The sequence below is a fragment of the Actinomycetes bacterium genome (assembly GCA_036000965.1).
GTDB lineage: Bacteria > Actinomycetota > CALGFH01 > CALGFH01 > CALGFH01 > DASYUT01.
In genome coordinates, this window is record DASYUT010000180.1 from 1 (window position 1) to 82,374 (window position 82,374).

The 82,374-nt window shown below is 72.6% G+C and carries 66 protein-coding genes and 6 pseudogenes; 38 read left to right on the top strand and 34 right to left on the bottom strand.

Annotated elements, in window-relative coordinates; genetic code table 11:
- The 4 genes from VG276_16360 to VG276_16375 form a co-directional block, all read left to right on the top strand.
- A partial coding sequence (locus tag VG276_16360) for a hypothetical protein (protein HEV8650919.1) occupies positions 1-417 on the top strand: 417 nt, incomplete at its 5' end.
- Positions 418-521: 104 nt separating this feature from the next.
- Positions 522-1,223, top strand: coding sequence for a hypothetical protein (locus VG276_16365; protein ID HEV8650920.1), 702 nt, complete (start codon positions 522-524; stop codon positions 1,221-1,223).
- A 103-nt stretch (positions 1,224-1,326) separates the two neighbouring features.
- Positions 1,327-2,979, top strand: coding sequence for a DHA2 family efflux MFS transporter permease subunit (locus tag VG276_16370; GenBank protein ID HEV8650921.1), 1,653 nt, complete (start codon positions 1,327-1,329; stop codon positions 2,977-2,979).
- Entirely contained in the window at positions 2,976-3,131 is a 156-nt protein-coding gene (locus VG276_16375; GenBank protein ID HEV8650922.1) for a hypothetical protein, read from the top strand. Before VG276_16370 ends, VG276_16375 begins: the two co-directional genes overlap by 4 nt.
- 73 nt (positions 3,132-3,204) lie before the next feature.
- Here VG276_16375 and VG276_16380 read toward each other — a convergent pair whose 3' ends face one another.
- From VG276_16380 to VG276_16390, 3 genes are all read right to left on the bottom strand, one after another.
- Positions 3,205-3,930 (bottom strand): site-2 protease family protein, encoded by a 726-nt coding sequence (locus VG276_16380; protein ID HEV8650923.1) that lies wholly within the window; start codon positions 3,928-3,930, stop codon positions 3,205-3,207.
- A gap of 184 nt (positions 3,931-4,114) precedes the next feature.
- A complete protein-coding gene (locus tag VG276_16385; protein HEV8650924.1) occupies positions 4,115-5,227 on the bottom strand; it encodes a homogentisate 1,2-dioxygenase in 1,113 nt (370 codons plus the stop codon).
- A gap of 71 nt (positions 5,228-5,298) precedes the next feature.
- Positions 5,299-6,576, bottom strand: a complete 1,278-nt coding sequence (locus VG276_16390; GenBank protein HEV8650925.1) for a crosslink repair DNA glycosylase YcaQ family protein — start codon at positions 6,574-6,576, stop codon at positions 5,299-5,301.
- A 242-nt stretch (positions 6,577-6,818) separates the two neighbouring features.
- On the opposite strand from VG276_16390, the gene VG276_16395 reads away from it, so the two are divergent.
- On the top strand, positions 6,819-7,853 hold the full coding sequence (locus VG276_16395; GenBank protein ID HEV8650926.1) for a histone deacetylase family protein: 1,035 nt from the start codon (positions 6,819-6,821) through the stop codon (positions 7,851-7,853).
- Between the two features lie 64 nt (positions 7,854-7,917).
- Here the strand turns inward: VG276_16395 and VG276_16400 are convergent, their stop codons facing one another.
- The 10 genes and pseudogenes from VG276_16400 to VG276_16445 form a co-directional block, all read right to left on the bottom strand.
- Positions 7,918-8,937, bottom strand: coding sequence for a YihY/virulence factor BrkB family protein (locus VG276_16400; protein HEV8650927.1), 1,020 nt, complete (start codon positions 8,935-8,937; stop codon positions 7,918-7,920).
- Between the two features lie 14 nt (positions 8,938-8,951).
- Positions 8,952-10,256 (bottom strand): citrate synthase, encoded by a 1,305-nt coding sequence (locus VG276_16405; GenBank protein ID HEV8650928.1) that lies wholly within the window; start codon positions 10,254-10,256, stop codon positions 8,952-8,954.
- Positions 10,257-10,428: 172 nt separating this feature from the next.
- Entirely contained in the window at positions 10,429-11,214 is a 786-nt protein-coding gene (gene pgl / locus VG276_16410; GenBank protein ID HEV8650929.1) for a 6-phosphogluconolactonase, read from the bottom strand.
- 48 nt (positions 11,215-11,262) lie between these two features.
- Positions 11,263-12,354: a glucose-6-phosphate dehydrogenase assembly protein OpcA gene (locus VG276_16415; protein ID HEV8650930.1), complete on the bottom strand. Its 1,092-nt coding sequence runs from the start codon at positions 12,352-12,354 to the stop codon at positions 11,263-11,265.
- The gene (gene zwf / locus VG276_16420; GenBank protein HEV8650931.1) at positions 12,351-13,898 is read right to left on the bottom strand and encodes a glucose-6-phosphate dehydrogenase; all 1,548 of its coding nucleotides are present in this window, start codon (positions 13,896-13,898) and stop codon (positions 12,351-12,353) included. The genes VG276_16415 and zwf overlap by 4 nt, the downstream gene beginning before the upstream one ends.
- Positions 13,895-14,851 (bottom strand): annotated as a pseudogene (gnd, locus tag VG276_16425) (decarboxylating 6-phosphogluconate dehydrogenase). Before gnd ends, zwf begins: the two are co-directional and overlap by 4 nt.
- Before the next feature lie 22 nt (positions 14,852-14,873).
- Positions 14,874-15,998, bottom strand: coding sequence for a transaldolase (tal, locus tag VG276_16430; GenBank protein HEV8650932.1), 1,125 nt, complete (start codon positions 15,996-15,998; stop codon positions 14,874-14,876).
- Positions 15,999-16,049: 51 nt separating this feature from the next.
- On the bottom strand, positions 16,050-18,068 hold the full coding sequence (gene tkt / locus VG276_16435; protein HEV8650933.1) for a transketolase: 2,019 nt from the start codon (positions 18,066-18,068) through the stop codon (positions 16,050-16,052).
- Positions 18,069-18,395: 327 nt separating this feature from the next.
- Positions 18,396-20,555, bottom strand: coding sequence for an RNA degradosome polyphosphate kinase (locus VG276_16440; protein ID HEV8650934.1), 2,160 nt, complete (start codon positions 20,553-20,555; stop codon positions 18,396-18,398).
- Between the two features lie 190 nt (positions 20,556-20,745).
- Positions 20,746-22,404 carry a DUF885 family protein gene (locus tag VG276_16445; GenBank protein ID HEV8650935.1) on the bottom strand — a complete coding sequence of 553 codons (1,659 nt, stop codon included), beginning with the start codon at positions 22,402-22,404 and terminating at the stop codon, positions 20,746-20,748.
- Between the two features lie 254 nt (positions 22,405-22,658).
- Here VG276_16445 and VG276_16450 point away from each other — a divergent pair, with 254 nt between their 5' ends.
- The 3 genes from VG276_16450 (at position 22,659) to VG276_16460 (ending at position 25,877) form a co-directional block, all read left to right on the top strand.
- Entirely contained in the window at positions 22,659-23,804 is a 1,146-nt protein-coding gene (locus tag VG276_16450) for an aminotransferase class V-fold PLP-dependent enzyme (protein ID HEV8650936.1), read from the top strand.
- A gap of 495 nt (positions 23,805-24,299) precedes the next feature.
- On the top strand, positions 24,300-24,851 hold the full coding sequence (locus VG276_16455) for a C40 family peptidase (protein ID HEV8650937.1): 552 nt from the start codon (positions 24,300-24,302) through the stop codon (positions 24,849-24,851).
- A gap of 288 nt (positions 24,852-25,139) precedes the next feature.
- Positions 25,140-25,877, top strand: a complete 738-nt coding sequence (locus VG276_16460; GenBank protein ID HEV8650938.1) for a VOC family protein — start codon at positions 25,140-25,142, stop codon at positions 25,875-25,877.
- A gap of 234 nt (positions 25,878-26,111) precedes the next feature.
- On the opposite strand, the gene VG276_16465 is transcribed toward VG276_16460, so the two are convergent.
- Together VG276_16465 and VG276_16470 are read right to left on the bottom strand one after the other, a co-directional pair.
- The gene (locus tag VG276_16465) at positions 26,112-26,429 is read right to left on the bottom strand and encodes a hypothetical protein (protein ID HEV8650939.1); all 318 of its coding nucleotides are present in this window, start codon (positions 26,427-26,429) and stop codon (positions 26,112-26,114) included.
- A 29-nt stretch (positions 26,430-26,458) separates the two neighbouring features.
- Positions 26,459-27,829: a PhoH family protein gene (locus tag VG276_16470; GenBank protein HEV8650940.1), complete on the bottom strand. Its 1,371-nt coding sequence runs from the start codon at positions 27,827-27,829 to the stop codon at positions 26,459-26,461.
- Between the two features lie 599 nt (positions 27,830-28,428).
- Here VG276_16470 and VG276_16475 point away from each other — a divergent pair.
- Positions 28,429-29,823 (top strand): S41 family peptidase, encoded by a 1,395-nt coding sequence (locus VG276_16475; GenBank protein HEV8650941.1) that lies wholly within the window; start codon positions 28,429-28,431, stop codon positions 29,821-29,823.
- A 183-nt stretch (positions 29,824-30,006) separates the two neighbouring features.
- A complete protein-coding gene (locus VG276_16480; protein ID HEV8650942.1) occupies positions 30,007-30,966 on the top strand; it encodes a hypothetical protein in 960 nt (319 codons plus the stop codon).
- 121 nt (positions 30,967-31,087) lie between these two features.
- Here VG276_16480 and VG276_16485 read toward each other — a convergent pair whose 3' ends face one another.
- Positions 31,088-32,071 (bottom strand): aldo/keto reductase, encoded by a 984-nt coding sequence (locus VG276_16485; protein ID HEV8650943.1) that lies wholly within the window; start codon positions 32,069-32,071, stop codon positions 31,088-31,090.
- 112 nt (positions 32,072-32,183) lie between these two features.
- Positions 32,184-33,500 carry a quinolinate phosphoribosyl transferase gene (locus tag VG276_16490; protein ID HEV8650944.1) on the bottom strand — a complete coding sequence of 439 codons (1,317 nt, stop codon included), beginning with the start codon at positions 33,498-33,500 and terminating at the stop codon, positions 32,184-32,186.
- Positions 33,501-33,733: 233 nt separating this feature from the next.
- On the opposite strand from VG276_16490, the gene VG276_16495 reads away from it, so the two are divergent.
- From VG276_16495 to VG276_16515, 5 genes and pseudogenes are all read left to right on the top strand, one after another.
- A complete protein-coding gene (locus VG276_16495; protein ID HEV8650945.1) occupies positions 33,734-34,507 on the top strand; it encodes an AIM24 family protein in 774 nt (257 codons plus the stop codon).
- Positions 34,508-34,577: 70 nt separating this feature from the next.
- Complete coding sequence (locus tag VG276_16500) at positions 34,578-34,913, top strand: hypothetical protein (GenBank protein ID HEV8650946.1); 336 nt, start codon at positions 34,578-34,580, stop codon at positions 34,911-34,913.
- 472 nt (positions 34,914-35,385) lie between these two features.
- The gene (locus tag VG276_16505) at positions 35,386-35,823 is read left to right on the top strand and encodes a COX15/CtaA family protein (GenBank protein ID HEV8650947.1); all 438 of its coding nucleotides are present in this window, start codon (positions 35,386-35,388) and stop codon (positions 35,821-35,823) included.
- A 31-nt stretch (positions 35,824-35,854) separates the two neighbouring features.
- Positions 35,855-36,238: pseudogene (locus VG276_16510) on the top strand (COX15/CtaA family protein).
- 15 nt (positions 36,239-36,253) lie between these two features.
- Entirely contained in the window at positions 36,254-37,207 is a 954-nt protein-coding gene (locus tag VG276_16515) for a heme o synthase (GenBank protein HEV8650948.1), read from the top strand.
- 260 nt (positions 37,208-37,467) lie between these two features.
- On the opposite strand, the gene VG276_16520 is transcribed toward VG276_16515, so the two are convergent.
- Complete coding sequence (locus VG276_16520) at positions 37,468-38,508, bottom strand: cytochrome c oxidase assembly protein (GenBank protein ID HEV8650949.1); 1,041 nt, start codon at positions 38,506-38,508, stop codon at positions 37,468-37,470.
- Positions 38,509-38,550: 42 nt separating this feature from the next.
- Positions 38,551-39,546, bottom strand: a complete 996-nt coding sequence (locus VG276_16525) for a septum formation family protein (GenBank protein ID HEV8650950.1) — start codon at positions 39,544-39,546, stop codon at positions 38,551-38,553.
- A 289-nt stretch (positions 39,547-39,835) separates the two neighbouring features.
- Between VG276_16525 and coxB the strand changes: the two genes are divergently transcribed.
- From coxB to VG276_16550, 5 genes are all read left to right on the top strand, one after another.
- Positions 39,836-40,903, top strand: coding sequence for a cytochrome c oxidase subunit II (gene coxB, locus VG276_16530; protein HEV8650951.1), 1,068 nt, complete (start codon positions 39,836-39,838; stop codon positions 40,901-40,903).
- 35 nt (positions 40,904-40,938) lie between these two features.
- On the top strand, positions 40,939-42,615 hold the full coding sequence (gene ctaD, locus VG276_16535) for a cytochrome c oxidase subunit I (protein HEV8650952.1): 1,677 nt from the start codon (positions 40,939-40,941) through the stop codon (positions 42,613-42,615).
- Positions 42,615-43,232 carry a cytochrome c oxidase subunit 3 gene (locus VG276_16540; GenBank protein HEV8650953.1) on the top strand — a complete coding sequence of 206 codons (618 nt, stop codon included), beginning with the start codon at positions 42,615-42,617 and terminating at the stop codon, positions 43,230-43,232. Before ctaD ends, VG276_16540 begins: the two co-directional genes overlap by 1 nt.
- A 73-nt stretch (positions 43,233-43,305) precedes the next feature.
- Positions 43,306-44,166, top strand: coding sequence for a nuclear transport factor 2 family protein (locus tag VG276_16545; GenBank protein HEV8650954.1), 861 nt, complete (start codon positions 43,306-43,308; stop codon positions 44,164-44,166).
- 7 nt (positions 44,167-44,173) lie between these two features.
- The gene (locus VG276_16550; GenBank protein ID HEV8650955.1) at positions 44,174-44,818 is read left to right on the top strand and encodes a TlpA disulfide reductase family protein; all 645 of its coding nucleotides are present in this window, start codon (positions 44,174-44,176) and stop codon (positions 44,816-44,818) included.
- A gap of 33 nt (positions 44,819-44,851) precedes the next feature.
- Here VG276_16550 and VG276_16555 read toward each other — a convergent pair whose 3' ends face one another.
- A complete protein-coding gene (locus VG276_16555) occupies positions 44,852-45,964 on the bottom strand; it encodes a sulfite oxidase (GenBank protein HEV8650956.1) in 1,113 nt (370 codons plus the stop codon).
- Between the two features lie 356 nt (positions 45,965-46,320).
- On the opposite strand from VG276_16555, the gene VG276_16560 reads away from it, so the two are divergent.
- From VG276_16560 to VG276_16570, 3 genes are all read left to right on the top strand, one after another.
- A complete protein-coding gene (locus tag VG276_16560; protein HEV8650957.1) occupies positions 46,321-48,174 on the top strand; it encodes a 2-oxoacid:acceptor oxidoreductase subunit alpha in 1,854 nt (617 codons plus the stop codon).
- A complete protein-coding gene (locus VG276_16565; protein HEV8650958.1) occupies positions 48,171-49,268 on the top strand; it encodes a 2-oxoacid:ferredoxin oxidoreductase subunit beta in 1,098 nt (365 codons plus the stop codon). The genes VG276_16560 and VG276_16565 overlap by 4 nt, the downstream gene beginning before the upstream one ends.
- A gap of 93 nt (positions 49,269-49,361) precedes the next feature.
- Complete coding sequence (locus VG276_16570) at positions 49,362-50,702, top strand: HRDC domain-containing protein (protein ID HEV8650959.1); 1,341 nt, start codon at positions 49,362-49,364, stop codon at positions 50,700-50,702.
- A 33-nt stretch (positions 50,703-50,735) separates the two neighbouring features.
- On the opposite strand, the gene VG276_16575 is transcribed toward VG276_16570, so the two are convergent.
- Together VG276_16575 and VG276_16580 are read right to left on the bottom strand one after the other, a co-directional pair.
- Positions 50,736-51,599, bottom strand: a complete 864-nt coding sequence (locus VG276_16575) for a hypothetical protein (protein ID HEV8650960.1) — start codon at positions 51,597-51,599, stop codon at positions 50,736-50,738.
- A 210-nt stretch (positions 51,600-51,809) separates the two neighbouring features.
- Positions 51,810-52,313, bottom strand: a complete 504-nt coding sequence (locus VG276_16580) for a hypothetical protein (GenBank protein ID HEV8650961.1) — start codon at positions 52,311-52,313, stop codon at positions 51,810-51,812.
- Positions 52,314-52,578: 265 nt separating this feature from the next.
- On the opposite strand from VG276_16580, the gene VG276_16585 reads away from it, so the two are divergent.
- The 3 genes from VG276_16585 to VG276_16595 are packed head-to-tail and all read left to right on the top strand — an operon-like array spanning position 52,579 to position 54,675.
- Positions 52,579-53,412: a DUF72 domain-containing protein gene (locus VG276_16585; protein ID HEV8650962.1), complete on the top strand. Its 834-nt coding sequence runs from the start codon at positions 52,579-52,581 to the stop codon at positions 53,410-53,412.
- Between the two features lie 31 nt (positions 53,413-53,443).
- Positions 53,444-53,758 (top strand): DUF4326 domain-containing protein, encoded by a 315-nt coding sequence (locus VG276_16590; protein HEV8650963.1) that lies wholly within the window; start codon positions 53,444-53,446, stop codon positions 53,756-53,758.
- Entirely contained in the window at positions 53,755-54,675 is a 921-nt protein-coding gene (locus tag VG276_16595) for a tyrosine-type recombinase/integrase (protein ID HEV8650964.1), read from the top strand. Before VG276_16590 ends, VG276_16595 begins: the two co-directional genes overlap by 4 nt.
- 345 nt (positions 54,676-55,020) lie before the next feature.
- On the opposite strand, the gene VG276_16600 is transcribed toward VG276_16595, so the two are convergent.
- Positions 55,021-55,932, bottom strand: coding sequence for a 5'-3' exonuclease (locus VG276_16600; GenBank protein HEV8650965.1), 912 nt, complete (start codon positions 55,930-55,932; stop codon positions 55,021-55,023).
- Between the two features lie 243 nt (positions 55,933-56,175).
- Between VG276_16600 and VG276_16605 the strand changes: the two genes are divergently transcribed.
- Positions 56,176-57,147, top strand: coding sequence for a hypothetical protein (locus VG276_16605; GenBank protein HEV8650966.1), 972 nt, complete (start codon positions 56,176-56,178; stop codon positions 57,145-57,147).
- A gap of 178 nt (positions 57,148-57,325) precedes the next feature.
- Here VG276_16605 and VG276_16610 read toward each other — a convergent pair whose 3' ends face one another.
- The 3 genes from VG276_16610 to VG276_16620 all read right to left on the bottom strand — a co-directional run bounded on the left by VG276_16610 (position 57,326) and on the right by VG276_16620 (position 59,561).
- The gene (locus tag VG276_16610; GenBank protein ID HEV8650967.1) at positions 57,326-58,279 is read right to left on the bottom strand and encodes a cation diffusion facilitator family transporter; all 954 of its coding nucleotides are present in this window, start codon (positions 58,277-58,279) and stop codon (positions 57,326-57,328) included.
- The gene (locus VG276_16615) at positions 58,276-58,647 is read right to left on the bottom strand and encodes a hypothetical protein (GenBank protein ID HEV8650968.1); all 372 of its coding nucleotides are present in this window, start codon (positions 58,645-58,647) and stop codon (positions 58,276-58,278) included. Before VG276_16615 ends, VG276_16610 begins: the two co-directional genes overlap by 4 nt.
- 686 nt (positions 58,648-59,333) lie before the next feature.
- A complete protein-coding gene (locus VG276_16620; protein ID HEV8650969.1) occupies positions 59,334-59,561 on the bottom strand; it encodes a hypothetical protein in 228 nt (75 codons plus the stop codon).
- A 171-nt stretch (positions 59,562-59,732) separates the two neighbouring features.
- Between VG276_16620 and VG276_16625 the strand changes: the two genes are divergently transcribed.
- On the top strand, positions 59,733-60,491 hold the full coding sequence (locus VG276_16625; protein ID HEV8650970.1) for an amino acid permease: 759 nt from the start codon (positions 59,733-59,735) through the stop codon (positions 60,489-60,491).
- Positions 60,492-60,631: 140 nt separating this feature from the next.
- Here the strand turns inward: VG276_16625 and VG276_16630 are convergent.
- The 5 genes and pseudogenes from VG276_16630 to VG276_16650 all read right to left on the bottom strand — a co-directional run bounded on the left by VG276_16630 (position 60,632) and on the right by VG276_16650 (position 65,600).
- Positions 60,632-60,925, bottom strand: a pseudogene (locus tag VG276_16630) (AMP-binding protein).
- Positions 60,926-61,135: 210 nt separating this feature from the next.
- Positions 61,136-62,896 (bottom strand): hypothetical protein, encoded by a 1,761-nt coding sequence (locus tag VG276_16635; protein ID HEV8650971.1) that lies wholly within the window; start codon positions 62,894-62,896, stop codon positions 61,136-61,138.
- Positions 62,854-63,162, bottom strand: a complete 309-nt coding sequence (locus VG276_16640; GenBank protein ID HEV8650972.1) for a hypothetical protein — start codon at positions 63,160-63,162, stop codon at positions 62,854-62,856. Before VG276_16640 ends, VG276_16635 begins: the two co-directional genes overlap by 43 nt.
- A gap of 17 nt (positions 63,163-63,179) precedes the next feature.
- Entirely contained in the window at positions 63,180-64,364 is a 1,185-nt protein-coding gene (locus tag VG276_16645) for an adenylate/guanylate cyclase domain-containing protein (GenBank protein ID HEV8650973.1), read from the bottom strand.
- A 966-nt stretch (positions 64,365-65,330) separates the two neighbouring features.
- Positions 65,331-65,600 (bottom strand): annotated as a pseudogene (locus tag VG276_16650) (hypothetical protein).
- 198 nt (positions 65,601-65,798) lie between these two features.
- Between VG276_16650 and VG276_16655 the strand changes: the two are divergent.
- The 4 genes and pseudogenes from VG276_16655 to VG276_16670 all read left to right on the top strand — a co-directional run bounded on the left by VG276_16655 (position 65,799) and on the right by VG276_16670 (position 70,829).
- Positions 65,799-66,119, top strand: a complete 321-nt coding sequence (locus VG276_16655) for a hypothetical protein (protein HEV8650974.1) — start codon at positions 65,799-65,801, stop codon at positions 66,117-66,119.
- A 387-nt stretch (positions 66,120-66,506) separates the two neighbouring features.
- Positions 66,507-69,461 carry an FAD-binding and (Fe-S)-binding domain-containing protein gene (locus tag VG276_16660; protein ID HEV8650975.1) on the top strand — a complete coding sequence of 985 codons (2,955 nt, stop codon included), beginning with the start codon at positions 66,507-66,509 and terminating at the stop codon, positions 69,459-69,461.
- 66 nt (positions 69,462-69,527) lie between these two features.
- Positions 69,528-70,565, top strand: a pseudogene (locus VG276_16665) (winged helix DNA-binding domain-containing protein).
- A 36-nt stretch (positions 70,566-70,601) separates the two neighbouring features.
- Positions 70,602-70,829 (top strand): annotated as a pseudogene (locus tag VG276_16670) (DNA-binding response regulator).
- A gap of 38 nt (positions 70,830-70,867) precedes the next feature.
- On the opposite strand, the gene VG276_16675 reads toward VG276_16670, so the two are convergent.
- Complete coding sequence (locus VG276_16675; protein ID HEV8650976.1) at positions 70,868-72,028, bottom strand: kelch repeat-containing protein; 1,161 nt, start codon at positions 72,026-72,028, stop codon at positions 70,868-70,870.
- A 207-nt stretch (positions 72,029-72,235) separates the two neighbouring features.
- Here VG276_16675 and VG276_16680 point away from each other — a divergent pair, with 207 nt between their 5' ends.
- From VG276_16680 to VG276_16700, 5 genes are all read left to right on the top strand, one after another.
- Positions 72,236-73,702 (top strand): NAD-dependent succinate-semialdehyde dehydrogenase, encoded by a 1,467-nt coding sequence (locus VG276_16680; protein HEV8650977.1) that lies wholly within the window; start codon positions 72,236-72,238, stop codon positions 73,700-73,702.
- 29 nt (positions 73,703-73,731) lie between these two features.
- Positions 73,732-75,753: an apolipoprotein N-acyltransferase gene (lnt, locus tag VG276_16685; GenBank protein HEV8650978.1), complete on the top strand. Its 2,022-nt coding sequence runs from the start codon at positions 73,732-73,734 to the stop codon at positions 75,751-75,753.
- Positions 75,754-75,884: 131 nt separating this feature from the next.
- The gene (locus VG276_16690) at positions 75,885-76,997 is read left to right on the top strand and encodes an ATP-dependent 6-phosphofructokinase (GenBank protein HEV8650979.1); all 1,113 of its coding nucleotides are present in this window, start codon (positions 75,885-75,887) and stop codon (positions 76,995-76,997) included.
- 229 nt (positions 76,998-77,226) lie between these two features.
- The gene (locus tag VG276_16695; GenBank protein ID HEV8650980.1) at positions 77,227-78,192 is read left to right on the top strand and encodes a tyrosine-type recombinase/integrase; all 966 of its coding nucleotides are present in this window, start codon (positions 77,227-77,229) and stop codon (positions 78,190-78,192) included.
- Between the two features lie 427 nt (positions 78,193-78,619).
- Positions 78,620-79,837, top strand: coding sequence for a Fic family protein (locus tag VG276_16700; protein HEV8650981.1), 1,218 nt, complete (start codon positions 78,620-78,622; stop codon positions 79,835-79,837).
- Positions 79,838-80,207: 370 nt separating this feature from the next.
- Here VG276_16700 and VG276_16705 read toward each other — a convergent pair whose 3' ends face one another.
- Positions 80,208-81,011, bottom strand: a complete 804-nt coding sequence (locus VG276_16705) for an ABC transporter permease subunit (protein ID HEV8650982.1) — start codon at positions 81,009-81,011, stop codon at positions 80,208-80,210.
- A complete protein-coding gene (locus tag VG276_16710; GenBank protein HEV8650983.1) occupies positions 81,008-81,925 on the bottom strand; it encodes an ABC transporter ATP-binding protein in 918 nt (305 codons plus the stop codon). Before VG276_16710 ends, VG276_16705 begins: the two co-directional genes overlap by 4 nt.
- A gap of 200 nt (positions 81,926-82,125) precedes the next feature.
- On the opposite strand from VG276_16710, the gene VG276_16715 reads away from it, so the two are divergent.
- Positions 82,126-82,248, top strand: coding sequence for a hypothetical protein (locus VG276_16715; GenBank protein ID HEV8650984.1), 123 nt, complete (start codon positions 82,126-82,128; stop codon positions 82,246-82,248).
- Positions 82,249-82,374: the final 126 nt, after the last annotated feature.

The following is an 82,374-nucleotide window of genomic DNA, read 5'->3' on the forward strand; positions in this document are numbered from 1 at the left end:
GAGATCCCCTCCGCGAATGGGACCTCGACAGCGCGCGGCCTGGCCCGTCTGTTCGCGATGTTGGCGATGGGCGGCGAGCTGGACGGTGTCCGGCTGCTGTCGCCTCAGACGGTGCGCGCCTTCGGCACGGTGCAGGTGCGCAGTCCCGATGCGACCAGCGAGGATGACCCGGGCGGGCAGTCGCTGATCGTGCCGTGGGGCCTTGGCTACATCGGGAACTTCGCCGCGCCGGGGCGGGGCCTTCGGTACGGCCCGGTGGAGTCGGCGTTCGGATCCGAGGGAGGCGGAGGGGAGATCGCCTTCTGCGACCCGGAGCATCGGATCTCCGTCGGCTTCGTGCGCAGCCAGCTCGACATGATCGGAACGTTCTCCGCCGGGCTGATCGACGCGCTCTACCGGTGTGTGGGCGATTCCTGACGGCCAGCGAAGCAAGAGCGGATGGTTCACTGTCGGCAGCCCCAGAAACCACCACCCCAACCACGTACGAACGCCACCCACCGGCTCCAGAGGAAGGATCGCGCATGCCTGTCACAGCCACGTCGCCTCCCGATCGTGGGGCGCTGAGCGGCCTCCTGACCGGCGTCAGTTTCATCGCCGGGGTGGCCGGAGCGATGGCCCTCGCCGATGGTCCCTTCCCGCGCCCCGGCGCGGACCCCGCCCAGATCCGCGAGTACTTCACGCAGAACGCCGGCCCGGCCCGGCTGAGCGCGGCCGGCCAGGCGATCTCGGCGGCCTCACTGGTGCGGTTCACCACGTCAGTGGCCAAGCTGGCCGGGCGCACAGGCCGAGGGTCGCGGGTGCTCCAAGCGGCGGCGGTCGCCGGCGGCGGGCTCGCCGCCGCGTCGCTGGCGACCTCCGCGGTGACCCACGCAATGCTCACCGGCCAGAATGATGACGACGACGCGGCCAAGCTGGCCAGGCGGGAGTTCGTAGCCGGCGGCCCCGTGCACGGCGTCGGGTTCGGCGTGCTCACCGGCGCGCTCGCGCTGGCCGGGCTGCGCACCGGCGAACTGCCCCGGCCGGTGGCGATCACCGGGCTGGTCTCGGCGGCCTCGAGCCTGCTCTCGCCGCTCTACTTCCTCTGGGAGCCCGCGGGGTGGCTCATCCCGGCCGGGCGGTTCCCCGGGCTGCTGGTCAGCGGCGTCGCTGGGGTCAGGCTCGCCCGCGGCGCACGCCCGCTCCAGCAGGCCGCAGACCTCGCGTTCCGCCGAGGGCACACCTAACCGATGTACGGCGCAGATCCACGGTCTGGGTAACGGACCAGCGCGGAGACGATGAGCGGCGGGACGCGACCGTCGGCGGGTGCTGCAAAGGAGGCCACCGACGATGCCTGACGCCCCTCGACCATCGCCTGGTCCAAGTCCTCGACCCCAGCCGCGACCGACCGTCGCACCGCGCTGGGCGCCGCTGGTGGTCGTCTCGCTCGCGCAGCTGATGATCGCCCTGGACGCGACCATCGTGAGCATCGCCCTGCCGTCGGCGCAGCGGGCGCTGCACGTCTCCGATGCGAACCGGCAGCTGGTGATCACCGCCTACACGCTCGCCTTCGGCGGGCTGCTGCTGCTCGGCGGCCGGATCGCCGATTACCTGGGGCGCAAGCGGGCGTTCCTGATCGGGCTGGCCGGGTTCGCCGCCGCATCGGCGCTCGGCGGCGCCGCCACCAGCCTTGGGATGCTGCTGGCCGGCCGGGCCCTCCAAGGGGCCTTCGCCGCGATCCTGGCGCCCACGGCCCTGTCGCTGCTCGCCGTGACCTTCACCGAACCCGCCGAGCGGGCAAGAGCGTTCGCGGTCTACGGCGGGATCGCCGGCAGCGGCGGCGCCGCCGGCCTGCTCCTCGGCGGCGTGCTGACCCAGTACCTCGCCTGGCGGTGGTGCCTGTATGTGAACGTGCCGATCGCGGTCATCGCCATGACCGGCGGCTGGGCCGCGCTCCCCGACCTGCGCCCGGCGGGCAGGCCGCGCCTTGACATCCCCGGCGTGCTCCTCGCGACCGGCTCCCTGGCCGCCGTGGTCTACGCCTGCACCCAGGCGGTATCCCACGGCTGGGGTGCGCACACCGTGGTCGGCCTCTTCGTGGCGGGCACGGTCGGGCTGGCGCTGTTCGTGGCGCAGGAGTCCCGCTCGGCCAGCCCGCTGCTGCCGCTGCGCATCGTGGCCAACCGCAACCGCGGTGGCGCCTACCTGTCGGCGGCCCTTGCGGTCGTCGGCATGTACGGCATGTTCCTGCTGCTCACCTACTACTTCCAGGTCGTCCTGCGGTTCTCGCCCGTGCGGGCGGGGCTGGCGTTCCTACCGATGACCGCGGCGGTCGTGGCCAGCTCCGCGGGTATCGCCAGCCCCCTGCTGCCCCGCGTGCCGCCAAGGGCACTGATCGCTCCCGGCCTGCTGGTGGCCACCGCCGGGCTAGTGTGGCTCACCCAGCTCCACCCCGACAGCGCCTACGCCACCCACGCCCTGCCCGCCGAGATCCTGACCGGCCTGGGCATCGGCTGCGTGTTCGTGCCGGTCTTCAGCCTCGCCACCCAAGGAGTCGCCCCACACGAGACCGGGATCGCCTCGGCGATGGTCAACACCGCAAACCAGGTCGGCGGGTCGATCGGCACCGCGCTGCTCAACACCATCGCCGCCAGCGCCACCGCCGCCTACCTGGCCGCACACGCGCGAGGTTCCGCCACCGCCACCGCGGCCCAGGGTCTCGTCCACGGCTACACCGTGGCCATCGCGTGGGGCGCTGGCATCCTCGCGGCAGCCGCGCTGCTCGCCACCATCATGATCACCGCCGGCCGGCCACCGCATCCTGGCGACAACGCGCCCACCGCCGCGCACGCGTCCTCCAGACAGCCAGACCCTGCACGCCATCCCGAAGCTGGAGGCTCAGACGCTGGATCCAACGGCTACAAGACGCCAGGCCGGAGGCACCCTCCCGCAACCGAAACCGCAGGTGCCGACGAACTTCAGCTGAGAAGGAGAAGACGATGACCAACTCTCCAATCACCATCCATCTTGCGAGTGATGAGAGCAACGGTCAGCTTGCCGTCATCGAAGAGGAAGTCGCAGCCGATTTCCCCGGCTCGCCGCTGCATGTCCATCCAGGGTTTGACGAGGCTTTCTACGTTCTCGATGGGAACTGACGTTCCAGCTCGGCCAGGACGTCCGCAGAGTGACCGAGGGGGCGGTCACCCCGGCCTTCTCGCGAGGGGCCGGTCACCCCGGACCGGACGGCGTGTGCAGGTGGTCGGTGCGCCTGGCCGCGCGCTCGCCCTCCACGGCAGCCCGGAACAGAAACAACCCGAGCACCACCTGGAGGAGGTAGCGGGGCGAGTGGTCGAGCAGCATGGCCACGCCGCCGCCCGCGACGAGCAGGACGGCCAGGCCGCGGCCGAGCCAGGCGGTGATCCGGGTGGCGAGGACCCGGCGGCCGGTCAGCTTCCAGACCAGCGCCCTGGCCAGCCGGCCGCCGTCCAGGGGGAAGCCGGGGAGCAGGTTGAACACGGCCAGCACCAGGTTGCCGGCGCCGAGGAACCATGCGAGCTGCGCCACCCAGCCCGTGGCGAGCTGGCTGGTGAGCGCGAACAGCCCGGCCAGCACGACCGAGGCGAGCGGGCCGGCCATGGCCATGAGCACCTCGCCGCCGGGGCCGCCGGGCTCGCTGACGATGCGGGCCGCGCCGCCGAACACGTAGAGGGTGACCTCGGCGGTGGGCACCCCGAGGGCGCGGGCGACCAGGGCGTGGCACAGCTCGTGGGTCAGCACCGAGGCGAAGAAGGCGAGGCTGAAGCCGAGCGAGAGCGCGAGCGCGCCGGCCCCGGTGACCGTGGGCGCCCACACGTCGAGGGTGCCCGCGGTGAACACGAGCAGGCCGAGGAACCAGGTCAGGTCGAGACGGACCGGGACACCGAGCACCCGTCCGACGTCGAGCCCCCGCCCCAAGCCGCGCTCCTTCGTCCGGGGTGCCTGCGCACCAGGCGTGTCACAGCACGTACGCGCTTGCCGCCGGCTTGGTTCCCGCCCCCAGCGGGGCACCGTCCGCGTCACGCAGCCTTCCCGCAGGGTAGCTGGCGGCGGGTCCCATGTCTGCCCCCTGCCGCTGCCCCCTGCCGCCAGCGGTGTGCCGCTACCGGTCGAGCAGCCCCATGCCGCGGGCCCAGGAGGTGGCGTACGTGTCGACCGAGGCCTTCTCGGCCTCCGGGCTGACGGTGAGGGGCTGCAGGCACTCGACCATGACCGCCACCTCGTCAGTGGTCTCCTTCTTGGCCGCCCCCTCGGCCGCGCCCGGCTGGGGCCCGTGGTGGACGCCGGCCGGGTGCAGGGTCGCCATCCCCTTGTCGATTCCCTTGCGACTGAAGAAATCACCGTCGTGGTAGAAGAGCAGCTCATCGTTGTCAATATTTGAATGGTAGAAGGGCACCCGCAGGGCGCCTGGCTCGGTCTCGAACGGGCGGGGCGCGAACGTGGCGACGTCGAACCCGCGGCAGCGGAAGGTGGTGTGCACGCTCGGCGGCAGGTGGTAGCGGGGGCTGACCACCGGCCGGAAGTCGGCCACGTTGAGCCGGTAGGGCGCCAGGTCGCCCTGCCAGCCGACCACGTTGAGCGGGTGGTGCGGGAAGGTGAAGGTGGTGACCTGGCTGCGGCGCCGCACCTTGACCCGGAACTCCCCCCGCTCGTCGTGCGGGTCGGGCTCGGGGGTCTCCAGCACGCCCGGGTCGAAGAGGGCGTGGTGGCCGAGCAGCCCCTTGTCGGGCAGGACGAACTCGTCGCCCTCGATGAGCAGGAAGAAGTTGTCGGTGGTCTCCGGGACGACCCGGTGGGTGGTGCCTTTGGGCACGACGAGGTAGTCGCCGGGCCGGAAGCCGAGCGGGCCGTAGTCGGTCTCCAGCGTGCCCGTGCCCCGGTGGACGAAGTAGATGACGTCGCCGTCGGCGTCCCGGACGAAGAACGGCATCGGCGCGGCCCGGCGCGACACCAGGATGGCCAGGTCCTCGTTGGAGAGCACGACGAGCGGGTCGCCTTCGGGGTCGGTCTGGTCGGGCGGCGTCACCTGGTTCCAGTCGAAGGCCCAGGGCCGCAGCGGCCCCTCGACCTTGACCCAGGCGGTCGGCGGTGCGGTCCGGTACAGGTGCGAGGCCCGCCCGGTGAACGCCTGGCGGCCGTGCTCCTCCTCGTAGGTCCCGGCGGGCAGGTCGACGTGCGCCTGCCTGGTCACCCTCCCCTTCGACTGCGGGATCATCGCGCCCTCCTCGGTCTCGGCGGCGTCGCCCCAAGGCGTACCGGCAGCGTACCCGTCGCGGGTGGCGGGGCTCAGCCGGAGGCCGCGTCCTCCTCGAGTGGTCCGGTGGCGGCCCGGGCCGCAGCCGGGCCGGTGCCGCCGGCGGCGGCCAGGGCGGCGGCCAGCTCCCGGGCGAGCCTCGGCTCGACCTCCTCGCCCGGCTCGACGTCGGCCGCCCCCAGGTGGGCGGCCAGGTGCCGGGCGGCCACGGCGGTGGCCGCGAGCGCCTCGGCCCGGTCGCCGCCGTCCTCGAGGGTGAGCGCCCGCAGCAGCAGCCGGCCGCCAGGCCGGTCGTGCTTGGGATCGACCCGGGCGACCAGCCGGTCGCCGGCCAGGACGGGCATGACGTAGTAGCCGTGGCGCCGCTTGGCCGCGGGCACGTACACCTCGACGCGGTAGCGGAAGCCGAACAGCCGCTCGGTCCGCTCCCGGAACCAGATGAGGGAGTCGAACGGGCTGAGGAGGACCGGTGGGCGGGCGCCCGCTCCCCGAGGCACGGGCGTGCCGGGCACCAGGTAGGCCGGCTTGGCCCAGCCCTGCACCGCGACCTCGGCCAGCAGCCCGCTGGCGACCGCCTCGGCCAGCGCGGGCCTGGCCTCGGCGGGCGGGAGCCGGAAGTAGTCGGCCAGGTCGGCCGCGGTGCCCACCCCGAGGGCGCGGGCGGCCAGCACGGTGAGGGCGACCGCGGCCTCGGTCTCGGAGGGGACCGACACGTCGAGCCCGGGCGGCAGGACCCGCTCGGCCAGGTCGTAGCGGCGCTCGAACCGGACCCGGTCGTGGACCAGCAGCACGCCCTGGTCGAACAGGTCCTCGAGCACGTGCTTGGCTGGAGCCCAGTCCCACCACGTCCCCCGCAGCCCGGCGTCCGGCTCCCGGAACGCCGAGGCGGCCAGCGGCCCCTGCTCGGCGATGCGCGCGAGGACCTTCGGGTACAGCTCGGCGTGCTCGGTGCGGACCCCGGCCCACCAGCCCCGGGTGGTCGCCGCCATCCGGCGCATCCGGGGCAGGAACCAGCGGTAGCTGTCGATGGGCAGGAACGAGGCGGCGTGGCCCCAGTACTCGAACCCCGCCCGCCGCCTGTACAGCAGGCGCTCGAAGGCGGCCGGGTCGTGGGCGCCCACCCTGGACGCCACGACCAGTTCGTGGCTGCGGGCGACCACGTTGATCGAGTCGACCTGGATTGCGCCGAGCCGCTGCAGCGCGGCCCGCATGGCGGCCGGCCCGGCCGCCCGCGCCGCGGGCGCGCGGAGCAGCCCCTGGGCGGCCAGGGCGAGCCGGCGCGCCTGGCCGATGGAGAGCGAGTCGGGCATGCCACCAACCCTACCGGACACCGCCGACAGCGCCGGCCCTTACGCGTGCCAGGCAAGCAGGCGCGCCCAGTGCCCGGTGCCGTGCCGTCCTCAGGGCCCGCCACGCAGGAAGGCGGTGCCGCCGGTCGCATCGAGGCCCGGGTGCGTCGCTGCCCAGGTGGTGCCGACTGCCCTGGCGGGACTGGGCGGGCCCCGTTGGGCGTCCGGGGCCGGGTACGGTACGGTCCTGGCTCATGGAGCCGATGCCCGTCGTGGCCTGCGACGCCCACCGCGCCCACGACCCCCCGTACGAGATCAACTTCGGCCGGACCGTGAAGCCCGTGTGGGAGCGGGTCGCCCGCGGCGAAGTGCTCCGCTCGGCCCTGGCCGGCGCCGGCCACCCGGTCACCGACCCGGTCGAGCACGGCCCCGAGCCGCTGCTGGCCGTGCACGACCGCGTCCTGCTCGACTTCCTGGAGACCGCCTGGGACGACTGGCGCGCCCACCACGGCCCGGACGTGCTCGTCCCCGACACCTTCCCGGTGCCGGGCCTGGGCCGGGGGTCGGCAAGACCGCCCGTCTCCGGCCTGGGGCGACCAGGCTGGTTCTGCTTCGACACCGCCACGCCGCTGGTGGCGGGGAGCTGGCGGGCTGCCCGCGCCGCCGCCGACGTCGCCCTGTCCGGCGCGGACCTGGTCGCCGAGGGCGCCCCGGCCGCCTTCGCGCTCTGCCGGCCCCCCGGGCACCACGCCGGCCCGGGCTACTTCGGCGGCTTCTGCCTGCTCAACAACGCGGCGATCGCGGCCCGGGCCCTGGCCGGGCTGGGGCGGGTGGCGGTGGTGGACGTCGACTTCCACCACGGCAACGGCACCCAGGACGTGTTCTGGGAGGACCCCGGGGTGCTGTACGTGTCGCTCCACGGCGACCCGGCCGTCCACTACCCCTACTTCACCGGCAACGCCGGCGAGGTGGGCGCCGGGGCGGGCGCGGGCACCACCTGCAACCTGCCCCTCCCCGACGGCACCGACGACGGCCAGTACCTGCGCGCGCTCGAGGAGGCGGCCGGGACGGTGGCCGCCTTCGACCCGACCGTGCTGGTGGTGAGCCTCGGCTTCGACACGTTCGTCGACGACCCGATCGGCGGGTTCGGACTCGGCGCCGGCGCCTACCCGCGCATCGGCCGGCTGCTGGCCGGGCTCGCCCTGCCCACGCTGTTCGTGCAGGAGGGCGGCTACGCGCTCGACGCGATCGGCGACTGCGCGGTGGCCACCCTTGCCGGGTTCCAGGGCGCCCGCTGACCAGCGGGACGGCACCCAGCCCCAGGTGACGTCGACCCCGCGCTCCGGTCCCCGCCAGCCGGCCTCAGCCGCGCGGAGCGGGGGGGTCGGGGTCGGCCCAGTCGGGCTCGGCGGGGCGCCCGTCGCCGGGCTCCTCGGCGTGGAAGACGACCTCGACGGTCTCCTCGGGCCGGCGCTCCTCCTGCTTCGCCAGCGCCTCGAGGACCCGCTGGTCGGCGCCGGCCAGCGGCGGCTGGATCAGGCTGCGCGGCCACAGGCGCCGGGCCCGGACCACGTTGAGCTCGGCCGCGTACAGCGTCACCGTCGCGGCCAGGTACAGCCACGACAGCAGCCCGATCACCAGCGCGAACGTCCCGTAGGTGTTGCTCGCCCGCTTGAGCTGGCTGTCGACGTACCAGCCGCCCAGCTGCTGCAGCACGAGCCAGCCGAGCCCGGCGAGCACCGCCCCGGGCAGCAGCTCGCGCACGGCCCCCGTGCGGACGGTGAGGACCCGGAAGCCGAGCAGGAACAGCAGCGTGTCGACGGCCAGGGAGATGCCGATGCCGGCCAGTCGCGAGGCGGCCGAGTCCCCGGCCGCGGTGACGCCCGACACCACGGTGACGAGCAGGAGCCCGCCGCCAAGGGTCACGAGCCAGAGCAGGCCGCGGATCCGCCGCACGAAGAAGTTCGGGTAACGCTTGCGGGGGACGTTCCAGACCCCGTTCATCGCGTTCTGGGCCGCTTCGGCAACCCCCAGCCCGCCGTACATGGCGGTCAGCAGCCCGACGGCCAGGGCCGTCCCGCTGCCGGGCAGGGCGCCGAGGTTCTCCTTGATGTCGTTGCCGATCACCGGGAACTGGGTCAGGGCCGAGTCGAGGATGCGCTGCTGCAGGTCGGTCCGGTCCTGCAGCACGAACCCGAGCAGGGTGGTGAGCACCATGAGCAGCGGGAACAGCGAGAAGAACCCGTAGTAGGCGAGCAGGGCGGCGTGGTGGCCGCCCTGGTCGTCGCCGTACTTCTTGACCACCGCGATCGGGAACCCGAGCCACGGCTGCCGCTGCTGGAAACGGTCGAACGCCCGCAGCAGCCCCTGAGCCCACCCCATCGCCGGCGCCCGGCTCAGTGCTTGTCGCCCCGGTCCTCGGGGACGTGACGCTCGGGCTTCCCGACGTAGAGCTGGCGGGGTCGGGCGATCTTCTGCTCGGGGTCCAGCAGCCCCTCCTGCCACTGGGCCAGCCAGCCCGCCATGCGGCCGATCGCGAACAGCACCGGGAACATCTCCACCGGGAAGCCCATGGCCTGGTAGATGATGCCCGAGTAGAAATCCACGTTGGGGTAGAGCCGCTTGCTCACGAAGTAGTCGTCCTCGAGGGCGATCCGCTCGAGCTCCACCGCGATCTCGAGCAGCGGGTTCATGCCGGTGACCTTGAACACGTCCTCGGCCACCTGCTTGATGATCGTCGCCCGGGGGTCGTAGTTCTTGTACACGCGGTGCCCGAAGCCCATGAGCCGGAACTCGCCCGCCTTGACCCGGCGGACGTAGTCGGGTACCTGGTCCACCGAGCCGATCCCGGCGAGCATGCGCAGGACCTGCTCGTTGGCGCCGCCGTGGAGGGGGCCGTAGAGGGCGGCGGCCGCCGCTGCCGCGGCCGAGTAGGGGTCGGCGTGGGAGCTGCCGACCGCCCGCATGGCATTGGTGGAGCAGTTCTGCTCGTGGTCGGCGTGCAGGATGAACAGCACGTCCAGGGCGTGCTCGAGGATCGGGTCGGGCTTGTACTCGAGCTCCACCGCCTTCCACATCATGTTCAGGAAGTTGCCCGCGTAGGACAGCTCGTTGTTGGGATAGGCGTAGGGCAGGCCCATCGCGTGCCGGTAGGCGAACGCGGCCAGGGTGGCGATCTTGGCGATGAGCCGGACGATCTGCTCGTGCCGCTTGCCAGCGTCGTGGATCTTCTTGGCGTCGGGGTAGAAGGTCGACAGGGCGCCGACGGTGCTGACGAGGATCCCCATCGGGTGGGCGTCGTGATGGAACCCGTCGATGAACTTCTTGACGTTCTCGTGGATGAGGGTGTGGTGGGTGACCTCCTGCCGCCACCCGGCGAGCTGGGCCTGGTCGGGCAGCTCGCCCTCGATCAGCAGGTAGGCGACCTCGAGGAAGGTGCACCGCTCGGCCAGCTCCTGGATCGGGTAGCCGCGGTAGCGCAGGATGCCCTTGTCGCCGTCGATGAAGGTGATCGCGCTGCGGCAGCTGGCGGTGTTCAGGAAGGCGGGGTCGTAGGACAGCAGCCCGAAGTCGTCGTCGCCGACCTTGATCTGGCGCAGCGCGGTGGCCCGGATGGCGCCGTCCTCGATGGGGATCTCGTAGGTCCGTCCGGTGCGGCTGTCGGTCACGCTGAGCGTGCCGGTGCCTGGTTGCTCCGACATGGCGACTCCATTCATCGCGCGCGGGCGAGCGGCTCCCTGAACCCTACCGTGACCTGGGTTACCACTAACCCGCTGGCGGCGCTACGCCGGCTGCGGATGCGCCAGCCGGCCGCCCGGCCCTGCGCGAGGCGCGACCGGGTAGCCGGCCCCGGCGACCTGCCCGGAGCCTGCGCTACCCGGCCGCGGCCCGGTCCAGCAGCCAGGTGACCGCGCCACCGGCCTGCTCGACGGTGGCCACCGCGCGGGCGATGGGCAGGTCGGAGTCCAGCCGTGTCAGGGCCTGGGCGACCGGCGCGGCCTTCTCTTGCCCGGCGGCCAGCACCAGCAGCCGCTCGGCGCCGGCCAGGGCGGCCAGGGTGAGGCTCACCCGGTCGGGCGGTGGCTTGGGCGCGCCGTGGACCGCGACCACCAGCCGGTCGACCACCTCGAGCTCCGCGTGGCCGGGGAACAGCGACAGGCAGTGCCCGTCCGGGCCCACCCCGAGCCAGACCAGCTCGAGCCGGGGCACTCCGGCGGGGTTGGGCGGCAGCGCGCGCAGCCTGGCCTCGTACTCGGCGGCGGCCTGCGCGGCGGGCAGCTCGCCGCGCAGGCGGAGCAGGTTCCGTTCGGGCACCGGGACGTGGTCGAGCAGGGCCGCGGATGCCTGGCCCCAGTTGGACTCGGGGTGGTCGACCGGCACGCAGCGCTCGTCACCCATGGCCACCCGCACCCGCTCCCACTCGACCCCGGCTCGCAGGTCATGGCCGGCCAGGCGGCGGTAGGCGGCCACCGGGCTGGTGCCGCCGGTCAGCACCCACGTGCACGACCCGTACGCGTCCACCGCCGCCTCGATGTCGGCGATGGCCGCGCGCGCGGCCGCCTCGGCCAGCGCGCCCGCGTCCTGGACCACCTCCACCCGACCGATGGCGCTCCCCTCCCTCCTCGTGTCCGCCCGGCCGCTGGTGCGCCCGGCGGGCACGCGGCGCCCCTCGTTGCGCCCGTCCGGCCGCTGGTGCGCCCGCCGTGGTTACTGCTCGGCCAGGGTGGCCGCCTGCAACAGGGCCTCCTCGAAGATGCGCTCGCGCCCGAACACCTCCAGCTCGGCGCCCAGCCCGGCCGGGTCGCTGACCAGGCCGGCCAGACCGACCTTGCGGCGGGTGGTGGGGTGCCCGGGCGTCTCAACGGTGGCGACCAGGTGGCCGGGCGGCGCCTCCACCCGGATGCTGGCCGGGCCGTCGTCGGTGGCGACCTGCAGGTCGACCCTGGTGAGGGTGCCTGACCCGAGCGCCTGAGTGATGCGCGCCTCGCAGGTGCCCCGCTCGGTGGCGTACCGGGCGACCCAGTCGTCGCCGCTCAGGTGGGCCCGGTCCAGCGCCCAGCCGAGCCGGGAGGCGAACCACCCGGTCAGCTCGAGCCCGGCGGTTGGCTCGACCGCGTCCACCCGCAGCCAGCGCACCCGGTCGACCGCGCTGCGCAGCGGCGGGCCGCCGAACGGCGCGGCGAGCAGCTCCCGCCAGGGTGTCAGCCGCTGCCAAACGCAGTCCGACAGCGCCGCGGTCAGCGCCGAGGCCGCCTTGGCCAGCCTGGCCAGGTCGGCGGGCGGGTCGGCGAACGCGGCCGAGTCGACGATCAGCCGGTTGCTGACCGAGTTGAGCTCGTCGAACGCCTCGTGCGCGAACGGCGGCGTACCCCACCAGAAGGTGAACACCGGCAGCTCGGGCAGTAGCAGCGGCAGCACCACCGCGGTCAGGTGGCGCGGGGGGACGGTGGCCTGCACGACCACCTCGTCCCAGGCCATGCCGGGCCCGCTCCTGGGGTCCTGCTGGACCAGCCGGGCCCAGGCGCGCACCCCCTTCCTGCCCTCGGGTGGCTCGGCGATCAGCGCCACGCAGCGTGACGGCGCCCGCGGCCCGAGCCGCTCGACCGCGGCCAGCGCCTGCTGGCCGGCGGCCCGGTCGGGGCAGACAACCACGAGATTGGCCACGCTGGCACGCACGAGCATGCCGTGGTCGCCTTCCCACTCCCTGCGCTGGCGCTCGAGGACTTTCTCGACGTCGGCCAGGGCGACCGGCTCCAGCCCCCAGCCCCGCACCTCGCCCCGCCGGGCCGTCTCGGTCACGGCCGCCTCCAGCGCCGGCCGGGCTGGTGGCGCGCGATCAGCTCGTCGGCCGCCTTCGGGCCCCACTCCCCCGCCGCGTAGTTGGGGAAGTCGGGCGGGGGCGCCTCGGCCCAGCGGTCCAGGATCGGCTGCACCACCTGCCAGGCCAGCTCGACCGAGTCCCAGCGGGGGAACAAGGTCGGGTCGCCCACCATCACGTCGAGCAGCAGGCGCTCGTACGCGTCGGGCAGGTCGTCGGCGAACGCGGTGCCGTAGGAGAAGTCCATGTTGACCGAGCGGACCTCCATGGACGGGCCGGGCACCTTGGCGCCGAACTTCATGGTGATGCCCTCGTTGGGCTGGATGCGCAGGACGAGCGCGTTGGGCTCCAGCCCGTCCTGGGCCGCCTCCCCGAACGGCAGGTGCGGCGCGGCCTTGAACTGGACCACGACCTCGGTGGCCCGCTTGGGCAGCCGCTTGCCGGTGCGCAGGTAGAAGGGGGTGCCCGCCCAGCGCCAGTTGTCGATCAGCAGCTCGAGCGCCACGTAGGTCTCCACCGCCGAGTCGGGCGCCACGTCGTGCTCGTCCCGGTAGGCGGGCACCTGCTGGCCGTCGACCCAGCCCTCGCCGTACTGGCCGCGGACGACGTTGCGGTCGACCGTCTCCCCGGTCATGCGGCGCACCGCCTTGAGCACCTTGGCCTTCTCGTTGCGGACGTCCTCGGCCTCGAAGGTGGCCGGCGGCTCCATCCCGACCAGGGCGAGGACCTGCAGGGCGTGGTTCTGGATGATGTCGCGGATCGCGCCGGCGGTCTCGTAGAAGTGGCCCCGGTGCTCGATGCCGAGCGACTCGGCCACGGTGACCTGCACGTGGTCGACGTAGCGGTGGTTCCAGACCGGCTCGAAGATGCCGTTGGCGAAGCGGAACGCGATGATGTTCTGGACGCTCTCCTTGCCCAGGTAGTGGTCGATGCGGAACACGTCGCGCTCGGGGAACACCTCGGTGACCAGGGCCTGCAGCTCGCGGGCGGAGGCCAGGTCGTGGCCGAACGGCTTCTCGACCACCACCCGGGACCAGCCCCGGTCCCAGGCCCGGCCGCCGATGCCGGACTTGCCGATCCCGCGGACGGTGTCGGGGAACAGCCTGGGGATGAGCGACAGGTAGAACAGGCGGTTGCCGTCGGTGCCCAAGTCGCGGTCGAAGCGGTCGAGCAGGTCGCCGATCCGGGCATAGGTGTCGGGGTCGTTGGACGACCCGCTGATGTAGTGCAGCCGCCTCGCGAACGACTCCCACACCTCCTTCTGGATCGGCTGGGTGCGGGAGAACTCCTCGACCGCCTTGCGCATGTCGGCCCGGTACTCCTCGTCGGAGAACTCGGTGCGCGAGGACCCCACCATGGCGAAGTTCTGCGGCAGCAGCCGGTGCAGCTCGAGGTTGTACAGCGCGGGGACGATCTTGCGATGGGCGAGGTCGCCGGAGCCGCCGAACACCACCATCGCGGTCGGGGGCGGCGTGGCCCGGACCCGGTCACCGACCACCAGCGGGTTGCTGTCCCCTGAGGTCACCGCGGCACCTCCGTCCTGTGCGCCGGGTGGCCGCCGAACTCGTTCGTGTGCACCGGGTGGCCGCCGAACTCGTTGCGCAGGGCGGAGATCAGCCTGTCGGCGTAGGAGTCCTCCACCCGCGAGCGCAGCCGCATGATCAGCGACAGGTTGATGACCGGGACGGGCACGTCCTTCTCCAGGGCCTCCTGGACCGTCCAGCGCCCCTCGCCGGAGTCCTCGACCCAGCCGCTGAAGCCGGCCAGCTCCGGGTCCTTGGCGTAGGCGGACGCGATCAGGTCCAGCAGCCACGAGCGCACCACGCTGCCGTGCCGCCAGAGCTCGGCGACCTGGTGCAGGTCGAGGTCGTAGTCGCTGGCGTGGAGGATCTCGAAGCCCTCGGCGTAGGCCTGGAGGAGGCCGTACTCGATGCCGTTGTGCACCATCTTCACGTAGTGGCCGGCCCCGGACGGGCCGACGTGGGCGTGGCCGCCCTCGGGGGCGAGGGTGCGGAAGGCCGGCTCGGCCTGGGCGAACGCATGTTCGGGTCCGCCGACCATCAGGCAGAAGCCCTCCTTGAGGCCCCAGACGCCACCGGAGGTGCCGACGTCGAGGAAGGCGATCCGCTTCGCCGCGAGGGCCCGGGCCCGGGCCACCGAGTCCCGGAAGTGGGAGTTGCCCCCGTCGATCAGCACGTCCCCGGGGTCGAGCAGCTCGGCGAGCCGGTCGATCGCCTCCTGGGTCGGCGCCCCGGACGGGACCATCACCCAGACTGTCCGCGGCGGCTCCAGCTTGTCGCGGAGCTGCTCGAGGGTGGCGGCGGGCTCGGCGCCGTCGGCCGCGACCGCCTCGATCGTCTCGGGCGACCGGTCGAAGGCGACCACCCGGTGGCCGCTCTTCAGCAGCCGGCGGGTCAGGCCGGCCCCCATCCGTCCGAGCCCCACCATGCCGATGTCCACGCTGGTGTCCTCCCTGCCACGCTGCTGTCGAGGGTGCGGGTCAGCCGACGACCCTGGCGCGCTTGGCCTCGACCGTGTCGAGGGCGGCCTGGTAGCTGTCGGCGAACTTCTTCACGCCCTCCTCTTCGAGCTCCCGGCCGACGGTGGCCTCGTCGATGCCCAGCGCGGCCAGGTCCGACCAGAGCGCGTGGGCCCGGTCGAGGCCCTCGGTGGCGGTCTGGCCGCGGACCACGCCGTGGTCGGCGAACGCCTCGATGGTCTCCAGCGGCATGGTGTCGACCGTCTGCCTGGCCACCAGCTCCTCGACGTACATCACGTCGCGGTAGGCCGGGTTCTTGGTGGAGGTCGACGCCCACAAGGGGCGCTGGACCCGGGCGCCCTCGCGGGCCAGGGCCTCCCAGCGCGGCCCGGTGAACGTCTGCTGGAACACCTCGTAGGCGAGCTTGGCGTTGTCGATCGCGGCCGTGCCCAGGCGGGCCCTGGCCCGCTCGGCGTCGGGGCCGCCCCGCTCCACGACCGCCTGCAGCTTGGCGTCGACGTTGGTGTCGACCCGGCTCACGAAGAACGAGGCGACGCTGGCGACCGACTCGAGGTCCCCGCCCGCGTCGGCCAGGTCCTCGAGCCCGGCCAGGTACGCCTCGATGACCTCCCGGTACCGTTCGATCGAGAAGATGAGGGTCACGTTGACGTTGATGCCGGCGCCGATCGAGGCCCGGATCGCGGGGATGCCAGCGGCGGTGGCGGGGATCTTGATGAACACGTTGGGCCGGTTGAGGGTGTCGAAGAGCCGTCGCGCGTCGCGCACGGTGGCGTCGGTGTCGTTGGCGATGCCAGGGTCCACCTCGAACGACACGTAGCCGTCGCCGGCGTGCTGCTCGTAGACCGGCTCGAGCTCGGCGGCGGCGGCCCGGATGTCGTCCAGGGCGAGCGCCTCGAAGATGGCCTTGGCGTCCAGGCCCTCGCGGGCCAGCCGCGCGATGTCGTCGTCGTAGAACGAGCCCTCGCCCATGGCCTTCTGGAAGATGGTCGGGTTGGAGGTCACTCCGACGACGAAGTACTGGTCGCGGAGGCGGCGCAGCTCCCCCTTCTGGAGCCAGTCGCGGGCGATCGAGTCGACCCAGACGGCGACCCCCTGGCGGGTGAGCTCTTCGAGTGGACGGGTCATGTCAGGCTCCTTTGCTGCGCTCGCGCGCGTGCGCGCGCTGCCGTTGGATCGTCAGGCGGGCAGGTCGTCGGGCGGGCCCCCGCCGCTGGCGGCGGACCCGGAGCCGCTGCGGCGACCGGCCCGCTGGTGGACGGCCCTGGCCCGGGCCGCGATGTTGTCGGGGGTGAAGCCGTTCTTCTCGAGCACGGTGGCGCCCGGCGCGGACGCGCCGAAGTGGTCGATGCCGAACGCCTCGCCGGCGTCGCCGACCCACCGTTCCCAGCCGAACCGTGCCGCCGCCTCGACCGACAGGCGGGCGCTGACCGCCGGCGGCAGGACCTGGTCGCGGTAGGCCTGGTCCTGGTCCTCGAACAGCTCCCAGCAGGGCATGGAGACCACCCGGGTGGGGATGCCGCCGGCCTGGAGCTGGTCGCGGGCGGCCAGCGCCACCCACACCTCGCTGCCGCTGGCGATCAGGATCAGCTCCGGGTCGCCTCCCTGGGCCTCGGCGAGCACGTAGGCGCCGCGGTGCAGCCCGTCGGCCCTGGCGTGGGTGGAGCGGTCGATCGGGGGCAGGTCCTGGCGGCTGAGCGCGAGCGCGGTCGGGCCGTCGGTGCGGCGGATCGCCGCCCGCCACGCCTCGGCGGTCTCGGGAGCGTCGGCCGGGCGGACCACGCGCAGGACCGGCATCGCGCGCAGGCTCGCGAGGTGCTCGACGGGCTGGTGGGTGGGCCCGTCCCCGCCCAGCCCGACCGAGTCGTGGGTCCACACGTACACCACGGGCAGGTCCATCAGGCAGGCCAGGCGGACGGCGGGCCGCATGTAGTCGGAGAAGATCAGGAAGGTGGCGGCGAAGGGGCGCAGGCCGCCGTGCCCGGCCAGGCCGTTGGTGACCGCGCCCATGCCGTGCTCGCGGACGCCGTAGTGGAGGTTGCGCCCGGGGCCGTCCGGGCCGTAGTCGCCGGCGCCGGTCAGCTCGGTCTTGTTGGACTCGGCCAGGTCGGCCGAGCCGCCCAGGAAGTTCGGCAGCCGCGCCGCGATCGCGTTCATGACCACGTTCGACGCCGACCTGGTGGCCTGCTTCTTCGGCTCGGTGAACAGCTTGTCGAGGTCGGCGTCCCAGCCTTCGGGCAGGTCGCCCCTGATGCCCGCCTGCAGCTCGGCGGCCAGGTCGGGCTCGGCCTGGGCGTAGGCCTCCAGGCGCTGGTACCACTGGCGCCGGGCCTGCTGGTTGGCCGGGACCCGCGCCCGCCAGCGGTCGTAGACGCCGTCGGGCACGTAGAAGTGCTTGTCGGGGTCCCAGCCGTAGACGTGCTTGGTCGCCCGGACCTCCTCCTCGCCGAGCGCCGCCCCGTGCGCCTTGGAGGTGTCCTGGGCGTGGGGCGCGCCCCAGGCGATGTGGCTGCGCAGCCGGATGAAGCTGGGCCGGTCGGGCTCCTCGACCGCGGCCTGGTAGGCGGCGGCGATCTCCTCTAGGTCGTTGGCGTCCTCGACATGCTGGGTGTGCCAGCCGTAGGCCCGGTAGCGGGCCTCGACGTCCTCGGCGAAGGCGATCTCGGTCGGGCCGTCGATGGTGATGTGGTTGTCGTCGTACAGCAGGGTGAGCTTGCCGAGCCTGAGGAAGCCGCCGATCGAGGACGCCTCGCTGGCCACGCCCTCCATCATGTCGCCGTCGGAGGCGAACACCCAGGTCCGGTGGTCGATCACCCGGTGCCCGTCCCGGTTGTAGCGGTCGGCCAGGAACCGCTCGGCGGCCGCGAACCCGACCGAGTTGCCCACGCCCTGGCCGAGCGGTCCGGTGGTGACCTCGACCCCTGGGGTCAGGTGGCGCTCGGGGTGCCCGGGCGTGCGCGAGCCCCACTGCCGCTGCTGCTTCAGGTCGTCCATGGTCAGGTCGTAGCCGACCAGGTGCAGCGCCGCGTACTGGAGGATGGAGGCGTGCCCGTTGGAGAGCACGAAGCGGTCGCGGTCGAACCAGTCCGGGTCGGCAGGGTCGAAGGTGAGGAACCGGGTCCAGAGCACGTAGGCGGCGGGGGCCAGCGCCATGGCCGTGCCCGGGTGGCCGTCCCCGGCCTTCTGGATGGCGTCCATGGCGAGCACCCGGAGGGTGTCGACGGCGAGGCGGTCGAGGTCGGCGCCTCGGGCGGCTTCGGTGGTCGCGCTGGCTTGGGTGGTCACAGCGGCTCCTCGGGCTGATGGTCGGTGAGCGGGCAGCGGCGTGAGGCTCGCTCCAAAGGCTACCCCCGCGAGGGCGCCCCCGACCGCGCGTCCACAACCTGCCTCCGGGGGCCGGCCGCAGCCGGCGGCGGCGGGTGGCAGACGAGACCGGGTGGCCCCCAGACGGGCCGGCGGGCCCCAGACGGGACAGGACCGGGTGGGCCCAGACCGGGCCGGCGAGCCCAGACCAGGCCGGCGGGGCTACTGCCCCGTCCGGCGGGCCTCCACCCCTTGGCGGAGGGCGAGCTCGCGCAGCACCTTGTGGGTGGCGACCGGCTGCTCCTCCTCGACCGGCCGCCGCTGCGACCAGGTGCCGTCCTCGCCGAGCTCCCAGGCCTGGACGTTGTCGGCCAGCATGACGTCGAGGACGCCCTGCAGCCGCTTGGTGAGGTCGGGGTCGTCCACCGGGGTGACGACCTCGACCCGCTGGTCGAGGTTGCGGGGCATCAGGTCGGCCGAGCCGATGTAGTACTCGCGGCCGCGGCCGTTGCCGAACACGAACACCCGGGAGTGCTCGAGGAAGCGGCCCATGACCGAGCGCACCCGGATGTGCTCGCTCACCCCGGGCACGCCCGGACGCAGCCGGCAGATCCCCCGGACCACCAGGTCGATCTCCACACCGGTCTGGGAGGCGGCGTACAGGGCCCGGATGCAGGCGGCGTCGACCAGCGAGTTCATCTGCATCACGATGCGGCCGGGCCGGCGGCTCGAGTGCCGCTCGGCGGTCCGCTGGATGCGCTCGATGAGCTGGTCGCGCAGCCCGTCCGGGGCGACCAGGATCTTGCGGTAGCGGACCCGCCGCGCGTACCCGGTCAGCGAGTTGAACAGGTCGGTCAGGTCGGCGGCCAGGTCCTCGTCGCAGGAGAGCAGGCCCATGTCGGTGTACAGCCGCGCGGTCTTGGCGTTGTAGTTGCCGGTCCCGATGTGCAGGTAGCGGCGGATGCCGCTGCCCTCGCGGCGGACGACCAGGGCGGCCTTGGAGTGGGTCTTCAGGCCGACCAGGCCGTAGGCGACGTGGCAGCCGGCCTGCTCGAGCGCGCGGGCCCAGCCGATGTTGGACGCCTCGTCGAAGCGGGCCTTCAGCTCCACCAGCACCGCCACCTGCTTGCCGGTCTCAGCCGCGTGGATGAGCGCCGACACGATCGGCGAGTCGCCGTCGGTGCGGTACAGGGTCTGCTTGATCGCGAGCACGTTCGGGTCGTCGGCGGCCTGCTCGATGAAGCGCTGCACCGAGCTCGAGAAGGCGTCGTAGGGGTGGTGGACCAGCAGGTCGCCCTCGCGGATGGTGCGAAACAGGTTGGCGCCCTCCTCGCCGGTGGCCAGCAGCCGCGGCTGGGTGGTGCCCACCCACGGCTCGTAGGCCAGCTCGGGTCGGTCCACGCTGCCGGCCAGGCCCATGAGGTCGCCGAGGTTGAGCGGGCCCTCGACGGTGACCAGGGCGCTGTCGTCGACCTCCAGCTCACGCTGCAGGAGCCGGACGACGTGCTCGGGCATGGACGCGGCCACCTCGAGCCGCACCACGGCGCCGAAGCGCCGCCGCCGCAGCTCCTGCTCGACCGCGAGCAGCAGGTCGTCGGCCTCGTCCTCGGCCAGCTCGATGTCGGCGTCCCGGGTCACCCGGAACGGGTGCGCCTCGACCACGGTCATGCCCGGGAAGAGCTGGTCGAGGTGGGAGACGACCACCTGCTCGAGCGGCACGAAGGTGCTGCTGTACCCGAGCGGCACGAAGCGGGGCAGGATGCCGGGTACCTTGACCCGGGCGAACCGGTCGCGCCGGCTCGACGGGTCGCGGACGGTGACGGCCAGGGAGAGCGACAGGTTGGAGATGTAGGGGAACGGGTGGCTCGGGTCGACCGCGAGCGGGGTGAGCACTGGGAAGACCTGGTCCATGAAGTAGTCGCGCAGGTAGTCGAGGTCGCGCTTGCCCAGCTCCTCCATGTCGGCCAGGCGGATCCCCTCGGCCTCGAGGGCGGGCAGGACCTCGTCGAGGAAGATCCGCACCTGGTTCTCGACCGACGGCCCGATGTGCTTGGCGATCGCCTCGAGGGTCTCGCTCGGGGTCCAGCCGTCCGACCCGCGGGTGGCCATGCCCGCCTCCACCTGCTCGCGCAGGCCGGCGACGCGGACCATGAAGAACTCGTCGAGGTTGGTGGCGAAGATGGCGAGGAACCGCAGCCGCTCGAGCAGCGGCGTGTCCGGGTCGCCGGCCAGCGCGAGCACCCGGTCGTTGAACTGCAGCCAGGAGACCTCACGGTTCAGGTAGAGGTAAGGATCGAACAGGTCCCGCTCCCTGGCGGCCGCCTCGCTGGACTGCTCGGTCGCGTCCTCGTCCTCCCGTACGGCTTCGGTGGTCTCGGTCACGGCAGCGTCTCCTCAACCGGTGACACGGTGGTCCGCCCATGGTCGCACCAGGTGCGGGGCTTGCATAGCAGGCCATGCCCGCCGGCCCCCCGTCGCTCACCCGGTTCGGCATCCGCGCGCGCGTCCTGAAGGTCCCGTGCCGGTCCGCGCCACTCAGCCCGGTCCGCCGCTCAGCCGGGTCTGCCGCCGCTCAGCCCGTCCGGCCGGTCCCGTCGAGGATGTCGCCCATGAGGCCGAGGGGCGGGGCGCCAAGCGCCAGCAGCTCGGCATGGAACCGCTGCGTGGAGTAGCCGCCGCCCCAGGCCGAGCGGGCCTGCTCGCGCAGGCGCAGGATCTCGAGCTTGCCCCAGGTGTAGCGGCCGTAGGTGGGGTCGTAGGTGGCCCGGGTCGCCTCGGCCGCCGCGGCCGGCCCGTACACGAACGCGTCCGCCTCGAACCGGCGCACCGCATCGGCCATGGGCATCGAGCTGCGGTGCACCCCGAGCGACACGGCCAGCCGGGTGACCCGGGTGAGCGCCTCGAGCGCCACCCCGGCGGCGAAGCGCGGGTCGCCGTCCCGGAACCCCAGCTCGACGCAGACCTCCTCGGCGTAGTGGGCCCAGCCCTCCACGAACGCCGGGGAGTGCAGGGTCCTGCGCACGTCACCCTCGGCCCGGCGCAGGCTCCGCCCGTGCGCGAAGTGCCCGGGGGCGACCTCGTGCACGGTGATCGCGGGCAGGGTCGAGCGGCTGAACACCGCCAGCCAGTCCTCCTGCTCCTCGGCCGGCCAGTCCGGCTCGGGCGGGGTGATGTAGTAGCGCGAGGGCGCGTCCGGCTCATACGGCGCCGCCCACGACATCATCGCCAGCGCCCAGCGGCGCGACGGCGGCGCCGGGCCGACCACGCACTCGCCGTCCAGGTCGGGCACGAGCCGGTGCTCGGCGGTGAAGGCGATCGCCTCGGCGGTCACCGCCTGTGCCTCCTCCATCACGCCGACGGCCTCGGGATGGTCGCGGAGCAGGCCGGCGACCACCGCCGCGGTCGGGCGGCCGGGCGCGAGCCGGGCGCAGGCGTCGTCCAGCATCGCCCGCAGCCGGTCGCGTTCGGCGTCGGCTCGCTCCTCCAGCCGGCCGAGGTCGACCGGGATGGCCTGCCCGACGCCGAGGAGCCGCTGGAGTGCCGGCCCGCCCAGGGCCGCGTCGGGGTCGCCGCCGGTCGCCGCCCGCTCCACATGGCCGACGAGCCGGCCGTGCGCAGCGATCGCGGCCGCGGCCACCGGGTCGGCCGGGTCCAGCCCGGCCGCGAGCCCGCGCACGGCCGGCAGCAGCGCCTCGGCGACCGGCCGGGGCACCCGGTCCAGGCTCTCCCGGGCCGCGTCGACCGCCTCGGGCCAGGCGGCCAGGTGGCGGCGGCGCGCCTCGGCCCGCGCTGCTGCCGGTGCGTACTCCCGGTCGTAGCAGGACAGGTCCATGGCGTCGACGTGCAGCAGCGGGTTCCAGCGGTGCTCCTCGAGCTCCCCCAGCTCGACCCGGGCCAGGGCCTCGAACGCGGCCAGGTGCGCCTCGTCGTGGGCGGACCACCCCGGCCCCGGCCCGCCCGGGGCGGCCGAGGACACGCTGCCCGGGATGGGCGAGGACACGCTGCCCGGGATGGGCGAGGACGCGCTGCCCGGGATGGGCGAGGACGCGCTGCCCGGGGCGGGTGAGGACGCGCTGCCCGGGGCGGGCGAGGACCTGTCGAGCCGGGCCAGCCCGGCCCGCACCCCGGCCGGGGAGAGATCCTGGATCCGCCCGTCGTACTCGTGCAGCCCGGCGTTCTCGCGCACGGCGCTCACGGCCAGGTCGCACAGGGCCCGCAGTCGCTTGTCCATGGCCGGGCAGGGTACTACCGGTTGCCTGAGCGCGGCAGGCGCCCGCAGCTTCACCGTCTACGCCGGCCGCGAGATCACCCGCTGACCACCGACCGGGCGGGCGCCCGCTCCCGGTGGCGGGCCGCTCGACCTGGCTCGCGCGGTGCCTACGATGACTGGCCCGCGCGGTGCGTTCGATGGGGACCGTCCCCCGATGACTGGCCCGCGCGGTGCGTACGATGGGGACCGTCCCGAGCCGCCGAGGAGGGCATGACGTGGCCGACGACCTGCTGGCCTGGCGCCACCGCTTCCCCACCCTGGACGGTGCGCCCTACCTCGCCGCCCACACCCTCGGGCCGATGCCCGACTCGGTCCCGGGCGCCCTGGCCCGCTTCGCCGAGGAGTGGGCGGCCGAGGGGGTGGGCGCCTGGAGGGGCTGGCTCGAGCAGGTCCGGGCCACCGCGGCGATCCTCGAGCGGCTGCTCGGCGCCCCCGAGGGGTCGGTCGTGCTCGGCCCGAACGTCTCCGTCCTGGCCGGCCAGGTGCTCTCGTGCGTGGACTGGCACGGCCGCCGGAACCGGCTCGTCACCACCGACCTCGAGTTCTCCACCTGCGACTACCTGTACCGGGCCCAGGAGATGGCCGGGGCCGAGGTCGTGGTCGTGCCGTCCGGGCAGCTCACCGTCGACCCCGAGCGGGTCGCCGCCGCCGTGGACGAGCGGACCGCGTTGGTCGCCGTCACCCACGTCGCCTTCCGGTCCTCCGCCCTGCTCGACCCGGCCCCGATCGTGGCCCGCGCCCACGAGGTCGGTGCGCTCGTCCTGCTCGACACCTACCAGTCGGCCGGCACCGTCCCGGTCGACCTGGCCGCGCTCGGCGTCGACCTCGCGGTCGGCGGGTCGGTGAAGTGGCTGCTGGGCGGGCCGGGCACCGGCTACCTGTACGCCCGGCCCGAGGTGGCCGAGCGGCTCGCCCCCCGCTCGGTGGGCTGGTTCGGCCACGCGGCGCCGTTCGCGTTCGAGCCCGCCCCGACCAGGCATGCCCCGGGGGCGGGCCGCTTCGTGACCGGCACGCCCAACGTGGCGGCGCACGTGATGGCGGCCGAGGGCTACCGGATCGTGGCCGAGGCCGGGGTGGCGGGGATCCGGGCGAAGTCCCAGCATCAGACTGCACGGCTGCTCGAGGGGTTCGTCGAGCAGGGGGCGGTGATGCGCGGCCCGGCCGACGTGCGCCGGCGCGGGGGCAGCGTGGTGGTCGACTTCGACGGCGCCGAGAAGGCCACCGAGGAGCTGATCCGGCGTGGCTTCACCTGCGACTACCGGCCGGGCGCCGGCCTGCGCCTGGGACCGCACTTCTACACCGTCGACGACGAGTGCGACGCGGTGGTCGCCGAGGTGGCCGCGATCCGGGCTGGTCGCTGAGCCAGGCTCGTCCGGGCTGGTCGCTGAGCCAGGCTCGTGAGGACCCCGGCAAGGGCTGCCCGGCCGGCGCCGGGCTCCCACGGCGTCCAGGCTGCCGGGCTCCCACGGCGTCCAGGCTGCCGGGCTCCCGTGGCGTCCAGGCTGCCGGGCTCCCGTGGCGTCCAGGCTTCGGTGACATCCCATGCCGGCGAGGCGCCGACCGGCAGCCCTTCGAAGGGGAGTCACTAGGATCGACAGGTTCGTCCGCTTCTGGGTGGCCTGTGGATGAAATTCTTAGGAACGCGCATCATCACTGCTCAGGCGCAGTATCCGCCGATGCCGTCGAGGCGGTGTTTGCGGTCGGAATGGCCAATCCCGGTTGCTGAGGTTAATTTGTGACCCGCCCGTAACCGGGCCATGGCCATCTGCCAGCCGAAGCGCCACCTTCCCCCGACCCCGAGCCATCCCCCAGAAGGCCGGGTCAGGCGCTCACAGACAACAAGGAGTACGACGCTCGTGCAGAATGCCCTGCGTTCCTGGCATGTCCCAAAACACGTCCTGATCCGCTCGATCGCCGCAACCGCGCTCGCTGGCGCGCTGGCGATCCCGTCCACAGCCACCGCGCCGGCCCAGGCCGCGCCGGTGGCTGTCTCTGTCCATGCGCCCCGCGCCGCCGTCGCGGCGTCCTCGCTGGCGGCCCGCAAGGCCGCCAAGCGGGGCCGCGTGGTCGCCTATGCCAAGCAGGCGATCGGCAAGCGGTACCGCTGGGGCGCCGTTGGCCCGCGCGCCTATGACTGCTCTGGGCTGGTGCTCGCCTCCTACCGGGCGGTGGGCATCAGGCTCCCGCACAGCTCGCGGATGCAGTGGAGGTATGGCAAGCGCGTGTCGGTCCGCAAGCTCCTGCCAGGAGACATCCTCTTCTACAGCAGAGGATCGGGCCGGATCAGCCATGTCGCCCTGTACGTCGGCGGTGGCAAGATGGTCCACGCCTCGCGGAGGGGCGTCCCGGTCAAGATGGTGAAGATGCGCACCAGAGGCCTGGTCGGAGCCAGACGAATCATCGTCTGATCCCCGCATGACCTGTTGACGCTGCGCAGGGGCCACGTTCACGCCGCCGGTCCCGCCCCGTGCCCACGGGGCGGGACCGGCGGCGTTTCCGCGGGCGACGGGACGGTCACCGACGTTCCATGACTGGGGGCATCCTCCCGGACTTGCCCACATCGGCGTGGCGTGCGCCTCGCACTGGCCCCGCGCCGGTTCCTGGTGTCGAATCTTGAGGGCTCGCCCGTTGTACAGATGCAGGGGCAGGCCGAGGGTCGTACAGATGCAGGGGCAGGCCGAGGGAAGGAGCGACACATGGGCAATCCGGTGGTGTACTTCGAGCTGGGCGGCGTGGAGCACGAGCCGCTCGTGAAGTTCTACGGGGAGCTCTTCGGATGGAGGCTGCAGACGATCCCCGGCTCGAACTACGCCCTGGTCGATACCCAGGGCGGTGGTGGGATCAACGGCGGGATCGGCAAGAGCCGGACCGGCGAGCCCTGGTCGACGTTCTACGTCGAGGCGGGCGACCTCCAGGCCGTCCTGGACCAGGCCGAGTCGCTTGGGGCCAAGACCGTGATGCCGGTCACCGAGATCCCAGGCAGGGTGACCTTCGCGATGTTCAACGACCCCGACGGTTTGTTGATCGGGCTGGTCAAGGGCGAGGAGCCAGCGGAGGGCGCGCCACAGGGCCCGTCGGCGGGTACGGGGGCCCCGGTCGACTGGTTCGAGGTCCTGGGCGCTGACGCCACGCGGACGCAAGCCTTCTATACGGCGCTGTTCGGCTGGAAGATCAATGAGGGCGCCCCGGGCTACGGGCTGGTGGACACTGGGGCCGGGCGTGGCATCCAGGGGGGTCTGGGCGCTGGCGAGGAGGCCCGCTGGGCAACCGTCTACGCGAGCGTGCCAGACGTCGAGGGGACGCTGGCCCGGGCTGAGGAGCTCGGGGGCAGGCGGATCTACGGGCCCATGGCGGTCGACGATCACATGCAGACGGGTGCTTTCCGCGATCTGGCCGGGAACGTGTTCGGCGTCTACCACCACGGGTCGCACTGACGGTCGAAGGTCGCGACCCACGGCGGACCACGACGTGGCCCGGCAGGTGCGGGCCGGGCGTGCCCATGTCACCAGCTAGGCAGGTGCGGGCCGGGCGTGCCCGGTCACCAGCTGGCCGCATTGGCTGAGACGTCCGCCATCCGCATTGGCTGAGACGTCTTGCCGCGGAACGCCAGCCCAGAGAGGTCGCGTGGCGGAGCTCACCGACCTGGCGTCTACAGGGCGTCTACAGGTCTACAGAAGGTCGTCCAGGTTCTTCTTGGGGCGCCGCTCGGCCTTGGAAACCAGGTCGTCGAAGCTCGGGCTATGGCGCTTCTGGCCCAGGGCGTCGGTGAGGGCGTCGGGGCCGCCGAGGTCGCGGCCGGCGGTCAGCAGGTCGTCGAGCGACGCCCGCTCCTTGCCCTCGAGCCGCAGGCGGATCGCGGTGAGGGTCGCCGACTGGTCGGTCGACAGCCCGTGCCGGTTGTTGAGCTGGGTCAGGGCCAGCTCGGCCCGGACCAGCAGCTCGCGGTCGACCGGGCCAGGCCCGGCGTCGGTGGTCTCGTCGCTCATGCCGTTCTTCCTCTCTGGGCCGGTGCGCTTCAGAGCTTGCGGGCGACCAGCTCCGCGACCGGGCTGCGCTCGCCCTTGATCAAGGTGACATGGCCGAACAACGGCTCGCCCTTGAGCCGGGCGATCAGCGCGGCCACGCCGGAGTCGGGGTCGACGTAGGGGTGGTCGACCTGGGACGTGTCGTGGCACAGGACCAGCTTCGAGCCCTCCCCGAGCCGGCTCGCGAGCGAGCGGAGCACCCCGTACTCCACGTTCTGGGCCTCGTCGAGGATCGCGAAGGTTCGTACGAACGTGCGGCCCCGGATGAAGGTGAGCGGCTCGAGCTGCACGGTGCCGTCGTCCAGGAGCCCCTGGACGAGGTCCTGGGTGTAGCTCTCGCGCCGGTCGGCGTCGTGGGAGCCCCGGAAGAGCTGGGCCAGCGTTTCGTGGACGGCCTTCATCCAGGGGGAGATCTTCTCGTCGACGTCCCCGGGCAGGAAGCCGAGGTCCTGACGGCCGACCGGGACCACCGGCCGGAACACCAGGACCCGGTCGTAGGCGTCGGCTTCCAGGGTCGCCTCCAAGCCGGACGCGATCGCCAGGTAGGTCTTGCCAGTGCCGGCGTTGCCGGCCAGCGAGACGAGCGGCACCTTGGGGTCGCGGAGCAGGTGCAGGGCGAAGTGCTGCTCCTTGGACCGCGCCCGCACCCCGAACGTCTCCGGCGCCTCCCCGAGCAGGGCGAGCTGCACCGCCTCGCCCGCCTCCACGGTCCGCCGGACCTGGCCGAGCGCGCTCTGGGTGCCCGAGCGGAGCACCACGAACTGGTTGGCGAACAGCGGCTCGTCGGGCACCAGCTCGCCGCCCCGCTTGGCGTAGTAGGCGTCGAGCCCGCCCTCCACCTCGACGGTGGCCACCCCGAGGTAGCCCTCCTCGACCGCGACCCGCTCGTGGCGGTACTCCTCGGCCGCGAGCTTGAGCGCCTCGGCCTTGATCCGCAGGCTGGCGTCCTTGGAGACCAGGATCACGTCGCGCTCGTCGCCGAGCTCCTTGGCCAGGTTCGCGGTGGTGGCCAGGATGCGGTTGTCAGGCGTGTCGGCGCTCAGCCCCTCGGGCAGCGACATCCGGTCGACCTGGTTGACCTCGACCCGCACCCGCCCGCCGCCCGGCGAGACCACGCCCTCGGCCAGGCTCCCCCGCTCGCGCAGCGCCTCGAGGGCCCGGACCGCCCGTCGGGCCGTGACCCCTGTCTCGTCCGGCCGCGTCTTGAGCTTGTCCAGCTCCTCGACCACCGTGAGCGGGACGACCACGTCGTGCTCCTGGAAGCGGGTCAGCGCCTCCGGGTCGGCGATGAGCACGTTGGTGTCCAGCACGTAGGTCCGCAGCGGCACGGCCGGGTTGGAACGACGGGGGGCTCGGGGCATGGACGACACTCCCTTGACTCGGTCAGGCGACCCCGCCGACTCGGTCGGGCGACCGCCGACTCGGGTCGGGCGACCCGCAGACGAGGGGGCGGGCGACCCGCAGACTCGGGGGCGGTGATCCGCCGACGGGGCGGGTGATCCGCCTCGGAGACCGGCTCGTGCCGGCGACGCCTTCGCTAGCTACCAACCCCTCGGCTGCCAGCCGCCGGTGGGGTGGCCCGGCGGGCGCCGGCGCTCCTGCGGCTGGCGGCCCGGCCCGCGAGCCGGGCACGCCAGCGGTCCAGGAGCACTGGCCTGGCCAGCTCCCGGATGAGCTGCTCCCTGCGCTGCGAGACCCGCAGACGTTCGGTCTGGACCGCGCTTCAAGCCAGCGAGTGGACGTCGTTGAGCTGGATCATGAGGACTACAAGGTACCTGTGATCGCCCTGCCCGGCGACAGCCCTTGCCGGGCCGCGTCGCGTCCCTCCCGCGGCGCGGGTGCCGGCGTCGCGTCAGTCATCGTGGCCCTGGTGCCGGCGTCGCGTCAGTCATCGTGGCCGCCGTCCATCGGGTCGTCGCCTTGCTTGCCGTTGCCGCGGTCCTTGCCGGGCTTGCTGTCCTTGCCCGGGTCGCCGTGGTTGCTGTTCCCGCCGGTGACCCGCCGGTGGGTGACCGTCAGCTACGTCGGGATCGACGGCGCCGAGCACGAGCTGCGGGAACAGTGGCTGGTGACCGAGAACCTGCCCTCGCTTGTGCCCGACCCCGACGAGGCCACCATCACCGCGACCTCGCTCGGCCTCGACCTCGGGGCCGACGAGGTCGGCCGGGCCAGGAAGCTGCTGTTCGCCCCCCAGGTGGTGGCCCAGGAGCAGGCCGGCCAGCCCGCGGAGCTCGCCACCCAAGGAGCCGCCGGGGAGCTGCCGACCAGCATGCCCGGGGTGTTCCGGGCCCGCGCCGTGGCGACCGCCTCGGGCACCTTCGGCCACATCCGCATCTTCACGTTCAGCGTGGACGACCCCGCCGCCTTCGTGACCGAGTTCGTCAGGCTCGTGGGACTGCTCCCCCAGAACGGGCTGATCGTGGACGTGCGCGGCAACGGCGGCGGCCACATCTACGCCAGCGAGTTCACCCTGCAGGCGCTCACGCCCCACCGGATCGTCCCCGAGCCCGTCCAGTTCATCAACACCCCGCTGAACCTGCGCATCTGCCGCAAGCACAAGGACAACCCGACCGGCCAGATCGACCTCGGGCCCTGGTACGCGTCGATGGACCAGGCCGCCGAGACCGGCGCGACGTTTTCGGCGGCCTTCCCGATCACCCCCGAGGACGGCGCGAACGCGCTCGGCCAGCGCTACCACGGCCCGGTCGTGCTGGTCACCGACGCCCGCTGCTACTCCGCCACCGACATCTTCGCCGCCGGGTTCCAGGACCACGGCATCGGGCCGGTCCTGGGCGTGGACGACAACACCGGCGCCGGCGGCGCCAACGTGTGGACCCAGGGGCTGCTCAAGACGCTGCTGGAGGTGCCGACGGCCGAGTCCGGCTCGCCCTACAAGGCCCTGCCCAAGGCAGCGAACATGCGGGTGGCGATCCGCCGCACCCTGCGGGTCGGGGCGGTGGCCGGCACGCCGGTCGAGGACCTTGGCGTGGTCCCCGACCAACGCCACCGGATGACCCGCAACGACGTCCTGAACGGCAATGTCGACCTGCTCGAGCAGGCCGGCGAACTGCTCGCTGCGCTGCCGCCCCGCACCCTCCAGGTGACGGCGACCCTGGGCGCCGGCGGCGAGCTGGTGCTCGAGCTCGCGGTCGCCGGCCTCGACCGGGCCGACGTCTACGTCGACGACCGGCCCCGCGCGTCGGTCGACGTCACCCGGGGGAAGCGCCTCGGTGACCGTCCCCGGGGTCCCGGGCGCCGAGCTGGTACGGGTCGAGGGCTTCTCCGAGGGCCAGCTGGTTGCCGCCCGCACCGTGGAGCTCTGAGTGCCGCGAGTCCTCACCCCGAGCTTTCCTGACTAGTTCGTAGGGACTAGGATTCGAGGGCGGGCGCGCGGGCCGGGCTCGGCACCCCTCTTCCCCGGGGTGCCGAGCCTGCCTGCTCGGGGCCGTCCGGGGCACTGGCAAGTTCTCGGGAACCGACTGGGCTCGTTCGGGGTTCTGTTAGCCAAGGTTCTCGTCCCCCCACAAGGAGAACTTGCATGCAGAAGTCGCGTGTCGTCGGCATCGCGGTGCTCGCGGCGCTGGCGCTGGTCCTGGCAGCCTGCGGCGGGAAGGCCAAGCAGACGTCCGGCGAGGACCCGTACGGCCAGCCGCAGGCCACCACCGGCCCGGAGGCGACCCCCGCCTCCGCCCTCAAGCTGGCCCAGTCTCAGCTCGGCCCGATCCTGACCGACGCCCAGGGCCGCACGCTCTACGGCTTCGCCTCCGACAATGGCGGCACGAGCACCTGCTACGACCAGTGCTCGCAGAGCTGGCCGCCGCTGGTCGCCCAGGGCAACCCAACCCCTGGCCAGGGCATGGACCCCTCCCTGCTCGGCCTCTCCCCCCGCAGCGACGGCACGCAGCAGGTGACCTACAAGAACTGGCCGCTCTACTACTTCTCCGGCGATCAGGAGCCAGGCCAGACCAAGGGCCAGAGCCTCAAGGGCCTCTGGTACGTGGTCGGCGCCAACGGCCTGGTCCGGCAGGCCGCCGGGCAGGCGCAGGGCTACACCGCGGCCAAGGCGACCTGGGTGAAGGTCGCCAAGTCGGCCAAGTTCGGCCCGATCCTGACCGACGGCAAGGGCCGGACGCTGTACGCGCTCGGGCCTGACAAGGGCGGCACGCCCCACTGCTACCTGCAGTGCACGACGACCTGGCCGCCGCTGGTCAGCCAGGGCGAGGCCAAGGCCGGCCAGGGCCTCGACCAGACCCTGCTCGCGGTCAAGGCCCGCGACGACGGCAAGCAGCAGCTGATGTACAGCAACTGGCCGCTCTACTACTACGCGGGCGACCAGGCCGCGGGCCAGACCAAGGGCCAGGGCTTGCGCGGCATCTGGTGGCTGATCGGTCCCAACGGCCTTATCAAGACGCAGGCGCCCCAGGCAAGCACCGGCAGCAGCGGCGGCGGCGGCAGCAGCGGCGGCGGCAGTAGCGGCGGGTACGGCTACGGCGGGTAGAGTCCAGGCGGCGCGACAGCCCAGGCAAGGGCAGCGCCCGAGGCCCGGGGGCGGCCCTTCCCTGGCGTCCGGGCGGCCCTTCCCGGGCGTCAGGGTGTCCCTCCCCAGCGCCCCAGCCGGCTCAGACCGGGCCGGACCCGGCGCTGGTCTCGCGCACGGCCGCCTGGATCTCCTCGAGGTCGCGCCGGGTGAGGGTGAGTGACCCGGCCGGGAGCCAACCGTCGACCTGCGACGGCCGTCTGGTGCCGACGATCGCCGCGGTCACCCCTGGCTGGGCGATCACCCAGGCGACCGCGACCGCGGCCACGCTTACGCCGTGGCGCTCGGCGACCGGGCGGAGCCGGTCGGCCAGGGCGAGGTTGGCCGACAGCCGCGGCTCGGTGAAGTCGGGGCTGCGCCGGCGCCAGTCGTCCTCGGGCAGGTTCCGCACCCGCTCTGTGTCGAACGCGCCGGTGAGCAGGCCCGACTGCATCGGGCTGTAGCAGACCACGGCGGTGCCATGCTCGATGCACCACGGCAGCACGTCTTCCGCGGCGGACCGGTCGATCAGGCTGAACGGCGGCTGCGCGGAGTCGACGTGCCGGACCGCCTCGCAGCGTTCCAGCAGGTCCACGCCGAAGTTGGAGACCCCGGCGTAGCGCACCTTGCCCTCGTCGACCAGCTCGGCCATGGTCCCCCATGACTCCTCGACCGGGGTGCCGGTGGTTCGGTCGGGCCAGTGGAACTGGTAGAGGTCGACGTGGTCGGTACCGAGCCGCTTCAGGCTCTGCTCGAGTTCGAAGCGGATGGACTCCGGGCGCAGGTCACCCTGGGTGCGCCGGTCCGGGTTGCCGTACCAGTTCAGCCCGCACTTGGTGGCCACCAGGACCTCCGAGCCCAGCTCGCGCAGGACCTGGCCGACGACCTCCTCGGAGTGCCCGAAACCGTACACAGCGGCCGTGTCGACCCAGTTGACGCCGGCGTCGAACGCCCGGTGGAGCGCGGCGATCGACTCGTCGTCGTCCTGTGGGCCCCAGCCGAACCGCCACGGGCCGCCGATCGCCCAGGCGCCGACCCCCACCACCGAAAGCTCCGGTCCCGCACTGCCCAAGTTGCGAAACTGCATGCGCTGCCGCCTCCCTCGCCGTCGGACTGCCAGCCGGTTGCCCGGCCACGGTAGCGGAGGTGCGTCAGCGGCCGTGGACGGCGAGGCGTTACCCGCCGTGGACGGCGAGGCGTCAGCGGCCGTGGACGGCGAGGTCGACCGGCTCGAGGCGGCTCGACGGCCGGTAGCGCCGGCCCACCTTCGCGCACGGCTGGCCTTCGCGCAGCACCACGTCGGCGGTGTAGTCGCCCGAGCCCTTCAGCAGCGCGGAGCCGACCCCGTAGGAGTCGACCGGCACGCCCTCGCGCTCGAACGCGGTGATCCGCTCGGCGGTGAACCCCCCCGAGCAGATGATCCGCACGTGCCCGAACCCCTCGGCGTCGAGCGCGCGCCGCACGTTCCACACCAGCTGCCGGTTGACCCCGGTGGGCGGGAAGTCGCCCATCTGGTCCCACAGGGAGCGGTCGACGAGGTTGGCGGCGGTGTCCAGGCGCACGCCCCACAGCCGCTCGCCGAACTCCCGGGCGCAGGCCAGCGAGGTGCCCACGCAGTCGTTGTGGAAGTCGACCAGCGCGACCAAGGGCACGTCGGGGATGTGGCGGGCGAACGCGCGCATGGCCGCCACTGTGTCACCGGCGAAGGTGGCGATGAGCGCGTGCGGGGTCGTGCCAAGCCCGCGCTCGCCCCACCAGGCGGCCTGCGCGTCGGTCGCCACCCCCTGGGCGCCGCCGATGAACGCGGCGTAGCCGTCGCCCCCCTGGGTCGCCCAGTGGTCGAAGCGGTCGGCGAAGAACACCACCGGCTTGCCGTTGGCGGCGGCCACGACCCAGCGCACGTTGGTCGCGACCAGGCTGCGGCGGGCCAGGACCCCCAGGTAGACGCTTTCGAGGTGGGCGAAGAACCGGTACGGCCCGGTGATCTCGATCACCGGCTCCCAGGCGGTCACCAGGTCCCCGTCCCGCAGCGCGCGCACCTCCAGCTCGCCACGCGCGGGCCGCCACAGGCGGTCGAGGGTCACCTCGGTCTCGACCTGGGCCCGGACCGCGTCCAGGTACCCCTGGCCGCCGTGCAGCCGGGCCCGCCGGGTCCGGTTGCGGGCGCGCAGGTACTCGGCGAACGCGTCGTCGATCTTGGACTGGTCCACGGCCGCCCCGGCGCCCAGGGCGAGGACCGCCAGCGCCTCGTCGATCCCGCACGCCACCACGCCGTCGTCGCGCTGGAAGACCTGCATGGTGACCTGGGTGTCGGCCCCTTCGGCGGCCAGGATGCGCCGGGTGCGGTCGAAGTAGACGCCGGCCCGGTAGCCAGCGCGCAGCTCGGCCACTGGCAGGTCGAACACCCAGGGGGCCAGGCGACCGTTGCCGGTGCGCAGCTCGGACCCGTTGGCCGGCAGCGGGGTGGCCGAACCGCCGAGGTCCAGGCCTCTGAGCGGCGCGGTGGTCTCCTCCATGCGCGAACCCTATCCGATCGGGATCGGGCCTCCCAGGCCGATGGCCCGGTGCCGTGGGCAGTGTATACGCGGCTCCCACGGGCCCGGCGCCCGGGCGGCCATCTGCCCCGTGTGCCCGGGCGGCCATCTGTCCCGTCTGCCCGGGCGGCCATCTGCCCGGTCTGCCCGTTGCCTCGCCCGCGGTCCAGCGGTAGCGTCGAAGGATCAGCCAGCTCGACCCGGAGGCGAGGGCGATGCTCGCGCACAAGCTCGCCGGCCCGACCGCGCACGCGGTGGTCGTCCAGCTCGACGCCGGACAGACGGCATGGTGCGAGGCGGGGCGGCTGGTATGGAAGACCGCCAACGTCGGCCTGCGCGTGCAGCTGTCCGGCCCGGCCGGCCCGAACGTCCTGGGGGTGCTGGGCAGGGCGGTGACCACCGCCGTCGGGCTGGGCAGGCGCCGGCTCGCCGGGGAGCGCCCGGCCTACCACCATCTGACCGCGGTGGGCGGGAGCGGCCTGGCCGCGTTCGCCGCGCCGTCCCCTGGCCAGTTGCGCGAGCTGCGGCTCGACGGCGGTCGGGGCTGGCTGGTCGCCAGGGGCGCCCTGGTGGTCGCCGAGGCCACCATCGGCCCGGACCTCGGCACGACCCTGCTCGGCCTGGTGCACCGTGAGGCTGACCAGCCCGAGCTCGAGGGCCTGGCCGGCACCGGCTCGCTGTTCGTCGCGGCGGCCGGCAGCTTCCTCGAGCTCGACCCGGGCCGCTTCGGCGGCGAGGTGCAGGTCGACGCGGCCCGGCTGGTCGCCGTGCAGGAGGGCGTCGGCATCACCGTCGAGCGGGTCGGCGCTCTCCCCGGCCCCGAGCTGCTGGCCAGCGTGCTCGGGGGCGAGCCGGCCGTCCTGGCCACGCTGTCCGGTGCCGGCCTGGTGCTGCTGCAGTCGGCGGCGCCCACCAGGGCCGACACCGACCGGGCCGGTGGCGGCCCGGACCGGCCGGTACCCAGGTGGCTCGGCGGGGACCCCGGATGACATGGCGGCGCGCCCGTCCCGCACGCGAGGCGGGCGGGCCAGGACCGCGGTCCACGACCAGGAGGGGACGATGGCACTCGTCGACGACGTGAGGAACCTGGCCGAGCAGGCCCAGCGCAGCCTCGAGCAGGGCGCCCAGCAGGTGCAGGACCGGCTGGACGGCCTGCGCCGGCGCCGGCGCTTCAACGAGCTCGCCCGCCAGCTCGGCCGGGCCGTATACCAGGCGCGCAAGCACGACCAGGCCGACGGGGCCGAGGTGGAGCGGCTGTGCGCGCAAATGGCCGCGGTGGAGGCCGAGATCGCCGCGGCCGAGGCCAAGGCCAAGGCCGCCCCGGGACCGCCCGGAGACCCCCCCGACCGCCCGCCAGCGCCCCCGGACCGGGGCTACAGCCTGGACGACATCTAGTGGTCCGTCTCCATGATCAGTTGCCGGTCCACAGGGGCCTGAGCAGGGGGGCACGGCGGCTTGGAGGCGTCCAACACCTCGGAGACGGACCACCAGCAGCAGGGACAAGACGGGTGTCAACGGCCATCGGCAGCCCCGGCGGCCCCGGCAGATCAGGACGTTCTCAGCAGGAGATTCATCCTGCTGTAACGCGAGGAACACACGGATCGCTCTATCCGTGTAGACAGTCCGCCTCACAGGCGTGAGCGGCCCCCGCCCGGCCCCCCCGGCGGGGGCCGCTCGCCTTTGGTGAGGGTCGTGGGGGGATGCGCCGGTCAGAGGGAGATGCGCCGGTCAGCCGCCGGTCGCCCGGGGGAATGCGCCGGTCAGCCGCTCGTCGCCAAGGCCAGCGCGTGACGTAGGCGAGCCAGCCGCGCGGGTGCGCGGGTTTGGTAGCATCGTCACGCTCCCCACTCACGCTCTCAGGAGAACGGTGACCCGGTTCCAGCGCCTCGCCGCCGCCACCACGGCGGCGACGTTCATCCTCATCGCCGTGGGGGGGCTGGTCCGGGCGACCGACTCGGGCCTCGGCTGCCCCGACTGGCCCCGCTGCTTCGGCAAGCTGGTGCCCCCGGCCGAGCTCCACGCCTGGATCGAACACTCCCACCGGCTGGTCGCGTCGGTGATCATCGTGCTGGTGACGGTCCTGGCGGTGGCCGCCTGGCGCACCGGCCAGGCCCGCAGCATCCGCTGGGCCGCCGTGGGCGCCGTGGCGCTGGTGCTCGGCCAGGCGCTGCTCGGCGCCATCGTGGTCTGGCGCAAGCTCGAGGCTGACTCGGTGACCCTGCACCTGGCCACCGCGCTCGCCTTGCTCGCCCTGCTCGAGTTCATCTCCTTCCGGTCCCGCTCCGGACGGGGCCGCCTCAGGTGAGGGGGCCTCGCGCGCCTCAGGTGGGTCGCGGTCCAGGCGATTCGCGCGCCTCACCATGGTCGGGGCCGGCTTGGTCTACATGCAGATGCTCGTCGGGTCGACAGTGACCGGCCACGATGCCGGGCTGGCGTTCCCCGACTTCCCCCTCATGAACGGGCAGCTGGTCCCCGACCTGACCCTGACCACGGCGAAGCTCCAGGTCTTGCACCGCGGCTTCGCCATGGTCGTCGGCGCGATCGTCGTCCTCATCTGGCTGCGGGCACGCAGGACCCAGTGGATGCACCCGACCGTCACCCGGCTGGCCGGCTACGCGAGTGGGCTGGTGGCCGTGCAGATCGGGCTCGGGATCGCGAACGTGTGGGACCGGCTCTCGGCCCTGACCGTGGTGCCCCACCTGGCCGTCGGCAGCCTCCTCTGGGGCGTGATGTTCATGCTGGTGCTGCACGCCGACCGGTTCACCGGTGGCGGCAGGCGCGACCCGGCCGAGTCTGAGCCGGCCCCGCGCCGCACCGCCAGGGAGGCGGCGGGTGCCTACTTCCTGCTCACCAAGCCGCGCATCATCGAGCTGCTGCTGGTGACCACCGTCCCCACCATGTTCATCGCCGAGCGCGGGGTGCCGTCTCCCTGGCTGATCCTGGCGACCCTGGTCGGCGGCTCGCTGTCGGCCGCCAGCGCCAACACGATCAACTGCTACCTCGACCGCGACATCGACCAGGTGATGGCGCGCACCGCGCGCCGGCCGCTGCCCACCCACCGGGTCGACCCGGCTGACGCGCTGCGCTTCGGTGTGGTGCTCGGCGTAGCCGGCTTCGTATGGCTGTGGGCCACGGTGAACCTGCTCAGCGCGGCCCTGGCCACCGCGGCGATCCTGTTCTACGTGTTCGTCTACACGATCGGGCTGAAGCGGCGCTCGACCCAGAACATCGTCATCGGCGGGGCCGCCGGGGCGGTGCCCGTGCTGGTCGGCTGGTCGGCGGTGACCGGCACCATCGAGATCCCGGCGCTGGTGTTGTTCGCGATCATCTTCTACTGGACGCCGCCCCACTTCTGGGCGCTGTCGCTGAAGTACCGGGAGGACTACGCGGCTGCCGGGGTGCCGATGCTGCCGGTCGTGCGCGGCCCCCGGGAGACCTCGCACCAGATCCTGTACTACACCCTGCTGCTGGTCGCAGTCACGCTGCTGCTCTACCCGGCCGGGCAGATGGGCACGATCTACCTGGTGGCCGCCCTGACCCTGGGCGGGGTGTTCGTGTGGCGCGCGGCCCAGCTCTGGCGCGACGCGTCCGGGCAGCGGGCGATCCGGCTGTTCAGCTTCTCCAACCGCTACCTGGCGCTGCTGTTCGCGGCCATGGCGGTCGACGCGGTGGTGCGGGTCCGCGGCTGACCCGAACGGTCCGGGTCCGCGGGCCGCCCTGGCCAGATTGGCCGACCGTCCTGGGTCCGCTCTTCGGCGTCTGGCTCACGCTCACGCTTCGGCTCTGGCTGCGTCACGCTCCCACCCGGCTCACGCTCCCACCCGGCTCATGCTCCGGTTCCGGTTCTCGCTCCGGTTCACGCTCCCGCCCCGGCTCCTGCTCCCGCTCCTGCTCATGCTCCCGCCCGGCTCATGCTCCTGCTCCCGCCCGCCCCGGCTCTGGCTCCCGCTCAGCCGGCCGGTCTGTGGCGCTCTCCCGCCACCGGGCTCTGGTGGTCGGGCTGGGGCGGCGGGGGTCCGCCCGCGGCGGCCGCCGCGGCCCGCCGGGCCGCGCGCTGGGCGGCCAGCTCGGCGTCGACCCGGGCGGTCACCCGGTCCTCGTTGCGCATCCAGGCCGCGATCGCCAGCCCCGTGGCGACCAGCAGCAGCAGGTCGCCAGCGACCCACATGATCGCCCCGCCGAGGTGCTGGTCGTCCAGGGGGCTCGGCCCCCAGGTCCGCCCGCTGGCGTAGTGGGGGTAGAGGATGCGGCCGCTCGAGTAGAGGGCCAGGGCCAGGAACGTGTTCACCGGCCCTTGCATGAACACGTAGCCGACGCGCAGCGGATGGGGCATGCGCCAGCGGCTCGGGTCCAGGCCGATCGCCGGCCACCAGAACAGCACCGCGGCGACCAGGTAGAGCAGGTGCTCAGCCACGTGCACGGCATCGTTCTCCAGGGCCGCCTGGTAGATCCCTGAGAAGTGCGTCCCCCACATGACCGCCGCGAACCCCACCCAGGCGAGCAGCGGGTGGGTGAGCAGCCTGACCGGGGCCGAGTGCAGCACCCGCATCACCTTGCGGTGGCCGCGCCGCCCGACCGCCCGCACCAGCAGGCTGACCGGCGTGCCGAGCACCAGCAGGGGCGCGGCCACCATGGTGAGCAGCAGGTGCTGGACCATGTGGACCGAGAACAGCGTCCCGTCGTAGGTGGCGACCGGCGACAGCAGCGCGACCGCGAGCACGGCCAGCCCGGCCAGGAATGCGCCGGTGCGGGCCGGCCGCCACGGGTTGCGCGGATGCAGCTCGGCCACCCGGCGCACCCCGAGCAGGTAGAGCGCTGCCGAGCCGGCGAGCAGGGCGAGGAACAGCGGGTCGGCCTGCCAGGCGAGCAGCACTTCGGGGAACCGGGGTTCGGGCTGCACCTGGTTGAGGGCGAGCGCTGGGGTGGGTAGGAGCACCAGGCCGGCGGCGAGCACGGCCGGGACGGCGCGGCGCAACGGGGATGGGCGCATGGCCCCATTTTCACGACGCCCAGCCGGGACAGCCACCCCCGCCTACCGGCGCGTGCCGCGCATCGAGCCCTCGACCGGGTCGCTGTCCGGGTCGCCGAGTGCGCAGATGATGGTCCGGTCCCCTGCCTCCCAGGACTCCCGGGTCGGGGTGAAGAAGGTGAAGTCGAGGGTGGAGTCGCGCAGTGGCACGCCCACGTAAGGCCGGAACCTGGCCGCGCAGACCCGGTCACCAAGCTCGTCGAGGGCGTCGTCGCTGGGCAGCCGCCTGCTGTTGACCGGGACGATCGCGTACACCTCGGCGTCGTGGGGCTGCTGGCAGGGCACGACGTCGACGGTGGCGACGCTGTCGCCGGCCCCCTCGGGCTCGTTGTAGCAGTCCCCGGTACGGACGTCGCCGAGCCCGACCTTCTCGCCCGCCCCGGTGGTGGGCGCCCCGCTGGCCGGCGGCGACTCGCTCGGCTCGGTGACGGCCGGCTCCGTGACGATGGTTGGCGTGGTCGTGGGCGGTGCGGCCGCGGGGGTCGGGCCGCTCTCCCGGAGCAGGCTGTAGGCCCCGACGCTGGCCAGAGAGCCGACCACGAGCACCCCGACCAGGACGACGATCACCAGCACCGCGGTCCGGCCCGGCGAGCGCCTTGGCGGCGCGGCCAGCCACGAGTCGTCCGGCAGGGGCTGCCCCCAGGCCGGGCGGGGCAGGGCGGTGGTGGGCGCCGCAGGATCGTGTGCGCGCCAGCCTGCGGCGCCCGCCCAGCCGTGGTCGGGCGAGCCCGGATCACCCATCCAGCCGTGGTCGGGCCAGCGGGGATCGCCCGGCCGGCCCGGGTCGGGCCAACCGGGGTAGCCCGGCAGGCCCGGATCGGGCCAACCGGGGTCGCCCGGGCGGCCCAGCGGCTCGGTCGGCACGTCGGGGTCCGGCAGGGTGCCCGGGGCGGCCCAGCTCCACGGCTCGTCCGGTCCCGGGGCCGGCCGCCCAGGTGAAGTCCAGGGGCGGTTCGGTCCGCGGTCGTCCCCGCGGTCGTCCCCGCGGTCGTCGGCCATCCGCTGCTCCTCGCGGCGCCAGGGTTGCTCGGGGGATGGTTTCTCACCCCGCCGATCGGGCGTCAATCGGCGCGCGCGCGCCGATATCCGAACGCGGCCCGCGCGCGACCGGCCCCGGATGCCGGTAGAGTAGCAAACGCGCAGGCAGAGGCACTTGTTCACAAGCGCGGATCGACTTGTGAGCGGTCCGAACCGCCGCTAGATTCACCGTATGCCATGGCGCGCCGGCCCCGAGCACCCGGGCAGGCAGCCATCCGGGACCCCAAGGAAGCGAGGCGACCGAGTCCAGATGCGACGCGCGCAGCACCGAGCCGGGCACCGGGCCAGGACCGCGGCACTGGTACTGGCCGGCATCATGGTCCTGGCCGGTTGCGGGTCGTACCCGGGGGTCACCGAGCAGTCGAAGCACGTCTACAACCTCTACAACCTCCTGTTCGTGGTCGCCGCGATCATCTTCGTGCTGGTCGAGGGAGCGATCCTGTGGGCCGCGTTCCGCTACCGGCGCACCGACGACCAGCTCCCGCCCCAGTTCCACGGCAACAACATGCTCGAGATCGCCTGGACGGTGGTCCCGCTGCTGATCGTGGCGACCCTGTTCTGGCTCTCCTGGCAGGTCCTTCAGAAGGTCGACGCCCAGTCCAAGAACCCCGACGTGACCGTCAACGTCACCGGGTTCCAGTGGCAGTGGCAGTTCACCTTCCAGGGCGAGAAGGTGCGCGTCGAGGAGGGCCAGCCGCCCCAGGACCTGACCCTCAGGGGCACCATCGCGCGGCCACCCACGATCTACCTCCCGGTCGGTCAGAAGATCCATTTCAACCTGCAGGCCAGGGACGTCATCCACGCCTTCTACATCCCCCAGTTCCTGTTCAAGCGCGACGCCATCCCGGGCCGCACCAACAGCTTCGAGGTCACCATCGACAAGCCGGGCAGCTACTCCGGGCAGTGCGCCCAGTTCTGCGGCCTGCAGCACAACGCCATGCACTTCACGGTCAAGGCGGTGTCCGTGGCCGAGTACCGGGACTGGATCGCCAAGTCGGTCAAGCAGGCGGAGAGCGGCTGCCCCAACGACCCCACCCCGGGCCAGATCGCGGCCAAGAACGTCGCCTTCGACAAGGACTGCCTGGCCGCCAAGGCCGGCCAGGCAGTCCAGCTCAAGTTCGACAACCAGGAGAACGTGCCCCACAACGTCGCCTTCTTCAAGGGTGGGAACGCCCAGGCGCCCAACGTGTTCCGGGGTCAGGTCTTCAACGGCCCCAAGACCGTCACCTACCAGGTTCCTGCACTCTCCAAGGGGAACTACTTCTATCATTGCGATGTCCACCCGACGGCGATGCAAGGCAAGCTCGTTGTCAAGTAGGGATACCGCCTCGACCAGGGCTGCAAGGAGTTCCGATGGCCATCACTGAGGCGCGGCCGGAGGCAGGCCCTGCCGGCTCGTACGGGATCAGCCCGCAGCGCCACCCGATCATGGAGTGGCTGACCACCACCGACCACAAGAAGATCGGGATCATGTACCTGGTGAACTCGTTCTTCTGGTTCTCGGTGGCGGGCCTGCTGGCGGTGTTCATCCGCGTCGAGCTGGCCGAGCCGGGTACCCAGTACTTCGCCGAGCAGCAGTACAACGAGCTGTTCACCATGCACGGGACGACGATGATCTTCCTGTTCGTCATCCCGATCCTGGCCGGCTTCGGGAACTACATCGTGCCGCTGCAGATCGGCGCCCTCGACATGGCGTTCCCGCGGGTCAACGCGCTGTCGTTCTGGATGCTGCCACTGGCCGGGATCATCCTGTTCTCCGGCTACCTCACCGGCGGGGCGGCCTGCGCCGGCTGGACCGAGTACCCGACCGTGTCGCTGCAGCCCTGCGGCACCGGCGTCGGCACCGACCTGTGGATCGTGGCGCTGCTGCTGATCGGCACCTCGTCGATCCTCGGGGGGGTCAACTTCCTCACCACCATCTTCAACATGCGGGCGCCCGGCATGACGATGTTCCGGATGCCCCTGTTCACCTGGACGATGCTGGTCACCTCGCTGCTGGTGCTGCTCGCCACCCCGGTGATCGCCAGCGCGCTGGTGATGCTGCTGATCGACCGGAACCTCGGCGGGTCGTTCTTCGACCCGGCCAAGGGCGGCATCACGGTGCTGTGGCAGAACGTCTTCTGGTTCTACTCCCACCCCGCCGTGTACGTGATGGTGCTGCCCGGCATGGGCATCATCTCCGAGGTCCTGCCCGTGTTCTCGCGCAAGCCGCTGTTCGGCTACAAGGCGTTCGTGTTCGCCACCGCCGGCATCGGCGCGCTCGGGTTCAGCGTCTGGGCCCACCACATGTTCACCACCGGCACGGTGCTGCTGCCGTTCTTCAGCATCATGACCTTCCTGATCGCGGTCCCCACCGGGGTGAAGTTCTTCAACTGGATCGCCACCCTGTGGAAGGGCAAGATCTGGTTCACGACCGCGAACCTGTTCGCGTTCGGGTTCCTCTCCATGTTCCTGATCGGCGGGATCGACGGCGTGTTCCTGGCCTCCCCGCCGGTCGACTTCGCCCTCCACGACACCTACTGGGTGATCGCCCACATCCACTACGTGCTGTTCGGCGGCAGCGTGTTCGCCGTGTACGCGGGGATGTACTACTGGTTCCCCAAGTTCACCGGCAAGCGCCTGAACGAGGGCCTTGGGAAGCTGCACTTCTGGCTCCAGATGATCGGCTTCAACCTGACCTTCATGCCGATGCACGTGCTCGGCCTGCTCGGCATGCCCCGCCGCATCTCCGACTACATCCCCTTCACCGACTGGACCGGGCTGAACCAGCTCCAGACCGTCGGGTCCCTGCTGATCGCGGTCTCCACCGCGCCGTTCCTGGCCAACGTCTGGCTGACGCTGCGCCGCAAGGACCGCGACCCGGAGAACCCGTGGGACGCCAACACCCTCGAGTGGTGGACGACCTCGCCCCCGCCGGCCCACAACTTCGACAGCCTGCCCGAGATCCACTCCGAGCGGCCCCTGTTCGACGCCCAGCACGCCGACGAGCTGACCGTCCACGCCGACGCGACCACGACTGGAGCACGCTGATGGCCGTAGCCGACGCCGCAGTCCGCGAGACCCCGACCGGTCCCGGCCACGAGCGCACCGGCGGGATCAGCTCCTCCCTGCTCGGTATGGTGCTGTTCATCGCCTCCGAGGTCATGTTCTTCGGCGGCCTGTTCGGGGCCTACTTCACCCTCCGGACCGCGGCGCCCGAGTGGCCGCCGCCCGGCACCCCCGAGCTGAACAAGCTGTACGCGCTCGGGCTGACCGCGGTACTGGTCTCCTCGAGCGTCACGATGCAGCTCGGCGTGTTCGCCATCCGCAGGAACGACCAGAAGTGGCTGGTCCGCTGGCTGGCCATCACCCTGGTCCTCGGCGCCCTCTTCCTCATGGGCCAGGCCAACGAGTACCACATCCTGTTCACGGAGGGCACGACACTGCGCAGCGGCGTGTTCGGCTCCACCTTCTTCACCCTCACCGGGTTCCACGGGGCGCACGTGTTCGGCGGCGCCGCGTTCATCCTCATCGTGCTGCTGCGGGCCCGCTCGGGCCAGTTCACCGCCCGGTACCACGACACCGTCGAGATGGCCTCCTACTACTGGCACTTCGTCGACGTCGTGTGGCTCGGCCTGGTCACCACCATCTACCTTCTGAGCCAGTAGGCGAGGACCGCCTACCTCCTGAGCCAGCAAGTGAGAACCATCTAGCCTGAGCCAGCAAGCGAGGACCGCACCCGTGAACGCAGCCGCGCGCCTGTTCTTCCTCATGGGGACGTTCGGCGTCACCGCCGGGCTCATCTACTACTTCGCCTGGCAACACCCTGAGCCAGCCGGGTTCGCCCTGCTCATGGCGTTCTTCATCGCCTGCCTGTTCATCGGTGCGCTGCTGTGGACGGCCAGCCCGGCCAACCGGCGGCGGGTCCCGGCGCCCGACACCGGGCTGCCCGGGTCGGCCAGCCAGGAGCGCGGCGCGGCCGACGAGCACGGGTTCATCCACCACATGCCGCCCACCATCGCCCCGGCGGTCTACGCGCTGGCCGCCGCCGTCATCCTGGCCGCGGTGGTGTACCGGGACAAGGTGAAGCTGCTCGGCCTGTGGGGTGTCGCCCTGGGGCTGCTGCTGTTCCTGGCCGCCACCGCGCTGTGGTACCGGGCGATCGCGGTCGACACCCGGGCCAAGCTCCACGGCGGCCCCCACGGCGCCGAGCGCGGCGTGGCGGTCCCGCCCGGCGGCGCCCCGGCCGTCCCCACCGGGCCGCCCGGGCCGGCCAACTACTTCGAGCAGGTCCGGGAGGCGTTCGAGGTCGGCGACCCGGACTGGGCGGCCGACGCCTACGCCCCCGACGCCGTCTACTACGAGCCGGCCAACCCGCCCCACGAGGGGCGCGACGCCATCCGCGCCTACCTCAACGACCTGCTCAAGGGACACCCGGGCCTGCGCTACGAGGTCAAGCGCATGGGCGCCGACGACCACACCGCGATCGTCGAGTGGACCTGGTCGTTCCGGCGCGACGGCCGGCGCGTCACCGACCAGCCCGGGGTCAGCGTCATCCAGGTCGGCGAGCACGGCATCACCTACCACCGCGACTATCTCTAGCCAGCCGGTGGCCGTGGCCCCGCCGCCCGAGCCCGACGGCACCGCCCCGCCGAAGCGGTGGCGGTGGGGACCGCCCAGGCGGCCCGCGCTCCTGGCGGCCGTCCTGCTGCTCCCGGTCGGCGCCGGGTTCGCGGTCCTCGCCCTGGAGCGGCGGCCGGACCCGTCCACCGGTGCCGCGGCCACCCGCCTCTCCCCCGTCCCCACCGTGCAGACCTACCCTGCCGGGACGAACGCGCCCGACCTGCGGCTCACCACGCTGGACGGCGGCACCGTGCGCCTGGCCGCGCTCAAGGGCCGGCCGGTCGTGGTCAACTTCTGGGCCTCCTGGTGCAAGCCCTGCGCCAGGGAGCTCCCGCTGCTCGCCGACGCCCGGGCCGCCCACCGCGCGGACGGGCTCGCGCTCGTCGGCGTGCTCGCGGCCAGCGACCGGCCCGGCGCGGCCCGCCGGTTCGCCGCCCGCCACGGCGCCACCTGGCCGACCGGCCTCGATCCCGGCCCCGGCCCGTCCGGCCCGACCATGACCGCCTACGGCGTCACCGGACTACCGGAGACGTTCTTCGTGCGCCGCGACGGCACCCTCGCCTCCCGCCAGCTCGGGGAGCTCACCCAGGCCAGCCTCGCCCGCCAGCTCGCTGCGATCCTCCCCCCGTAGCCACCGGTCCTCGGGCGCACCTCACCAGCCCGGTCACGGCCCGGCCGGGGACCTCACCGTGACCTGCACCCGCTGGGGGTGGTTGCCGGCATAGCCGCCCAGATTCCACGGAGGCTCGGCCGGCTGCTCCCGACCGGTCGCATCCGCGGCTCGGCAGCACAGCTCGTAGTCGCCCGGCGCCGCCGGCTCCCAGCGGTAGGACCACCCCTGCCAGGCATGGGGCGCGGGCGGCGCGGCCAGCTCGGCCGGGTCCCAGGTGCGCCCGCCGTCGACGCTGACCTCCACCCGCACCACCGGACCCCAGCCCGACCAGGCCCGGCCCTCCAGCCGGCACGGCCCAGGCTCGAGGAAGCGCCGCCGGGTCAGGAAGTCCGGGATGCCCGGCGGCGCCATGAGCGACCGGGGCGCGATCCGGGTGACCGGCTCGCCCCCGTCGTCGGCGGCGCGGCGGTACCGGTAGGCACGGACCTGCTGGTAGCCGAGGAACGGCTCGGCGCTGACCGTGACCCGCGACAGCCACTTCACGCTCGTCATGCCATACCAGCCGGGGACCAGCAGGCGCAGCGGGAAGCCGTGCTGAGGTGGCAGCGGCTGCCCGTTGACGGCCCAGGCGAGCAGCACGTCGGCGCGCCGCGCCTCGGCGAGCGGGAGGCTGCGCTCGTAATGCTGCTCGACCCCGCCCTCCACCCCCCGGTCGAGCCCGCTGAACACCACCTCGACCGCGTCGTCGGCCACACCGGCCTGCTCCAGCAGCGGCCACAGCGGCGTCCCGGTCCACTCCGCCGTTCCCACCGCCTCCAGCAGCCACGGCTGGCTCACCGCACGGGGCGACAACCGGGCCCGGCCGTTGCCGGCGCACTCCATCGTCACCAGGCGGGTCACCGCTTGGCGGGCCCGGAGCTCGTCGAGGGTGAACGAGCGGGCCCGGCTCACCCTCCCGCCCAGCTCGAGCCGCCACGTGGCCGGGTCGACCACCGGTACGTCGTAGTGGACCAGCAGGTAGTGCAGCCCGACCGGGGTCACCGGCCAGCGCAGCGCCTCCAGCGGCATGCCGTGGTTACGGGTCGCGAGCTGCAGCTCCTCGCGGGTGATCTGCTCGGAGGCGGTCACGCCAGGGGGCAGCTCCCCGGTTGCCGGACGGTCCATGCCGACCTCCCCTCGCGCGGGGGCGACGTCCTCGATGGCCTGGTCGCTCACGTGTCACTCCGTCAGGTCGGGGATGCTGCCACCGCGATCCTGCCCTGCCGACCCGGCTCGCGCCACCCGACCGGGCTCCCTCGGGGTGGTGCGAACCCGGCAGTCCCGCATTTCGGCACCATTGCCACGCATGGTGGGGTCTGGCCGCGCACGGCGGGAACATGAATCCTGAGAGGTATATCCTTGTGGGTGGCCCGTACCCGGGTCCCAGCCTCTGGGGCCAGTTGACGCCCGGCCTTGGGCGGTTTCGAGCTCGGCGCGCGGTCTGGTTCACCGACCGTCCGTGTTCTCGAAACGAGGGAGTTATGTCCAAGCCGGTCCAGGTACTGGATCGCGTCACGATTCGCTTCGCCGGCGACTCCGGTGACGGCATGCAGCTCACTGGAGACCGCTTCACCAGCGAGACCGCAGCATTCGGCAACGACCTGTCCACCCTGCCCGACTTCCCGGCCGAGATCCGCGCCCCGGCCGGCTCGATCGCCGGGGTGAGCGGGTTCCAGGTCCACTTCGCCAACTACGACATCCTGACTCCCGGGGACGCGCCCAACGTGCTGGTCGCGATGAACCCGGCGGCGCTCAAGGCGAACCTGCGCGACGTGCCGAAAGGCGCCACGATCATTGTCAACACCGATGCATTCACCACGCGCAACCTGGAAAAGGCCGGGTATGCGTCGAACCCGCTGGACGACGGCACGCTGGGCGACTACGCCGTTCACGCGGTCGCGCTGACCTCGATGACCACCGAGGCGCTCAAGGAATTCGACGTCACGAAGAAGGAGGCTGAGCGGGCGAAGAACATGTTCGCCCTCGGCCTGATGTCGTGGTTGTACCACCGACCGACCGAGTCGACGATCGCGTTCCTGGAGAGGAAGTTCGCGTCCCGGCCGGTGATCGCCAAGGCGAACGTGCGCGCGTTCAAGGCGGGTTACCACTTCGGGGAGACCACCGAGACGTTCGCGGTGTCCTACGAGGTGCGGCCGGCGCCGCTGGCCAAGGGGACCTACCGCAACATCTCCGGCAACCTGGCGCTGTCCTATGGGCTGATCGCGGCGAGCAGGCTGTCGGGTCTGCCGCTGTTCCTGGGTGCCTACCCGATCACCCCGGCGTCCGACATCCTGCACGAGCTGTCGCGCCACAAGCACTTCGGGGTGCGCACCTTCCAGGCCGAGGACGAGATCGCGGGAGTTGGCGCCGCCCTGGGCGCGGCGTTCGGCGGGTCGCTGGGGGTGACCACGTCGAGCGGGCCTGGGATCGCGCTGAAGGCCGAGACGATCGGGCTGGCGGTCTCGCTGGAGCTGCCGCTGCTGGTGGTCGACATCCAGCGGGGTGGGCCCTCGACCGGGCTGCCGACCAAGACCGAGCAGGCCGACCTGCTCCAGGTGATGTTCGGGCGCAACGGCGAGGCGCCGGTCCCGGTGGTGGCCGCGGCCACCCCGAGCGACTGCTTCCACGCCGCCATCGAGGCGGCCCGGATCGCGTTGAAGTACCGCACCCCGGTGGTCCTGCTGTCCGACGGCTACCTGGGCAACGGGTCGGAGCCGTGGCTGATCCCGGACGTGGCGTCGCTGCCCGACATCTCGGTGGCGTTCGCGACCGAGCCGAACCACGGCGACGACTACTGGCCCTACCTGCGGGACGAGCGGACGCTGGCCCGCCCGTGGGCGGTCCCGGGTACGCCGGGGCTTGAGCACCGCATCGGCGGGCTCGAGAAGGCGGACGGGACCGGCACGATCTCCTACGACCCCGAGAACCATGACCGCATGGTGCAGCTGCGTGCCGCCAAGGTGGCCGGGATCGCCACGGACATCCCGCCGCTGGAGGTGGACCATCAGGAGGACGCACGGCTGCTGGTGCTCGGGTGGGGGTCGACGTACGGCCCGATCGGGGCGGCGGTGCGCCAGGTGCGCGCCCAGGGCCTGCAGGTGGACCAGGCCCACCTGCGTCACCTGAACCCGTTCCCGGCCAACACCGGCGAGGTGCTGCGCCGCTACGACCAGGTGCTGATCCCCGAGATGAACATGGGGCAGCTCCGCATGCTGGTCCGGGCCGAGTTCCTGGTCGACGCGACGGGCTACAACCGCGTCCGCGGGCTGCCGCTCAAGGCTGAGGAGCTCGAGCACGTGATCGTTGAGATGCTCGAAGGAGCCGACCGTTCATGACCGTCACCAACCAGCAGGCCGGCACCGCTACCGTGACCGGCACCACCAACGGCGCGGTGCGGCTCGCCCACGGGGGCGGGGTGGAGCCGCGCAGGCTGACCGCCAAGGACTTCAAGAGCGACCAGGAGGTGCGCTGGTGCCCGGGCTGCGGGGACTACGCCATCCTTGCGGCCGTGCAGGGCTTCATGCCGTCACTGGGCGTGCCGCGCGAGCGCATCGTGTTCGTGTCGGGCATCGGCTGCTCGTCGCGGTTCCCGTACTACATGAACACCTACGGGATGCACTCGATCCACGGCCGCGCCCCGGCGATCGCCACCGGGTTGTCGGTGAGCCGTCCCGACCTGTCGGTCTGGGTCATCACCGGTGACGGCGACGCCCTGTCGATCGGCGGCAACCATCTGATCCATGCGCTGCGGCGCAACGTCAACTTGAAGATCCTGCTGTTCAACAACCAGATCTACGGGCTCACCAAGGGGCAGTACTCCCCCACCAGCGAGCGGGGCAAGGTCACCAAGTCGACCCCGATGGGGTCGCTGGACTGGCCGTTCAACCCGCTGAGCGTCGCCCTGGGGGCGGAGGCCACGTTCGTGGCCCGGTCGATCGACTCCGACCGCCAGCACCTCACCGAGGTGCTGGGCAAGGCCGCGGCGCACCGCGGCACCGCCTTCATCGAGGTCTACCAGAACTGCAACATCTTCAACGACGGCGCGTTCGACCTGCTCAAGGAGGCCGACACCAAGCCGGACAACCAGATCCGGCTGCGGCACGGCGAGCCGGTCCGGTTCGGCCGGGACGGCGAGCACGGTGTGCGCCTGACCGCGCAGGGGTCGGTGGAGCTGGTGGAGGTGGCCGAGGTCGGCGAGGACGCCCTGCTGGTCCACGACGAGCACCACGAGGACCCGAGCCTGGCGTTCATGCTGAGCCGTCTGTCCCACGCAGCGAAGGGCCCGACCCCGATCGGGGTGTTCCGCAACATCGAGCGGCCGGTCTACGACGAGCTCATGGCCGACCAGCTCGAGCGGGCGACCGCCAAGCAGGGTGCCGGCGACCTGGGCAAGCTGCTCCACGGCGGGGACACGTGGCGGATCTCCTGACCGGGCGGAGCCGGTGAGCGCGGCGGCCCGGGGAAGCGGGTGAGCGCTCCTGAGCGGGGAGAGCGAGCGAGTTCTCCTGCCCGGGGGGAGCCGGTGAGCGCGGCGGCCCGACCGGCCGCCAGCGCCTCGGCTGCAGGGGCCTCGCACTCGGCGGCGGGGGCCTCGCACTCGGCGGCGGGGGCCTCGCACTCGGCGGGGACGTCGCGCTCGGCGGCGGGGGCCTCGCGCGCTGCAGGCGAGGTTCCTCGGCTCGACCCGGCTGCCCTGGCCGGCGCGGCCAGGGCAGCCGGGCGGATCGGGCTGGACACCGAGTTCATGTCCGAGGGTCGCTACCGGGCCCTGCTGTGCCTGGTCGGCGTGGCGGTCCCCGACCCGGCCGGCTCGGGGACGCCGCTGGTGGAGCTGATCGACCCGCTCGCCGGTGGCCTGGACCCGGCGCCGCTGGCCGGCGTGCTCGCCGACCCCGAGATCGAGGTGGTCGTCCACGCCGGCCGGCAGGACGTCGCCCTGCTCCGCCGGGTCTGGGGCACCGAGCTCCGCGGCATCTTCGACACCCAGGTCGCGGCCGGTTTCGCCGGATTCGGCGCCCAGACCGGCTACGGTGGCCTGCTCGCCGACGCGCTCGGCCTGCGGGTGGCCAAGTCGGCCAGCTTCACCCGCTGGGACGTCCGGCCGCTCACCCCCGAGCAGGTGGCCTACGCCCGCGAGGACGTCGCCCACCTGCTGCCCCTGGCCGACGCGCTGCGGCGGCGGCTGGTGACGAGTGGGCGGCTGGAATGGGCGCTCGAGGAGTGCCGCCGCCTGGAGGGAGCCAGCGACGAGCGCGACCCGGACACGGCCTACCAGCGGCTGCCGCGGGTGGCGTCGCTCGGCCCGGCGGCGCGCGCGATCGCCCGCGAGCTGGCCGCCTGGCGGGAGCGGACCGCCTCCGCCGAGGACCGGCCGGTCGGCACCGTCCTGGCTGACGCACCCCTGGTGGAGGTGGCCAAGCGCCGCCCGGTAGGGCTGCCCGGGCTCGAGAAGATCCGCGGGATCCAGCCGTCGACGCTGCGGCGGCGGGGCGACGCGATCCTGGCCGCGGTCGCGCGCGGGCTGGCCGCCGACCCGCTACCGGCCGAGAACGGCGAGCGGCTGGACTCGACCCATGCCGACGTGCCGGTGATCGCCTTGGCCGAGGCGCTGGTGCGGGCCCGGGCGCTCGACGCGGGCCTGGCCTACGAGCTGGTCGCCGGGCGGGCCGACCTGGCCCAGATCGTGGCGGCCGCCCGCCGGGCCGGGATGCCCGAGCCGGCCGTCCGCACCCTGCAGGGCTGGCGCCGGGACCTCGTCGGCGCCGAGCTGCTCGACCTGCTGGCTGGCCGCCGCTCCCTGGCCGTGGACCCCGCCGGCCGGGTCGTGATCAGCACTCGGGCGGGGATGGACGGAGGTCGCTGAACCGCCGAGGTCGGGTCGGTCGGCGGACCCGGCTCAGCTCGCCCCGGATGGCAGCCCGATGGGGTTCGGGAACGGGAAGCTGCCGGCGTCCAGGATGCGGGCGCGCGGCGCGGCGACCAGCTCGGCCAGGCGGTCGCAGGCGTCGGGGCCGAGGTGGCGCCAGGGTGCCATGGCCAGCTCGTCGGTGCGCGCCTCCACGCTGGCCCGGGCGGCCCGCCCCTCCTGGGTGAGGGTGCCGTCGCCGGCGACCCAGGCGCGTGCCCGCAGCCGTTCCACCGCGGCTGACCACTCCTCCTCGGGCCACCCGCGGGAGGCGCGCAGCAGCTCGGCGGGCACCGCACCGGCGGCGGTGATCAGGACGTGGGCCTCGCAGCCGTCGACACCGGCCGCGAGCAGGGTGGCGACATGGCCGTCGCCGCGGAACTCGCGCAGCAGCGTGGCGGCGTGCCAGAGGGTGAGGTGGGGGTCGTCGGGCCAGGGCAGCGACGCGTGGCCGGCGTGGAGCGGTCGCCCGGCTGGGTCGCAGCCCTCGGCGGCCCGGCGCGCGAGCCCGGCCGCCTCGGCCAGCTCCGCCGAGCCGGTCGTGGGGCCGAGCATCCGGTCGAGCGCCGCCCCGGCGACGCCGTAGCGGGCGGCCAGGACCCGCGCGGGGGACGACAGCGTCCAGGCGTCGGGGATGGCCCGGTGCACCAGCCTGGGGTGGAAGCTGTAGAAGGTGGCCACCACGACCTCGGCGGGCACCGGCCCCATGGCCGCCGAGCGGGAGGCGAAGTAGCCCATCCAGCCGCCCTTGAGGCCGGCGGCGTCGTAGGCGGCGCGCGCCTCGGGCGCGAAGTACACCATCGCGTGGTACGGCTCGAGCGCCCACCACATGCGGCGGGCCAGGCTGGCATCCATGCGCTCGGACCTCCTTTGTGTCGGGAGGGCAGCCTACTGTCTGGGCCGGGAGGCGTCCGGCGTTCTCTGCGGAGCTGCTCGACGATGGCATACCCCGTGGCCGGGCCGGCGCCCACCGCAGCCAGCAGCAGCAGGTCGAGGTGGCCCTTGAGGACCTGCCCGTTCATGCCTCGTAGCACCAGGTGAAGGCACGGGGTGTGTCAAGCCCGGTCAGGCGCAGGTCGTCTGCACGTCGTGGGAGTCGCCGAGGTCTGCCACGGGCAGGTCGAACACGACGCTGCCGCGGGGCGCCACCACCGGGCTGAGCTGCACTCCCGACGACCGGAGCTGCCCGTTGGGCGCCACCCCGGTGACCTGGCAGCGGGCCCGGCCCTGCCGGCTGCCCTGGTTGGTGACCCGCAGGGTGAGCACGACCGTGGAGCGGTCGGAGGCGACGGTCTGGCCGACGACCTGACCCTGGAACGGGCCGACGCCGTGCACCGCCCACCAGGCGGTGATGCCGAGCAGCAGCACGCCGGCGATCACGGCGACCATCACGGTCGCGTGGCCCTGGACGGGGCTTGGCAGCGCGAGACCAGCCGGGTTGTACCGGACCTTCGCGGGGCCGTCGAGGGGTAGCTCGCAGCGCTCGCACGCGGTCCCGCCGGGCTGCACCGCGGTCCCGCATCTCGGGCAGCGTCTCGCATTCACAAACGACGACGGTAGCAGGATCACCGCCGATCGTCACCCGAACCCGGCAACCTGCTCACCGTCACCCGAACCGGTACCTGGTGGCGTCCTCGGGGACCACACCGCCCCCGCGGGTCGGGCAGGCGGCCGGCGGGTAGGCTGCACCGGTGCGGTTCCGCTCGGGCGCCGGGAAAGGAGGCAGGCATGGCGAGCACGGCCTCGATCCGCGTGGGGACGGCGGGCTGGACCGACCCGACCCATCAAGTCCGGGCGCTTCTACCCGAAGGGGACCTCGAGCGCCGAGGCCCGGCTGCGGTTCTACGCGTCCCAGTTCCCCCTCGTCGAGGTGGACGCCACCTACTACTACCTGCCCTCGGAGGAGCAGGCTGGCCTGTGGGTGGATCGGACCCCACCCGGCTTCGTCTTCAACGTCAAGGCGTTCAGCCTGCTCACCGGGCACCCGACCCGGCGCAACGCGCTGCCCGACGACCTCGCCGAGCTGATCGAGCCCGAGCACCGCGCCAAGCAGCGCCTGTACGCCTCCCACCTACCTGAGGAGGCGGTCGAGGAGGCGTGGCGGCGCTTCCACGCCGCCCTGCTCCCGCTCGACTCAGCCGGCAAGCTCGGCTCGGTGCTGCTGCAATTCCCGGAGTGGTTCGGACCCCGGCACTCCAGCCGCGAGGAGCTGCGCAAGGTCCGCGACCGCCTGCCCGGCTACCAGGTCTGCGTGGAGCTGCGCAATCGGACCTGGCTGGCCGACGAGCGGGACCGCGAGCGCACCCTCGGCCTGCTCGCCGAACTGGGCCTGCCGCTGGTCTGCGTGGACATGCCCCAGGGGTTCCGCTCGTCCATGCCGAGGCTGGCCGAGGCGACCAGCCCCGAGCTTGCAGTGGTCCGCTTCCACGGCCGCGACCCCGAGGCCTGGAAGCACAAGGGCCCCACGGCCGGCCCCCGCTTCCGCTACCTGTACGACGAGCGGGAGCTGCGCGAATGGGTGCCACGCATCGAGCACCTGGCCGACGAGGCCCGCGAGGTCCACGTAGTGATGAACAATTGTTATCAGGACTACGCGGTGCAGGGTGCTCGCGCCATTGCATCGCTTCTGAGCAGCGAGAACCCTGAGATGGTGGTCAAGGCGACTTGAGCGCGGCGCTTAAAGTCGGCATAATCAAGGCATGACCCGCCCTCACCGTGTCCGCCTCGGCGGCAACCTGTTCCACCCGATCGTCCCGCCGGGTGCGGTTGGCATCACCCGCCAGCTCGGCCCGTGGGGCAACCCGCACCGGGTCGGGAAGCCCTGCCGCGCGTGCCCCGGCGTCACCCACGACCTCGAGCAGGCGCTCGCCCTGCACCGCCGGGACCTCGACGCCGACCCCGACCAGACGGCCGCCGTGCGCCGGCACCTGGCTGGCCAGAACCTGGCGTGCTGGTGCCCGGCGGGTGGGCGGTGCCACGGCGACTACCTGCTCAAGGTGGCCAACAAGCCATGACGCACCCCGAGTTCGCGCTCCTCGGCACGAGCTGGGAGCTCGCCCTGCGCGCCGATGGCTACTCGGACTCGACCGTGCGGTCCTACCGGCAGGCGGTCGCGAGCCTGGCCGCCTGGCTCACTGAGACGGGCCAAGCCGACATCGGCCCGGCCGAGCTCACGCGCGACCACATCCGCGACTGGCTCGTCCACCGGCGCGAGACCGCGTCCAGCTCCACCGCCCGCGCCGAGTTCTCGGGCGTCCGCCACTTCGCGCGCTTCCTCGTCGAGGAGGGCGAGGCGGCCCGGGACGCCACCCAAGGGATCCGCACTCCCGCGGCGGGCGACCCCGAGACCCCGGTCCTGTCGGTCGAGGACCTCCGCCGCCTGCTCGCCACCTGCGCCGGGCAGGACTTCGTGGCGCGGCGGGACGCCGCGGTGATCCTGCTGTTCGCCGACGGCGGCCTGCGCCGGAGCGAGCTGGCCGGCCTGCAGGTGGCCGACGTCGACCTCGCCGACCGGATCGTCTGCGTTGCCGGCAAGGGCTCCCGCCGCGCGGTGCCGCGGCACCGCGCCGTTCCCGTCGGCGTCAAGACCGCCAGGGCGCTCGACAGGTACCTCCGGGAGCGCCGCCGCCACCCCTACGCCGACTCCCCCGCCTTGTGGCTCGGCGGCCGGGGCCGCCCGCTGCTGAGTGACAGCGGGGTGGAGAAGATGCTCGAACGCCGCGGCGAGCTGGCTGGCCTGACGGGCCTCCACGCGCACGTGTTCCGCCACACCTGGGCGAGCCAGTTCCGCTCGGCCGGCGGCAACGAGGGTGACCTCATGGTCCTCGGCGGCTGGCACTCCAGGGCGATGCTGGACCGCTACGGCAAGGTGCAGGCGGGCGACCGGGCGGCCGAGGCGGCCCGGCGGCTGTCGCTCGGGGACCGGCTCTAAGCACGTCACCAGACGTTCTGCTCGTAACCGAGGCCAGCGACCAAAGGCCTTCCCATCAAGTTACGGACAGGACTTCTGAGGTGCTGCTTAGGCATAGGCGTCTTGGCGGCCGGCGGCGACCGCCTGCTCGGCCAGCGCGACTCCCGCAGCCCGGCGGCGAGCAGCAGAAGCGTGCGCGCCTCAGCGGAGTGGTCGCCCTCGACGTGACCGGGTGGTCCAGCCGTCCGGCACCCCGGACCCAGCGGCCGCCCAGCCTGGCCTGCCCGGGACCTGACCGGCGCGGCCAGGCGCTACCGGGGCGGTCAGGCACCGTCCCGCTCGGCGCCCGGGACCTGACCGGGGCGGTCAGGCACCGCCCTGCCCGGCCGTCGGGGCGAGGCCGGCGGTGGCCAGCGCGGCCCTGAGGCGGCGGACCGGGCCTTCGAGGCCGCGCGCCGCAGCCAGGGCGTCGAGGCGCTCGCGGTCGGGGGGGTGGGACGGGGTGGCGGTCCAGGCGACGTCGGTGGCGACCGGCACGATCCGCCGCATCGCCGCGAGGTACTCGCCGCTGCCCTCGAGCGCGCTGGCCAGGCGTGGCGCCAGCCGCCCGCGGCCAGCGACCAGCTCGTCCAGGCTGGCGAACTCCGAGACGAGCCTGGCGGCGGTCTTCTCCCCGACCCCGGCGATCCCGGGCAGGCCGTCGGACGGGTCGCCGCGCAGGATGGCGTAGTCGACGTAGCGGCTGGGCGGGACGCCGTACCGGGCGGCCACGGTCGCCTCGTCGAAGCGGGTGAGCTGCGAGGTCCCCTTGACCGGGAACAGCACCCAGGCGACCGGGTCGCGCACCACCTGGAGCAGGTCCCGGTCGCCGGTGACGACCGCGAGGCGCTCGTCGGGGCCGGCCGCCGCGGCGACTGTGCCGATGACGTCGTCGGCCTCGTACCCCTGGGCCTCGGCGACCGGCAGCCCGGCCGCCTCGAGCACCGCGCGCAGCACCGGGACCTGGCCGGGCAGCTCCGGTGGGTCGTCGGGGCGGCTGGCCTTGTAGCCGGGCCAGGCCTCGACCCGCCACTGCGGGCGCCAGTCGGCGTCCAGGACGTGCAGGACGGCGCCCGGGCGGTGGTCGATCAGCAGGCGGGAGAACATGTCGAGGTAGCCGCGGACCGCGTTCACGGGCACGCCGTCAGGGTCGGCGATGGACTTGGGCAGGGCGAAGAACGCCCGGTACACGATGCTCGGCGAGTCGAGCACCAGCAGGGTGGGCCGTGGGCTGTCCATGCCAGGAGCATGCCACGGACGGCCCGGGCGCGGGGCCGGTCCCGCCGCCGCAACGGCCCGCACGCGGGGCTGTTCCCGCCGCCGCAGCGGCCCCGCACGGGCCGCCCCGACCGGCCGATTTGCCAAACGGGCAGGTCAGTGAAGTATCGTTCACCCGTCCGTGACCCCCCGACACGGATCGGATGTTCCCGAACCCCCTTCAGGGAGCGCAGTCGCACAATGGCACCCACCAGACCAGTCCGGGTGCTTCGGTTCGTCGGCGCCATCGTCGTGGCGTCGATGCTCCTTCCCCAAGCCGGAGCCATCGGCGCGGGACGATCCACGGACGTCCCCACCACGCTCAAGGAGCTGAAGGCCGCCCTTGCCGACGCCAACGCCAGTGAGGCGAAGCTCACCAAGGCGGTGGCGCAGGCCAACGCGGCCCTGAACCAGGCCGAGCACGAGCTGAAGGCGGCCGGCGACCAGCGGCTCGCGGCGCACCTTCGCAGCGTCTACGCGCAGAAGGCGGTGAACAACGCGGCTGGCCGGGTCCAGCGCCTGCAGGCGATCCTGGGCAACCGGGCCAGGGGCATCTACATCTCGGGCTCCCCGGCCGACATCCGCGCGCTGATCCAGAGCGGCGACCCCGAGGCGCTGCTCGACCAGGTCGCGATCCTCGACCACCTCGCCCAGGAGGGCAACGACTCCCTGGCCGACCTGCTCGTGGCCCAGCGGGACTTCGCCAAGGCGCGCGTGGCGCTGCTCGAGGCCGAGCAGGACGCGCGGCGGGCCGAGGCAGCCATCCGGGCCAAGATCAAGCAGGCGATCCAGTTCCGCGACGTGCGCATGCTGGCCCTGAACAAGCTGACCAGCAAGATCACCCTGCTCCGGGGCCGCGTGGCCGCCTTGCAGTTCAACCAGCGGTTGGGCAACGCGCAGCAGGCCGGGGTGGTGCGGCGGGGCAACACCAGGTGCAACCTGTCGGGCACCTCCAACGCCGAGTACAACATCATCATGAAGGAGTCTGGCGGCAACCCCTACGCCGACAACCCCAGCTCCACCGCCTTCGGCCTGGGCCAGCTCCTCTACAGCGGCCGGGTCCACTACCTGGGCGTCGCCAACGCGGACACCGTCGACTGCGGCCTGCAGCTCCAGGCGTTCCGCGGCTACGTGCGCGACCGCTACGGCACGGCCGAGAACGCCTGGGCGTTCTGGCTGTCCCACCACTGGTACTGAGCCGTCCGGCCTGATACCGGCCCGTCCGGTGCTTGGCCGCCCGCTCCGGTGGCACGCTTGCGGCGTGGCCGGCCGGGCCAGGCCCGGCCCGGGCCGGCGACGCGACGGCCCCAGGGAGCCGGGGCGGTGCTGGGCAGCCGGGGCAGGTCAGAGGGCAGCTGGGGCGGTTCTGGCCGGGTCAGGCGCTCGGCGCGGCCGGCGGCACGGGCTCGCGCCGCTCGGCCCGCTCGACGTCCGGCTCGATGTAGATGACGCGGGCGGACGGGACCTTCCCGCGCACCGCCGCCTCGGCCCGGTCGATCACGTCGGCGACCTCTGGGAACGACAACCCAGGGTCCAGCTCGACCTTGGCCCCGACCAGCAGCTCGTCGGGACCGAGGTGCATGGTGCGCAGGTGGATGAGCTTGCGGACCCCTGCTGTCGACGCGAGCGCCGCCCGGATCGCGGCCGACTCGTCCCGGCCGGCCGCCTCGCCGACCAGCAGGCTGCGCATCTCGGTGCCCACCACGACGGCGATGACCCCGAGCAGGACCCCGATTGCCAGGCTCCCGACCGCGTCGAACCGGGGTTCGCCGGTGGTCACGGCCAGGGTGACGCCGACGAGGGCGAACATCAGGCCGAGGAGCGCGCCCACGTCCTCGAGCAGCACCACGGGGATCTCGGGGCTCTTGGCCCGGTGGATGAACTTCCACCACCCCTGCCCGTGACGGATCTTGTTGGCCTCCCTGACCGCCGTGCGCAGCGAGAACGACTCGAGCACGATCGCGATCCCGAGGACGGCGAACGCCCACACCGGCGACTGCAGCTCGTGCGGGTGGCGGAGCTTGTCGTACCCCTCGTAGAGGGCGAACAGCGAGCCGACGGTGAACAGCACGACGGCGACGAGGAAGGCCCAGAAGTACCGTTCCCGCCCGTAGCCGAAGGGGTGCTCGGGGGTCGGGTCCTTGCGGCCCCGCCGGCCGCCGAGGAACAGCAGCGCCTGGTTGCCGGTGTCGGCCACCGAGTGGATCGCCTCGGCCAGCATCGACGACGCGCCCGTGAAGATGAACGCCACGAACTTGGCGATCGCGATCCCCAGGTTGGCCAGGAAGGCCGCCATGATCGCGCGGGCACTGCCCTCCCCTTCCTTCACTGCGCGTCACCCCCGTCCGTCGGTCCCGGCTGGCCGGGTGCGCGGAGGGCTCTGCCCACCAGGACGCCGCTCACCACCCCGGGCAGCGACACGAGCCAGGGCCGGAGGGCGAGGGCGACGATCAGCGACGCGGCCACGAGCACCACGGCGAAGGCCAGGTCGTTGATCCGCTCCATGACCGTGCGCTCGCGCCTGCCGCCGGGCAGCCGGCCGGCGAGGGCGAGCCCGACCAGCACCGCGAGGGCGAACACGCCGGTGGCCACTCCCCGCTGCGACGCCGGCTGGATCGCGACGGCGACGCTGCCGACCGTGACCACGAGCAGCGCGGCCAGGATCGCCCCTGCCGGCCGTACCCCCGCGACGCTCATCGCCGTGACTCCTCCTGTCCGGCTCGCCGCTCGCGCGGCGGGCAGCCGTAGCCTACCCGCTCGGGGTCCGCCGCTGGGCGCCCATGCCCGGCGGAGGCGTCACCAGCGCGCTACCGAGTTGAGTGGATTCCCGTTGAGATGCTACAAACCGTTGGCGCCGCCCCAAACGCTCGGCGACAGGGCTCTGACCTCAGGTGCCCGCCCGGGTGGGCGGCGTGCGGCAGGAAGTCCCCCCACCGGTCATGGCGACAAGCGCACGCCGCAAGCTTGCGGAACCGAGCGTTGGTGGCTCGCTCCCGGGCAGGAAGGGCACCATGAGCATCATCCCCCAGACCATCGCCGACGACCAGCAGCTCGAGCACTACGGCTACCGTCCGCGGTACCTCCGGACGCTCAGGTCCTTTGAGGCGTTCGCTATCGGCTTCTCGTTCATCTCGATCACGACCGGGGTGTTCATCGGGTTCGGCTTCGTGCTGAACACCGCCGGCCCAGCCGGCGTCTGGACCTGGCTGATCGCCTTGGTGGGCCAGACGCTCGTCTCGCTGATCTGCGCCGCCCTGGCCGCCAAGTTCCCCCTGTCCGGGTACCACTACCAGTGGGGCACCCGCTTGGCCAACCCGGTCGTGGGCTGGTGGCTCGGCTGGCTCGGCCTCACCTACCTGACCCGTCGTGGTCATCTCGGTCGACTACGCCTTCGCGCAGTCGGCGTTGCAGCCCATGTTCGGCCTCGAGTACACGCCCACCAGCGCGGCGGTGCTCACCTTCGTCACGGTGGCGGTCCAGGCGGCGGTGATCATCTGGTCGACGCCGATCACCACCAAGATCAACAACGCCGCCGTCGTCTTCGAGGTGGTCGGCATCGTCGAGCTGTGCATCGTGCTGCTCTCGGCCGCGCTGCTCGCCTCCCGCGGCAACTGGGGCAACCTGCACCTCGACCGGGATCGTGCCCGAGGAGGGCTGGTTCCGCTGGCTCGGCCCGTTCATGCTGGCCGCGACGCTCGGCGCCTACAACCTGGTCGGTTTCGAGTCGGCTTCGAACTTCTCGGAGGAGACCCAGGACCCACGGCGGGCCAACCCCCAAGGCGATGGTCCGCGCCGTGGTGCTGTCCGGGGTGCTCGGCTTCCTCCTCTTGGCCACCCTCGCGGTGGCCGTGGGCGACGTCAAGGCCACGAGCGAGGACGCCTCCCCGGTCGCCTTCGTCCTTTCCGACGTGCTCGGTCCGAGCATCGAGAAGATCTTCCTCGCGTTCATCTGCGTCTCGATCTTCTGCTGCGGCATGATCTGCCTGGCCACCGGGTCGCGCCTGTGCTGGGCGATGGCCCGCGACCGGCGCCTGCCCGGACATCAGCTCCTCTCCCAGGTGCCCCGGATGACCGGCGGCCCGACCTGGGCCACGCTGGCCATGGCGGGCGTCGGCTTGCTGATCCTGTTCATCCTGCGCACCAACACCACCGCGCTCATCGACCTGTTCACTGCCTCCACGCTCTCCCCCGCGCTGCTCTACACGGGCACGGTGCTGCTCTACGCCGGGTTCTCCCACCGGGTCACGCCCGAGCCGGGCTACTTCCACCTCGGCCGCTGGGAGAGACCGGTGCTGACCGGCGCCTTCGTCTGGCTCGCCTACGAGCTGGTCATCCTGTTCGGCCCGGCCCAGTTCCGCACCGCCCAGACGTACGTGGCCGGGGCGCTCGTGGTTGGCCTGGTCTTCTTCGGGATCATGTGGTCCCTCGAGCCGGCGGCCATGCGCACCTCGGTTGTTGACGAGCGCCGTGTCGACGTGACCGACCTGCCCCCCGACGACCACGACGCCCGGGAGACCGTCCGCACCAACGCCATGTGGTAGCACCTAGGAGGTGGTAGCACCCAGGAGCAGCAGCACCCCAGGAGCAGCAGCACCCCAGGGGGCCCCTACGGGGCAGCCGCGCAAAGCGCGGCTGCCCCGTTTGTTCTGCCCGCGCGGCTGTCCCGATCTGGCTCTTGAGGAGCCACCAGCACCGCGCCCGCCGCCGGCACGGCGAAGTGCGCCTCCAGCAGCGCCGGGATGTTGGGGCACAGGAACGCCACGCGGTCGCCGGCCTCGACGCCTGCGCCGGCCAGCGCCGACGCCAGCCGGTTCACGCGCTCGTGGAACTTGCGGTAGCTGTAGCGGCGCTCGCCGTGCACCACCGCGACCTTGTCGGGGTAGACGAACGCGCTGCGCCGCAGGAAGCTCACCGGTGAGAGCTCGGTCCGATAGACCTTCGCAAGCGCCGGCGGTTCGGGGACGGAAACGGTCATGGCGGCCTCCGGTCTGATCGGTGAGTTCGGTGGAGAAAGCCAACCGCCGGCGCGCCGGGCGCGCCAGGCGCAGTGCCCACGCGTTCGCTACGCAATGCCCACGCAGTCGGCGCAGGCGGGTGTGAGCGGCCGGGTCGTGGCCCGGCTGGGGCCGGGCGGCGGCACGCCGGTCAACGGACGGTTGTCGCGACCGGGCGCGCGGTGCGGGCGTTAGCCGTGGCCGGCGCGGAGCTGCTCGATGCGAGCGATGTAGCTCTGGACGCGGAGCTGCGCGAACAGCTGGCCCGCCGCCTCGAGGTGCTCGGCGGCGCTTCCGGCTTGGCGCTGCGCGCGCGCGAGCTCGGCCAGCGCGAGGTGGGTGCGCCCGGCGTCGAAGCGCGACCCAATCGCCTCGAAGGTCCGCAGCGCCTCGCCCAGCCGGCGCTCGCCCTCGCCGTGGTCGCTCCCGGCACGGGCGATGTTGCCCAGCGCCCGTTGGGCCAGGCCGACGGCCCACTTGAAGCCAACTTCGCCGCTGATCTGCAGCCCGTGCAACGCCTCGGTCTGCGCTTGGGCAGCGTCGCCCCGGAGCAGATAGGCCTCGGCGAGCCAGCCCTTGAACCAGCCGACGAGCCGCGAGTAGCCCATTCCGGCGAGCAGGTCGATGGACTCCTCGAGGAGCCGGATCGCCTGGTCCGCATCGCCGCGCTCCAGGTATGCGTAGCCCGTCCACCCGAGGGAGAACGAGTTGTTGAGCGGGTCCGGTGACAGCTCGATGCTGCGGTGGCCCCAGGCGATCGCCTCGTCCTCGTCCCCGCGCGTGGCCGAGTAAAAGGCGCGGTTCCAGGCGGCATAGCTCTGGAGGCGGTGGTCCCCGAGCTCCTCGCCGATGGCGAAGCCGCGGGCGGCGCACGCTAGCGCCGCGTCCAGCTCGCCCATGAAGTAGAGGTTGAGGCCTTGCCAATTGAGGGACTGGCCGAGCCAGAAGCGCTCCCCCGTTGGCTGCATGAGCTCAACCGCGCGGCGGGCATGATCGAGGCCTTCCTGAAAGCGCGAGACCCACATCGATTCCTTGGCCAGCACGTAATGCGCCTTGCCCTGGGTTGCCGAATCGCCGGCGCGCGCCGCCGCCGCGATGGCGCGCTCGGCACACGCCACCGCCTGCTGGTAGTTGCCCAGGTGGCTGTGCGCGTGCGCGAGCTCGAAGTAGAAGCGACCGCCGAGCCCCGTATCACGGAGCTGATCCAGGCGCGCACGGTGGCGCTCCAGCAGGTCGACGGTATCCCGGAAGCGACCCAGGAAGTAGTTCGAGGCCGCCAGGACCACGGCCAGCTCGACCAGCTGCCGATCCTGCTCGTCGGCCGGCAGGCGCGCTACGTGCGCCTGCGCCTCTTCGAGCGCCCGGGCGGCGTCCGGGTGCGCGTGGACCCGGGCCGCCTTGGCGGCGAAGCGCGTCAGGTATTCGACGGCCTTGGGAGACTCGTGGGTCCTGGCATAGTGGTGGGCCAGTCGATCGTAGACCTCCTCCAGCCGGTCCGCGTAGCGCGCTTCGAGGGCGCGGCCGGCGGCCGCGTGCAACGCACGCCGCCGCCCGGCCAGCAGGGTCTCGTAGGCCACATCTTGCGTAAGCGCGTGCTTGAACACGAACCCGGGCTCCCGGCCCACCTGCTCGTAGATGAGCTCCAGCCGCTGGAGCTCCTGGAGCTGCGGGGGCAGCGGAGCAGCCTCCTGCCAGACGGCCCCGAGCAGCCGCAGCGGGACCTCCCGGCCCAACACGGACGCGGTCTGCAAGACCCGACGAGGCGTGTCCGCCAGTCGATCCATGCGGGCCATCAGCACGCCCTGGATGGTCTCTGGAACGATCGTGTCGGCGCCGACCTGACCGTGCTCGAGCACCGCGCGCGCCAGCTCCTCCAGGAAGAAAGGGTTGCCCTCGCCGCGCTCCAGGATCACCTGCGCCAGGGCCTCGGGGACCCGGTCCGCCTGGAGCACGGAGCGGACCACGCCCAGGCGTCCGCAGGGCTGAGGCGTCGCAGGGCGAGCTGCGTCACGTACGAGTGCTCCCCCCAAGGCGGTTGGTAGCCGTGACGCCACGTGCACACCAGCAGGATCTGCGCCCCGGCCAGGCTCTCCGCGAGCGAGGCGAGGTACTCCTCGGAGGACCGGTCGATCCAGTGCAGGTCTTCGACCGCGAAGATGATCGGCCGTTGCTGGCTGCCGTTTAGGCTCCAGGTCTTCAGGGTCTCGAAGATGCGCACCTTGATCCCCTCCGGGCTCAGATGCCCCAGGGCCGCAGCGCCGTCGCCCACACCGAGCAGGTGCAGGATGTAGGGGGCGTGGCGGTCCGGCTCCAGCCCGACTCCTGCAGGCCGAAACGCACCTTCTCGGCGACCGCCGCCGGCGCCTCCCCGTCCTGGATTCCGCAGTTGGCCCGCACAAGGTCCAGGATCGGCAGGTACGGGATGCTGCCGCCATACGACAGGCAGCGTCCCTCCAGGTAGGTGATGTGCCTGGCGCCCAGGCTGCGCCGGAACTCGTACAGCAGGCGTGACTTGCCGATGCCCGGCTCACCGACCACGCCCACGACCTGGCCGTGGCCCGCCTCCATCTTCGCGAGCGGCCCGCGCAGCGCCGCCAACTCGTCGTCGCGGCCGATGAAGTGGCTCAGCAGCCGCCGCGCGCTCATCTCCGGCGAGGCAGCGACCTGCGCCAGGACGTCATGCAGGGTGCTCATCTCGAGGTCCCGCCCGACGAACTGGCTCAGCGGCCGGGCGCCCAGCCCCTCGATCGGCGAGCGCCGCGGCCCCACCCCAGTTACCCGGAAGGCCACCACGGACCCGCCCCCGCCCCGCAACGGCACGGGACCAAGCTCCTCCAGGCGGACATAGCCGGTCACCATGCGGGCGGTGGCAGCGCCTATCACGATCGTCCCCGGCTCCGTCCGCTGCTGCAGGAGGCCCGCCACCGTGGTCGTTTCCCCGAGGGCGCTCAGGCGCCGCTCGGGCCCCGTGCCGATGTGTCCGACGGCCACCAGGCCCGTGTTCAGGGCCATGCGCAGCACAGAGGAAGGGGTCCAGTCGTTGTCCGGCACACCATGCGCGGCCCATGGCTCGTTGAGCCGTCGCTGGAGCCCGAGCGCCGCCAGTACACCCCGCCGGGCATGGTCCTCGTGCGCTACGGGCACGCCGAAAAGGGCCACGACGCCGTCGCTCAAAAAGCTGCTGACGGTCCCCTCGAAGCGCCGGACCTCCGCCTCCGCCAGCTCGAAGAAGTAGTCCAGGAAGGCGAGCATCCCCTCCTGGCCCAGGCGCTCGGCCAGCATGGCGGGGTCCGCGAGCTGGCAGAACAGGACCGTCGCCTGCTTGTGCTCCCCCTCCGCAGCCGCTGAGGCGGGATCTGCCGGCGGTGCCGTGGCGCCGGGGGATGCAGCATCGCCGGGCAGCACGGCCGTCGGGCTCAACTCCGGCGCCACGCGTGACGCCCCACACGCGTGGCAGAAACGGTCAGCGGGCTCGGCCGCGGCCCCACAGGCTGGGCACGTGACCTCCAGCGGCTCGCCACAGCCGACACAGAACCGGGCGCCCGGCGCGTTCTCGCGCTCGCAGCGGGCGCATCGCCGAGCCGCCGCCGAGGGCGAACCAGCCTCGGCGGACTCAGGCCGCCGCTGGCCGGCGGCCACCAAGGCCACCCGATCGTCCGGCGCCAGCTCCAGCGCCTCGGCCAGGCGACGCAGCGTATGGAAGTGCGGGAACCGCCGCGCGCCCCGTTCCAGATCCGCGATGCCACGCACGCTCAGCCCCGCCCGGTCCGCCAGCGCCTCCTGCGTCAGGCCCGCCGAGATCCGATACCCGCGCAGCAGCGCGCCGAAGCTCCCTCGCCCTCCAGCGGTCATCGCTCCCTCTCGCCGACGCGGACGCTGCTCGGAGCATGCCGATCACCGGCGGCGCGCCCGTGCGCGGCCGGCCACCGGGCCTGGCGGTGAGCACATCCCAGGCGCCCACATGGCATGCCCACCGCGATCGACCTCCGAACGCCACCAAACGCCGCCATCCCCACGCCACGAGGGGGGAGGCGACGCCTCGCATCAGACCGAAGTGAGCGAGCAACACAGCTGCAACACGCCGGAGGAATCCGGCGCAAACCTGGAGACCGACACAGATGAGCCGCTTGCTCCACGTGACACGCCCTTCGGCGCGAGCCTACACCCGGGCCCCACACGCGGTCAGCGGGGTTACACCGATGATCGCCCGCGAAGGGCGCGGGAGGTCCCGAGCCTGAAGCCCAGGGCTCTCATGGCGATCACCCTCCGCCGACCGACAACGCTCCGAGCTGCAGCGCAAAGACGCCAAGCACGACCTATAACGCGCGAACATGAACGTCTTGCGGTGCGCAGCACCGATCGGCGCGTTCCACTAGCAGTACTTCGTTATGTCGGCGCGACTGACGGGTGTAACCACGCCGTCGACCGTGGCAGTCTGCGCAGGCACACCGGACACGCGCCGGCCCAACCGGCGAGCAGCACTTGCAGCTCGCGCACGACCGCGAAGGTGGTCAGGCCGACGCACGGGCTTTTTGGGTCCAGCCGCTCCAGGGTCACGAAGGCGTGGGCGGCCGAGACCAGGGTCACGTGGTGGTGCCAGCCCTGCCAGGAGCGGCCCTCGAAGTGGTCCAGGCCGAGCGCGTCCTTGAGCTCGCGGTCGAGGGCGGCGGCGAGTGTTCAGCGCCGAGCCGCTGACCTGGCTGGGCTGCTACTGCCCTGGGGTGGGGGTGCGCAGGGGCAGGAGCTGACCGTCGCGGACCTCCGGGGGCAGGGAGAAGTTGTAGTGGCCCAGGAACCGGAGGTGGTCGAACCCAGCGGGGAGAGGCGGGCGATGTCGGCGACGCGGTGTTCGTGGTGACCCACCAGGCGCCGACCGACTGGCCCCATCCGGACGCACCGTTCACCTTCGTCACCGACGGCGTGCGCAGCGCCGTGGCGCAGGCAAAGGCCTTCGCCGGGGACAGGGACGTGTCCCTCAGCGCCGGTGACATCGGCGGGCAGGCCCTCGAGGCCGGGCTGGTCGATGAGCTGGGAGTGGACCTGGTGCCGGTCGTGTTCGGCGCCGGTGTCCGGTTCTTCGGTGAGTTCGCCCAATCCCCTCTGCTGCTGGAGAACTCGAGGGTGGTCCAGGGGGATCGGGTGACCCACCTGCACTTCCGGGTGCGGAAACCGTGACACCGGCCGCAGCAGCGGAGCAAGACGGTGGTAGGTCTCCGCGCGGGCGCCGTCGCGCGCCGCGGCGACCCGCCGCGTAAGGGCGTCCACCGGCGGGCGGACGACGAATACACGACACCTCAATACCGGTCTCTACCAGTATCAAGAGCCGATCTGCCGGGGCGCGAGCGTCCACGTCGCCTCGCTCGACGCCGGGTCGACGTCCCATGGAGGTCGAACGGGCCGGCGTCTGGGTCAGCGGAGCCGCGCCACCATGGTGCGCCGGGCTGCCGTCCGGCCGCGGCGCGGGTAACGTGGGGCGGCCGGGCAGGCAAATCATGTTGGGCCGCGGGCAGCCTGCGGCCCGGCGCACCATGGTGGCGCCGACGCTCGCCGGAGGTGCTCCACGTGACCGAGCTCGCCGACCGCCGGGCCGCCATCCGGCGGGCAGACCGGAGCGGCCTGTCGCTGGCCGAGGCGCAGGCGCTCGCGGCCCAGCTCCGGCGGACGGTCCGGGGCGAGGTCCGCTTCGACCAGGCCAGCCGCGCGCTGTACTCGACCGACGGGTCGAACTACCGCCAGGTGCCCATCGGCGTGGTCTGTCCCCTGGATGCCGAGGACGTGGTCGCCACGGTGGCCGCCTGCCGCCGCTTCGGCGCGCCGGTCCTCGGCCGCGGAGGTGGGACCAGCCTGGCCGGCCAGTGCTGCAACGTCGCGGTGGTCGTCGACATGTCCAAGTACATGCACCGCGTGGTCGAGCTCGACCCGGTCCGGCGGCTCGCGCGCGTCGAGCCCGGGATCGTGCTCGACCGGCTGCGCGAGGCGGCCGAGGAGCACCGCCTCACCTTCGGCCCCGACCCGGCCACCCACACCCACTGCACCCTGGGCGGGATGATCGGCAACAACTCCTGCGGCGTGCACGCCCTGATGAACGGCAAGACGGTCGACAACATCGAGGCGCTGGAGGTGCTCACCTACGACGGGCTGCGGATGACCGTCGGGCCGACCACCGAGGAGGAGCTGGCCTCGGTCATCGCCGCGGGCGGCCGCCGGGGGCAGATCTACGCCGGCCTGCGCGACCTGCGCGACCGCTACGCCGACCTCATCCGTCAGCGGTACCCGCGCATCCCCCGGCGCGTCTCCGGCTACAACCTCGACCAGCTGCTGCCCGAGCACGGGTTCAACGTGGCACGGGCCCTTGTCGGTACCGAGAGCACATGCGTCCTCGTCCTTGAAGCGACTTGTCAACTTATCTACAGCCCGCCGGTACGACGGCTGGTCGTGCTCGGCTTCCCCGACATCTACCAGGCCGGGGACGCCGTGCCGCTGGTCCTCGAGCACCGGCCGAGCGGGCTCGAGGGCATGGACGACCAGCTCATCGGCTACATGCGCAACATCGGGCTGCACCCCGACGAGGTCGGCCTGCTCCCCCCCGGCGGCGGCTGGCTGCTGGTGGAGCTGGCCGCCGAGGACGGCGCCGAGGCGGTCGACCGGGTCCGCGACCTGGTGGACGGCCTCGGCCAGCAGGGCGTCCGCCCGTCGGTGGCCACCTTCGACGACCCCGCGCAGGCCAAGCTCATCTGGACGGTGCGCGAGTCCGGGCTCGGCGCCACCGCCCGGGTGCCGGGCCAGAAGCCCATGTGGGAGGGGTGGGAGGACTCCGCGGTCGCGCCTGACCGCATCGGCGACTACCTCCGCGACCTGCGCAAGCTGCTCGACCGCCACGGCTACCACGGCTCCTTCTACGGCCACGTCGGGCAGGGCTGCATGCACACCCGCAACGACTTCGACCTGCAGACACAGGGGGGCGTGGCCCGCTTCCGCGCCTACGTCGAGGAGGCTGCGGACCTGGTGGTCGGCTATGGCGGCTCGCTGTCGGGCGAGCACGGCGACGGCCAGGCCAGGGCCGAGCTGCTGCCCCGGATGTTCGGCCCCGAGCTGGTGGCCGCCTTCGGTGAGTTCAAGGCGATCTGGGACCCGGAGGCCAGGATGAACCCGGGCAAGGTCGTCGACGCCTACCGGCTCGACGAGAACCTGCGCCTGGGCGCCGGGTACGCGCCGCCGCGGCTGGCCACCACCTTCCGGTTCCCGGCCGACCAGGACGGCTTCGCCGACGCCGTCCTGCGCTGCGTCGGGGTGGGCAAGTGCCGGCGCGAGGACGGCGGGACCATGTGCCCGAGCTACATGGTGACCCGCGAGGAGCAGCACTCCACCCGCGGCCGGGCCCGCCTGCTGTTCGAGATGCTCCAGGGCGAGGTCGTCACCGGCCGCTGGCGCTCCAAGGAGGTCCACGACGCCCTCGACCTCTGCCTGTCGTGCAAGGGCTGCAAGGGCGACTGCCCGGTCTCGGTGGATATGGCCACCTACAAGGCCGAGTTCCTGTCCCACTACTACAAGGGTCGCCTGCGGCCGCGCACCGCCTACTCGCTCGGGCTGGTCTGGTGGGCTGCCCGGGCCGCCGCGCGCGCGCCCCGGCTCGCCAACTTCCTGACCCAGGCCCCGCTGCTCCGCCAGCAGGTCAAGCTCCTCGGCGGGATCGCCCCGGCCCGTCCCGTCCCGCCGTTCGCCGTCGAGCCGTTCACCACCTGGTTCCGCCGCCGCGGGCCCGGCAATCCGGGTGGCCGGCCGGTGCTCCTCTGGCCCGACACCTTCAACAACTACTTCCAGCCCCAGACCGCCAGGGCGGCGGTCGAGGTGCTCGAGGCGGCCGGCTTCCGGGTCGAGCTGCCCGGCGCACCGCTGTGCTGTGGCCGTCCGCTGTACGACTTCGGCATGCTCACCCTGGCCAGGCGCCAGCTCCGCCAGGTCCTGGCCGCGGTCGGCCCGCGCGTCGCCGAGGGCGTCCCGCTGGTCGGGCTGGAACCGAGCTGCCTGGCCACCTTCCGGGACGAGCTTGCGAACCTGTTCCCCGGCAACGAGGGAGCCAAGCGTCTGCAGCAGCAGTCATTCACCCTGGCCGAGCTGCTCACCGGCCACGCCGACGGGTGGACCCCGCCGGCCGCGCGCCGGCGAGCGCTCGTCCAGGGCCACTGTCACCAGCAGGCGGTCATCGGCATGGGCCCGGACCGGCGCCTGATGGCCGCCATGGGGCTCGAGGCCGAGGTGCTGGACGCCGGCTGCTGCGGCATGGCGGGCTCGTTCGGCTTCGAGCGCGAGCACTACGACGTCGCCATGCAGGTCGGTGAGCGGGTGCTGCTGCCCGCCGTGCGCCAGACCGACCCAGACGTTCTGGTGGTCGCCGACGGCTTCAGCTGCCGGACTCAGATCGAGCAGGCCACTGGCCGCCCCACCCGCCACCTTGCCGAGGTCCTGCGCGACGCCCTGCACGACCAGCCGGGCTCCCGAGTGGGGTCGAGGAGGTGATCCGGCGCGGAAGTTCCTTCCGCGGGCTGCCGGCGAAAAGAATAACTGGCAGTATACTGGCTTGCGATGACAAACTCCGATATCGCCCAGCTGCGACTGTGCAGCCAACACATAGTCGGGCCAAAATTCACTGGTCCTGACGAGGTGGTGCGCTGGCTCGGAGCCATTCAGGCACAGGATTACCTGCAGTCGTTGTGGGCGATTGGCCTTCGCACGCAGCAGTCGACGGTGACTGACATAGAACAGGCAATAGCGGAAAGAAGGATCATCCGGACCTGGCCGATGCGCGGTACCATACATTTTGTGCCGCCGGAAGATGCGAAATGGATGCTGAAGCTCTCGGCTTCACGCATGATAGCCATGGACAGGCGCAGGCTGGAGCAGCTAGGACTTGATGATGAAATCATGGAGCGTTGTAAGGGGCTTTTTTACGACGCGCTGAACGGTGGCAAGCGGTTGCCTCGCTCGAGCATGATGAAATTGCTGGATGACGCAGGCATCAGTACCAAGAATCAGCGCGGCTATCACATCCTGTGGCACACTTCTCAGACTGGCCTGCTTTGCCTAGGCCCGATGCAGGACAGACAGCAGACATTTGTCCTGCTGGACGAGTGGGTGCCTAATTCCAGAGAGTTGTCCCGAGAGGAGTCACTTGCCGAACTCGCCGGGCGTTATTTTGCTAGCCATGGGCCGGCAACCATTCACGACTTCGCCTGGTGGGCGGGGTTGACGGTAACCGACGCAAAGGCAGGGCTTGAGGCAGCAAAACCTGAGCTCATCTCAGAAAAGATGAATGGCAAGGAATGCTGGATGACCAAAGAGTCTCCAGGCCACGCGGCGTACGATAAATCTGGTGTGCACCTGCTCCCAGGGTTTGATGAATATCTGCTCGGCTACAAAGACCGCAGTGCCGTGCTTGCTACAGAACATGCACCGAAAATTGTCCCAGGCAAGAACGGCATGTTCTTACCGACAGTTGTCGTCGCCGGCCAAGTCGTCGGCACCTGGAAACGCAGGCTCAAGAAGAACTCTGTCGACATGACACTCAGCCCCTTCACACAACTTGGTGATTCGGAAGAGAGGGTCATCGAGGCAGCCAGACGTTACAGCGCCTTTATTGGCTTGCCGCTGTCATCAACAGCAATAAGGCGAGGGATTGAGTAAGCCAGCGGCTTCCTGCTGAAAGACAGCGGCCCGGCCGAGCTGTTGCACGGCATCCGCGTGGTCGCGGCCGGCGAGGCGCTGCTGGCGCCCAGGATCACCCGCCGGCTGATCTCCCAGTTCACTGCCGCCCGCACCGCCCACCGGGCGGCAGCCGACCGCCTGGCTGTGCTCACCCAGCGTGAGCGGGAGGTGCTGGCCCTGGTAGAGCAGCCCAACAAGCATCCACGGCCCGGTCCGGGCGGTCAGGGGCGGAGCGGTGCGAGGTCGATCGCTTCGGCGGCGCCGGACACGTGCAGGCCGGGCCTGGGGCCGCCGGCCAGCGTGTACAGGACCGTGCCGACCGCGACCACGCCCAGGCCGTGGCGGGGGGTGGGCAGGGGTGGCAGCGCCCACCAGGTGCCCGCGCGCACGTCGAACGCCTCGGCCTCCTCGAAGGTGGCCTCGGCCTCGCCGCCGACCGCGACCACGAACCCGTTCCCGGTCGCCGCGGCGGCCAGGCCGCCGCGACGGGTCGGCAGGTCGGGCAGGCTCGCCCACTGCCCCGTGGCCGGGTCGTAGACCTCGGCGGCGGTGAAGTTGCCCTGCCCGGGCGCGCGGCCCCCGACCGTGTACACCCGCCCGCCGAACCCGGCGCCGCCCAGGTGCTCACGCCGGGTCGGCGGCCCGGGCGCGGTCGACCAGCGGTTGGTGGTCAGGTCGAACACCAGCATGCTGGCGGCCAGCCCGCCGGGGCCGACGCCGCCGGCCACGTAGAGCCGGCCGCCGAGGGCCGCCGCTGCCCCGGCCGCGCGCCCCTCGGGCAGGTCGGGGAGCGCCGCCCAGCGACCGCCCTCGAGCCGGAAGGCCCGCCGGCTGACGCCACCCGCCGCAGGGTACCCCCCCACCACGTAGGCGGTGCCGTCCATGGTGGCGGCCATGGCGTGGTTGACGGCGACTGGCAGGTCCGGGCCGGGTACCCAGCGGTCGCGCCCGGTGTCGTACACCTCGACGGTGGGCACGGTCGCGCCGTCGGCCCGGAAGCCGCCGGCCACGTAGACGACCTTCCCGACCGCGGTGGCGGCCACCTCGGTCCGCTCCGACGGGGCCGGGGCCAGGCGCTGCCAGGTCGCCTCCCCGGGCGCCGACCGCGGGGGCGGGCCTGGCCGGTCGGACCGGTCCGCGGTGCAGGCCCCGGCCAGCACCACCACCACCACCACCACCACTGCGGCGGCGAGGGCCGCGGGCCGGACCCGCCCGGCCCGTGCACGCGGTCGGCGCGCCACCCACGCGGAGGAGCGGCACACGGGGCGGGCGCCGCTGCCCGGTGCAAGCCGGGCGTTGCCCCCGTGCGCGGGCGGGGCGCCGCTCCCCGGTGCGAGCCCGGCGTCGCTCCCCCGCTTGGGCGGGTGCCGGCGTGTGCTCATGGGGTGATGGCGTAGATGATGGCGGGACCTCCTCGACGCGGCGCGGTCGGGACGCCATCACATCGCCTCGGGCACCGGTTGGCAACCATGCCGGCGCGGCGCACCGGGCCAGCGCGGCGCTATTGTGCTCGAGGGCAGATGCCGCCTTGCGGAGGCTGCCGGCCCGGCGATCCGCAGCGACCGGCTCGCGGAAGGAGACCAGGCGCCATGAGCATCGAAGCCAACGAACGGAAGGTCGTCGACGCGGTCACCCCGAAGCTGTACATCGGCGGGCAGTGGCGGGACGCTGCCAAGGGCGGGACGTTCAAGGTCGAGGACCCGTCGACCGGTGAGCCGCTGTGCGAGGTCGCCGACGCCGGCCCCGAGGACGGCATGGCCGCGCTGGACGCCGCCGCCGCGGCCCAGGCCGACTGGGCCAGCCACCCGCCCAGGGAGCGGGGCGAGATCCTGCGCCGGGCGTTCGAGCAGATCAGCGCCCAGAGCGACGAGCTGGCCCTGCTGATGACCCTCGAGATGGGCAAGCCGCTGGCCGAGTCCAAGGCCGAGGTCGCCTACGCGGCCGAGTTCTTCCGCTGGTTCGCCGAGGAGGCGGTCCGCATCGACGGCCGCTACGCGGCCGCCCCCAACGGCAAGGGCCGGCTGCTGACCATGAAGCAGCCGGTCGGCCCCTGCCTGCTGATCACGCCGTGGAACTTCCCGATGGCGATGGGCACCCGCAAGATCGGCCCGGCGGTCGCCGCCGGCTGCACGATGGTCATGAAGCCGGCCCAGCTGACCCCCCTGTCGATGCTGGCCCTGACCGACATCCTCGAGCAGGCGGGCCTGCCCGCGGGGGTGCTCAACGTCATCACCACCACCTCCTCGGGCGCGGTCATGGCGCCGATCATCAAGGACCCGCGGGCGCGCAAGCTGTCGTTCACCGGGTCGACCGAGGTCGGCCGCAAGCTGATCGCCCAGGCGGCCGACAACGTGCTGCGGGTGTCGATGGAGCTGGGCGGCAACGCGCCGTTCCTGATCTTCGACGACGCCGACCTGGACGCCGCGGTCGAGGGCGCGCTGATCGCCAAGATGCGCAACGTCGGCGAGGCGTGCACCGCGGCCAACCGCTTCCACGTGGCCGAGCCGGTCGCGGAGGCGTTCTCGGCCAGGCTGGCCGAGCGCATGAAGGCGCTGAAGGTCGGCCGCGGCACCGAGGACGGCGTGCAGGTCGGCCCGCTGATCGACGGCAAGGCGGTCCAGAAGGTGAGCGAGCTGGTCGCCGACGCGCTCGACAAGGGGGCCAGGGCCCTGGTCGGAGGCCGCGCCCGCGACGGCCGCGGCTACTTCTACGCCCCGACCGTGCTGTCGGAGGTGCCCGACGACGCGCGCGTGCTCAAGGAGGAGATCTTCGGCCCGGTCGCCCCGGTGGCCTCGTTCGACTCCGAGGAGGCGGCCATCGCGGCCGCCAACGACACCGAGTTCGGCCTAGTCGCCTACGTCTACACCCGCGACCTCAAGCGGGCGTTCCGGGTCGTCGAGGGGCTGGAGACCGGGATGGTCGGCCTCAACCAGGGCCTGGTCAGCAACCCGGCGGCGCCGTTCGGCGGGGTGAAGCAGTCCGGCTTCGGCCGTGAGGGCGGCAGGGAGGGCATCAACGAGTACCTGGAGATCAAGTACGTCGCGATGAACCTGTAGGCGGGTCGGCGAGCCGAAGGCGGCGCGCGTTGTCCGGGGCGGCGGGTGGGCGCTCGGGACAGCGCTGGGGCGCGCGGGCCGAGCGCCGCTGGGGCGGACGCTCCGGACACCGCTGGAGCGTACCGGCCGAGCGCCACTGGGGCGCGCGGGCCGGTGCGGTGCTGCTGGGCGCCCCGCTCGCGCTCGCCTTCCCGCGACCGTCGCTGTGGTGGCTGGCGTTCGTCGGCCTGGTCCCGCTCCTCACGCTGATCCGCGCCGCTCCGACCGGGCGCGACGCGGCCGTGCTCGCCTGGCTCGGGGGTGCCGGCTTCTTCGTTGCGGTTGATGCCTTCCTGCTGCCCAAGGTGGGCCCGTTCGCGGTCCCGGCCGCGCTCCTGCTCGGGACCTGCTGGGCTCCCTGGGGGCTCATCGCCTGGGCCCTGCTGCACCGTGAGCCCTCCGCCGCGCGGGTGCTGGCCGCGCTCGCCGTGGTGCCCAGCGCGTTCGTGGCCGGCGAGTACGTGCGGGCCTGGCCGGGCCTTGGCGGCCCGTGGGGGCTGCTCGGCGCCAGCCAGTGGAACGACCTCCCGGTGCTCGCGCTCGCCTCAGTCGGCGGCGTGTGGGCGGTGAGCTTCCTGCTCGCCGCCGTGAACGTCGCCGTCGCCGTCGCGCTCGCACCCCGTGCCAGCCGGCCCGGGCTCGTGCCGGCGGTCCCGGCCCAAGCTGGACCGGGCAGGCTCAGGGTCCAGCCGGCGGTCCCGACCCGGGCCGGATCGGGCGGGCACGCGCCCGATCCGGCGGTCCCGGCGGGGCTGGGCGGGCGCCAACCCGCGCGGATGAGTGCGGCAGAGCCGGGGCCGGCTGGGCGCTGGCCAGGGCGGGTGGGTACGGCAGGGCTGGGACCGGGGCCGGGTGGGCAAAGGCCGGGGCGGGTCGTCGCGGCCGTTGCCCTGGTCGGACTGGTCGCCGGCACCTTGGGGTACGCGGCGCTGCGCCCAGCGTCTGCGCCGTCCGGCACCGTGCGCGTGGCCGTGGTCCAGCCTGGGGTCGTCCACCAGGTGGAGCCCCGCTTCCGCGCCAGCGAGGCCGCCACCCTGGCCCTCGCACCCACCCGCCCCGACCTGGTCGTCTGGGGCGAGAGCAGCGTGGGCCGGGACCCGGCCACCCACCCGGGGGACCTGGCCCGGCTCACGGCCGCCGCCCGCGCGACCGGCGCCCGCGTGCTGGTCAACGTCGACGCCGAGCAGGCCACGGGCGCCCCGGGCACACCAGCCCCGGCCGCTACAGCGCCAGCCCAGTCCGGGTCGTCCGCCCTGCCCAGGGCATCCGCCCTGTCCGGGGCGGGCCAGGGCGGCCGGCGTGCCGCCGGGATCTACAAGACCTCGCTGCTGGTCGGGCCGAACGGCCCCGAGGGAAGCTACGACAAGATGCGGCTGGTGCCGTTCGGCGAGTACATCCCGCTGCGGCGGCTGTTCGGCTGGGTCACCCGCTTCACCGACGCCGCCGCCCTGGACCGGCGGCATGGCAGCCGGCTGGTGGTCCTCGACGCCGGCCCGGTGGCGGTCGGGCCGCTCGTCTGCTTCGAGTCCGCCTTCCCCGACCTGGCCCGGTCGCTCGCCGGCCAGGGCGCCGACCTGGTCGTGGTGCAGAGCGCGACCACCACCTTCCAGCAGAGCTGGGGTCCCGACCAGCACGCCAGCCTGGCCGCCGTGCGCGCGGTGGAGTCCGGGCGCCCGGTCCTGCAGGCCGCGATCAGCGGGGTGTCGGCGGCGTTCGACGCGCGCGGGCGCCGGCTCGCCTGGCACCCGACCACCTGGCGGGGCGCGGACGTGATCGCCGTGCCCCTCTCCCGCGAGCGCACGCCCTACGTCCGCTTGGGCGACTGGCTGCCGGCCGGGTCCTGTGTGCTCACGCTGGTCGCCCTGGCCTGGGTGGCCCGGCGGCGCCGCCCTCCGGGCCACCGGGGCGGGCCGGATCAGCCCGACCCGGCCGCCGACCGGCCCTCACGCCGGGCCTTGGCGCCCTCGCCGGCCTCGCCGAGCGGGGCACCGCCCCGGGCGCCGCTGGCGTAGTCGGCCTCGCCGAGGCTGCGCCGCCCGCCGTCGTCTGGATGCACGGCAGACATGCTTCTCGACCAGGCCTGACCGAGGGGTTACCCTCGTACCCGTCGAGTGCATCGCACGAGCGCACAAGGGACCTGACGATGGCACCTCCGATTCGACGCATTGGCATCCTCACCAGCGGGGGCGACGCCCCCGGCCTGAACGCTGTGATCCGGGCCGTGGTCAGGACCGCCCAACTCGAGTACGGCTGGACGGTGGTCGGCATCGAGCACGGCTTCGAAGGCCTGATCGGCAAGCCCAGCGTCCGCAACCTCGACCTCGGGGCGGTCAGCGGCCTCCTGCCCAGGGGTGGGACGATCCTCGGCTCGACCAACAAGGGCCACTTCGCGCTCATGGAGGTCGACGGCGAGCTCCAGCGCGATCCGCGCCCCTACAAGGAGCTGGCCAGCAACGTCCGCCGGCTCGGCATCGACGCGCTCGTGGTGATCGGCGGCGAGGGCAGCCAGGGCATCGCGAGTGAGCTGGCCAGGTACGGGGTGCGGGCCATGGGCGTGCCCAAGACGATCGACAACGACCTCTGGGGCTGCGAGCAGACCTTCGGGTTCGACACCGCGCTCACGGTGGCGACCGAGGCGATCGACCGGCTGCACACCACCGCCGCCAGCCACGACCGGGTCATGGTGCTCGAGGTGATGGGGCGCGACACCGGCTGGATCGCGCTGCATTCCGGGCTCGGCGGCGGCGCCGACATCATCCTCATCCCGGAGATCCCGTTCACCGTCGAGGGCATCGCGAGCAAGGTGATGACCCGCGAGTTCCAGGGGTCGAGCTTCTCGATCGCGGTCTGCGCCGAAGGTGCCGGCGAGGAGGGCGGCAGCCAGATCTACCAGGAGGTCACCGGCACGCTCGGCGGCGTCGGCGCCTACGTCGCCACCCAGGTCGCCAAGCTGACCGGCAAGGACGCCCGGGTGGTCGTCCTCGGCCACCTGCAGCGCGGCGGTATGCCCACCCCCTATGACCGCATCCTGGCCACCCGCTTCGGCGCGGCCGCCGTGCACAAGCTCGCTGAGGGCCGCTACGGCGAGGTGGTGGTGATGCAGGGGGGCCAGATCACCACCGTGCCGATGCTCGAGGTGGCCGGGCGGGTGCGCACGGTCCCCACCGACCACGAGATCATCCATACCGCCCGCGGCCTGGGGATCGCCTTCGGCGACGAGGGCGACGCCGACGCCGTCCCCGAGTCGCTCCCCTGAGCTCGGCCCCGCTCGGCCCCTTCGACCCCTTTGGTGGTAACCCGGGCGGGCCGTAGGCGTGGAGATCGCCTGTCCGTCGGCAGATCGCCTGTCGGTCGGCGCTTTGGGAGAGCAGGATTCCGGCTGGGCTGTCGGGGCCGGGTCGCAGGCCCGGAGATCGCCTGTCGGGGCGGGGTGGTAGCGTCCCCGGCCAGTCGTTCTCGGACCCGAGCCGTCCAGGGGTGCCGCCGTGCGGGAGCTGGAACCGGCCCGGCCGGGCGAGGCCGAGCCGCTCGCCGGCCTGCTCGAGCTGGCCGACGTGTACGCGCTGCGGTCCAGGGCGTCCGCGACCCTCAAGGCGTACGCCACCGACTGGCGCCACTTCTCGGACTGGTGCTCGGCCCGCGGCTTGGCCGCCCTGCCCGCCGAGGTCAAGACGGTGGCGGCCTACCTGGCCGCCCACGGGGGCCGGCTCGCCGTGACCACGCTGCGGCGGCGGCTGTCGTCGATCTCCCAGATCCACCAGGCGGCCGGGCACCGCAGCCCGACCGCGACCCCCGAGGTTCGACTGGTCTGGCAGGGCGTGGTGCGCACCCACGGCCGCCGCCCGGCCAGGCAGGCCGAGCCGGCGGTCACCGACACGCTGCGGGCGATGGTCGCCACCCTGGACGACGGCTTGCTCGGCCGGCGCGACCGGGCCCTGCTGCTGGTCGGCTTCGCCGGCTTCCTGCGCCGCTCGGAGCTGGTCGCCCTCGATGCCGCGGACGTCGTCGAGGTCCCCGAGGGGCTCGAGCTCCTGCTGCACCGCTCCAAGACCGACCAGGAGGGCGAGGGCGCGGTGCTGCCGATCCCCTACGGCGCCCACGAGGCGACCTGCCCGGTGCGGGCCTGGAGGGCGTGGGCCACGGCCGCGGGCATCACCGGCGGCCCCGCGTTCCGCGGGGTCGACCGGCACGGCAACGTGGCCACCACCCGCCTGTCGGACAAGACGGTCGCCCGCGCGGTCAAGCGCGCCGCCGGGCGGGCCGGTCTGGACACCGCCGCGTTCTCCGGCCACAGCCTGCGGGCCGGGCTGGCGGTGGCCGCGGCCCAGGCCGGCGTGGCCGAGGAGCTGATCATGGAGCAGGGGCGCTGGAAGTCACCGGCGGTCGCGCGCACCTACATCCGCCGGGGCGAGCTGTGGCGTGAGGTCGCCGCGGCCAAGGTGGGACTGTGACTCAGGGCCGGAGGGCAGGCCATGCGCCTCGACGCGTGCGGCGGTGAAGGTGAGCGGAGTTCCCGGCCGGCGGCTGTTCGGGTCGGGACTCGTCCCGCTGACCACACCACCTCAACTCGCTGCCGCATTGGTTAGACTCCGAGTCATGCCGCGAGTTGTCCATCCTTGGCAAGAGGTCACACCGCCGGATCCGGTGAACGGCCCGCTGCGGTCCATGCTCGAGACCGTCGACGAACTCCGGATCGCATGGAAGCGGTCGATCGACCGCGCCTCGTCCGAGGAGTTCGCCGAGGCTCGGCGTCGCTCACTCCGCCGGCACGCCATCGAGACAGGGATCATCGAGCGGCTCTACGACGTCTCCTGGGGCGTCACCGAGGCGCTCGTCGCCGAGGGTCTGACCCTCGAAGTCGCCGAGCGCGAGGGCGGTGTGGACCTCGACGCGCTCGCCACCATCAACACACAGTTCGAGGCGCTGGCCGCATTGGCCGAAGCCGCCCGGGAAGGCCGCGACCTGACGGTGTTCTTCGTCCGCGAGCTTCACCAGGCGATCACCCGCCACCAGGCGACCTACGAGGCCAGCAACGATCTTGGCCAGGTGCTGCAGGTCCCGCTGCGACATGGCGAGTGGAAGACGCAGCCGAACCACGTCGTCCGGCCGGACGGCTCGCTGCTCGAATACGTCCCCCCCGAGCACGTCCAGCCGGAGATGGAACGGCTCATCAGGCTGTATGAGCAGAACGCCCATGTCCATCCCATCATCCTTGCCGCGTGGCTGCACCATCGCTTCATCCGCATCCACCCGTTCCAGGACGGGAACGGCCGTGTCGCGCGAGCCCTCGTCCTCCTGGTCCTGCTGCGCCAGGACTACGCGCCGCTGGTGGTCGACCACCGGCGGCGGGACGAGTACCTGCACGTCCTGGACCTCGCCAACCTCGGCGAATTGGCGCCGCTCGTCAGGCTCTTCGCCGGCTTCGAGATCGTCGCGCTGCGGAGCGAGCTGACGTTGCCGGCCGTGGCCGCGGCGGCACCCGTGGGCGCGGTCGGTGTCGCGCGGGCCTACGTCGAGCGTCTCCGGGCGCTTCGCGAGACCGATCTGGCAAGGCTCGCGGCGGACTCGGCTTCCCTGGCGCAGGCAGTCGGCGCGAGGATCTCGTCGCACGTCGAGTCGCTCGGCGCTGAGCTCGAGCGGACGTTCGCCGAAGTCGACCCCGCAGCGCGGACTCGGGTATACAGCGCCGAGCCACCCGATCCTCGCGCGAAGTGGTGGTTCGCCCAATTGGTTCGTGCCGCCCGTCAGGTCGACTTCTACACCAACCTCACCGACGGAGCCTGGTGGACGCGCCTCCACCTCTCCGCCCTCGGCCAGACAATGCGCTATGTGGCAGCGGTGCAGAAGGTCGGGCAGGGCGAGACGGGCGTGCTGGCGATGACGGTGTTCGCGGAGCGGCTGCTACCCAGGGGCGAGAGTAGTGAGGCAGGCGACCAGTCGGACGCCATCCCGGAGCAGCTGTTGACGCTCTCCAGCGACGACAGCGTCACCCTCGTGCATACCGACACCGCCGACGAGCGGTGGCAGGAGATCGCCGACCTGATCGATCGAACGTTGGCCGCCGCGATGGACCAGTTCAGCCGAAAACTGGCCTGACGTCTCGCGGCGCACGCCACGGCTGCAAGTTCTTCCTCCAATGCGGCGCCCTGGCATCGGCGGCTGCTCGCCAACCACCCGTCGCCGGTCAGGCGGCAGGCCGTTCTCAAGCCGCCGGAGCTGGCCGCCGGCGTCACCTTCCTAGACGGCTTCACCATCCTAGACGGCTTCACCATCCTGGTGCCCGGCTCGAACCGGATAGCTAGCCTTCACATGCCGACTCGACTTTCGCACTTTCGCGTTTGGGATGGCCTGCTGAGTTGACCGGCTTGCCTGGCCGAGCCGAAGCAAGGGGAGCATCGGCGGCTCATCCGACCAAGGAGTCACCGCCGATGCCCGCCGAGCCTACCGCGCTTGCTCGCCGAGCTGCTTAGCGGGTGAGGTCGCGCCGGGTGAACCATGCGACCGCCCAGAGCAGGGCGACCGCCGCGACCGCCGCCAGGATCAGCAGATCGCCGCCTGACGCCTTGCCGGCGAGCAGGTCCGTGGGCTGGAAGTAGTGGAACGGCGAGGCGTAGCGCAGGCCGCTGATGCCGTCGATGAGCAACGCGATGAAGTTCATGAAGAACCACGCGACCACGATGCCGACGGTGACGCCGATCGCCCGGCCGCGCAGGCTCGACCGGGCCGAGACGAGCATCCCGACCATGGCGACGCCCACAAACAGCAGCCACGAGCCGGTGAAGGCGCGCAGGACCGACCCGACCGACAGCGCCCGGACCCCGCCGATGGTCTGCCTGGCCAGCAGCACGCCGGCGAGACCTCCCGCCTCGGCGGCGGTCACGGCCACGATCGAGGCGAGCGCCTTGGCGAGCAGGAACGGCACGCGGCCGACGGGCCGGACAAGCACCAGGTCGATGGTGCCCCGCTCGACCTCCGTGGCCACCGACCCGGCGGCGACCAGCAGCGCCGATGAGGTCAGCAGGGAGAGCGTGACCGGGTGGGTCATGCCGGTGGCGAGCCACCCGGCGGCGTGGAAGAAGTCGGCCGAGCCGCCAAGGAACGCCGTCATGGCCTTGGGCGGCGACTGGAAGAAGGGGAGGTTCGGCGCCTGCTTGGTGAACGACGACGAGGCGAGCAGCACCAGGTAGAAGAACGCGCCGGCGCCGAGCGCGAGCACGCCCAGTGGGCGGCGCACCTGCCGCAGCGTGTGGCGGAGCACGGTCGTGCTCATCGCGCCTGCTCCTTCTCGGCCCCCCCGTAGATCTCGAAGAACGTCTCGGCGAGATGCTCCGGCTCGGCCAGAAACTCCTGCACCGCCAGCGCACCGAGCCGCCGCATCAGCGGCTCCATGTCGCCCCGGAACTCGAAGCGGTGGACCAGGCCGAGGCCATCGCTCTCCAGGCCCGAGACGCCCTCCAGGTCGAGGATGGCCGCGTCGGCGAGCGGCTCCTTGAGCACCAGGGTGCAGTGGCGCACGCGCTCACCGGTGAGGTCAGCGGTCGGCCCGGTGCGCACGACGCGGCCGGCCTTGAGCACCGCGACCTGCTCGGTCGTCTCCTCCACCTCAGAGAGGATGTGGGAGGACAGGAAGATGGTCCCGCCCGCCTTTCGGTGCTCGGCGAGCAGCCCGACGAACCGCTCCTTCATGACGGGGTCGAGGCCCTCGGTCGGCTCGTCCAGCACCAGCGCGTGGGGTTCATGCTGGAACGCCTGGATGATGCCGATCTTCTGCTTCATCCCCCGCGAGTACAACCGGACCTGGCGCCGCAGGTCGGCCTGGGACAGCTCCAGCCAGTCGCACAGCTCCCGCTGGCGCACGGGCAGGCGCCGCTGCAACGCGCCGAGGTAGTCGAGGCATTCGCCGCCGGTCATCTGCGGCCACAGCCCGAACTCGCCCGGGAGATGCCCGACCTCGGCCAGCACCGCGCTGAGGTCGGTGGCCACGTCGTGTCCGAGGATGCGGACCCTGCCGGCCGTCGGCCGGATGAGGCCGAGCATGCATCGGATGGTGGTCGTCTTGCCGGCCCCGTTGGGGCCGACGTAGCCGAACGCCTCGCCCTCGGCGACCGACAGCGACACCCCATCCACGGCCAGCTTGCGGCCATACCGCTTGACGAGCCCCTCGACCTCGATCGCCGCGCCCATCGGCCGACCTCCCGCTCGGTCGGGGTGCCGCCACCACCCGGCTGAGCTTATCCGGTCGGCCGCTCGACCGCGCCAGTTCTACGTGAACTCGACGTTCGCCGTCTTGGGCTGGAGTGGTTTGGTTGCAGGCCGGCTTGCGGGCAGCCCGGTGAACAAGGAGCATCGACGGCTCCATCCGCTCCTCAACGAACAAGCCGCCGATGCCCATGCCGACCTCACCGCCGTCTGTGGTCGGGCTGCTCGCCGGGTTCGCGCCCGGCTTTACCGCCCCGACCTTCCAGACCTTCACCGCGCTGGCCTGCGGATTCCTGACCGGAAAATAACAGACCTCGGCCAGGCAGGCGGCAGCAGCCGGCGAAGCCGGCTCCTCTATTGCGGATGTGGTTGTGGGGGGCGGGGTCAGGCTGCCGGGGTGAGGGTGACGGTGAAGCCCAGGGCCTCCAGCTGGC

What these genes read in the sequence shown, in the direction of transcription:
- coxB (HEV8650951.1), top strand. Translation starts at nt 39,836, where the DNA reads ATGCGACGCGCGCAGCACCGAGCCGGGCACCGGGCCAGGACCGCGGCA.
- VG276_16595 (HEV8650964.1), top strand. Translation starts at nt 53,755, where the DNA reads ATGACGCACCCCGAGTTCGCGCTCCTCGGCACGAGCTGGGAGCTCGCC.
- VG276_16495 (HEV8650945.1), top strand. Translation starts at nt 33,734, where the DNA reads ATGCTCGCGCACAAGCTCGCCGGCCCGACCGCGCACGCGGTGGTCGTC.
- VG276_16445 (HEV8650935.1), bottom strand. Translation starts at nt 22,404, where the DNA reads ATGGACAAGCGACTGCGGGCCCTGTGCGACCTGGCCGTGAGCGCCGTG.
- VG276_16370 (HEV8650921.1), top strand. Translation starts at nt 1,327, where the DNA reads ATGCCTGACGCCCCTCGACCATCGCCTGGTCCAAGTCCTCGACCCCAG.
- VG276_16705 (HEV8650982.1), bottom strand. Translation starts at nt 81,011, where the DNA reads ATGAGCACGACCGTGCTCCGCCACACGCTGCGGCAGGTGCGCCGCCCA.
- VG276_16470 (HEV8650940.1), bottom strand. Translation starts at nt 27,829, where the DNA reads ATGCCCCGAGCCCCCCGTCGTTCCAACCCGGCCGTGCCGCTGCGGACC.
- VG276_16375 (HEV8650922.1), top strand. Translation starts at nt 2,976, where the DNA reads ATGACCAACTCTCCAATCACCATCCATCTTGCGAGTGATGAGAGCAAC.
- VG276_16600 (HEV8650965.1), bottom strand. Translation starts at nt 55,932, where the DNA reads ATGGACAGCCCACGGCCCACCCTGCTGGTGCTCGACTCGCCGAGCATC.
- VG276_16515 (HEV8650948.1), top strand. Translation starts at nt 36,254, where the DNA reads ATGCTGGTGCTGCACGCCGACCGGTTCACCGGTGGCGGCAGGCGCGAC.
- VG276_16675 (HEV8650976.1), bottom strand. Translation starts at nt 72,028, where the DNA reads ATGAGCACACGCCGGCACCCGCCCAAGCGGGGGAGCGACGCCGGGCTC.
- VG276_16520 (HEV8650949.1), bottom strand. Translation starts at nt 38,508, where the DNA reads ATGCGCCCATCCCCGTTGCGCCGCGCCGTCCCGGCCGTGCTCGCCGCC.
- VG276_16365 (HEV8650920.1), top strand. Translation starts at nt 522, where the DNA reads ATGCCTGTCACAGCCACGTCGCCTCCCGATCGTGGGGCGCTGAGCGGC.
- VG276_16385 (HEV8650924.1), bottom strand. Translation starts at nt 5,227, where the DNA reads ATGATCCCGCAGTCGAAGGGGAGGGTGACCAGGCAGGCGCACGTCGAC.
- VG276_16555 (HEV8650956.1), bottom strand. Translation starts at nt 45,964, where the DNA reads ATGGACCGTCCGGCAACCGGGGAGCTGCCCCCTGGCGTGACCGCCTCC.
- tal (HEV8650932.1), bottom strand. Translation starts at nt 15,998, where the DNA reads ATGACCCGTCCACTCGAAGAGCTCACCCGCCAGGGGGTCGCCGTCTGG.
- VG276_16560 (HEV8650957.1), top strand. Translation starts at nt 46,321, where the DNA reads ATGTCCAAGCCGGTCCAGGTACTGGATCGCGTCACGATTCGCTTCGCC.
- VG276_16500 (HEV8650946.1), top strand. Translation starts at nt 34,578, where the DNA reads ATGGCACTCGTCGACGACGTGAGGAACCTGGCCGAGCAGGCCCAGCGC.
- VG276_16490 (HEV8650944.1), bottom strand. Translation starts at nt 33,500, where the DNA reads ATGGAGGAGACCACCGCGCCGCTCAGAGGCCTGGACCTCGGCGGTTCG.
- VG276_16405 (HEV8650928.1), bottom strand. Translation starts at nt 10,256, where the DNA reads ATGTCGGAGCAACCAGGCACCGGCACGCTCAGCGTGACCGACAGCCGC.
- VG276_16460 (HEV8650938.1), top strand. Translation starts at nt 25,140, where the DNA reads ATGGGCAATCCGGTGGTGTACTTCGAGCTGGGCGGCGTGGAGCACGAG.
- VG276_16390 (HEV8650925.1), bottom strand. Translation starts at nt 6,576, where the DNA reads ATGCCCGACTCGCTCTCCATCGGCCAGGCGCGCCGGCTCGCCCTGGCC.
- VG276_16465 (HEV8650939.1), bottom strand. Translation starts at nt 26,429, where the DNA reads ATGAGCGACGAGACCACCGACGCCGGGCCTGGCCCGGTCGACCGCGAG.
- VG276_16690 (HEV8650979.1), top strand. Translation starts at nt 75,885, where the DNA reads ATGGCACCTCCGATTCGACGCATTGGCATCCTCACCAGCGGGGGCGAC.
- VG276_16395 (HEV8650926.1), top strand. Translation starts at nt 6,819, where the DNA reads ATGCCCGTCGTGGCCTGCGACGCCCACCGCGCCCACGACCCCCCGTAC.
- VG276_16400 (HEV8650927.1), bottom strand. Translation starts at nt 8,937, where the DNA reads ATGGGGTGGGCTCAGGGGCTGCTGCGGGCGTTCGACCGTTTCCAGCAG.
- VG276_16540 (HEV8650953.1), top strand. Translation starts at nt 42,615, where the DNA reads ATGGCCGTAGCCGACGCCGCAGTCCGCGAGACCCCGACCGGTCCCGGC.
- VG276_16715 (HEV8650984.1), top strand. Translation starts at nt 82,126, where the DNA reads ATGCCCATGCCGACCTCACCGCCGTCTGTGGTCGGGCTGCTCGCCGGG.
- VG276_16710 (HEV8650983.1), bottom strand. Translation starts at nt 81,925, where the DNA reads ATGGGCGCGGCGATCGAGGTCGAGGGGCTCGTCAAGCGGTATGGCCGC.
- VG276_16525 (HEV8650950.1), bottom strand. Translation starts at nt 39,546, where the DNA reads ATGGCCGACGACCGCGGGGACGACCGCGGGGACGACCGCGGACCGAAC.
- VG276_16565 (HEV8650958.1), top strand. Translation starts at nt 48,171, where the DNA reads ATGACCGTCACCAACCAGCAGGCCGGCACCGCTACCGTGACCGGCACC.
- VG276_16615 (HEV8650968.1), bottom strand. Translation starts at nt 58,647, where the DNA reads ATGAGCGTCGCGGGGGTACGGCCGGCAGGGGCGATCCTGGCCGCGCTG.
- VG276_16590 (HEV8650963.1), top strand. Translation starts at nt 53,444, where the DNA reads ATGACCCGCCCTCACCGTGTCCGCCTCGGCGGCAACCTGTTCCACCCG.
- VG276_16575 (HEV8650960.1), bottom strand. Translation starts at nt 51,599, where the DNA reads ATGGATGCCAGCCTGGCCCGCCGCATGTGGTGGGCGCTCGAGCCGTAC.
- ctaD (HEV8650952.1), top strand. Translation starts at nt 40,939, where the DNA reads ATGGCCATCACTGAGGCGCGGCCGGAGGCAGGCCCTGCCGGCTCGTAC.
- VG276_16625 (HEV8650970.1), top strand. Translation starts at nt 59,733, where the DNA reads ATGGTCCGCGCCGTGGTGCTGTCCGGGGTGCTCGGCTTCCTCCTCTTG.
- VG276_16680 (HEV8650977.1), top strand. Translation starts at nt 72,236, where the DNA reads ATGAGCATCGAAGCCAACGAACGGAAGGTCGTCGACGCGGTCACCCCG.
- tkt (HEV8650933.1), bottom strand. Translation starts at nt 18,068, where the DNA reads ATGGACGCCATCCAGAAGGCCGGGGACGGCCACCCGGGCACGGCCATG.
- VG276_16485 (HEV8650943.1), bottom strand. Translation starts at nt 32,071, where the DNA reads ATGCAGTTTCGCAACTTGGGCAGTGCGGGACCGGAGCTTTCGGTGGTG.
- VG276_16480 (HEV8650942.1), top strand. Translation starts at nt 30,007, where the DNA reads ATGCAGAAGTCGCGTGTCGTCGGCATCGCGGTGCTCGCGGCGCTGGCG.